Here is a 115,343-nt window from a genome sequence, read left to right on the forward strand (position 1 = left end):
CATCTACAACCTGTAATCTGAATGATAAACTGTAATCTTTTTGAGTACGTTTACTAACTCGAAATTGTCCTTTATTCATAATGGTGACACTGGGTTTGTGTCAACTTATTTTAGGACGAGGCAGTAGAATAAATAAAAAGAGGAGAATAACATCTCCTCTTTTTTAATAAGCAGTTTTTAATGGCTATACATCTTTTAAAATCTGACTTCCGTTGGCAAGCAGTGTTACGCTATTTGTTTTTGGTAATGGCTTTCTTTTCATCATCAGTTGTAATTAAAAAAGTAATGGGTTGTTTGCGATAGGCAGTAACTGTATGGCCATTTTGAACGGCAGGAGACCATTTGGCACTCTTTTTAATTAGATCAATACAATGCTGTGCAGTTTTACTATTCTGATAATTCATTGCGGTAACATCGCTTACACTACCATCAGTATGTACAATAAACTGAACAATGATGGTGTACGTGCCTGCTTTCCATCCTTCATCAACAGGTAAGTTTGCGTTGAGATTTTTTGAAAGGTATTGAGTCCATGCTTCTCTGCCTTCGCTGTAGCTTGGTTCAATTTCTGCTTTGGTAAATACCTGGTTGCCAGTATTATTTTCCGGGGAAAACAAGGCAATACTTAATCCATCAACGGTGGCATAATATCCGTTATCACCTTTTACCCTTACATTATCAAAAGTTACAACGCTTCCTGCAACGCAGTTGTTTATAAATCCGCTTAGTTTATTTAAATCCGCTCCGGATATATTAGCTACTGCTATTTTTGGAAAACCAGCGCCGGAAAAATAAACCGTTCCGCTTTCTACAGCATATCCTGTACCGGCAGTAAGTTTTTTAGCGGCTTTAAATTGTGCTACATCCATCCTCACTTTTTGTACGCCATCAATACCTAATTTGGGTTCTATCTTATAGTCAAAATTGGAATAAGTAATATTATCATTGGGGTTGGGAACCCTCATCACTTTAAAATTAAAAGTGCCTGGTATTTTTGAGCCATCTCTTTTTGATAAAGCAATTGTAACTGTACCCGGTGTGGTAACATGTACAATGTATTTACCATTACTGCCATTTACAGATCCCGAAGAAATATTTACTACCAGGTCTTCTGGTTTTACCGGAGCGGCAATGGTAATGGGATTATCAACACCGATGTAAAATACATTCATGTTATCTGCTGCAATGGCTGCAAGTGAATTTTCTACAGAGATAGAAGTAGATGATATAGGCAATCCTTTTTGTTTGGTATTAACTTCCACAACACCATGCCTGGCCCTGTCACCATATTTATTTATGGCAGTTATATCTTTTACAACGTTTACACTTTCAATATCATCAGGCGCAATACTGTTGAGATTATAAGTATCGTTTTGTACTTTACCATCAATTACATACAATGGTTTTTCTTTTTTATAGCCTGTTACCACCACTTCCTGTAACGGATCGGCTTTTAAGGTCACATTAATAACAGCCTTTTTTCCTTTGGCATCCATTACATCATTCAGTTTCTCACCTTTAAAAATAGTTACGGCACTGATCTTAGCCGGATCCAGTGCATTTAATTCGGCTATAGTGGATTGTTTTTGTTCGATATAGATCAATGCGTCTGAAAGATCTCCCTTTAATGCAGTTTTATTGCCGGATAACTTTAGAGAATTGTTTTTCTCATCCACATAAATTGAATCCGCCGTAATGCATAATACTTCTTTAATGGTTAGTTTTATAACACCATATTTTCCTTTGTCACCATAAATTTTTTGTGCTTCCACAGGGTTGTAGGTTACCAGGCTGCTGTATTGTACATTACTTTTTTCAACATAGTCCATACCTACATTACCCATCTCTTTGGAATCTACAATTACTAAAGCTTTTGTTTTATAGGCCGCTGTTTTAAAATAATTGGTATCCGCATATTGGGTATTGATGTATATAGCATTACCCGGCAGACCTTTACTAAAAACATCGGTAACTAAAACGGGAGTTGTTGTACTTTGTAAATTGCCCGCTGCATATTTTTCTACAGCGTTTAAAATGTTTTTAGCAATCGTTTCTTTTCCTTTTGATGATTGCAAATACGCCGCATCTTTTTTGTTATTTACCAAACCGGTTTCTATATACACAGAAGGGCAGGTATTGTGTTCCAAAGTATATAAGGTTCTCTTAACAAGCTCCTGGGAAACGGGCAATTCATAGTTGTTTTTGAATTCATTCAATATAGCGGAGCCGAAAATTTTGCTTTGTGCTGCATTGGGTGCATCGTCGTCACCTATTAATAATTTCAATCCGCTTTTATCATCCATTGGGTCGCCAAGATGGTATTCTTTTTCTGCTGCTGTTGCTGTGGCGCCTGCATGAAGGGTAATGTACATTGCGGCGTTGTGGCTTTTAGCAAATTCGGCTTTTTGTTCTTTGGTAAGAAAAATATCTGTTTCTTTTGTTAACACAATTTCAATATCGGCATTGGTATTAAGTTCTTTAATTGTTTTTGCTAATGCAAGAGTGATGTCTTTTTCCAGGATACTGCCGTCTTCATTTTTTGCACCCACATATTTGCCGCCATGCCCTGCATCAATTACAACGGTTAATTTTTTACCATGATAGAAATGATTGATGGTTTTTGCTTTAAAGGTAAAAGCGGCAAAAATTAATACCAGCAGCGGCAATACCATTACTCTTCCAACATAATTTACTTTAGGATTTTTGTTTTTGGTGAGCATAAGCAATCGGCGTTTTACAGGGGAGTAAAAAAAATTATTAGTCAACTGAAACCGGTGTTGCGGATAAGTAGCCTGCAATATCATGGCAGCAAAAGCAGCGGTATCACTATCTTCCACCGCTTTCTTATCAGCAATAAATTCATGGATCATATTCAGCTCTTTGCGGTACAGCCAGTAAAAAGGATTGCACCAGAAAAATATCAATACCAGGTTGATGAATAATTTATCGTAAGTATGTTTTTCCTCTACATGCGCTACCTCGTGTTTAAATATCTGGTTGCCGGTAATGGTTTCCATATCAATATTATGGTTCCAGAAAATATAATTTAAAAAAGAAAAAGGTGTGCTTTTGGCATCGGTATTTATAAATGATATTTTATCAATAGTCTGTTTGGGATATTTTTTCAGCAAATTAAAAATTACAAATAAAGTATGCAGGAAAACAGTCAATAAAATAAGCGATACCACCAGGTATGCAAATGGGTACAATTGTGTTACATCAAAACTTTCCACATTGTTACCTGTACTTACAGTGATATTATCCATATACTCATCACCACTGCTTACTACCTGCAATACTTTAATTACACCGGAAGGTTGTTCGGCAGTGGGCTGCCAGAAACTGATTTTTATCAATGGCAATAACAATGATAATACCACTGAGGCCATCAGGTAAAAGCGATTGTACTTATGAAAAACTTTATTTCGCAGCAGCAACCAGTAATAACCATACAATATACCGGAGCAGATAATAACTTTTAAAAGATAATAAGCAATTGGTAGCATACAATTAGTTTTTGATTGAAAGCTAATGGTTGAAAGTTCTGAGCCGAATAGAAAGTGTTTACTGTGAGCACAACTTTCAACTTTTAACCTTCAACTTTTAACTGAGTTTATTTTTTCTTCAATTGTTTCAGTAGTAATTCCAATTCATCCAGGCTGATGTTGTTTTCCTTTACCATAAACGAAACAGCATTACTGAAGCTGCCTTCAAAATAACCTTTCACCAAACTCTTCATGGTGCTTTTGCTGTACGTTTCTTTTGTAATCAAAGGGTGGTACTGGTGTGTTCTTCCAAATACCGTGATGCCTACAAATTCTTTATCCACCAGTATTTTAATAATAGTGGCCACCGTATTACTGTGTGGCTTTGGCGCAGGTAATTCATCCAGTATTTCTCTTAAAAAGGCTTTCTCTAATTTCCATATCACCTGCATGATCTGCTCTTCTGCTTTAGTTAAATTTTTCATTGTTGTTATTTTATACTTGCTGTTGTAAACTTAAAACTAATATTTTAGTTGTACAACTATTTCTTTAGTTATTCACATTTTTTAACAAATGGTGAGGAAAATATATTTTAATGTAGCAGCAGTAAAAGCTAAATTTGCCACACTGGCTAAACTATTAGCCCTCATAGCATAAGTTGAATTATAAACTTACGCCTGAACAAAAGCACTAAACACAAACTTAACCATGTCTCAATCGATTGTTGAATTAAAGAATGTAAATATTTACCAGGGCAACAGCCTGATTTTAAGTGATGTTAATATCAGTATTGATAAAGGAGAGTTTGTATACCTGGTAGGTAAAACCGGAACCGGTAAAAGCAGTTTGCTTAAAACCATGTACGGCGATTTGCAATTGACAGAAGGCGAAGGTTGGGTAGTGGGCCATAACTTAAAAGAACTGACCTGGAAAACAGTACCTTTTTTAAGACGTAACCTTGGTGTGGTGTTCCAGGATTTTCAATTGCTTACAGACAGGAATGTGAATGAGAATTTGAAATTTGTGTTGAGGGCAACCGGCTGGCAGGATGTAAAATTAATGGACGAAAAAATTGCTGACGTTTTGGATAAAGTGGGTTTAAAAACCAAAGGTTTTAAAATGCCTTTTGAATTGAGTGGTGGCGAACAGCAAAGGGTGGATGTGGCAAGAGCTTTATTAAATTCTCCTAAATTAATATTGGCAGATGAGCCTACGGGTAACCTTGACCCCGAAACGAGCGATGAAATTATGCAGTTGCTGTTTCATATCTGCCGTGACTATAACACTACCATCATCATGGCTACACATGATTATATGGTGATCAATAAATTTCCTGCAAGAATGCTGAAGACCGAACGTAATAAGGTTTGGGATAATGCTACGATAGAAATGTAGTGGCGTGAGTAGTGAGGCGTCAGTCGTGAGAAGAGTATTCTATTTAAAATTTCTTTTGCATTTGCAGACAGCTTAATTCCTGATACGTGAATGGAGAATCATCAGTCGTGAAAATGAACATTTTGTTCAGATTTTTCTTTATTCTTTAATCACCACGCTGTTACCACTCACGTCTCACCATTCACGTCTCACGACTAAAAGCGGTCATCAATTTCTTTGCGTTCTCTTCATTATTAAAGATTCTTTGCAGCAAGCCTTGCCGTTTTTCTTTTTCCTGTTCTGTAAAGGGTTGCTGGTATAATGCTGCTATTATTTCTTTAAATGAATTTGCATCTGATGCAATCTGGCATGCACCTTCCAATCCGCTGCCTTCAACACCAGCAACATTAACTACACAATGACGCCCATTGAATAATGCGTTCAGTAATTTTAATTTGATACCGGTATTATTGAAAGAAGGCAATACATGTATTTGTGCTTTACAGATCATATCCTGCATTTCTTTTTCGCCTGGGTTGGCAACAATGCAGGTGTGCTTATGTTCGTGCGCCAGGTCCTGTAATTTTTTTGAAGGATTTTTACCGGCTATCACAAAAGGAATTTCTAAAGTGTTGAATACATTTTGCAAAAGCCAGGTAACTGCTGTTTCATTTTCATTAATGGATAAATTACCATGGTACAAACAAAAACATCCCTTACCTTCTTTACCTACAGCTAATGTATGCGGAATAAAGACCGGGAGGTAACTAATATTTTTTGCGTTGAATAATTGCTGGTATACTTTCACATCATGCTCACTTACAGCAATAAAACCTGCTTTGCTGGCAATGCTTTTTTCGTAGTTAAATAACAGCCTGCTTTCGTTAAGAAAGTATAATTTTTTTAAAAGATGGCTTTCGTTTTTTGCCAGTTGTTTATAATATTCAAACTCTACATTGTGCAGTCTCACTATTACTTTCCTGTTTTGTAAAGCACCGTTATGCAGGTAATAAGTACAGTGAATGCCTTCTAATAGTACAGGGTGATTGTCTTTATTGAGGTTTGCAATTAACTCCTCATTTTTTCTGCTCTTTACAATAAAAGGCAGCCGCAAAGAAAAACTGCTGAAATTTTTGCTGCGCCGGTAATAGTTTACACTTACGCAATATTTATTCAGTTCATCCTGCGGTGGCCGCCCCGGTTGTGTAAAACAATGCAAATGAATTTTTACACCCAACTGATATAATGCTTTCAGTTTGTAAAAAAGATCTACAACACCGCCATAATCTGCAGGCCAGGGTACATCAAGGGCAACGATATGTAAGTGCGTATCACTCATAAATTTTAAAGCAGTGAAAAAGAGGGGTAGAGATTTCGCAGAGATGATTCTCAGCGTTACTTATTTTCTCTTTTTCTCAGCGCTTAAAGATTGTTTTATAAAATTGTAATAATTTCTTTTCTTCTTCCTGCCAGTTTAATACTGCTCTTGCTTTTAAACAATTTTGCTGCATCAATTTATACTCAACTTCATTTACCAGTAAATTGTTCAGTATTGCCGCTAAATTTTTTGCACTGATATCATCCGTTAAAGCTGCAATATGGTATTTGTCGTTAATTTCTTTGTACACCGGGTAGTTTACGCACAGCTGCGGAATGCCAGCATGCAGGTAGTCGAAAAAACGGTTGGCTAAAGAATAATAGTTGCTCAAGCCTGCATCATCAAATAAAGTAACACCGATATAAGCCTGTTGTGTGATGGCTCTTAATTCGTCTGGCTTTATTTTACCTTTAAAAATTACTTTGTCTTCCAGGTGATGCTCTTTTACTAATTGCTGTGCCTGTTGCATAAAATTACCATTACCGCAAATGATAAGCCTGGCATTCACTGCTGCCATGGCAGGTATCAATGTTTCAAAACTTCTGCCTTCATTCACTGCTCCCTGGTATAAAATAAATTTTTCTTTCTTTTCCGGGCTGTTTATTTCTCTTAACAAAGCAATATTCCTTATCACTTCATACTGTACACCATACATTTTTTTAAATTCATCGGCAATGGGTTGGTTCACTGTATAACCATTAACAAATTTAGGTACTGTGTAACGTTCAATTTTTTTCCAGGCTTTATATATTGCCGGCCGGGTGGCAATTTCTTTCATTTCACAAAAGAGTTCATGGGCATCATACACTCTTTTTATTTTTTTTATTGCAGACACAAAATAGCCGGGTAAAATTGTATCCAGGTCAATAGCGCCTATGCAATCCATTCTTTTAAACAAGAGGTAAAAAAACAAACGGATATTATATTCTGCATAAAACAGTTTCCCTTTTTCAAAAAAACAAAATAAACGTTTTTGTAAAAATGGTTGTGCAGCAAGCGGGAGAGAGGCTTTCATTTTCCGGCCCACCAACGTTACTTCATAACCTGCATTGGCAAGAGATGTGCAGATGCGTATCATACGCTGGTCGTAGGTAAGGTCTGTAGTGACTGTAAAATATATTTTTGCCTGCCCCATCAGCTATTGTATATTTTTTCAATTATCTCCACCGTTTTCAATCCATCTCCGGCACTGGCAAACTCATGTGCATCATCTTTTAAGGCAATAATCAGATTTTCATATACTTTATCATGGTTACTCATGCTGCCCTGGTAAAAACCATAACCATTAGCAGGGTTGCCTTGCGGTAATTCAGGATGATCGATACCGGCAACTGAACAGTACTCAAGTTCATTTAAATATTGTCCCCCAACTTTTACCGTACCATGCTCTGCAAAAACAGTAATGGAGCCTTCCATGTTTTTATTAAAACTGTTTACGGTATAATTTAATGAACCAATAGCGCCACTGGCCATTTCAAATAATACAGCTCCCGTATCTTCAAACGCAATGGATGGATGGGCAAAATTCTGAGTGAGGGTTTTCACGGCAGCCACATCTCCCAATAACCAATACAGCAGATCAATAAAATGACTAAACTGCGTAAACAATGTTCCCCCATCAAGATCTTTAGTGCCTTTCCAACCGGTATAATATTCAGCTGGCCGGTTCCAGAAGCAATTAACCTGGAAGCTGTAAATTTTACCCAGCTTTCCCGAACTGATCAGGGCTTTTAAAAAGGCAACCGGAGGGTTGTACCGGTTTTGTTTTACCACAAATAGCTTTCTGCCGGCTTTTGCTGCAGCAGCAATCATCTTTTTGCCGTCTTCCACATTAATACACAGCGGTTTTTCGCAAAGTACATTACTGCCGGCTTCCAATGCTTTTATAGAATGAGCAGCATGCAAACCATTTGGTGTACAGATACTTATCACGTCAAATTGAGTTGAAGCAGCAAGCATATCTTCAACAGAATAATAAGCTTTGGCATTGTAAAGGGCTGCCATTTCGTTGGCTTTTTCGGGGATTATATCGCACACCGCAGCTAAAAATCCATGCTTTATTACCTGTTCGGCATGCCTTTTAGCAATCCTTCCGCAACCAATTATAGCGAATGAGGGTTTCATATATTGGCAATATTCAAAAAAAATCCTCAATCCACCTCGTAAAAACCATTTTTTTATGTACTTTTGCGCCTAATTATAAAAGAAACATAACAAAGACGTTATTAAAAAAACAAAGAGATGCCTTATTTAACAATCGAAAAAAGAGCAACAATTTTTTCAACTTACGGTGGCAAAGCCACAAACACAGGTTCTATTGAGGGCCAGATCGCTTTATTGACTGAGCGTATCAATTCTATTTCAGAACACCTGAAATCTAACAAAAAAGATTTCTCTTCTCAAAGAGGGTTAATGAAAATGGTTGGACAGCGCAAGCGTTTATTGACCTACCTGAGCAAACACGACCTTACCGGTTACAGAGCTTTAATTGAAAAATTAGGTCTTCGTAAATAAATTTTTCCCAACTATGTAATATTAATAATTCCCAACTGCTATTATTCGGTTGGGAATTATTATTTTTTACGTCATTAACTCACGTGGCTTGCATTTTTAGTAAATCTAAAACCGGCAATCCCAAATCATAAATTGTATTTATGTCTTTATTAAACCCAAAATCGGTAACTTTTGATATCGGCGGTGGCCGTATGGTTACCATAGAAACCGGCAAAATGGCCCGCCAGGCCGATGGCGCCGTTACTGTTCGCCTTGGCAACAGTATTTTATTAGCAACAGTTGTTGCCAACAAAGAACCTAAAGATGGCCAGAGCTTTTTTCCACTTTCGGTAGATTACCAGGAAAAGTTTGCATCTGCAGGCCGTATCCCGGGTTCATTCTTTAAAAGAGAAGCCCGCCTTAACGATTACGAAATTCTTACTTCACGTTTAATAGACAGGGCGCTGCGTCCTTTATTTCCTGAAGATTATTTATGCGATGTACAGGTATTAGTGACTTTGATTTCTTCTGATACTGAAGTTATACCTGATGCTATGGCTTGTTTGGCAGCATCTGCAGCATTAGCCGTTTCAGATATTCCCATCCAGGAAATTATTTCTGAAGTGCGTATTGCAAGAAAGAACGGTGAATTCATCATCAACCCTACACGTACCGAATTAGCGGAATGCGACTTAGAATTCATCATCGCTGCTACCGAAAAGAATATCATGATGGTGGAAGGTGAGGCAAAGGAATGCCAAGAAGAAGACCTGATCAAAGCGATTGAATTAGCTCATGATGCTATCCGCATACAAATTAAAGCACAGGCTGAATTGAGAGATTTGGTTGGTATCACTGCAAAAAGAGATTACAAAAAACCTTATCGCAACGAAGAACTGAATGAAAAAATTCAGGCTTTTGCAAAAGATAAAATGCATGCGATAGCCATTGCAGCAAGTGCCAAGCACGAACGCAGCGATGCCTTTGCAAAATTGCATGATGAAGTAGTTGCTTTCTTAGGCGAAGAATTACCCGATGCAGATAAAAAATTAATTGGCCATTATACCGGTGAATTACAATATTATGTTGTAAGAGATATGATATTGAATGACCGTGTAAGGTTGGATGGCAGGGGAACTGCAGATGTGCGTCCGCTGGCTATGGAAACAAATACTTTACCAACGCCGCATGGTTCGGCCTTGTTCACCAGGGGAGAAACACAATCATTAACAACAGTTACTTTTGGTACCCCTTTAGATGAGTTGTTGGTTGAAAGTGCTAACAAGTCTGATTACACGAAATTTATCCTGCATTACAATTTTCCTCCATTCTCTACCGGTGAAGTTAAAATGATAAGAGGTGTTGGTCGTAGAGAAGTGGGTCATGGTAACCTTGCTATGCGTTCACTAAAACAAATGATGCCGGGCAGTGATTATCCTTACACTGTTCGTGTGGTGAGTGATATTTTAGAAAGTAATGGTTCTTCTTCAATGGCTACTGTTTGTGCAGGTTCGTTGGCATTAATGGATGCTGGTGTGCCTATTCCAAAACACGTAAGTGGTGTGGCCATGGGATTGATCACCAAAGAAGGCAAATTTGCGGTGCTGACTGATATCTTAGGTGATGAAGATCATTTAGGAGATATGGATTTTAAAGTTACCGGTACACGTGATGGTATTTGCGGTGTGCAGATGGATATTAAAGTGGATGGCTTAAGCATGGATATTATGCGCCAGGCATTGGCACAGGCACGTGATGGCCGCTTGCATATTTTGAATGCCATGTACGAATGTATACCTGCTGCAAGAAGTGAAGTGAAACCACATGCACCACGTATGGTGAAGATCACTATCGATAAAGAATATATTGGTGCAGTGATAGGGCCCGGTGGTAAAGTGATACAGGAAATTCAGAGAGAAACAGGTGCTACTGTAAATATTGAAGAAGTGAACAATGTAGGTGAAGTATCCATCTTCTCTGCTCAAAAAGATAGTCTGGAAAGAGCCCTGGCATGGATCAAAGGCCTTGTGGCAACACCGGTTGTGGGTGATACTTACGAAGGAACAGTGAAGAGCATTAAAGAATTTGGTGCTTTTGTTGAGTTCTTGCCTAAGAAAGAAGGTTTGTTACACATCAGCGAAATAAGCTGGAAACGTTTGGAAACTATGGATGGCATTTTTAAAGAAGGTGATAAAGTGAAAGTGAAATTGCTTGACATTGACCAAAAGACCGGTAAGTTTAAATTAAGCCGCAAAGCTTTAATACCAAAACCAGAAATGCAGCCTAAGCCGCAACAAGGTGAATAAGCAGTATTAACTGATTATAATTTATAACCGCTTCCAGCTCATTGGAAGCGGTTTTTTTGTACCCTGTGTACCCTGAAACTTTATTTCGGGCCTCTATAATTAAAGAGGGTTTCAATATTATATGGAATCATACAATAGATTTATCTAACCCATAATAATATCTTTCTATTTTGAAACATGCTTTAACCTTAATAAAAATCCTGAAATCGCAAAATGCAACCTCAGGATTTCAGGATAAAGTAATTTTATAAATAGAAACTAAAGCAGAATTAATGGTTTTTCTAAAACAAGAACAACCTTTCCCGTCCACCTACTTTTTTCTTACCACTTCCATAAGGCCTTACATTATAAGTTGCAGTAAGCATCACATATTGAGGCAGGGTATTGGTTTGGTTGCTGGTGATCATATTACGATAGGTAGAAGAAGTGTAGTTGATATTGGTGTTTAAAATATCAAACACAGCCAGTTTAAAAACCAAAGCCTCGCTCTTCAGCATCGTATAGTTAACCGCTGCGTTCCAGCGGGTGATCCTTCGGGCAGAACCGGTAAGGCTGCTGTTAAAATCCTGGTTGAATTGTGTTTCCCAGATAATATGCTTCGACCATCTTATCACCAGTTCATTATCCAGCCAGGTAGTACGGATATTTATTTTTTTAAAACGGTCAGAAGTATACCGGCTGAAATTATAACCCAGGCTGATTGAACTGTTCCATTCTATTTTATCATTAAAGTTCAGGCCGATTCCTGCCCAGTTGTTGAGCATATAACCTTTCTGCCTGCTGCTGGTATTATTGTACAACAGCAAACTGCTGTTGATACTATAATAGCCGCCCACATTCCAGCTAAAGATGAATTTTGGATTATGCTTGTACTGTTTATTTAAATTGAAATTGGCGTAAAAATTTTTAGTGCCATTAGTATTCACCGGCATAGAAGTTTGTACACCTCTGTCATCAACCACAATGCTTTGTATCACGTCATTTTTGGCAAATGAACCATTGGCATAAATGAATGAATTAAAATTTGTTTTAGAATTGTTGTAATTATAATTCACTGAAAAATTCTGTCTTTCAACAGGCAATAAGTTGGTATTTCCTTTTGTAATAAAATAAGGATTGGTGTTATCAGACACTGGTAATAAATAATTATATCCGGGCATGGATACATCTTTATTATAACTGAAATTAAATTGTTTGTACACAATACCCAACGCAGGTAACAGGCTGTTCTTTTTTTGATTGATGGATGCTGGTAATGAAGCCAGGTTATTTTCAAAAGATTGCAGTAACACCCTTGCTGTTGGTGTAACGGTTAAATTTTTCCATTTAAACTCTAGTCCCGAAGTAAATAAGAAGCGATTACCTGTTCTGTGAAACCTGCTGCTGAGCGCCGGGTTCAGCAGATCAAATTTATCGGAAGATGCACTTTTATTAAATGTGTTTATCGTGTTATACAATTGACTGTATTCATACCTTCCGCCAAAACGTAACGTAATTTTTTTTGATAACGGCTCGCTGTACAACAAGGAAGTAACGGCATCAGTTCTGGGAATTCTTTCTACACGTAATTGTGATAATAAACTATCGTAGCTGGCAGGGTAGAGGTAATGTAAATTGTATTCGGTGCTGTAATCGTTAAAGCGGTTATTGATGTCCAGGCTCTGGTTAAAATTAAAACGCCTTCCTTTTTTTGTTTTAGATAAACGGGTAATATTAAGATTATGCCTGTAATAATAAGTGTTGGCGGGATTATTCTGAAAAATATTTCCCATACTTAGCGGACCCAGTTTATTATTATTGCTTTGCACATCGCTGATGCGTTGTTCATTTTGTAAGCCAATAGTGTAATTGGCATTGATGAGAATATTGGTAACAGAGTCGGGTTTAAACCTTGCTCCAATACCAATGTTGTGTGCATTAGTAACTACGTCACCACCCAGCGTGGTGTGATTGTTTATAATAGTATCGCCCAGGTATTGATCGCTATTGGTAATATTAGTTCGGTTAATACCTACATTGCCCCTAAAGTATTGTGCAAAAAAGGATCGTTTTTTGTTAGGCGTGTGGTTAAGATTAATGCCATAACCTTTGCTGGTGGCAATGCCGCCATAGTTTTGCTGCCCACCAAAATTTACGCCGTTAATAGAGAGTCCGCTGCCATTAGAGCTGCGCCAGATGCTCGTACTGTTGCCGCCGCTGTTATCCCGGTTTCTTTGCAAACCACCCGCCTGCATTAATTCGCCATAACCAAAACCGGGTTTGTTTAAATTGTTGGCATAACCCAGAATGCTAACCTGTAATGTATCCCTGTAAATATTGGCAATGCCACCGGCTTCAAAAGTATTTTGTGTGCCGCCACCTGCATACAACTTTCCGAACCAGCCTTTTTTAACTCCTTTCTTTAAAGTAATATTTACTACTTTGCCCACATTGTTCAGGTTATCATCGCCGTTACGCAGCATTTCTTCCTTATCATCTGTCACCTGCACTTTGTCAATAACATTGGCGGGTAAATTCCTTGTGGCCATTTTAGGGTCGTCGCCAAAAAAACTTTTACCATCTACTAAGATCCTGTTCACTGGTTTGCCATTTACCATCACGTTACCATCTTTATCAACCTGTACGCCGGGTAATTTTTTCAGCAGGTCTTCTACTAATGCATTAGGCAATGTTTTAAAAGCAGAAGCATTAAATTCCACCGTATCTTTTTTTATTACCACAGGCGGCCTTTCTGCATAGATCACCACTTCATCCATTGTTTTAGAGCTGGCAGTCATAGCAATAGTACCCAGGTCAATAGTTGGTTCGGCAGCTTTTAAAGTAAATTCTTTTCTGTACCCACTGTAACCATTAAATGAAACCACCATACGGCAATTAACATCAAATGGTATTCCCGGAATCTTAAATTCCCCCTCGGGGTTACTGAGCCGATAGGTGATGATAGCTGTATCGGCCGCTCTAAATACGGTGATAGTGGCTAATCCTAAAGGTGTTTTTGCTGTAGAGTCAACTAGCTTTCCTTTTATTGTTCCTTGTGCTAAACTACTTACATACAGGCATAGGATGCCTGCGACGGTCATAACAATGTTTTTCATGCTAAAAAATTAAAAATGGCTATACTTTAAATACTATACTTTAAATACTATACTTTACTTAAAACTCACATTACAAAAATGGCATACAATATCAACCTTGGTATGCATGCCGGTAATATCTCCGGCAAAGGCATTAAACTTGGTTTTGTTACTACTACCTGTATTAGTTTTAACAGCAAGTGTGTCTTGCTGGCCTGCTACTGCAGCATAAGTACCACCTGTGTAGTTTACTGATTGGCTGGCAGCAGATATTTTATTCACATCTTTATAACTGCCCTCGTATGAAATACTGTAATTCTTTAAATCGTATACCGGTACTTTTAAATCGGCGTATTTGCTGTCTATTTTTATTAATGGCGACTCAAAGTTTACACGGTTTATTCTTACGTCAGCATTGGTACCTGTAAGTATTAGCTGGTCTTTCAGGTTGTCAATAGTAAGTTTTCCAAAATCTTTGTTGCCGGAAATACTCCCGGCTTTTTCAACCTGGTATATATCACTTACACTTGCAATGTTCATGGTAGTGCAATGGTCCAGTTCCATACTGGATGCTTTGGAAATGATTGACATTGCCATGATATTGCCACCGCTAAACCTGGTATTGGTAAAATTAAAATCTGCTTTTTTTATATCATCTGTTTTAATGGTGCTGTATTTACTTTTAAGTACAGCATTATCAGCATTGCCCATTTTTAAAGAGCCGTTAGTTATTTGAGCATTGATATTCTGTACATAATTTTCAATATTAACATCTGCATAGCGGGTATTTAAAACGATAATAACATTGCCCGGTAATTCTATAACAAGGGAGCGCTTAACATTGCTTTCGGCATTTAATTGCCTGCAAATGTCATTATCAGCATTGGCTTTATTTAAACCATTATTATCATTGTTGTCTCTTATTCCCGGCGGCCTTGTTCCGTTTACCGTTGCGGTTACACTGTTCCTGGTCCTGGATAATTCAATGCCCATCTTCTTTAACAATGCATCGTCTCTTTCATTCAGTGCTTCCCTGTAATTAATAATTGTTGACAGTCGTAATTTTTGTGATGGTATTGTTTTAACGATCACCTTTTTATAATTATTATTGATGTAAACAGTGTCGCCGGCATTACAGGTAATTTCCATTGATAATTCCCTGGACCGATACCCGTTTTTAACGCTGGCTGTATCCTGCTGAATTTGCAGTAACTGTACCTTTTTAAGTTGCAGGTACTTTTTCATTCTCAGGGAATCAGTTTTTATATGCTGCAGGTACAAAACTTTTTTTAATGAATCCGCCACTACAGTTCTGAAAACTTTGAATTTGTGTAAAGTGTCCAGTCTTCCATTCAGCACATATAATTTTTGCAAAGAGTCTGTTTGTAATCCCCGCAGTTTATGTATTCTTTTTAATGTGTCGGAACTGCGGAATAAAAGATTCTTCTTATTGTACACAGAATCAGATTGCTGTCTTTTAAAAGCTGTTTTTCTTTTTACAGAGTCGTAGGAGCGGAACTGAAGATTGAATTTTTTAAAAGTGGAATCTTTGTAAAGGGTTGATTTTTTCCTGGCAATATTTAATTTCCTATGTACACTGTCAAATTGTTTTTGTTCTGCAAAATACAGGGTGTCTGTTTTGTAGTTTAACGAGTCATGGCGATTTTTTTTAAGTATCATATACATCTTACCATCAGGATAAGCAGTATCAGCAACATAATGCCCCGGGTGTGTTACTCTGAAAATGCTGTCCTTAAACTTTTTAGTAACGTATAGGGTATCTTTTTTTTGTGCAGCAGCGGTAAAATAAAATACCGTAAGCAGCAGTAAAAAAAATAAGCGTAACAAAATATTTTTCATGGCAATTTTTTATATGTTAATGTAATGGCTTTTAAGGGTATCAGCGGGCAACTGGTTTTCCCTTACTTTATTATTTATTTTATTCATCTCCTGCTGCAGGTTCTTCAGCACATTGATTTTTTCCTGGTATACATTGATCAGTTGTTCCAGCAAAATATCACTAAGGCCGTTGCTCCTGATATTCTTTTTTATAATGGCTTCATCGGTATCTATCTGTTGTAGTGTCTGTTTAAAGTCATTGAAGTAATCAGGTGTTTCTCCATACACAGGTGTTTGCCTGATATTCTTTAACTGCAGCTTTACAAGTTGTGTATAATTGTATTCAAAAGAACGCATCAGCTGGTACGGCTCTGGCATTTTTTTAGGGCCGGTATTTTTTTCGGGTGTTAAGGCGGCTATAGTATTTTTTTCTGCTGCAATATTTTTATTTGTTGTGGTATCAATTGTTACCCGTAAAGCTTCGGGTATTTTTTGTTGTGGGGTAGAGGGAGCATTTACAATCTTTTCTCCGGTTTTATTTTTAGTCAGCAGCCATTTTATTCCAAAACCAATTATTACAAGCATACATGCTGCTGCACTTATACGAAGCAGGAGCGGATAGAGCGTATTTTTTTTCTTTGCTGCAGTTTGTGTTTGTATACGCTGCAATAATCCTGCTGATGGTGTATCTACATCCATCTCATCTTTATGCTCCTGCAGGTATTTTTTAAACTCATCCATGGGTAACTATTTGTGTATTGATTCTTTCCCTTAATAATTTTTTTGCCCGGTGATACTGGCTTTTACTCGTGCCTTCAGTAATACCCAGTTGTGCGGCAATTTCCCTGTGGCTGTTATCTTCCATAGCGTACAGTACAAAAACCTGGCGGCAACCATCGGGCAAGCTTTTAATTTGCTTGTGCACTTCAGTAAGGCTGATTGTTGTCCACCATTCAATTGGCTCATCAGCAATCGTATCAAAATGTTCTTCATCCCAATCATTCCACCGAATTGTTTTTTTGCAATGATTAATGCAGGCATGTACTACAATCTGTTTCAGCCAGCCACCAAATGCCGCTGCTTGTTTCAAACTGCCCAGGTTTTTAAAAGCAATGATGAACGCATCATGCAACACATCCTCTGCATGAGGAATATTACCGGTCATTCTAACGCAAATGTTAAACATTGCTTTACTGTATTGCTGGTAAAGCCAGGCTTGCGCATCTGCATCACCCTGAGCGGCCTTTTGTATAACTGCAGTTTGTATATGTGTTGGCGCTGTCAATAGATGAATACGTTTATAAGAGAACCGGATGTTTAAAAGGTTGGAAAGTGGTGGTGTCTTTATTTAAAAAACAATGAAAAATCAAATATACGAACAGTGTCGTATATTGGCAAGCAGATGTTATAGATTTAAGAAGGTTGGCAACCTTTCCTGCAAAATAAATACCTTAGTTGCATGAAGTATACACAAGTACAATTTACCAATCAAACGGCCCAGCAGAATGAAATACTGATTGCCATGTTGGCTGATATTGGTTTTGAAGGTTTTGAAGAAAACGAAAATGAGTTGAAGGCTTTTATTAATCAATCGGAATTTAACAAAGAAACGCTGGATGCGGTCACCAACAGTAATAACTTTTCTTATTCACTAACTGAAATCGAACAGCAAAACTGGAATGCGGAATGGGAGAGTAGCTTTGAGCCTGTTATTATTGATGATTTTGCTGCTATACGGGCTGGCTTTCACAAGCCTGTAAAAAATGTGGTGCATGAAATTATCATTACTCCAAAAATGAGTTTTGGTACAGGGCACCATGCTACCACTTACCTGATGATGGAGCAGATGAGCCGCTTGAATTTTAAAGATAAAGCGGTATTGGATTTTGGCACGGGTACCGGTGTACTGGCTATCCTGGCAGTAAAAATGGGAGCCACTTCGGTATTGGCTATTGATAATGATGAATGGAGTATTGATAATGCCAAAGAAAATATTGAAAATAACAGCGTTGAAAATATTACCATCAAAATGGCTGAAAGCATTATTACAGATGCTAAATACGATATTATCCTGGCCAATATTAACCTGAATGTGATCCTGCAGCACATGGATGTAATAGCCGGTGTCTGCAACCCGGGGGCAGAAATACTGCTGAGTGGTTTTTTATCGGCAGATGAGCAGGCTATTAAAGCATCTTTGATTTCTAACGGGCTGATTTTTAATGAGGTAAAACAAAAAAAAGACTGGATTTGTATTAAAGCCAACCGCCCCTGAGAACCTTAAATATATTTATAATTTGTTATTCGTTTGCAGATTCCTGTTAATTTAAGGTTATGTAAACCAATAATTCATTATTTTTGTCCTGTTCAACTCAACTCAAAGCAAGCACAGCATGAAGGAATTAATTCTAATAATTCTGGCGTATTTAATTGGTTCTATACCTTCGGCATTGATCATCAGCAAAAAATTCTTCGGTGTAGATATCCGTGATTATGGTAGTGGTAATATGGGCGCTACCAATACTTTCAGGGTATTGGGAAGTAAGTACGGCACTATTGTAATGATCCTGGATATTCTGAAAGGCGCTATAGCGGTAGGCTTGTACAATTTTCTTCCTTATTACTTTAGCAGTGATGCAGAATTGCAACGTACCAATTTTATGATAGGGCTTGGATTGGCTGCAGTTGTGGGACATATCTTTCCTATTTATGCTAATTTTAAAGGCGGAAAAGGCGTGGCCACTTTATTTGGAATGATACTGGCTGTTCAGCCATTGGTGGCTATTAGTTGTGTGGGCGTATTTTTAATTGTACTCTATTTAACCAGGTATGTTTCCCTCAGCTCAATACTGGCTGCATTATTTTTACCTGTAAGTGTATTATGGATATGGAATGAACATGAAGTGTCTTACCGCCTGTTCGCACTACTGGTTGCAGCACTTGTTATACTTACCCATCAAAAAAATATCGGCCGCATTCTGCGTGGGGTAGAGAGCAGGGTGCCTATCCTTAAGCACCGTGACAGAAGAAAATCACGCCGCCGCAACGATTAATATTTCCACTGCAACCCTTATCATCAGAAATGACGTCTTAACTAAAAATTACATTTTGTAATTTGTAGTTATTAAAATTGGTACGCCAATTGTTTACTTTAAATAAAACTCAAACAAAAATGAAAAGACTATTATTCTTATTACTTGCTTCATCAGTATTTGCAGCATGTCATAAAAATGCAATAACCAATCGCAACCAGTTGGCTTTGTTTAAAGAAGAAACATTACAGCAGATGGCATTAACAGAGTATAAAACATTTTTATCTCAAAACCAGGTAATGAGTGAAACCACCAATAAGGATGCTGAAATGGTAAGGCGTGTAGGATCGAGAATTGCCAAAGCGATTACTGATTATTATACACAAAAAGGTGCTACGGAAGTTTTAAAGGAACTGGCAACTTATAAATGGGAATTTAACCTGGTTAATAATAAGGAAGTGAATGCCTGGTGTATGCCGGGTGGTAAAGTGGTAGTATATACCGGCTTGTTGCCAATAACCCAGAACGAAGCCGCACTGGCTGTAGTATTGGGGCATGAGATAACCCATGCAGTAGCACACCATGGTAACGAACGTATGAGCCAGGGCGCTTTGGCACAGGGGCTGGAAGTAGCGGGCAATATTGCCACTTCGGGTAATTCTAAATATAACTCCTTGTTTAATAATGTATTTGCTCCGGGTGCACAGGTAGGTTTTTTACTGCCTAACAGCAGAAAACAAGAATATGAAGCCGATCACCTGGGATTGAATTTTGCAGCTATGGCAGGTTATAATCCACGTGAGGCTGTACCTTTCTGGCAGCGTATGGCAGCAGCGGGTGGAGGCCAGAAGCCACCTGAATTTCTGTCTACGCACCCTGCAGATGAGAACAGGATCGCAAAAATACAAAGCTATATGAATGAGGCACTAACCTACTATAAACCGGTTGGCCCAACTAGATAATTTATACCAAATACCATATTTGATTGAAAAAACTCCGCATTTTGCGGAGTTTTTTTGCGTAATGCTTTTATGTACCAAACATATTGTTTAAATTTGCATCCTGAAACAACAGATTTTGTTGTTAAGCTTAAACCCTCCGGAAAAAAGACCTTTACAATTCAGACACAAACTATTGGTACAAAAAATATGTTTGTGTTATGTAATACTTTTTTAAAACCTAACTGTTGTTTTGCCTATGTCTTCACAGTCGCTGCTGGAAAAATTACAATTGAATGATGAAAAGAATCTGCTTTTGCAGGGGTTGCCCTTATCAATAGAAAAGCAATTCATCAAATTTTCTTTCTCAAAAAATGTAACGCCATTACTTAAAAGCAAAAAAATTGATTTTGCTTTGATATTTGCTTTCAGCCAGAAGCAATTGAAGGAAATATTAAATGAAGTGATACCGGCCTTACATGCCGATGCCAAATTCTGGATCGCTTATCCAAAAGCATCTTCAAAAATTGCCAGCGACCTTTGCAGGGATGCCAGTTGGGATTTTATTGCAGAGCATGGCTATGAAATTGTGAGGCTAATTGCAGTAGATAATTTATGGAGTGCTGCATGGTTTAAAAAAACCGGTGACACTGTGAAAAAAGCGCCTTCCTTTTCTTCGGCCAACCCGGCTCCCGGGATCGATTATACCAAAAGAACAATAAAGGTACCTGAAGAACTACAGCAATTACTGGACAAAGACCAGGTAGCAGCAGCTTTTTTTCAGTCGCTTGCGTTTAGCCATAAACGTGAATATGTAGAATGGATTGTGAGTGCAAAAAAGGAAGAAACAAAAGCCAGGCGCCTGGAAACTACAATGGAGAAACTATCAGCGCAAAAAAAGACTTTTAATGCGAAGTAATTTATTTGAAAATTACGGTGCCTAATTGTTTGGTCAGTTCAATTTCCATTTGCTTAAGGTGCTGGTGTGTTTGTACAAAAATCATTTGTTCTTCAGCAACAGTAGATTTTTCCAGGTCTCTTTGATTTTCATCGATCAGCCGCTTAATTTTTTTAAGCTTTAAATAGTTAAGGGTAGAGAACACTTCTTCTTTAAACAGGTCTTCCCGTGTAGGTAAATGGCCTTCAAAATGTTCTTTCCATTTGGGGCTTATCTCATGATTAAAATCCATGATGCTCACCACCAGCGAACTCATTTGTAAATTATCGTGGTATAAAAAATTCTTTGGTGTGGGATCCAATCCTTCCTGGTACCAATGCTTATAGGTTTGCACCACCTTTACCAGGTCTTTATTATCAATCAAATCTTCCAGCTGGTTCAGTTCAATTTCTTTAAAAATATGATCGGCAACTTTTTCTTCTGCACTCCAGTCTTTTAAACCAAATTCCAAAAGGCTTCTTACCATTGCCCTTTCGTGCATCTCATCTTTGTTGAATAAGCCAACAACGTCTGCATCCATTCCATCTGGCTCATTGGCGGCTTCGTTTGCCGCAAACTGTTCTTCCCTTTGTTGCTGGTTTTCTGCCTTGGTTACTTTTTCCCTGATAAATTTATTCACCAATGCATGTAAACCACTTTCTTCAATCTTTAAAATTTCGGAACATTGTTTAATGTAATCCTGTTGCTTGGTAAAATCTTCCGCCTTATTGATTTTAGCAATGGTTTCTGCTATCTGGTTTACAATGATGGATTTTTTATTGCTGTCGCTGCCGGCATCTTTCAAAGCAATATCCAGTTGAAATAAGATCACATCACGTTTATTGGAAGCAATAAATTCGGTAAAGGCGGCAGTGCCCACTTTGTTTACATAACTGTCAGGATCTTCTTTATCAGGAATTAAAACCAGTTTTACATTCAGGCTTTCTTCTAATGCCAGGTCTAACCCACGCAATGCCGCTTTAATACCGGCATTATCACCATCATAAATTATCGTAAGGTTATTGGTGTATTTTTTTATCAACCGTAACTGATCGGGTGTAAGCGAAGTACCACCACTGGCCACCACATTTTCAATGCCAGCCTGGTGCAGGCTTACTACATCAGTGTAACCTTCCACCAATAAACATTCATCTGCTTTATCAATGGCCTGTCTTGCAAAATAAGAGCCATAGAGTAATTTACTTTTTACATAAATTTCATTCTCCGGTGTATTAATGTATTTTGGAGCTTTGTCATTGTTTTTGATGATCCTTGCGCCAAAGCCCAATACTTTTCCGCTTTGATTATGTATAGGAAAAATGATCCTGCCCCTGTAATTATCATAGGCATTACCATCTCTTACATTTACCAGGCCGCTTTTTTGTAAATACTCCAGGTTGTATTGATTAGCCAATGCTTCTTTGGTAAAACTATCTCTTGCTTCAGGATTAAAACCCAGCTGAAATTTTTTGATCGTTTCTTCCCTGAAGCCACGCTGTTGTAAATAACTCAGCGCAATAGCCTGGCCTTCATCTGTATTAAGCAGGGCATTGCTGAAAAATTTTTGAGCAAAATTATTAATGATATACAAACTTTCAGCCACCTGCTGCTGCACTTTGTATTCGGGGCTGGTTTCTGTTTCTTCAATTTCTACATTGTACTTTGCTGCCAGCCAGCGTAAGGCCTCGGCATAAGTATATTTTTCAGCTTCCATTAAAAAACTGATGGAATTGCCGCTGCGGCCACAACCAAAACATTTATATATTTCTTTTGATGCAGATACAGTAAAAGAAGGAGACTTTTCATTGTGAAAAGGGCAGAGGCCAATATAGTTGGTACCCCTTTTCTTAAGCTTTACAAATGAGCCTACTATCTCCACAATATCGATACGGCTTAATATTTGTTGTATAGTGTTCTGTGTAATCACAAGTATAGTAAATAGCCGTGCAATTTAGCTTATTTCAACAAGAAAACCTATGTAAACCGGGTACTGTTATTCTGCCCGGAATTTGTATGCAGTTCGTTTTATTGCCTGCAAAAAACATGACGAAATTCATCCTGAACTTTATGAAAAACAGCGTTAAAATTCATCTTGATAACCAATTAACTAATATCTTTATCACCTAAAAATTAAATAGAATGAAGAAATATTGTTTTTTTATTATGTTGCTTTTTGCTTGCAACCTGAGTTTTGGTCAAAGTATGGAAGATATAATTAAAATGATCAACGGAGGACAGAACAAAAAAGCCAAAGATGCTATTGATAAATTTTTGAGTGATTCAAAGAATGCTGCAAAACCGGATGCCTGGTTTTATAAAGGGAGGATATATAATGCTGTATCCAAAGATTCATCCATAACAACAACAGATGCGATGAAACTTAAAGCTGAAGCTTTTGAAGCGTTTAAAAAATACCAGCAGATGGATGCTAAGGAAGTGATCTTTATTTTAGAAAATCATGGTTCTTATTTTGACCTGTACAATGGTTATTTTGATATTGGTGCCAGGGAGTTTAATGCAAAGAACTTTGCCGTTTCTTTTGAAGGGTTTAAAAGTGCACTGGCAGTAGAAGATTATGTAAAAAGCAAAGCTTACGATTATAATGGATTTAAGTTTCCGGGGCTGGATACTTCGCTGGTGTTAAATGCAGCTATTGCCGCCAACCAGGCAAAGGATGAAGCATCTGCTGTGCAGTATTACAGAAAACTTACCGATGCTAATTTATCAGCAGAACAATATTTAAGTGTGTACCAGTTTTTATGTGAATACTACTCCAAAAAAAATGATGAAGCTAACCTGTCTGCAATATTGGAAAAGGGAAGAACCTTATATCCTGCAGATGATTACTGGACTGAATTAGAACTGGAAAGAGTTGAAAAAAGCGGCGATAAACAAGCGCTGGTAGCAAAGTATGAAGAGCTGATGAAGCGTTACCCTCAGAAATTTTCTTATCCTTACAATCTTAGTGTAGTGTTGTTTAACCAATTGTACACCGGTGATAACAGGCCTGCCGATGCAGTTATGCTGCAGAATAAATTAACTGATCTTTTAAAGACTGCTATCAATCTTGATAAAGGGGTTGATTCAAAAATGTTGATGGTACGTCACTTATACAATTATGCTTACGACTTCCAGGATTCATCTAAAAAGATAAAAGGGGCAAAGCCTGATGATATCAAAAAACGTAATGATCTTAAAGCACTGTTCATCAAAAAAATTGACGAGTGTATTCCTTATGCAGAGTCTGCTGTAGCTTATTTTGGTGCATTACCTGCATTAAAGCCCATTCAAAAAGCTAACTATAAAGATGTGCTGGATATCCTGAGCCAGTTTTATGGTGCTAAAGCTGATCCGAAAAAGGCCGCTGAATACGACAAGAAGAAAGCCGATATAGAGAAAATGTAAATCTATAGTATTGTACATTGAAATTATATTTCGATCTGCTTAAATTATAAAAGCCGCCCCGTTATAAAGGGGCGGCTCTTTTTTATCCCGGATGAATCGAAATATAATTTCGATGTACACGAAGAAGCCGCATCACAATAATGGAGCGGCTTCTTGAATTTTATCTTGGATGAATCGAAATACAATTTCAATGTACATGAAGAAGCCGCTCCATTATCGTGGAGCGGCTTCTTGTTTTTTATTTTGTATGGACTGAAATATAATTTTGATGTACCTGTATTATTGACCAGGTCCGCCTATTCTTGTCTGGAAAACAGGGCCACCGTTACCGTTTTGCATATCTTTCATCGACTTCACTTCAAAATCTTTTGGAATTTCAAATTCTTTATCAGCCACTTCTTTTTCTGTATTGATCTTGGTTACTTCAACGATCATCTTTCTGCCACGGTTCATTTTCATTTCGTATTGCATGGGAAAACCAGCAAGGTTATCTAATCCACTAAGTGCTGTTGTACGGCCAAAATTACCAAAGCCTCCTGCCATACCACCGGTGGAGGTAATACCCTGCAACTTAAAATCGGTAGCATACCAAACAACGCTGCTGTCTTTAGTGCCATTTTTTCTCGTTGCTATAATAAACGCTTTTTTACAATTTATGCCGGCTACTTTTTTTGTTTCATCTGCATAAGCAATGTCTGTACTGCTAACCTGGTTGCCATTATTAAAACTAGCTGCCGTCTGGCTTCTGCTCTGCATCATGCTATCCATTCTCTTGGCCATTTGTTGCTGGTCTTCATCTGTTGTATAAAACCCGGTTTTCTTGCCCATCATTTCCATCAGGGTAGTGGTCATTTTTTTATTGTTGTCTCTTAAAACTGTGGTGCGGCTCATATCAGTTTCAGTATAGGTTTTTATCATACCGCCTTTAAACGTTGTCACCGATTTTGTTTCGCCATCACCGCCAAAGCGCATAACCCGTACTTCGCCACCTTCCGCAGCTGGCGGGGGCGGAGCTATATTATCATCAGCACCTTCAGGAGAAACAATCGTAGTTTTTGTAGTGATAATGGCATGGTCCAGAACTTTAACCTGTGCCTGTACTGCAACCGCAGCAGATAAAAAGAAAACAGTAATAATTTTTTTCATGTTAGAATTGTTAAGCCTCAAAAATACGAATTGGTTCGTAACAATAAAATAAGCTTTTTGCTTTAAGCAAATTTTAACAGGCAACCCTGGCACCTGTTTTTGCGATTTATTATTAACTACCTGTCTGCAAGACTCCTTCTCAAATTATTTAAACATTTCAAAATTTTCATTATGAAAAATGTAATCATTTTTATGGCTATTGCTATGTTTTCTATTGGAGTTTTATCTTGTAAAAAAGATGACCCGGCCCCCGCAGCAGATCCAACTACTACGTTTAAAGCCACGCTTAGCGGTGCAAGTGAAGTACCTGCTAACGCATCAACTGCCACAGGCACAGCAACACTAACTTTTAATACTGTAACCAAAGTGTTTACGGTTACCGTAACTTATTCGGGTGTAACTGCCAATAATGGTCACATTCACCAGGGAGCTGCTGGTGTAAGCGGGCCTGTTATTTTCCCGTTTGCCAGTTTAACTTCTCCCATTAGTTATACCAGCGCAGCATTGGATGCAACCCAGGAATCCAATCTTAATGGTAACCTGTACTATGTAAACATTCACAGTGCAGCTTTTCCGGCAGGTGAAATAAGAGGACAACTTATTAAGCAATAACAATACAGCCTTACGGTTTCAGGATAAAGCCTTCTTTTCTTTGCAAGGAGAAAGGGAGGCTTTTGTTCTTTTGTATACTACAAATTCGTTGCAAATACATGGGAAAACTACCCGATAATCACCGAAACTTCAATTCTGTTAACAGGTGGCCTTAACCTGTTAAAAACCTGTGAATAACTCTGCATAGTTGGTGTAAACAATGAAATTTTTCTTTTCATTCATTCCGTTATATTTGCCGTCTGACTAAAATAAGAAAACGTGCGTTTAAAGAGTTTAGAAATCAAAGGATTCAAAAGTTTTGCCGACAGAACCGTACTCAATTTTGATGAAGGTATTACCGGCGTAATTGGCCCCAATGGCTGTGGCAAGAGTAATATTGTGGACAGTATCCGCTGGGTAATTGGTGAGCATAAGATCAGCAACCTGCGTAGTGAAAACCTGGAAAGCCTGGTGTTCAACGGTTCCAAAACCCGCAGTGCCAGCGGCCTTGCCGAGGTGAGCCTTACTTTTGAAAATACCAAGAACCTTTTACCTACAGAATTCAATACCGTAACTGTAACCCGTAAATATTACAAGAACGGGGAGAGCGAATACCGCCTGAATGATGTGGCCTGCCGCCTTAAAGACATTCACAATTTGTTTATGGATACCGGTGTAAGTACCGATAGTTATGCCATTATTGAATTGGGCATGGTGGATGATATCATTAAGGATAAAGAGAACAGCCGCCGTAAAATGCTGGAGCAGGCTGCCGGTATCACCATTTACAAAACACGTAAAAAAGAAGCCAAGCTTAAGTTAGATGCTACCGAACAGGACCTGGCACGTATTGAAGACCTGTTGTTTGAGATCAACAACCAGCTAAAAAGTTTAGAAAGCCAGGCTAAAAAAGCAGAGAAATATTTTGAAATAAAAAAAGAATACAAAGAAGTTAGTATTGAACTGGCCAAAGCGGCTTTGGAAGGTTTTAATATTACCTACCGTGACCTTAACCAGCAACAACAGGCCGAAGTAGATAAAAGAATTGAACTGGAAACATCTATTGCTACAGAAGAAGCTGCATTACAACAGGAAAAATTAGGTTTTATTGAACAGGAAAAAGCATTGCAGCAAATGCAGCATGCTTTTAATGATATGCTGGATGGCTTACGTAATAAAGAAAGCGAAAAAAATTTAAGTGCACAGCGGTTACAATATTTAAAAGAAAGAGAAAGCAGCCTGAATGATTTTTTACAAAAAGCAGGCGGGCAATTAAAGGGACTTGATGAAAGCATTCAGTTTACCAGCCTGCAAATAAAAGATGACGAAGTAAAATTAGAAGAGTTTGAAGGTAAATTAGACGAACTGAAAAATGCAGTTGAAGATAAACGTAAAGTATTTGACGAAAAGCGCAGCAGCATTGATGCACTTAGAAGAGAAAACCAGGCCATACAACGCAACCAGTTTGAAGCAGAGAAAAAAGTTGCTGTAGCAGATACTTCCATACAAAACTTGCAACGCACTGTTGTACAAATACAGGAAGAAAAAGCGCAACGCCAAAGCCAGCTGCAACAACTGGAAGCCGATAAAAAAATCAAGGAAGAAGAACTGGAGCAAAAGAAAACCGACCTGCAGCAATTGCAGGACCATCATGAGTTTACCAAAGAACAGATACTGGCTACACAAAATTTACTGGAAGGTTTACGTAATGAATTAGCAGAAGAAAGCAGGAAATTAGACAGTAAGAAAAACGAATACGCTTTATTAAAAAGCCTGATCGACTCAATGGAAGGTTACCCCGAGAGTGTGAAATTCTTACATAAAAATACAGGATGGAATCATGAAGCGCCTTTATTGAGCGATATCATTTATGTAAAGGAAGAATACCGTGCCGCCGTTGAAAATGTATTGGAGCCTTATTTAAATTATTACGTGGTAAATAATTTAGAAGAAGGTTTACAGGCTATTCATTTGCTGGATAATAATAAAAAAGGTAAAGCCAATTTCTTTTTACAGGATAAGTTTACCGGTGTTGAAGAGCATCATCAACCCGAAGGAACAATACCGGCATTGAGTGTGGTGGAGATAGATGGTAAATATTCAAATCTTGCCAAGCATTTATTAGGCAATGTTTTTATTGCAGAAAATGAAGAAGCATTGCGTAACAGCAACGGTGCTGTGGTATTGGAAAAAACCGGTAAATATGTAAAAGGCAAATACTCTTTAACCGGCGGAAGTGTGGGCTTATTTGAAGGTAAAAAAATAGGCCGTGCTAAAAATTTAGAAAAACTTGCGGAGGAAATTACTGCACAGGAATCGATAGTGCATAATTTAAAAGAAGTTATTCAAAGCCGCCACAACGAAGTGATTGCATTTAATGAGCAGTTGAAAGAAAATGCCATTAAACAAACACAACAGGATATTAATAACTTAACCAACCATGTTTTTTCTTTACAAAACAAGTTGGAGAATTTACATCACTTAGAAGAAACCAGCAGCAAAAGGATAGAAGACTTGCAGGAGCAACTGGAAGCTAATCATGATGCTATTGCAAGCACCCGTGATGAACTGGAAAAATTTAATACGCAATTAGAAGAGTTGACGGATAAGATGCAATTGATTGAACAGGATTATGCATCGGCAGAACAGGAATATAGTTTTGCTACTGCTACATTCAACGACAGCAACCTGCAATTTACCAAGCAGCAAAGCAAAGTAGTTTCTTTAAAACAGGAATTTGAATTTAAAAGCAACCAGTTAAAAGATCTGCAGGTACAAATAGAAAGCAGCAATACACAATTAACTGAAGCGGCCACCAGCATTGCAGATACTGCAACGGCATTACACGAATTGGAAACATTGGTGATTACGATGCTGCAGAATAAAGAAGGTGAGGAGAAGAAACTGAATGAAGCAGACCAGGCCTACTACAATTTAAGGAACGCATTAACTGAAAAAGAAAGTGAACTGCGCCACAAACAAAAATCTAAAGAAGGCATTGATACTTTACTGAATGAGATAAAAGATAAACTGACTGAATTAAAATTACAGTTAGCCGGGATGAAGGAAAGATTGAATGTAGAATTTAAAGTAGATCTTGATGCCATCATTGACGAACCAAGAACTGGCGATACGCCATTAGAAGAATTGCAGGAAAAAAATGAAAGGCAGCGCAAGCGCCTGGAAAATATAGGAGAGATAAACCCTACTGCAATTGAAGCGTACACCGAAATGAAAAAGCGCTACGAATTTATCCTGGAACAAAAGAATGACCTGGTTACAGCTAAAGAAAGCCTGATGCTGACAATTCAGGAAGTGGAAGCAACCGCCAACCAGCAGTTCTTAGATACTTTTAATGCAGTAAGAGATAATTTCCAAAAAGTATTTAAGGCATTATTTACAGAAGACGATACAGCAGATATGGTATTGGTAGATCCTGAAAATTTAGCCGATACCGGAATTGAAATTGTGGCTAAACCAAAAGGTAAACGTCCGTCATCTATTGGGCAGTTAAGCGGGGGAGAAAAAACATTAACAGCAACTGCATTATTGTTTGCGATCTATTTAATTAAACCTGCACCGTTCTGTATCCTGGATGAGGTGGATGCGCCATTGGATGATGCCAACGTAGGCAAGTTTACCAACATGATTAAAAAATTCAGTGAGAACTCACAGTTCATTATTGTAACGCACAACAAACAAACCATGAGTGCAGTAGATGTTATTTATGGCGTTACCATGCAGGAAGCTGGTGTAAGTAAATTGGTGCCGGTGGATTTCAGGAGCCTTAATTAGGCAATGAATAATTTATTAATGGATAATGGATAATTTTTTCTAACTGTAGCAGATCACGATCAAAATAAACTTGTGGCGTACAAATAACATTACTTATTTCATTATACAATATTGATTACAGAGCTGGTTTTACGCCAGCTTTTTTTATTGCATAAAAGTTTTGTTTAGCAATCATTTTTTTATTCACCAGACTTTTAATAATTTCTTCAGGAAGCAACCCTGGGCTAAAAATATAAAAGCTGTTGCCCGTTAAAAAATTATCCATTATTTCATTATCCATTATTAATTAGAGTATATTTATTATTATTTAACCTTTTAAAACAAACATCATGGAAGGAGTAATTGTTTCTTTAATTCTTGGTGCTGTTGCCGGCTGGCTTGGCGGGCAACTATTTAAAGGTAGCGGCCTTGGCCTTATTGGTAATATCGTTGTGGGTATCCTCGGCGCTATCATCGGTTACTGGGGCCTGGGTAAGTTAGGTGTAAGCCTCGGCACTGGCTGGGTAAGCTACATCTTAACTGCTGCTATCGGCGCCGTTGCATTACTGGCCTTGCTAAACCTTGTTTTCAGGAAGAGTTAAACCTTATCAATTCTAATAAACCTTATTGTAAAAAGGATACTCATTATTGAAGTATCCTTTTTAATTTTGTACTAAATTTTTATGATCAATAATGTTTGATTGTAAATAAGACATCATTCTCTATTGATCATTCACTATTCACACTAAACCATGATTCGCACTATCTTACTCCTTACCGCCTCCAACATCTTCATGACCTTTGCCTGGTATGGCCATTTAAAACACACCGAAATCCCATTGTGGAAAGCAGTTGCCATCAGCTGGGGTATTGCTTTTTTTGAATATTGTTTAATGGTGCCTGCCAACCGTGCCGGTTTTGCCAATGGCTTTAATGGCTTTCAGTTAAAAATTACGCAGGAAGTAATTACCCTGGTGGTGTTTGCCGTGTTTGCAGTGCTGTATCTAAAGGAGCCTTTTCACTGGAAATACCTGGTGAGTTTTGCATTGATACTGGGTGCCGTGTATTTTGCCTTTAAAAAATAATCCAACACTTTTCCTACAACTGTTTTTTATTCCCGTTCAGCAGTAAGTTTTTACAGCCCGGCAACATTGGCGTTTTTACGGGCCATATTGGTATTAATTTGGTTGCATTATCCATGTAACAAAAATCAATCACCGTAAAAACTTTCGTATGAAAAACAAAAAATCGCTGCTTTTTTTATCGCTGTTCTTTGCAATCGTAATGGTTGCTTTCGTTTCCTGTAAAAAAGATGTATCTACCGAAAATGGTTCAACATCAGGGCCTGTGCCGGCGGGCAAAGCCGAAATGAAAATTATGCTTACAGATGATCCGTCTGTTATCTTCGATTCCATCTTTATTGATATACAAAGAGTGGAAGTAAAAGTAGAAGATTCAACAGGAGCAGAACATTGGGATACACTCAGCATACGGGCAGGAGTGTACAATATCCTCAATTTCAGAAATGGATTAGATACCCTGCTGGCTGTTGGTTTTGTACCCAATGGCGAAGTGGAAAAGATCCGCATTACATTAGGCACAAGAAACTCCGCAGTATTAAATGGCGTTACTATTCCGCTTACCAACATTGCTCCGCAGATTACTGTGGAAGTTAAAGGCGATGTGGATCACCTCGACTTTAATCATTTACGCATCTGGTTAGATTTTGACGGCCATGGTTCCATCAGGTTTCATAACGGAAGATGGGAATTGAAATTACAGATCGGCCATTTTGGTCATCATAGTTCTGGTGAACTGGAAGGCGAAATAAAACCATCAGCTGCATTGCCCGCCATGGTTTCGGTGGTAGACGGAACAGATACATTAAGGGCTGTTCCTGATCATGAAGGGGAATTTAAAATACGTGGCATAAAAGCTACTACTGTAAAAGTCATCATCAATCCATCAAATGGATATAAAGATTCAGTGATCAGTAATGTTATAATCAGGCATAACGATGATACCGACCTGGGAAAGATTGTTTTGCATAGGTAGTTCTTATAAGTATCAACTTAGGGCCGGTGATTCTTCACCGGCTTTTTTATTGCACCAGCTTACCTATCTTTCCGTTACCTGCAAAAAAAACAGCTTTGCCTTTTTTGGCTTTGCGGCAAACATTAAATCCATCCTTGCTTATCCATGTCCAGGTAGCGCCATTGTCCTTACTGTAATCAACACCATTAATGCCACAGGTAACCCAGTTATCGCCATTTAAAAATTCAACACAGCTTCTGTAACCATGCGGCGCAATTACAGGCACAGTAAAAGTATTGCCACCATCAGTGGTAATGCAACAGTTTTTTGTGGTAGAATCTTTGGTGGTAAAATCGCCGCCCACAATTATTACAGTGGTTTTCTTTTTTACATGTTTAACACCAACAGAATTAGCGCCGGTAGTTTCTTTGCCTTGTATAATGGGCAGTTCAATTTTTTTATCACGTATAAACATACGGGAATGTGTGCCGCCGGTGATAAAAACTGCTTCCTGTAAATTTAAAGCTGCCACATTACTACCGCTGGAAGCAAAGCAGGCTTCGCCTTTTTCAGCCACAGGAAAATATTTATCCGGTAATGCCCGCCAGGTTTTGCCGCCATCAAAAGTACGGGCAATAAAAATTTTATTATCAATCGGGTCGCCAATTACAATGCCGCTCATTTCATTCCAGAATTCCATTGCATCTAAAAACATACCGGTGGTTTTATTTTCATACACCACATCCCATGTTTCGCCGCCATCTTTTGTTTTTAAGATATAGGCCGGGGTATCAATACCCATGATGATCGCATTTTTTGCATCAAATGCTTCAATGTCCCTGAAATCTGTTTTCTCAAAACCTTTTACTGTCATCCAGGTAAAAGTATCACCACCATCAATGCTTTTGCCTACAGAGCCCTTACTGCCGCTAACCCATATCACTTTATCATTTACCACACTCAACCCACGCATAGAAGTTTTTTTATCCGATACAATTACCTGAACGGTTTGTGCTTTTGAAAAACTAATAATAAAACAAAACAATAAAATAGAAAATATGCTTTTCATAACAGCTAAGGTTTATAAAGGTGATTTATCGGTGTGAGTAATAGCATTTAAACTATCAATATAATCTTTTGAAATGGCTTGCTTTTTTCGGATGGCCCTGCGGCTTAAATATATGGCAATAATAAAAGAAGCCAGTGCGCCTGCAAAATTTAAAATGCTGCTGCCGATAAATAAAAAGAAATCGAAAGTGCCGTGAAATATTACAGGCCAAAACATAGCCTGAATAAAGTACCAGTTTCTTTTTACGGGATCAAATTTTGCAAAGCCGGTAAAGTAGCCCATCAGCACGCCAAAAGTGGCATGCGCAGGCACCGATAAAAACATCCTGGTAATACCTGTGCCAATGCCATGCTCCATTACGTAACCAATATTTTCCAAAGTGGCAAAGCCCATGCTCACCATTACCGCATATACAATACCATCAAAAGGGTCGTCGAAAGCCTTCCTGGGATAACAGAACAAACGCAATACTAAAAACTTGCTGCCTTCTTCGCTTAAAGCCACTACAGCATAAGCAAATATGGCTACCGAAACATAAGAGGCACTGCCTAAATGTTCTGCAGAAATACCAAATATTTTCTCTATAATAAATGCAGGGATAATGCTCAGCATACCAAAAATAAAACTCAGCAGCAGCAACCACAACGGCTCTTTGTTGTATTTATCTTTAAGGTAAATAAAAATGCAGATGGCTAGCCCGGGGGCAATGGCTAAAGCTAATAAGCCCATGATAGAGAAAGGTTTTTTAGTTACTTTTGAACAAGTTAAAATAAATTTACGATTAGCCAAAAAATTGCCGGTACATGAGTTATAATTATCTTCCGCTGGATAAGAGCCCTTTGAATTTTCAGCAGGTAAAAAACCTGTTAGCTTTCGATCAGTTGGTGTCCATTACATTTGATGCACACCACCGCATTACCGAATGCCGTGAGTATTTAGATAAAAAATTAGATAATGATGAGGCGTTGTTTTACGGCATCAATACCGGTTTTGGTTATTTGCAAAATGTAAAGATAGATAAAACACAATTGCAGCAACTGCAAAGCAATTTAATACAATCACATGCCTGTGGCCTGGGGGAAGAAGTACCCATTGATATTGTGAAACTGATGGTGATGCTGAAAATTAAATCGCTCAGTTATGGTCATAGCGGCGTGCAGATAGATACCGTAAAAAGATTGATGGAAATGTACAACGCCGGTGTATTTCCTGTAATTTATACACAAGGTTCATTAGGTGCATCGGGAGATCTGGCACCATTATCTCATTTAAGTTTACCATTAATTGGTTTGGGCGAAGTATGGCACGAAGGAAAAAAAATGCCTGCTGCTGAAGTGTATAAAAAATTTGACTGGCAGCCCATACAATTGCAAAGCAAGGAAGGCCTGGCATTGATCAACGGTACACAATTTATGAGTGCTTATGGCATGCATAATTTATTAATTGCCGAAAGGTTATTACAATGGGCAGATATTATTGCCGCCATTTCTTTTGATGCCTTTGATTGCACAATGGAACCATTGCATCCTAAAATTCATTCTATACGCAGCCACAAAGGGCAGGTAGATACCGCAGCTAACATCAGCAGTATTTTAAACGGTAGTGCTATTGCCACGCAAAAAAAACAACAGGTACAGGATCCATATAGCTTCCGTTGCATACCACAGGTGCATGGTGCAACTAAAGATACTTTCGATCATGTGCTGAGTGTGTTCATTAAAGAAATTAATTCTGTAACGGATAACCCCAATATTTTTCCTGATGAAGATTTGATTGTAAGCGGTGGTAATTTTCACGGCCAACCCTTAGCGTTATGCCTGGATTTTTTAGCCATTGCGATGAGTGAGATTGGTAATATCAGTGAAAGAAGAACCTACCAGTTAATCAGCGGACAAAGAAACCTGCCTTTATTTTTAGTAAAGGACGCCGGCCTCAACAGTGGCTTTATGATTCCGCAATACACTGCTGCCGGTATTGTAAGTGAAAATAAACAATTGTGTACGCCTGCTTCAGTAGATTCTATTTCTTCTTCCAACAACCAGGAAGACCATGTGAGTATGGGGGCCAATGCGGCTACCAAATGCAAAAGGGTAGTGGATAATGTAGAAAAAGTGTTGGCGATTGAATTACTGACTGCTGTGCAGGCATTGGAATTCCGCCGGCCGTTGAAAAGTTCAGATAAAATTGAAGCGATCGTGAGTGCATTCAGAAAAGAAATCAGTTTTAATGCAGCGGACAGGATTTTGCATGAGGATATGGTGAAAGCTATTGACTTTGTGAGGAGTTATAACACAGAGTTACACGAAGAATAACACAGAGTTACACAAAAGGATAACACAAAGTTACACAAAGGATAGCTCTGAGTATCTCTGCGAAAACTCCGTGCATCTCAGTGGCAATAAAAAAACTTAAATATGAAAAAATCTTACCTGGCTCTTTTACTCCTTGGTATTGCGGCTACAAGTTTTACCCAACCCAAAATATGGCCCGCCACTAAAGCCAACAACTGGTACAAACAACAACCCTGGTTAGTAGGCGCCGATTTTTTACCCAGCACCGCCATCAACCAGTTAGAAATGTGGCAGGCACAAACCTTTGATGCTTCCACCATCGATAAAGAATTAGGCTGGGCACAAAATATCGGCATGAATGTAATGCGGGTGTACCTGCACGACCTGGCATGGAAGGCAGATGCTACCGGTTTTAAAAAACGCATGGCTATTTTCTTAGACATAGCCGCCAAACACAATATCAAAATACTCTTTTGCATTTTTGATGATTGCTGGAACCCCGATGCAAAAATTGGCAAACAACCCGAACCTAAAGTTGGCGTACACAATTCAGGGTGGGTGAGGAGCCCTGCACAAGCGGTACATAATGATCCCTCACAATGGGACTACCTGGAAGCATATGTAAAAGATATTTTAACCACGTTCAAAAATGATAAAAGAATTTTAATGTGGGACCTTTACAATGAACCTGACAACAGCGGCTACGGGTTAACGTCATTGCCGTTATTAAAAAAAGTATATGAATGGGGCTGGGCAGTGCGGCCATCACAACCATTAACGTCAGGTGTTTGGTCTATGGAGTTTCCTGAAGTAAATACATTCCAGCTGGAACATGCTGATGTGATCACTTTTCATAATTACGATGATACGGTAACGATGAAAAAAGCGATCGATAGTTTACTGAAAATTGGACGCCCTCTGATTTGTACCGAATACATGGCCAGGAAAAACAACAGTAAATTTGAAACGCACCTGCCCATTTTAAAACGCTATCATGTAGGTGCTATTAACTGGGGTTTGGTAAGTGGTAAGAGCAATACTATTTTTCCATGGGGTAGCAAAGAGGGCAGTCCTGAACCAACACCCTGGTTTCATGATGTGTTTAGAAAAGACGGTACACCATATGATGTAAAGGAAACAGAATTGATAAAAGCGCTTACAAAGAATAACACAAAGATGCACAAAGAATAACACGGAGTTACTCAATGAAAGCTCCGTGTATCTCCGTGAAAAAACTCTGCGTATCTCTGTGGCAAAATTAAAATTATGTCTGATAAATCAAAGTATATTGTATTCCTGGTTTGTGGTGGCTTATGCTCTTTTGTTATGAAAGATCATGGAAAATATTACCTCAAAAATCGTTGGTATACCTCTTCCAGTCCTTATTTTGCTTTAAAAGCCCGGCCTAAAAAAGTGATAGAATATTTTTATTCCAGAACAGACAGTCTTTTAAAATCGGATATAAAAAAATTTGGTTCTTGGGAAGAGTGCATCTATGATACTGCGGGCAATCCTGAATATAGAAAGCTGTTCTTTGATGATAATTACTGGTCCTCGTATACTTACCAATATAGTCCGTCTGGTTATAAAACGCTGTCAGAAAAAATGTCAAAGGGTGTAATAACAAAAGGCGTTTTTACAACCTTTGAAGCTGCAGGTAATGGAACGTTTAAACAAAAAGTAATGTATGAGAGCAATACTACCGGTAACATTCTGTACCGTTCTAAAAATAACGGCAATGAAATTTTTACAGAAGAAACCAGGCAGAACGGGAATAATAAATTGGGCATCAATACCTATAGTCAGTATAATGGCGAACAGTTGATAAGCAGGGTGATCAGTAACATCATGGGAAGAGATACCGTTATTGAGAAAGAAAAATATTTTTATGGCAAAGAAAATGCCATCGACAGTATAATCACTGTCAGCAAATTACAATCTCAGCGTGACTATTTCTTTAAAAACGAATCCGGGGATCCGCATACAGAGATCACTATCAAAAACAATGATACTACCAGTTACAATACCTATACTTATATTTATGACGACAAGGGAAACTGGATAAGAAGATTGGGAAAAAATCATTTATTAAATCCTGATCATTACGTTAAAAACATACAATACAACCTCATCATAAGGGAAATAACTTACTAACTAACGATTTTAATATGGTAACAGCAACCAAAAACTACGATGCAATCAAATACGCCACCCCAACCGGCAACACCCTCACCTGCAAAGGTTGGGTACAGGAAGCTGCATTGCGTATGCTCTTAAATAATTTAGATCCTGAAGTAGCCGAACGCCCGGAAGATTTAATTGTTTATGGAGGCCGTGGTAAAGCAGCAAGAAATTTTGAAAGCCTGGACTTAATTATAAAAGCATTAAAAGCTTTGGAAGAAGATGAAACCTTATTAGTGCAAAGCGGTAAACCCGTTGCCATGTTGAAAACACATAAAGATGCACCAAGGGTATTAATAAGTAACTCTCAACTGGTACCCAACTGGGCCAACTGGAAACATTTTGATGAACTGGAAAAAAAAGGTCTGATGATGTACGGCCAGATGACTGCCGGCAGTTGGATCTACATCGGCAGCCAGGGCATTGTGCAGGGCACTTACGAAACCTATTCTGCCATTGCCAATAAACATTTTGGCGGCACATTAAAACATACATTGAATGTAACTGCAGGTCTTGGCGGCATGGGCGGCGCTCAGCCTTTAGCAATTACCATGAATGAAGGTGTGGCATTAGTAGCAGAAGTAGAAGAATGGCGCATCGATAAAAGATTAGAAACAAAATACCTCGACGAAAAACATACCAATATCGACGATGCTATTAATGCGGCTATGCATTACCGTAAAACAGGCGAAGCAAAAAGTATTGGCGTATTGTGCAATGCCGTGCATTTGTTAGACCGCCTGATACAAAGAGAAATTATACCCGATACGCTCACCGACCAGACCAGTGCCCACGACCCGTTGATAGGGTATTTGCCACATACCATGACCAACGAACAGGCCAATGTATTGCGTGAACAAAACAAAGAAGAATACATCCGCTTCAGTTACGAAAGCATGCACCTGCATGTACAACTGATGATAGAATTAATGGATAAAGGTGCCATTACATTTGATTACGGCAATAATATCCGTGCCAGAGCGAAGGAATACGAAGAAACACATGTGCACCATCCGCAGGTGCCGCATTACAAGCCCGGCCGTTGCTTCGACTTTCCTGGTTTTGTACCAGCTTACATTCGCCCCTTATTCTGCGAAGGTAAAGGACCATTCCGTTGGGCAGCACTCAGCGGCGACCCTGCTGATATTGCTGTAACCGATGATGTCATCCGTAATTTATTTCCGCAAAATAAATCTTTGCTGCGCTGGTTAGATTTAGCAAAAGAAAAAATTGCTTTTCAAGGTTTACCGGCAAGAATATGCTGGCTGGGCCAGGGCGAAAGAGAAAAAGCAGGCCTTGCTTTTAACGAACTGGTACGCACCGGAAAAGTAAAAGCGCCCATTGTTATTGGCCGTGATCATTTAGATACCGGAAGTGTGGCCAGCCCTAACCGTGAGACGGAAGCCATGCTGGATGGCAGCGATGCTGTAGCCGACTGGCCCATACTGAATGCATTGGTCAATACAGCAGGTGGCGCTTCGTGGGTATCCTTACACCATGGCGGTGGCGTGGGCATGGGCTACAGCATACATGCAGGCATGGTGATTGTTGCAGATGGTACGGATGATGCAGCTGCAAGGCTGGCACGTGTGCTACGTAACGATCCGGGTATGGGTGTGATACGACATGCTGACGCAGGCTATGACGTAGCAAAGGATACGTTGAGGAATAACCACCTCGATTTCAGAAGCAGGTTACAATAAATTTTATGATATGCTTATTGCTCAATAAGTTTTATGGAACACCAGACATTTATACTTAAAGGAAAAAATATTACAGCACCCCTGAGCGAATTTGTGCGCCATTATTACCAGGAAGCTTTTTTAAGCGAATACCTCGGCGGATTTTTAATGGTGTATGAAGACTACAGTTTATTAGATGGCAATGATATCATGATCTGCCTGCGCCTGGATAGTACAGCAAGTGAAGATGGTATTATAAGAATTGAAATGATATCAGGCGGTGGAAGTGGTGACCTGGTAACAGGTGCACTGTTCGGCAGCGAAAAAAGACGCATCAGGCATTTTGCTGAAGCACTGCATATATTTTGTGCGGAGAAAAATATTGTGCTTGAGACTTAGCCAGTAATTGGCAGTAATAACAATAAATAAAAATCAGGCTATGAAAAATATACTCTTTGTATGTTTATCGTTTACAGGCTTATTAGCAAATGCACAAAAGGTAAATCCTGCTGTAGCAAAGTCTGCGGCATTTTATAACAAAACAATGGTGCAGATAAAACCGGTGTACAAAAACTATGTTGCCCAGACTGCCAAAGCATTCAGCAACCGGAAGCTGAATATCGACAGCCTTAAGCAAACCATGAAAACGCCGGGTAATTCGATGTTCAGCGATCTTACCGCCCTTGATATAAGTACTGTTATACAATTGGTAATGCAGGCAATGGTGGCGGAGAATGAAGCGGATATAAAAAGTACAATGGCAAAAATGGAGGAGATCAATAAAAAGAAAGAAGCCTTACGCCAGGAAGCAGAACGTATTAAAGATGCTGCCAAAACAGCGGAGTATGCCGGCATAAAGAATATGTCAGCCGATATGGATAAGAGCCGCCAGCAAAAAGAAACACCACGTAAAGCCACAGACAGCAGTAAAATAAAAGTACCCATCTATACTGCCGAACAGGCAAAACGTTTAGATGCCATACAAAAAGAAAAAGATGCCATCAGTGAAATGGGTGAACAAGATCAATTGCACCTGCAGCAATTAATGGAAAAGAAAAACCAGTTGGAATCGATGATCAGCAACACGATGAAGGCGGTAGAGGATACACAAAATAGCATTAGTAATAATCTTAAAGCCAGTTGATGAGGAAAATGAAATTCATGTAATGGGGGGTGAAACTATTTGGCATTAAACGGTGGGGGATATTGGGGAGGCTTTGAGGAGGAGTATTGGTTGATTAGTTTTTATTTTAGATATTAAACATTACTTTTATTAAAGTAATAAAATACAGGTGATAACTCGAAAATATTTTGTTCATTTTTTAATTAGCATTCAATTGATTAGTGAACAAGAGTTGCGTTAATACCGGAGTTGTACGGTAATACAGTTGCAACACCCTAATAATTGAAACATGATTGACAGATATCAATTAACAAAGGATATACTTGCTTTAGCGGACAGCACACCATTATCCAAGGTAGACATTGCCCCCATTATCGAAAAATATTCTGTTGACTTAGAATTAGAGCAGCAACGTTCCTTACGTGTAACAATAATGGCTATTCTCAGAGAGCTTAGAGAAAATAAGGAAATAGATTTTTATGATGGAAACTTCATGATTACAGCTTCTCAGGGAGGTGTTTTTTTTGGTAATGGCGGGATGATCAGAAGTACACATAAAAGACAAACGGAAATAGAAAAAAATAATGTAATGGCAAGCCCTAAAGTAGTATCAGGCCCTAAAAAAATTCAACTTTCAACGAGAAGAAATATTTTGGATGGGTTTCTCATAACTAGAGTTTCATGGAATGGAAATCTAGACCAGCCTAGCTTTTTAAGTAGGTTATATGATTTGGCGTCTCTACCATCGTTTGATACTAGATACAAAACCGCTGGCGAAGACATCCATAAACATACTGTTATGAATGATGATTGGCCTGAAGAATGGATTTTCACTGATGAGAGATTTAATCTTCTTCACGCCGGCGATAAAGAATTCCTTGATTTTTTATGTATGACCCTTCATCCAACAGTAAGACAAAACAATGAAGAGTTGACAACGCTTTTGGAAATTTATACAAACAACTTAAAAAGAGATGGCTTTACTCTTGACAAAACCGGAGAGATAGCAGGTCGACCTATTTTCTCTCCGGTGGAACTAAGTGCAGTAAAACCTATTACTACCACAACAACTACCACGACGACTACTACAACGATAAGACCTGAAATTAGAAAGGCTCTAGTTATTGGCTGTAGTTTATATCAACATGCTAATCCACTTGTAAATCCACTCAATGATGCAAACGGAATGGAAGCCATTTTAAAAACTTTAGGATTTGAGGTTACAAAAAAAATTGACCCAACTCAGAAGGAACTTAAAATAATAATTGATGACTTTGGAAATGAACTTAAAGGCAGCGATGTTGGACTTTTTTATTTTGCAGGACATGGTGTTCAAGTTAAAGGCTTAAACTATTTAATTCCTGTAGATGCAAATCTTACGACAGAAAAATTAGTTGAATATGATTGCGTTGAAGCTGCAAGAATATTAGCTCACATGGAAGATGCAAGGACATCTGTCAATTTAATGATTTTGGATGCTTGCAGAAATAATCCATTTGAAAGAAGTTGGGGACGAGGTATTGGATTAAGGGGGTTAGCTACTATGAACGCCCCCAAAGGCTCTCTCATTGCTTACTCAACTGCACCAGGAAATACAGCATCTGATGGCAGCGGCAATAATGGATTATACACTGAAGCTCTACTTAATCATATTAATGGCAAAGGTTCTCAGGTCTATACCATGTTTCAAAAAGTACGACTAGAGGTAATGGAAAAATCCAAAGAGGAACAAATTCCGTGGGAATCGACATCACTCACTGCAGATTTTTATTTCAATCGTTGATGTACTACCTCACCACTGGCGCCAGTCTTCTGCCGTAGGCAGGCGACTGGTGTCTACTGATCTTAGTGGTTTGCAACCGCGGCATACACTTCAATAAAATAATGCCGCTTCTCACCAGCACCTTTCATTCCTACGGAACTTGCAAAACTCCTTATAATTTTTTCTACCCACCTGTCGTCCCGCTGGGACGGTCTGTCCGTATTGATCATTTTTTCAGTCTGCAGCAAAACCTCCCGGGCAAAATCAATCTACATGAGTTTTCTGTAGCCACCGCTAACTAATATCGGGCTAACCAATTTCTATTTGGCTTTTAGTTATTAACTTCAATGGCAGTTTTTTAATTGGGCTTCGGTACCAGGCAGGAGGAATCCTGATTCCCCGCCAGCGGCAATGACTGCCCGTTATCGGCATCCCTTTTTTTAATTACAATAGTATGGATAACAAAAATTTTAACCGGCGAAAATTTTTAAATCAATTAAGTGTAACTCTCGGCACAGGCCTTATTGCTTCGGGTTTTACAATTCCTGTGATAGATAAGAGTAACAAGGAATGCAAAGAGACGCCAATTGTAGAATTAGGCCCTTATGCTGTTATGAAATACCGGAAACAAGCTGACCATGATATTGATCTGACACAAATTGAAGGCAATTCAGGTATTGCATTTGGACAAATCATAACTGTATCTGGCAGGATAACCGACAAGGACTGCAACCCGGTACATTCAGCTATAGTAGAAATATGGCAAGCCAACCACTATGGCAAATATCATCATGAATATGATAAAAGCGACTACCAGGACGACCCTAACTTTCAAGGCTGGGGACAGGCAATTACAAATGAACAAGGAGAATATAAATTCAAAACGATTTACCCGGCACCTTATGGAGGAAGAACAAGGCATATTCATTTTAAAGTGTCAGGAAAAAATTATCACGAACTTACAACGCAACTGTTTTTTGAAGGAGAAGAAAGAAATAAAAAAGATCCTATCCTGAAAATATTTACACACGAAGAGCAACAGCTTATCATCCGGCCGCTGATAGATAAGGATAATGTAAAGCAGGTAGAATTTAATATTGTTTTAAATAAAGTTCAACACGATGGCTTACCCGAAAAGGTACTTAAAGAATATACCGGTAACTATTTTTTAAAGAATGCACCTTTTGATATGAAGGATTTTATGAAAAAAACAATGGGAATTGAAGTAAATAATTTTGACCTGAAAATAGCGCATAAGAAAGACCAGTTATTTATGACACTTTCATTTTATCCTGTTATTGAACTTGTCTGGACTTCTAAAGATGAGTTTGAATCATGGTCTTTTAGTAACACCTATATAAGATTCAGAAGGGGGGACAATGGAAAAGTGATAGGATTGAAATTGCATTTTGGAGAAGATGACTATGTGGAAGCAACGAAGAAAAACAAGCGCTGACTATAACAGCCGCTAACATTCGGGTTGGCAAAATAGGAGGTAATGAAATATACTCAATTTTCTATTCGCTATTCACCTTCAGATCCAGTCGAGGAATAAAGCCAGCTAATAAAATAAACAATGAACTTTTATTTATAAATTTAACCTCAGTTCTGGCAGGCGGTTATCAAAATCCCAACATCGCCAGGCCATGGACGTAAGCAGCAATTATGAGGTCTGTATTTTTATCAATATTCCTGTCATCTTTTTGTCTGGCCTCTTTTGCCCAGACACAAGATGATATTATCATTTTGCTCGACAAGCTAAAAGGACAATCTGAATACATCACGAAAGACTCTTCGGTTTTAAGATTACTTTCCAACGGAGAAAATCTCTTACCATATCTTTCAAAACAATTTACCGATAGTACAAAATCAAAGATATTTTCTAAGTGCACAGGTCGTTTACTAACACGAGGCGAACTTGCAATAATTATAGCCGACCGAATTGAAGGGATGCCTTACTTCACCTTGACGGGATTACAAAATTGTACCCTTGAAACTTGCAACAATAATCCCAATTTTGTTGAATACTATTTAGAGTTCATAAGATTAAGGGGCATGACAAAACTCTTTCAAAAACGATATGACGAATGGTTAGTTAGTTCAGACCGAAAGAAATACAGAAAAGATAAATCAAGTAAGTGATGTACACTCTCTGGCGCAGGTGTGTTGCTGTAGTCAGGCCTCCCGTATCTATTGATCTCAGCAATCCTGAGCGAAGTGGAAGGTACAACCGCAGCACACCCTTCAACAAAACAATACTTCTTTTGTTTTTCAATTTAACATTTGTATCAGCCCGGCTTTTTAAAAGTCTGATCAACAGGATACCGGCAGTGAAACATAATACCCATTGCAGGGTATAAAATCAGTTGACTAAGACAACTATCTTTAGATTCAATAATAACCGAAAGCCATGTTTAAATATCACCAATCGTTTTGTGTAAGTTTTATTATTGCGGCTTGTTTTTTTATAAGCAGTAATTTGCAGGCGCAACAAAGTGCACCAAGTGGCGCTGCTAAAAGCAAAACAGATACTGCTTCTCAAAAAGCATTCAATGATATGTTCGATAGCTTGTTGATACAAGAGAAGGAATTTTTTGACTTGGTTAATAAGTATCCTGCTGCTGAATTTTTAATATCGCCTCCCGAACCTGCTGTATTCAGAAAAAAATTCATGGAGTTTTTACCAACCGGTCTTTCAAGAATGGAAGAGATTGTAGCAGGGCATAAAGATGATGAAGATACAGTTTATAACTATTTTTTAAATAAACCTGTATTGCCCGGCACCTACAATAATCAATACGAATACATGACAGATGGTATGTTGCAGTTTGATGCCGGTTTAATGGCATGGATTGATTCCGCTGTGAATGAAGCAGCAGCAATAAAAAAAGTGACTGAGTGGAAAGCAATGTTGCAAAAAGCTTTTCCGGAAGATGCAGCCAAAATGAAAGTAGAAACAAATGCATCCGGTGATCAGTTTATTACTATTACACATCTGCGAAATTCGGTGATAAATAAAGATAGAACCGGGTACACTACAATGCCCGGATGGACGCTTACACTAAGGCATTTTATTTCCAATTCAAAACATGATATTAGCCTGATGATAATGCCGGGAAAATAAATTGGAACAACTACAGTATACCACTGGCACCAGTCTTCTGCCGTAGGCAGGCGACTGGTGTCTATTGATCTTAGCGGTTTGCAACCGCGGCATGCCCTTCAACAACACAACCGAAGCCCATTCTTCAACCCTCCATAAAACAGCTGATCTAATACGTTAGTAACGCCCCGCCTATACCCACTCTGGTAGAGCGCAAAAAATAAACCATGTAAAAATGGAGAGTCTCTATCTTTTACACGGAAAACAGAAGATGCAAACCCTGGGTAAAGCCGTGGTTACTCCGTACCAAAGTCGTAGTGAAGCCGGTAGAAGTCGGTAAATACTTCTTGCCAATACAATAGTTAGTACTTATCTGCACCCCTCGCTGGGAAAGTGTACACAAAGCATAAACAGCGTACGTAAAATAGATTCAATTCAAATTTCTTCCCCAACACAATCCTCAATATTTATCTTTATTATTACATCACCATTAATGTTATTTTATTTGGATAAAAATTAAAACAAATTAGTATGGCAGCAAAGGAAATACAATCCGGCAGCACGGTAACTTTTCTAATAAAAGTTGCAGGCAAACCTATACCGGATGCAACAAGGATATTGTCTGTTGATATAGAGAAAAGAGTAAACAGGATCACAAATGCAAAAATTGTTATCCTCGATGGAGAAGCCAATGCCGGGCAATTTGAAGCCAGTTCTTCAGATACTTTTGTTCCCGGTGCAGCAATAAGTATTGAAGCCGGTTACGATAATGAGAACAAAATTATTTTTGAAGGGATCATTACCGGGCAAACCATTCGCATTGATAATGCAACAGGTGCAGCACTTGAAGTAGTATGCAGGGATGCCGCCATAAAAATGACGGTAGGAAGAAAAAGCCTAACCTATACCAACAAAACCGACAGTGAAATTATTGCATCAATCATAGCAACTTACGCAGGCCTGTCTGCAAATGTTGCCGCTACCGCAACCGCATGGCCCGGGCAGGTGCAATATGATGTTACCGATTGGGATTATATACTTGCCCTTGCAACAGCCAATGGTTTAATAGTAACTACTATAAACGGTGTGGTAACCGTAGCTACACCCGCCAATAACACCAACCCCATATGCAGCGTAATTTACGGAAGCACTTTAATGGAGTTTAATGCCAGCCTCAATGCAGTTAACCAGGTAAGCCAGGTAAATGCCAGCGCATGGGATTATAAAAACCAGCAACTCAACAGCGGGCGGGCTATACCTGATGTTGAAGGCCCGGGAAATTTGTCTGCAAAAAAATTATCCGGTGTAATTGGCCTTACCAGTTACAACCTGCAAACAACTGCACCGCTTGATGCTGCCGTTCTCGAAAACTGGAGCAAAGCACAAATTATAAAAAGCGAATTTTCAAAAATAACCGGCGAGGCAAAATTCATGGGGACCAATCTTGTGGAGCCTGCAAACTACATCACCATGGCTGGCATCGGCGATCGCTTTAACGGTGATCATTTTATTTCAGGCGTATCGCATACTATAGCTGAGGGCAACTGGTACACAACAGTGGCGCTGGGCATTTCGCAGGATGGGTTCATGCAGCAAGCAGATGTAATGTCGCCGCCTGCATCGGGGCTTTTGCCTGCAGCCCGGGGTTTATTAAATGGTATTGTAATAAAAACATTTGATGATCCCGAGTCGCAATACAGGGTACTGGTTGATATACCCATGTTTGATAACAACGGCGCAGGTATATGGGCAAGGCTGTCTAATTTTTATGCCACAAACAATGCAGGCGTATTTTTTTTACCCGAAGTAGGAGATGAAGTGGTGGTGGGTTTTTTAAACGAAGACCCACGCTATCCCGTTATACTGGGCAGTATGTACAGCAGTGCAAAACTAAAACCGCAGCAGTCATTGGTGCCCGGTGCAGCAAATCAGTTGAAGGCCATTGTTTCCAGATCGGGTATCAGTATACAATTTGATGATGTTAATAAAACACTTACCATTTGCACACCTGCTATTAATACTATGGTATTTAGTGATAAGGATAAACAGGTAACTGTTAATGATGAAAATGGAAACAGCCTGGTAATGAGTGCGGATGGTATCAGCATTAAAAGTGCAAAAGATATCAATATACAATCTGGTCAGAAAATTAATTTACAGGGAACGCAGGGTGTAAATATTCAGTCAGCAGGCGGTGATATTGAGGTGAGCGGAATAAATATACAGGAATCGGCACAAGTGGCATACAATGCGCATGCAGGTGCAACAGCAAAAATTACCAGCGGTGCAGAATTAACATTACAGAGTGCCATGATCATGATCAACTAAAACTATATTCTATGCCAGCAGCAGCAAGACTTACAGATTTTCACGAATGCCCGATGCAAACACCGGGTGCCCCACCCATACCGCATGTAGGCGGTCCTGTTATAGGGCCTTGTGCAAACAATGTATTAATAGGCAAACTGCCTGCCGCAAGGGTGGGTGATAACCTGGTATGTGTTGGCCCGCCTGATACCATTGTAAAAGGATCGGCAACGGTACTGATCGGTGGCATGCCTGCCGCAAGGGTGGGAGACGTTACTGCACATGGAGGTAAAATAGTATTGGGCGCAGCGAATGTGATGATTGGAGGGTAAGAGTAATCCTGGTTGTTAACAACCACTGCTATCATACCACATCACTTAATAAACCCTCACAATGCGAACCTGTTTTTCACTTTTATTCATCTTTATCATTAATTGCAACACAGGCTTTGCACAAAATACGGTGTTGTGGAAACTAACTAAAGAGGGGAGTACATACACTTCTTATTTGCTGGGCTCTCAACATTTATTTGGTAGTTCTTTTATAGAAACCTACCCGGTGATAAAAGAAAATTTATTGTCCTGCGATATAGTAATTACAGAAACGCCGATCAACAGGGCTGCAATTGCCCAACGCTACAATGACCGTAATTATGCAGATACTTTGTCAACCATCATAAGCAAAGATGAATTCAATTTTATAGATAGCATTTTAAAAAAGAGTGCCATCAATATCCGCAAACTCACCCCCGGCGAACTTTATATGAAGCTATTAAGTGCTTATCCAAAATACAGGTGCCAGGACATACTTAAAAATGACAGTCTTACTATGGATGAATATGTGCAATTTTTAGGCTCCCGGCAACAGAAGCATTTATATTATTTAGAAACAGATTCTTTTCAAATGGGCATATTAACTGCTATATCCAAAGAGTATGACTGGAGTTTTTTTAAAGCATCACTACCGGCTATTCTTGCAAAATATAAAAATGATAGAGCGATTGACAATCCCTGTGCCCCCATCAGTTTGTACGCATCATTCAAATTGAGTTACAATTTTAAAGAGGAGTGTAATTTTTTAAAGGGCGGTAACACCAATGATATTATATTACGGGATAGAAATGCAGCCTGGATGAAAAAACTTCCGCAACTCTTAGATCAACAAAACTGTTTTATTACTGTGGGTTTATTTCATCTCTACAATCAATGCGGCATTATTCAGCAACTTAAAATGCTGGGCTATAAGGTAGAGCCGGTTAAATTAAAAAAGTAAAGTTATTGTGCCAAAGCCCGTCTTCTATCGCTTTAGCGGGGCGTCCATGCGGTAGCGCCCACTTCAATCAGGCAACACAGCGGTTCACCGGCATTTCCCATTCCTGCACAGGTGCTGTACCAGCATTATAATTTTTCCGCCACACAGAAGCATCTTGTAAATATACCCTCAGCAGGGTAGGCAATACAAACACAATAACATTAATTTCAATTCAAATTTTTGCAATGAAAAATATATGCGTTGTAGTGCAGCTGTTTTGTATTCACCAGGCCTTTGCCCAGCCGGAAACTAAAAAGAAACAAGTGATGCTGAGTACCGGCGAACACAATATTGTACTAAAAATGAAGGAATACTTTGATGCAGCGGCGCAAAAGTCAATTATTGACCAGGTAGGCCAGGCAAAATACGATGCCATTGTGCAATCCATTACCGAAGCCGACCTGCCGGCATGTTATACAACCACCACCGGTAAAAGGCTTTCTGATTTTACGATGTATAAAATTGCCGAATATACCACTTTGCAGTATGATGCATTTGGGCTTTACGAGGAGAAAGCTACATATGATATTATAGAAGTGCCGCTAAGCGAAAATAAAGACTTGCAACCGGATTGTAAAATGAGTAAGACTTTTTACATACGCATACCTGCTGCCTATGTGCAGTCGGTTATAGCGTCTGGCAAAACAACATCGTCTTTGTATAAAGACCAGTCGGCAAAAATCAACGCAGTGCCGTATAGCCTTGCATCGCTGGGCAAAATATATTTGCCATGCGATAAGTTTACAGCAGGTACATACAATGGCGAACAAACCAACAGCCAGCCCGATGGTTATGGCGCTTACTTATTTGAAGACAGTAGTTTTTATTGCGGCTCATTTGTAAAAGGGAAAGTAACTGGTAACGGCGTGTTGTACAATGCCACCAAACACACTGCGTATATTGGTAACTGGGAGAATGGGAAACTGACAGGCGATTTTTATGAAGTGGCGTGCAGGAATTATGCCGTAAATATCAATACCGTAAACGGCGCAGCAACGTTGACCAGGGCAAAGATGTGGATCAATGAAGAGACTAACCGTATTGCCACCGGCAATATACTGCATGCGTTTGCTACAGAAAAACTGGGCATGTACAATAATTACAATGCCTATGGTACGGTAGACATCAGTTACAGCGGCTTTACAGATAAGGAAGCTTTTTTAAGGGGTAAAACAGCTGATTTCTATTCGGATGGCCGGGAGTCGGAAATATTCAATATGTCTGCTCACAAAACATTTGCCCCCAATACTGATAAAGACATTTTTGAAAAAGAACTCACCTATCCTGTACCGGATATACTCTATCCCTGCAACACCATTAACCTCGATAATAATTATAAATATTTTGGTAAAACGGTCAATAACATAGCCGAAGGGTATGGCAACATTGTAAGTAAATGGGGCTGTTTCAGTATACTCACCGGCATGTTCAGCAATGGCAAACCTTATGGCTTTAAACAGAACGTGTATAACGATAAGAATAAGTTTTTTTATGCCGGAGAATTTGATTTAGCTGGCAACGCACATAAAGGCAATTATATAAAAGTTAATTACGCAAACCCTTCATCCCTGTCCATATTTATAGGCAGCTTTTCCGGCGACGAAGAAACGATGGACAAAGGCATACAGGTAGAAATTGCACCAGCAAATAAAGCCGTTACATTTAAATACACCCAGGCAAATGTGGGCAGGGGCTACATCATGTTCCCTATGCAGAATGTAGTGTACCGCGGAGCGCTGTTGAATGTTAGTGCCGAAGGCACGGGCGAAGTATTGCAGAATGGTACCGCCACAAAAGGAAATTATAAAGCTGGAAAGCTATCGGGTTATTATGATAATTTTCCGCAGTGGGTTACGCCGGTATTTACTGACATTTTTAATACGCCGTTTAACTTACCTGATAAATTGAAGTAGCATTAAATTCTGTTTTTATTCTGATTCCGGCATTTTAATATCATACTTTTTTTCAAAATCATAACCAGCTTCTTTAGCATTGCGCTGGGTGGTTCTGATAGTATCTTCCTTTGCAGAAAAGGCTGCAATGAGATGATCCAATATCGTCATTTTATCCGGAGCCTTACTTTCCAATGCATCAATTATTGAGTTGAATTCATGCTCGTACAATGACCGGAACATTTCATTTTCGGCCAGGGCTTTTTCTTTCAGGTTAATGGTGTTGTCAACTTCTGTAAGGCTGTTTAATTCCGTAAAACTTTTACGATTGGCCTCCTGTGCTTTGTTTAGTAATACCCTCAATGCCTTAGTATCAATGGTTGCAGTGCGGTCTTGTTGTATTGTTTTTAAAGCCAGGGTCATAGTATCCACAAACGCTTGTTGGGTAGCTTTAGTAACACCGGTAGTGGCCTTATGAATATGCATGGCAAATAGCGTAGCTTTTTCCTGGTCAGCTTTTTGCCGGCAAGAAAACAAGACAAGTGTACTAAACAAAAGAATGGAAAAATATTTCAGCATAGTAAGTGTATTAAAATGGTAATGGTGTTATTAAAAGTAAACTAAAAGTTGCAGAATATCATCAGCGCAAAAATTAGTATTGGCTGTGGCGGTATAGGGAATGCATTTTTGGGCCGGTGTTCTTCCGGGGACAGTCCTTGTGTTTACTGGTTTTAGTGATTTGTAAAAAGAATCCTCAATGGCTCATACGTTGCTAAAAATCCAAATGATGGTGAAGCTGCGTCGCCTGCACCGATGTAAAAAGGAACGCTGATTGCTATGATGATTAAGACTTACGCAGATAAGATCATAACAAATCATCGCCATTATAATAATCTGCGTGCTGAAATTAAGTACTGCAAGTGCTTTTCAATGTAAAAGCCAATATCTTTGAAATTCAATTTTATTCCATCATAACCATATGTTCACCCACGCATTAAAAAATGTACTGCTTGTTATTGCAGTAGTAGCCACAACAACAGCAACCGCACAAAAAGTAATAGAACCACCTTTAACCAGGCCGGAATGGGTACAGCCCTGCGAACCCTTTCGCATTGCGGGCAACCTCTATTATGTAGGCACCTACGATCTCGCCTGTTACCTCATCACTACAAAAAAAGGAAATATACTCATCAATACCGGGCTGGCATCTTCTGATACAATGATAAAAAAGAATGTAGAAGCACTGGGGTTTAAATTTTCCCGTATTAAAATTTTGCTCAACACACAGGCGCATTACGATCATATGGGTGCGATGGCCGCTATAAAAAAGCAAACCAAAGCGAGGCTGATGATCGATGAAAAAGATGCGGAGGTGGCAGAAGATGGAGGCAGTTCGGATTATGCATTGGGTGCCAGGCAAAGTACCTATCAGCCGGTAAAGCCCGATCGCTTATTGCATGATAGTGATATTATTAAACTGGGCAATATGCAGTTGATGCTGTTGCATCATCCCGGGCATACCAAGGGCTCCTGCAGTTTTTTATTTACCGTAAAAGATGAGCAGCAATCCTATAAAGTACTTATTGCCAACATGCCTACCATTGTTACGGATAGTGCGTTCAGTCATCTCAGCACTTACCCTGAAATAGCAAACGATTATGCTTATACGCTCAAGGGTATGAAAAATATTTCCTTTGATATCTGGGTAACTTCACATGCCAGCCAGTGCAACCTGCATGATAAACACAAACCCGGCGATGCCTATAATCCTGCGGCTTTTAAAGATCAGGCCGGTTATGATGCCGCTTTAAAAGATTTGCAAAAAGACTATGATGAAAAGATGAAGCAGGAGAAAAAAATGAATAATTGATAATGTTTTAGTGCGCAAGTAGTATTTGGAGAATAGGCGCAATGAAAAAAATCCTCAGCACTCCCTGCGCCTCTGCATGCCACCTTATTTCTGCAGCTCAAAATAAAGAGTTGGTATTGAAAATACCAACTCTTATGCAAAAAATATTTTCAGCAATATCAGAATAATCTTTCCTGTGGCGGCTTTATTCCGTTCAGGCGGATGTAGATGGTGGTTTGTCCGCGGTGATGCGATTGGTGTTCAAAAACTTTATTCATCACTGCAAAACGGGTTTCTTCAAACATGTTGAACAGCTTAACTTTTTCGCCCCATTTATTTACATCAAGGGTTTTAACGGCATTAAGGCAATAGTCGTAGCTGGCAGTTACATAATACATCACCGAGTCTTTGCCCTGTGCTGTTTTACTGTTTTCCAAACCTTGTGATGCCCAGCTGAGTGGCGGTATACCTGTTGCACTCGTCATTAAAAAAACATTGCCTGTTGCAAGGTGCAGCATTTGTTGTGCAAAACTTCTGATGCTGTCAACCGCTTTAAAAGAATATTTATCTGCCGGCATGGTATTCAGGTAATCAACCGTATAAGATTTGGCCCGTTCCCAGTCTTTTACCATTTGCGCTTTTATATCCAGGCTTGTAAGTTGCTGGGCTTTTACAGAGGAACAAATGCCGAAAGCAAATACGAGCAGGATATAGACGGGAGAGAAGATAATTTTTTTCATAATGATTGTTTTAGTGCAGAAAGATATTAAAAAGATAGAAGTTTTTATAATTAATAATTAACAATAAAAATATTTTGCCTGCAGAAAGTGTTTGCAGCTGGATGCACTTTACATTGCCGGGTATTTCTAAATGTATCTGCGGGGTTTTTTCTTTACATTTGAATTCACTAAAAGCGAACGTCATGGTATCTAAACAGCTGCTGTTAATGAGAGGAAGATGCAACAGGTGGAGACAATCTTTACTGGTGTTGTTAGTATGCATCACGTTCGGGGCATGCCATCATGGGCCGGATAAAAAAACGGACCAGGTACCAACAGCAGCATCGGGTAGTGGCCAAAAAATAGTGTTGAACAGGCCTGATTATACTTTAACGTATCCTGCCGGCTGGCGCATCGACTCTTCATCAAAATTATATAATATCGACAGCCACTTTACATTGCATTCCCCTGTGGAGAGCGGGCTGATCACCTTCTTTATGTTCAATGTGCAGAAGGATGAAAAAGAGACCCTGGAAAAACATATCAGGGCACAATTAGCCAATACTATGAAAGATGGTACGGTGTCGTATTTCACCACTTGGGGTAATTACGAAGGGCATGGGGCAACTTTAAAAGGCAGGCTGGAAGGTTTATATAAATCCGAATTGAAGATATTTGTTTACGGCACTAAAGATTATTCTTTTTTAATTGTTTCTATTTGTGCAGATGGCTACAGGGATGAAGTACTTCCCGGATTAACACAGATTGCATCTTCATTTAAAATTAAACATGCAACAGTGGTGGTGCCGGCCAATCACTCATAATTTTAATGAATGATCAACAATGAATAATCAATAATTAAATATTTTCTCTGCGCCGCTGCGTGCCAATAAAAAAACCGCAGCTGTTTTAAACAACTGCGGTAGTATAAGCAATTCAGAAAATATAGTTTTAGTTTGCCTGCGCCATCATGGCCTGGCTTTCTTCGTAATTAGGGCCATACAGGCCTGGTACTTTATTACCGCTGGCTCTTAAGTGTGCCACCATTTCTCCACGGTGATGGTATAAATGATTGAATAAAAAACTTCTTATCACTACTACTTTAGGCATCGGGGGCATAATATCCTGCCCGCCCATTTGCATGCGCCAGGTGTTCATAAAAGTGGTTTCATCGGCGTTGGTTAAAACTGCTCTTGCAGCCGCTACATTCTCTTCAAATTTGGCTACAATGTTCGATGCTTTGCTGATATCGCCTTTATCATATTTATAACCACCCATATCAAATACATCCTGGTTAATGGTGCCATCAAACCAGTTGTACACTTCTGCAATATGCGAAGCCAGCTGGCCAATTGACCATAACTGTGGTTGTGGTTTATAATCTAATGCAGAATCAGGAATAGCCTGCAATAATTTACGGGTGCTTTCAGCTTCATGCTCAAATTCACCCAATAGTGCTTGTTTAATCATTGTTATTTATTTTTAGTGATTATAAATGTACCGTTTTCCGGTTTACCTTTTTATTATCCTTTTATTAATTATAAGGCGGTAAAAAGTATTGTACAACGAAGCATTAGTAGGCATATTTATAAATTTGGTTGCATAGCAAAGTGAAACTTTCTCTTAACCTACATTAATTTTTACTCTCTCACCTCAGCCTATCTTTGCAAAAAATAAAAATATTATGGAATTAGGCGTAGGTATGTTTGGCGATATACAACATGATAAAAATGGCAATATACAACCTGCAGGGCCACGCTTGCAGGAACTGATTGAAGAAATAAAACTGATGGATGAAGTGGGCCTGGATTTTTATGGCATTGGCGAACACCACCGGCCCGATTATGCGGTATCCACACCGGAAATTATTTTAGCAGCAGCGGCAACAGTAACTAAAAAAATAAAATTAGGCAGTGCAGTCTCCGTATTAAGTTCGGCAGACCCGGTGAAATTATACCAGAGTTTTGCAACGATAGATTTGATCAGTAATGGCAGGGCAGAGCTGGTAGCAGGACGTGGCAGTTTTATAGAATCGTTTCCATTGTTTGGTTACGACCTGAAAGATTATGATGCTTTATTTGAAGAAAAGTTAGACCTGTTGCTGAAAATAAATAATGAAGATCCCATTACATGGAAAGGGAAATTCAGGCCGGCATTAAATAAACAACAGGTATTACCACGTGCAGTAAATGATCATTTGAATATATGGGTGGCAGTAGGTGGTACACCCGAAAGTGTGTTGCGTGCAGGTAAAGCAGGACTGCCGGTGATATTTGCCATCATTGGTGGCAACCCTGCACAGTTTAAACCTTTATTTGAATACTATAAAGAAGTGTACCAGCATTTTAAACACGATATGGAAAAATTCCAGGTAGGTGTACACATGCATTCTTTTTTTGGAGAAGATAGTCAACAGGTAGCGGAAGAATATTATCCCTTGTACTCTTCGCAAATGGACAGGATTGGCCGCAGCCGCGGCTGGCCGCCTTACCAGAAACAACAATTTGATTTGGGCAGAACAAAAAATGGTGCTTTAATTATAGGCGATGCCAATGAAGCAGTAGATAAAATTTTACAAATGCAGGAAATGTTTGGGTTAACACGTTTTTCTGCACATATGGATGTGGGCGGTCCTTCGCATGCAGCACTGATGAAATCGATAGAAATATTCGGCAATAAAATAGCACCTAAAATAAGAGAAGCTTTAAAAAAATAGCCTTTGATCTCCGTGAACCTCTGTGTTATTCTTTGTGCATCTCTGTGTAATAACCTGCCACAGAGATTCACGGAGTTGTAACACAGAGCTACACTGGGTGCTCTTCATTTAGTGTACAGGAAGAATGGGAAAATATTGTAAAGGCATTGTTGCAGATCATCCATCAGGAAAATCATAAAATATAAAACGGCATTCATAACAGTTGTTTTGCATTGCAGCATTATTTTTGATAGGGAATAGTTTGAACCATCGGCTCTTATCATCTTTCAATCAACATTATGCCAACAATTAACTGGGGTATCATTGGATGCGGCGATGTAACCGAAATAAAAAGCGGCCCTGCATTTAATAAAGTGCCGGATTCAAAACTGGTGGCAGTAATGCGCCGGGATGCCGCTAAAGCAGCCAATTATGCCCAACGCCATAAGGTGCCCAAATGGTACAGCGATGCTGATCTGTTAATTAATGATCCTGAAGTAAATGCCATCTACATTGCTACACCACCCGATTCACACGAAGCCTATGCACTCGCTGCCATCAATGCAGGCAAGCCCGTGTATGTAGAAAAACCAATGGCGCTTAAGGCAACAGCCGCAAAAAATATGGCTGCTGCTGCAACAGGTAAAAATATAAAATTAGCAGTAGCCCATTACCGCAGGGAGCAACCCATCTTTAAAAAAATAAAACAACTGATTAATGAAGAAGTAATAGGCGATGTACATCTTGCACGCATTGAATTATACAAACCGCCGTTATCTCAGCAGGAACTTGATACCACACACCACTCGTGGCGGGTAAACCCTGCAATAGCCGGTGGTGGCCTCTTTCACGACCTGGCACCGCATCAGCTGGACCTGATGTATTATTTTTTCGGGCCTGCAGAAAAAGTTACGGGTATTGCTACCAACCAGGCAGGCAACTATGCTGCGGATGATGTAGTGGCAGGAAATATTTTATTTAAAAATGGCGTGGCCTTTAGTGGCACCTGGTGTTTTAATGCTGCGGCCACGACAGATAATTGCGAAATTATCGGCAGCAGCGGTTCAATTTATTTTAGTGTATTTGGGGGTAATACCATTACCGTAATTGCCAAAGGCATCAGGCAGATTTTTTCTTTTGATACACTGGAACATGTGCAGCAACCGATGATTGAAAAAGTAGTGCAGTATTTCCTGGGTGCAGTACCCAATCCCTGCAGGGGAGAAGAAGGTGCAGAAGTGATGCGGATGATGGAGGGCTTTGTAGCCCGGTAAATGCCATTGTTATTTTTTTAGTTACTTACTTGCAATAAAGAGGGTATCTGTTATCTTTGAAAATATAACAGCCAAACCAGTTGCCGTCCCATTTTTACAATACCATCTTTCACTTACGTCATCACGAAGAAATTATCCTGTACGACAGGGTACTGAATTTTGTGCCCGAAGATGAAGCGTTGGTAAAAGAATTACTGGCCATTGAATACGAAACGGAAGTACTGAATTATCCTTTTACGCCGCCGCCATTTAATGCCACCGCGGCTTTATGGGCAGCAAAAACCACCTATACTACTTGCCAGTTAATATTATACCGGGAAAATAAGGCGGATGAACTGCCACAATTATTACCCGTTTACGAAGGTGCAATTGATGCATCGGCAATACTTTCTGCAGACCTGTGTTTGCGTTTTTTACCACAGGTATTAAAGGATACAAAAAATATCGACCCCGATGATGCACTCATTGTATTGGCAGAAGGCCATTTGCAGCAATGGCATTATTCAGGTATTGGTTATCCGGCAAAAACAGCATTGATCAATCTTAATTCAGTTGCAGAAAATGATTGTGTACTGCAACTATACACCGACAGGGTAATTCAAAAGAAAGATGTGCAAAGGGCGCAATTACCTTTGCTGCATCAAAAAATTAAAGCTGCCATGGGGATGTACAGCTCCCGTTTTTGGAAAGAATTAAATACCGTGAATACGATATGAACAATACAGAAAAATTAAATGAGGTCTTACAATTTGTTAAGCATGCTTTTATTGGTAAAGATGAAATTGTAGATCTTTTAGGTGTTAGCCTTGTTGCCCGTGAGAATGCATTTTTATTAGGCCCGCCCGGTACCGCTAAAAGCGCTATCATCCGTATGCTGTCGCAATGCGTGGAAGATGGTAAGAATTTTGAGTACCTGCTTACACGTTTTACGGAACCCAACGAGATCTTTGGCCCTTTTGATATCCGCAGATTGAAAGAAGGAGAACTGGTGACCAATACAGAAGGTATGATGCCGGAAGCTGCAATGGTTTTCCTGGATGAAATATTTAATGCCAACAGTGCCATATTGAATAGCTTGCTGATGGCATTGAATGAGAAAATTTTCCGCAGGGGAAAAGAAACCAGGAAATTACCGGCACTGATGTTTGTAGGTGCCAGCAATGGTTTGCCCGAAGAAGAATCACTGAATGCCTTACTGGATCGTTTTCTCATAAGAGTAAAATGCGATTACGTAGATCCTGATAAACTGCACGAAGTATTATTAGCCGGGTGGAATTTAGAAAATAACCAGCAGCTGGAAAAACCTGTAATTGCTTCTGACGATATAAGGCAATTGCAGGCAGAATGCCGCACCATCGACCTTACACCTGTCCGTAAAGATTATATCGATATAGTACATTCCTTACGCAATACAGGAATTAAAGTGTCGGACAGGCGGGCGGTGAAATTGCAAAATCTTATTGCAGCAAGTGCCTTGCTATGTGGCCGTAAAGAAGCTATACTCAGCGATCTTTGGGTGCTGAAATATATCTGGGATACGGAAGAACAGATTGAGATACTGGAAGGCATCATCAACAATATTATTGAAAAAGAAACTACCGATAAAGCACACCCGCAGGCTATTTTTAATAAAGCCCCCAACCCGGAAGAAGTGATAAAAGAAGTGCAATACCTGGCTGATAAATGGAATAACGAACAACTGAGTTTTGAAGAACAGAATGTGGTAAAAGATAAATTGCGCTACATGCAAACCCGTTGCGGCTGGATAAAGAATGCAGAAAAAAAGCAATTCATACAAACTCAAATTGAAAGCTTATGGCAGAAGATACTGCAAACCATATAGCCTGGTGGATGAAGCTGCGGTTGCAACACAAAGATTACCTGGGGCAGATAAGGCATTGGGATAATCTTAAAATGGCTTCTGATGAAGAGTATATCTGGATAAAGGATATTACAACAGCGCAGCTGGATGCCCATGAGTTAAGATCGATACCTTTTGCAGAACTGTTTTACAGCAAAGAGAATTTACTATTTCCCAGGGGAAGCTTGTTGCCCGAATGTAAACAACCTTCTTTTTTGTGGACGCCAATTGAAAGAGCGTTGGCAGTAACGGTGGAAGGGTTTAACCATAATTTTTTTGGTGTGCACCAGCAACAAATTATACAGTTGGTACCTGTAGATGAAGAGCAGCAAGCTACGGCGCTTTTAGCAGCCATTGATATAGCAGGTGACTACATTGTAAATGCCGCAGCGGTAAGATTACAGCCATTACAATGGGCATTGATTGACAATAACAAAGCGTTACTTATAGGAGAACCTTTACTGCCATTGAACGGAAAAGCCTATTGGCAAAAAGGGCCTTTTATTTTTCCTGTGGGCTTTGCATTTGAATTTCCTGTTCTTGAAAAAACAGTAGCACAAAAAATTGATGCCACTGGTAATGATCTTATATGGTGGATAGATGAACACAACTATTGCGTAATACAAAAGGATGCATTGCAGCCATTATCAATTGCATCCTGGCGGCAGACAGTACAACAGGCAGTAGCCAATGAGTAATATTTTAAACAGCAACTATTGTAATGAATTTTTCAGATTACTACCAGTCGTATAAAGACTATTTCTGGGCATGGGAAGAAGACGCGGAAGTGTTGGTCATTCCCGGTGGTAGTACTATTGCATACAGGGAACAGGCAGCAACAATGCTTACTGACCTGGCAGAGCAGGGGCTGCCCACATTTGGTGCTTTTCTGCTGGCGATGATTGCCACTAATAAAACTATAGATGATTCCCTGGCTCTTATAAGGAGTAAGGTAAATGACATTTTTAATAAAGAGGCGGATGTATCCTACTCATATCCTGAAGCTATTGATGTTGCTTTTACATTCTTAAGGATACTGGAAAAAGTACCCGGGGAATATAAAACCGGAAAACGGCGCCAGATCTTATTGCAAACGATTTTTAAAAACGCTCATAACAGGCTTAATCCAAGCACTTCAAAAGGTATTGCAACCGGGTTAAAAAACAATATTAAGGGGCGCTCCAGGTTATCTAGGCAAAAAGCTTTTGATACCAGGGTATTCTTAAAAGATTTTAATGTTATAGCACTATTGTTCAGAACTTTTCCCACGGTGCAATCTATTATTGATGCTATGGGAGAGTTGCCCGAACTGGAAGAATCGGACATCCCTTTACTGGAGGATATAACAGTATCGGATACCAGCTACGAGGATTTTGTGGAAGAATTAATGAGCAACCCCAAAACCTTTGAGGCCGGTGCTTTAATAAAGCCTATCTGGGCAGGGTTTAATATTCCTATTTTTAATGCACATCCCAGCGAACAACCATTGGGTGGTGTTTCCGATCTGTCTAATAAAGGTGATTTTGATAAATTGCTGGTTTCTGAATTTGCCAACGATGATCTCATTTTTATGAACCGCATTGCTAATAATGAAGCCTTGTACCTGCACCGGGAGATGCCGCCGGTAAAAGATAAATTGCACCGCACTATTTTAATTGATATCTCATTAAAAAACTGGGGCACACCCAAGATACTGGCCTATGCCAGTTATATTGCTATTGCAAGGCATCCTAAAGCATTAACCGAAAGCAGGGCATTTGTGGTGGGCAATGATTGTACACCTGTTTCCTGTAACGATACCGGGGCAATTATTGATGGCTTGCAAAAAGTAGATGCCGGCTTACATGCAGGAAAAGGGTTAGCTGCTTTTTTAGAAGCTAATAAACATGATAAGCAACTGGAGATATTTTATATCACCACGGCTGCTGCATTGCAGTACCCCGAAGTGCAGTTGCAACTGGCCACCTACTCATCTTTTTTTAAATACCTTATCACCACCGACGCCGAAGGGGAAATAAATTTTTACCGAAAGAAAAATAATGCACAAAAGCATTTGCAAACTATCCGTTTGCCGCTACATAAATTATGGGCAAAAAAATTGCCGCAACGGGAAACACCTGTAGTTACATTAGCACCAAATGATCTGCCGCCATTGTTGCTGCCTACTCCTTTCGGGATAAAAAAAGTGTTGCCCCTTGATGAAGAAGTGTATTGCGTGGCTAATCATTGCCTGATGAGGCGGAGTAAATTACATAATGTAAAAACCGGCAAAGGATGGCAGATGTTACTGAGAAACATTCCGGTGAATGCGCTGTATGAAATTGGTAAGCAGGAAAGTGGCGAAATATTTTTTCTCATTTTCAATCTTCAGAACAAAGAACTGAGTATTACTAACCTGGATACACTGCAGACTGCCAAAGCATTGTTTAAAGAATGGAAAGGGAAACACTTTAAAGAGTTTTTGTTTAACAAGTATGGAAAATTTATGCACCTTGTAGGTAACCCTGATGCATTTGTATTTATACCGGATTTTACCACGGGCATAATTACAAAAGAAAAAGCCCATCTTACCAGTAATATTTTTGGATTAGATTATCCTGCCAGGCAAAAGGAGGTTAACGATTTTCCGGGCACCTATTCCAATTCAAACATTTTAAGAAATATTGAGGATGTCTTTATCAACGGAGAAAATTACCTGGTGATCAACGGGCGCCAGTTGCAGATAATGCATGGGGAACAATTGTATTTTACTCCTCATAATGTTAATCAAAACAGGTCTAAACAATCTGTACGCAAGAACAAACGCCAGTTTGAGTTTGCTGATGGCAGCACAATAACTATTGACCCCAGTGGTTATTTTATGCTTACCAGCAGTAACAATAAGATACCCCAGATATTTTTTTCTTCCTTGTTAGATAATCCCTTAGGCATGGCTACACAGGATAGCTTTGCAGGAAATGAATTTTTTAATGATGAAACACGGGGGCAGGTAAGTGCAAGTTTAACCCGGAGAGGCGACAACCCGATAGGAGCTATTAAGATCATGAAAAATTATACTGGTATTGGCCTGGCGGCTGCAAAACATATTGTAGATAGTGAAAGGAGATTAATTACAAAAAATATAGCTCCGGCTGATGCGAAAAAAATGGCGGAAGAATTACAGCAGCTGGGTTGCAGCGTAATTATTGGAAAACCTCAGCATCCGCAACAGGCAATACTTTCTGCCACCGCTTTTTACCAGGAAAATATCGCTACATTTATAGGGCACATTATTAATTATGCAGCTGCAGATTAAACCATACCATACCAACACATTTCCGCTTGCGGGTATTTTGATAAAAAGCAAAAGCCTGCAATACTGGCTGCAACAATTACAAAGCCTTGATGCGGATATACAACAGTTACCAGTATACGCTATACCCGGTACTGTGGCAAATAGTTTATGGGGCTGCTTTGTGCCCTTGCCGCAAAATAAATGGCAACAGAAACTGCTTAATGCCAACGAACCTTGCCAGCTATTATATAATACTTTATATATACCACAATATGCCACGCTCTATCCAACATTAAATGCTGCTGAAGTTGTCAAACTTTTTTCGGCTACACCGCATATTATGCATCCTGAATTTGGATTGGTAGCGCTGGATACGCCAATAGACTGGGCTGAGCTGCTTGCATTACCGGCTGTGACTGAGGTAACTATTACCACACCGGCAGATATTGCCTTTATGCCTGGAAATATCCGGAGATTAGAAATACAGCCACTACCTCCTGAAGAATTGATCAGGTCAATGGAAGAAACCGCATTTCCCAAAAAAGAATCCTTTAATGATAAGCCGCTTAACTGGGCAGAGAAAATAAAACTCGGACTTTTAAAGACACTATTTACCAACAGTCCCCAGCAAGACAATACAGGAGGAAAGGATGGGAAAGATAAGACCGGTTTGATGAAAATGCTGGAAAAAATCGGGAATACACTATTACCGCCTGATAGTAAATGGGTGAATAACCTGATGCAGAACCTGGAAGAACTGGAAAAGCGTAATCAATCCGAAATGGAAAAGCTGATGGAATTGTTTAAGAAAAATCCTGAAGAAGCTTTAAAATACGCTATTCCTTTAGACAATGAAGGTACTAACCGTGGAGGCAATGCCGGCCTTTTTGAATTGAACAAGCGCTGGGGTAATTTTGATTTGTTCAGCCGTTCTGCTCAGGGCGGTGGTGGCAATATGGTTTTTGGTATGGACTCTTATCAGAAATTACAACAGCAGTATAATAAAACAGCGCAGGACCTGGTGACACAAAAAGATTATCAGAAAGCGGCATTCGTGTATATGAAATTGTTGAAGAATAATCATATGGCTGCTAAAACACTGGAGGATGGAAAGCTATATCCTGAAGCTGCGTCAGTATATTTAAAATACCTGCAAAATAAAAATAAAGCAGCCGAATGTTACGAAAAAGGGCAGATGTATACTGATGCTATTGGCTTATATAAAGAGCTGAAAGAAAATGAAAAAGCAGGAGACCTTTACATGTTACAACAAAAGAAGGTGGAAGCATTTGAGCAATACCAGCAGGTAGCTGACGAGCACATCGATTCTGGCCGTTATGTAAAAGCATCATTGTTATATCGTAATAAAATGAATAATGCAGCACCGGCTCAGGAGTTACTTTTAAAAGGCTGGCGTACCGATAAAGATGCATTCAACTGCATTAATAATTATTTTAAAAATATTGAAGACCCGAAATTGTTATTGCAGGCTATTGAAAATGTATATGCCAGGGACACAACTGATCATAATAAGCCTGTTTTTTTAACCGCTTTAAAATATGAGCAGCAAAAGGATGCAGCCGTAACCAACCGCACTAAAGAAATGGCTTACGAAATTGTAGCCGACCTGGCTGTTACCAATCCTGATATTGTTTCGGAATTAAAAAATTTTAATGATGATCAATCCTTATCAAAAGATGTATTGCGCTATAAAGCACAACGAAGGCATGGATAAATAAGAACAGACTGCCATTTGCATTTCTAAGCATATTACATTAATTTGTATAAATCTAAAATTTACACATGAAACAACTGCTTTCAGCAATCAGCCTGTTATTGTTTATTATACCATTTGCCGCTGCCCAGGAAACTGTGGATATGGCAATGATGCAAAAAATTAAAGACGAAGAAAAAAATAATTCGCAGGTAAAGATGATAGCGCATAACATTACTGATGTATGCGGTCCACGCCTTACCAACTCCCCGGGTTACAACCGTGCATTAGACTGGGTTACCGAAATCTGTAAAACATGGGGCTTACAAAACGCCGGCCGTGAGGCCTGGGGCGAATTTGGTAAAGGCTGGAGTAATGAGCAGGGTACACTGGCATTAAAAATACCTTATTACGAAAATATCATAGCGTATCCTGTACCCTGGTGTAAGAGCACAAAAAAAGCAGTGCGGACAGAGCTGATCATGCTGGATGCATTGGACTCGGCAAATATTGATAAAGCCGGCGCAGCTATTAAAGGTAAGATTGTAATGATAAAACCCGGCGGTACCACAATACCTGATGCATTTAAAGCCTATGCCACCAGGTATGGCGATAGTAGTTTAGATAATTTGCCCGATGAATACATGATAAGCCGTAAAGAAATTGAACAATTTCTGCCGCTAATAAAAAGTGCTTATTATTCTTCATTATACTTAGAGAAAAAAGGTGCTGTCGGCTTACTCCGCAGCAGCAGGGGCTCACACGACGGTACTGTATTTGTTGATGGTGGTACCGGCTATGCCACCGGCTACCAGGCAACCTTACCCGAAATGAAAATTAGTGTGGAAGATTATTATAAAATGATGCGTTTGCTGCAGGATAATAAAAAAGTAGAGCTGGAAATGAATGTGCAGAATACTTTTTATGATAAAGACCTGACGGGGTACAATGTGGTTGCCGAAATACCTGGTACAGATCCTGCATTAAAAAGCCAGGTGGTAATGCTGGGGGGCCATTTAGATAGCTGGGCTGGTGGTACCGGCGCTACTGATAATGGCGCAGGCTGTATTGTAATGCTGGAAGCCATGCGTATTTTAAAAGCACTTGGCGTACAACCCAAACGTACCATCCGCATTGCTTTGTGGGGAGGGGAAGAACAGGGTTTGTACGGCAGTTTTGGTTATGTGAAAAAACATTTTGGAAATCCGCAGGATATGCAATTGAAACCAGAGCAACAAACCATTTCGGCCTATTATAATTTAGATAATGGCAGTGGAAAAATACGAGGTATCTATACTCAAAGTAATCCGGCAGTACGTGATATTTTCAGGAGCTGGTTGCTACCTTTTGCAGATATGGGTGCCAATGGTGGCGTAACCAACAGCAATACCGGAAGTACAGATCATATCAGTTTTGATGCAGTGGGTATTCCCGGTTTTCAATTTATACAAGATCCTTTAGAATATGAGACCCGGACGCACCATAGCAATATGGATACCTATGATCACCTGATTATTGCTGACCTGCAACAGGCGGCAGTTATTGTTGCCGCATTTGTGTACAATACCGCTATGCGTACGGATATGCTTCCCCGTAAGCCGCTGCCAAAAGCAGAACGTTTTGTATTTGATTTTGATTTTCCGATATAAGCGTGAGACGTGAGTGGTGAATCGTGAGTGGAGGGCTTTCGCATTCCGGGGCATACTCCCACCCAGACCAGGTTAGCTTAAAATGGTATAATTGTTGATAAATAAGGGCATCGGGATATAATCAACACGTAAAATTGACGTTATTATACCGGATATTTGCATTCATCTGCCTGGCACTTATGCATGTACAAAAAAGTATCGTGCCATAGTGAACAGTTAAGTACAATCTTATGAAAAAATCAATTTGTTTAATTGCAGCGCCTGTATTAGCTATTCTTTTTTTTGCAACAGGGTGCAATGAAGATGCAAAGGCAAAAGTTGTGGCAAAGGATGAGCCGGCAGTTGCACCCATTGTTACCAAAGCAGACAGTACGCCGGTAGTAACAGAAAACAGCCAGAAAAGCAGCATTGATACTGCCGATTACAATGCCAGGATGAAGGCATTGAGCAATAACGACAGCACAGGCAAATGGCCGGTAAAAACGCCTTATCCCTTAGCCGGTGCTTTACTACCTTATAACAGGATCATTTCATTCTACGGTAATCTATATTCTAAAAAAATGGGCATATTGGGAGAAATACCCAAAGACAGCATGTTAAAAAAATTGCAGGGAGAAGTGGCGCAATGGCAGGCAGCAGACCCTGGTATACATACCATTCCTGCATTACACTATATCGCTATTACTGCGCAAGGTGCAGCAGGTAAAGATGGTAAACATCGTTTGCGTATGCCTTTAAGCCAGGTAGATACCATGCTTAACTGGGCTAAACCAATCGGGGCACTGGTTTTTGTAGACATACAGGTAGGCCATAGCACCGTAAAAGCAGAAGTACCTACACTAGAAAAATACCTTGCAATACCCAACGTGCATTTAGGCATTGATCCTGAATTTTCGATGAAGGGTGGGGAAGTACCTGGTTCTAAGATCGGTACCTTTTCGGCTGATGACATTAACGATGCCATCGATTTTTTAGCGGAACTGGTGCGTAAAAATAACCTGCCTCCAAAAGTGTTGATCGTTCATCGTTTTACACAAGGCATGGTAACAGGTTATACTAAAATCAAGACGGTGCCGGAAGTACAGGTGGTAATGGATATGGATGGTTTTGGCTCCAGAATTTTGAAAAAGGGCACTTACCTCAGGTATATTTATAAAGAACCCGTACAGTTTACAGGCTTTAAATTATTTTATAAAAATGATAATCAAACGGATAAGATGTATACACCCAAAGAGTTGTTGCAATTTACCCCCAGGCCCAGCTATATTCAATATCAATAAAAATTATCAGCCTTCTTCCAGGCCATTTTTAAAGAAGATCGCTTCTGCATTGTGAATGATAATATCTAAAGCAGCTTTGTTGTAAAACCGGCTTTGATAAAGCGTTTCCTGCATTATTTCTATGTCCTCAATATCCTGTCGTGTAGCTTTGTATTTTATTTTTTCAAGCCCGTCTCTTAATGCATTGCGTACATACATTCTCACTTCTGTAAAAGCAGTTTTATGGTTGAGGATTTTTTCGGCGTCTGTTTTTTTCCAGTTTACATCTGTAAGAAAACGTTCCGTGGTTTCCATGTTACGGTAAATATTGGCATTAGCTCCTTTGGTACCACCTTTAACGCAATGGTACACGGTGCGTATTAACGATTCGTATCCCATTGCTCCCATAATTAAAAGTTTAACACTAAAGGTACACCTGATAAACCATTAAGCTTTTTTTAGTTTTGGGGGTACAATGCCTCCTTTACAATATACTGTCAGCCTGAGTTTGCCGAAGGCGGGCTATATTATAGGAAACACCTCTTTTCAACTGAAACCCGCCTGCGACAAGCTCAGGCTTACAACTTTTTAAACTGAGACACTATTTGCAAAAAGCCAGGCTTTTACTTTACAGGAATTTGTAGTACTTTATATGTCTTAAATTTATTATCATGAACGCACAGTTAGAAGAAATAAGAGAGCAGCAAAAACAATCCTGGAATAAATTCTCTTCGGGTTGGAAAAAATGGGATCAGCTTACCATGGATTTTCTGCATCCGATGGGTCAAAGTATTATTGCTTCCATACAGCCATCGGGTAACAACAGGATACTGGATATTGCTGCCGGTACAGGAGAACCCGGCTTAACCATTGCGGGTATGCTTAATGGTGGTAAAGTTGTGATGACGGACGTAGCAGAAGATATGTTAGCCATTGCAAGGGCTAATGCTGCACAGCGTGGCATTACAAATATAGAAACTGCAGTCTGCGATGTTTGTGAACTGCCATTTGATAATGATTATTTTGATGCTGTCAGTTGCCGTTTTGGTTTTATGTTCTTTCCGGATATGCAGCTGGCGGCTAAAGAAATGGCAAGAGTATTAAAACCCGGCGGAAGAGTAGCAACATCGGTGTGGAATGTACCGGATAAAAATTTTTGGGTAACTGCAATGATGGGTACCATTGCAAAAAATATGGAATTACCACCACCGCCACCCGGAGCACCGGGTATGTTTCGTTGCTGCAAACCGGGTATGATGAAAGCGATATTTGAAAATGCAGGATTTAAAAATATACAGGAAGAAGAAGTGACTACTACATTAAATGCAGGTACAGCGGAGGTTTACTGGAATATGATGACAGAAGTGGGAGCGCCGATTGTTGCCGCATTAAGCAAGGCAGATGATGCCATGCGGCAAAAAATAAAGTCTGAAGTATTTGAACTCATCAACAGCAGGTATCCAGAAGGAAAAGTGGCTGTTGAAGGAAGTGCCCTTGTTATCAGTGCAATAAAATAAACAGTACAATTATTTAACCACAGTGTCTGTTTTTTCATTAGGCCCTTTAAAAGCTGTAGGGTCGATACTGAAATGGCGGGTATAGATATGCGTTTGCTGAAACTGGTTTTTTAAACGGGTTGCAGTTTGCTGGAATGATGTACCTACCGCAGTATGAAAATCATTTAATATCAAACCATTGGCTTCTTTCATCATCATTTCAGGATCATCCAGGTAATAATATAACACAGCCAAATTGAAATAGCTGGAGTAGCGTATTTTTCTATCGTGTTTTTTAGAAGTGCTGTAAGTGGTTTTGATATTTTCAAAATAATCAATCACTGGTTTTAATTTTTCACGGGCACTTTCAATGGATGTGCTGGCATTCATGCTAAACAATACTTCATTCATTAATTGAAAAGCCTTCCTGTCATCCTCATATTCAGGATGTTTCCTGCTACCGATAACCCACATAAAATCATCTGCTGTAACTTCTGCAAAACCAAAATTATCGGTAATGCGGTCGCTCAGGTAGTGCATGGCTTTGTTTACGCAAGTCCGGTACAACTCTTTGGTTACTGCTAAAGAGTTCAATACAAAATAACCTTCGGCTAAAGGTTTAAATGCAAATTCAGGACTGGTATACACCTGTTTGTACTGGCGGTCGGCCAATATTTCATCCATGATATGAGTGCCTTTATAATCTGCAATTTGTGCAGTGGCGGCAAATGTGTACACTACTTCCTGGTAGTACATGGTTTTGGTACCTGTAACAGCTCCATTGCGGTCTCTTGTAACCAATGAATGTTCTTTAACCGATACCGATTCAGGCAACAGGTCTTCCAGCTTTACCTGTATATTCAGGTGGCCTTGCTGTGGCAACTTTCGCCAGCCTTCTAATGTAACCGTGTTGGCAGGGTCAATATCCTGCATAAAAGGCTGCATCATTTTAGTGGCTGTTACGGCAACGTTATAGGTCCTGTAGGTACTGTCTAACCTTATATTGGGCAGGGAACGGAACTGCACTTTAAAATTAAAGCGATCGAGATCCACTTTTTTTTGCGCTATAACTGATACCGGCGCAAGCAATAAAAGCAGGAAGTAGTATTTTTTCACGGAATTGGAATTGGTATGGTAGGTTAACGTAAAAAGCGTGGGAATATTTTTCTGCAAGCCCCGGCTTTACAGCATAAAGAAGGCGATTTATAGAGAAAGCTTGTTATTATTGCACTGCAAAATGCCTTTTAAAAGCGAATGGAAAATAAAGAGGACGATCTTACACCCGATATTACAACAGCCGGAAAGCCCCACCGGTTTTACCCGGGTAGTACGGCAAGAAAAATACTGGTACTGTTTGGCGGTATCATGGTACTGGCAATTTTTTTTGTGTTGCCGGCTAACAGATCATGGCTTAAGGAAAAGATATTTGGTTACTGGAATGATTACCGGGTACAACACAAGCAATTGTCTCTTGAAAAAAGGAAAGCAGAACGCTTCACTACCATGTACACTTATTCAAAAGAAATTGCCGGTTTATTTGAACAAAAAGGCAATAGCCAAACAGTACTGGTGCTTATTCCCACAGAGGGATATTTTAAAAAATACGGCATTACATATCCTGTGCCCGAACCGGTTACGTTTTATTATTTTACCAATCTTAAAACGGTTTGGGCCAGAGATACAACAGCAATTAAAGCCAACTGGGTGGTAAGTGTGCAACACAATAAATTCAGCATAGATAGTATTACCAGCGTACAACAATTAAAAGACAGCATCAGCGCCTTTCAAAAATTTTAATTCTTTATGAGTAGTATACTGGTCATTATTTTATTGACGTTTTTGCAATTGGCTACAGGCTTTGGCCTGCTTACTTTATTCCGGATAATTTTAAAGCCTGCTTTTTTTCTGCCCCTGGCCATATTGATGGGAATAGCCGTTTTTTCAGTAGTTCCTTTTTTATTGCAGCTATTGTATATTCCCATTACGCCGCTGAATGTATTGGCTTTATTATTGGCAGTTGCACTTATAGTAAATGTAAAATTTATCTCTGGTGTAAAGATGGCAGGCACAATGTTCAGGTCTGCCCGTTTCAGCATAACATTTTACGAAATTCCTTTCCTGTTAGCCATTGGCTTTATCATTTTTGTAAGTGCATGGCGTTGCTTTTATTACCCGCCTACACCCAATGATGTAACCACCGGTGCCGAAGCCATTGCAGAATTTACAGTACGTGAAAAAACAATGCTCAACAGTGTGTTTTTGCTCACACAAAATGGCAATACACTAAAACCTCCGTTCATTACCTGCCTGCAGATCATTTATAAGTTTGCAGGTTTTCCTTTTGGCCAGGTCTGGCTCATCAATGTATTTATCTGTTTTATTGTTATCCTGTATCATATTATCAGCGCATCACTGCACCGGGTAATTGCAGGAGTGCTGGTTATTTTTTTTCTGGCCATACCCGAAATGTATGCGTATACTTTTATGTTATTGTACGATTACAGTAATGCGGTGTTTTTTTTCCTGTCTGTTTTTTTTATGCTCAGTTATTTTAAAAAACAGCAGTTAAATGAATTGGCATTTGCAGGGTTGCTGATGGGTATTGCAGTATATATCCGGCCCGAAACATTATTGCTTTGTGGTGCTATGCTGCCCGCTATCTTTTTAAATAATGCTACACATAAGGCAGGAATAAAAAAAATACTACTCAACACTTTTGTTTTTGTTGTACCTACTCTTGTGTTCTATCTAACGGCAGTGTATATTTATATCAATCATTATCTTCCAACAAAATACAGTATTGCAGCGCAGATAAACCCACAATTAACCAGCCTTGTATCGGTGTGGGACCGCTTTGTACAAACCAATGATAACCTGCTCTTCAGCGAACAGGGTATTATTCATTACAGTTATTTTATTTTTATTTTCCTGGCTTTATTTGCGGCTGAACTTATTGTAAAAAGAAAATTTAATGGTACGGCAAAAAACTATCTGTATGTAATTGCGGTGGTTTTTGTTTTCTTTCCTTTACTAAGCCATGTGTTGCCGGGAGTATCGATTGATAATACTGTAAAACGGGCTTTCTTTAAATTATTCCCGCTAATGTTATTGTATATAAGTAATAATGAACTCTTAGTTCAGTTTTCAAATTATATCAGCCGATGGGAGCGTGGGGAACAGAATGAAATGCAATAAAAGATTTATGCTTTACTGATGCGGTACATAATACCCGAATCGGTAATGGCATACAGCTTACCATTAAGTTCAGCAACATCCCTGATCCTTTCTTTTTTATCTTCCAGTAAACTTTCTTCGCCTGTAACCTTATGATCTTTGATCTGCAATCTTACAATACGTGTACTGGTAAGGCCACTGATAAAAAGATTGTTCTTCCATTCGGGAATAGAATCGCTGGTATAAAAAGCCATACCACTGGGAGAAATAACAGGATCCCAGTAATAGGCAGGCTGTTCCATCCCTTCTTTTTGCTGAATGGCATCGCCAAAAACTTTACCGTCGTAATTTATTCCGTAAGTAACTATGGGCCAGCCATAATTTTTACCCGGCTTAATAAGATTTAATTCGTCACCACCACGGGGGCCAAATTCTACTTCCCACAAGTCTCCGTTTACCGGATCAATGGCAAGGCTTTGCGGATTGCGATGCCCGTAAGAATAAATTTCAGGTTTGGCATTGGTGCTATCAATAAAAGGATTGCCGGGAGCCGGTTTACCTTCTTTAGTGATCTTTAAAACTTTACCCAGGCAGTTCTTAATGGATTGTGCTTCCATCCTTGATTCTGGTTTACCTCTTTCGCCTGTGGTTAAAAAAAGATAACCTTCTTTATCAAATGCCAGGCGGGAGCCATAATGTTGTATGCTGTTCCATTCGGGTAAAGCACGAAAAATAACCACGGGATTTGTAATCACAGAATCAGCGGGCAACAGTTGTCCTTTAGCAACAGTAGTAAGGTTGCCACTGCCGTATTTTTCAGAGTATACCCAGTAAATAGTGTTGTTCTTTTTAAAAGCAGGATCCAATACCACATCAAGCATCCCTCCCTGGTCGGCATCATTTACTGCAGGAAAGCCCGTAATTTTTTTAAGTATTTTACCATCGGCATCATGCAAGGTCATAAAGCCCGACTTTTCGGTTACCAGTAACTGCCCGTTGGGCATTGGTATAATTGCCCATGGCCTTCCTAAATGTTCGGCTACGGTTTCTACTTTATAAGGGGTAATGGTTTTAAGTGTATCTGCCCTGGTTTGACCGGCAAATGCCGGCTTGTAATGTTGTTCACCCGGCTTTAAGGGGTCGGCAATACCTCTGTTGCGGTTACAACCGGTTATCGTTAAAAGAATCACTAATAATGGTACGTAAGAAGAAATTTTGATCTGCATAAAATGTAAGTCGCCATAACCGGCTCTAAAGTCGCAAAAGTAAGGAACTTACCTAATTTTCTATCCTGTACTCTCTATGCTTAATGGTATTTTAATGTCATTTTTTTGTCTGTGAGGCGGTATAACAACCCTGTTATTAACATTTTTGTTTTAATCATTAAAACGTAATTATTTTTAATTTGAAATTAATTTGATTAAATCTTTACAGCAATATCATAGTATGCGGAGAAAAATAATTTACAGCCCTTTATGTTTTTTATGCCTGTGCATAATGTTGCTTAATTGCAATTGTAATAATTCCGGTTCAGAAAAAGTGGCCACCTCCGATACCATTGGCGAATTTGCTTCTTCAGCATATACAGTTACTAACGGAAACGTAAAGACTACTATATCTACTGATACGGCTGCATTAGGCCGGCTGATCAGTTTAAAATATTATCATCCCCGAAGTGTAAAATTTCTATATAGTTTTATTGATAACTCAGGTACGGCAGACAGGAGTGTACCCGGCCCTTCGGATTATACATTACAGGCAGTTTTGTATTTTGATTCTGCAACCTTTCAATCCATCGTTACAGATTACATGAAACCTGATTGGGTTTCTCCGCATTATACAAAGGAAGAATTTAATTTTTCCTGGCTGGATACTACTGTAAAAAAAGAATTACTGCAAACAGATTCCTCTTACCACGGGCATATTGATCTGTTCTGGAATGAACCCAACAACCCCAATTGCCATACCTGGATGCTGCATAATAAATTATTACTGCACCAGTTCAGTCAATAACCCAACCGGTGCAGCATGATCAACCTTTTTATTTTTTGCTTATCCTGAACAGAACACCGCCATCAGAAACAGCATATAATTTACCATTTACTTCGGCTACATCCCGAATCCTTTCTTTTTGATCTGCTAGTAAACTTTCTTCACCCACAACTTTATTGTTTTCAATTACCAGCCTGATGATATGCATGCTGCTGAGGCCGCCAATAAACAAATTATTCTTCCATTCAGGGATAGAGTCACTGCTGTAAAATATCATTCCACTTGGCGAAACCACAGGATCCCAATAATACACGGGTTGCTCAAGGCCAGCTTTTTGCTGAATGCTATCGCCGATTTTATTGCCATCATATTCTATACCATAGGTAATTAATGGCCAGCCATAATTTTTGCCTGGTTTAATAAGGTTTACTTCGTCACCGCCCCTTGGCCCAAACTCCACTTCCCATAAATCGCCTGTGGCTGGATGCAAGGCAAGCCCCTGCGGATTGCGGTGCCCGTAAGAATATATTTCAGGTTTTGCATCGGCCTGGTTGATAAAAGGATTGCCTGGTGCAGGTTTCCCTTCTTTAGTGATCTTAAAAATTTTACCCAGTCCGCTGTTAAGCCATTGCGCCTGCTTTCTGCCCGGCAGAATAGATCTTTCTCCTGCACTTACAAAAAGGTTACCATCTTTATCAAATACCAGGCGGGAGCCATAATGCAATTCGCTGTTGAGTTCCGGTGTGGCACGAAAAATAACTACCGGATTTTTTATCACCGTATCTTTTTCTGGCAATACCCCTTTAGCTACAGCAGTAAGGTTGCCCGTATCACGTTTTTCGGAAAATGACCAGTAAATGATCCGGTTTTTTGTAAATGCAGGATCAAGCGCCACATCCAGCAGTCCGCCCTGGGCTTTATCATTCACAGGAGGAAAGCCGGTGATCTTTTTAACCAGTTTACCCTCAGCACTAAGGATCAGCATAAAGCCCGACTTATCGGTTACCAGCAATTGCCCGTCGGGCATTGGTGTTACAGCCCATGGCCTGCCGATATGTTCTGCAAGTCTTTCTACTTTGTAAGGTGTGGTGGTAGTAACAGCAGTAATATTCTTCTGCCCTTCAAAAGCTGGTTTGTAATTGGTGTTAGGTTGATTAGGTTTCAACGTATCAGCGCCTTTGGCAGCAGTATTATTGGAATCATTATTGGAACAACTGCAAATGGTTACTGCAATTACCAGGGAAATATAAGACAAGCATTTTGTGTACATAAAAGAAGGTTTGAAACGGTTATATGTAAAAATAATGAACTTAGGTGATTAACTGTTATCCCCGGCAACTTGCCTGCATACTTTATTATAAGTGGAAAAAAATGGTGCAAATCTATTTGCCAGCTTACTATGAAAGCTCATTTTAATTATTAGCTTTGTATTCAGAAACTTCTTTTACAATTACGGCGACTTTTTCTTGTAATCATTTAGCACTAACCCTCTTTCTAAAAAATGATTACCCTTATTATCCGTACTGACTGAAATCAGTGTTTTTTTTACCCTCGTTTTTACCTTTAATCCGCATATGGAAACGGTTACCTATACCGCACATTACTCACACTTAAAACATAAGCTATATGATCACAGCAACACAACAACAACCATTGATCAGCGAATGCAAAACATGGTACGAGACCCTGGCGCAATACAGCAAAGCAATAAAACAAATGAAATCAGAATTGTATTTTTTTGCTCCGGGCAAAACCAGTCATGAAATATTACTGGGCGTAGAACATTTTCATAACCAGTTTCACATCCAGCTCATTAATATTCATGATATGAAGCATGAATTGAAGCACCATATCAACGAAACAGAAAGGTACCCCAATATCGGGCATCGTGTTCCGCATCACCAGATCAAAGACAAGCTGGACCTGCTGATTGCCGATCTTGATAAACTGGAACAGGAGTTTCATCAATTTGTTAACGCATAATTTCTCATTAATAAACCAGCCAGTCTTAATAGGATTGGCTGGTTGCTTTATGGGCATCCTATAATTCTAAAATATTTTTTATGGCAACTTACGATTCAAATCATGTTAAAAATATAGCCTTGCTCGGGCATGCCGGTTGTGGTAAAACCTCCATTGCCGAATGTATGCTGTTTGAGGCAGGCATCACCAAACGCCGTGGTACGGTTAGCACTAGAACCACGGTAAGCGATTACCACGAACTGGAAACAGAAAGACAAAGTTCTGTATTTGCTTCGCTGATGCATACCAACTGGAAAGAGTATAAGATCAATATTATAGATACACCCGGTTATGATGATTTTTCGGGAGAAGTGATCAGTGCATTACGTGTAGCCGATACTGGTATAATGGTGTTAAACGGTGCCATGGGTGTGGAAGTGGGCACAGATGTGATATGGGAATATACCGACACATTTAAAACCCCGACCGTTTTTATTGTAAACCAGCTGGATAAAAATGAAGCTGATTTTGACAGAACAGTAAGAGAAGCAAAAGCACATTTTGGTGCCAATGTAGTGGCAGTGCAATACCCGGTGCAAACAGGTGCAGGGTTTAATGGCATTATAGATGTGCTGAACATGGTATTGTACCAGTTTAAGCCCGAAGGTGGAAAACCCGAAAAACTACCCATTCCTGCTCACGAAAAAGAAAGGGCAGAGCAATTGCATAAAGAATTGGTGGAAACCATTGCCTCAAATGATGAAGGCCTGATGGAAAAATATTTTGACCAGGGCGAACTAAGTGAAGAAGATATGAAGGCCGGGTTGCATACCTCCATGATCAGGCATGATATTTTTCCGCTCTTTTGTGCATCAGCTGAAAAAAATATGGGCATCGGCCGCATCATGAGTTTTATCGACTACGTATGTCCGGCAGCTAATGAAATGCCGCCACAAAAAACAATCACAGGAAAATTGCTGCCTTGCGATACCAATGGACCAGCTTGTATATTTATTTTTAAAACCATTATAGAACCACATATTGGTGAGCTGAGTTTATTTAAAGTATACAGTGGCACCATAAAAGCCGGTAGCGAACTGGTGAATGAAAATACCGGTGTTACAGAAAAATTCAACCAACTGTTTTTACTGGAAGGGCATAACCGTGTGCCCGTACAGGAGCTGGTTGCCGGTGATATTGGCGCTACTATAAAATTGCGTTCTACTCATGTAAATAATACGCTGCATGATAAAGGCACTAATATTGAATTAGAGCCCATACAATTTCCTCATCCCAATGTTACCGTAGCCATTACTACTGTGAACAAAGGCGATGAAGAAAAACTATCGCAGGCATTACATACTTTACAGGAAGAAGATGCTACTGTACAGTTTGAAGTGTCGCAGGAATTGAAACAGACGCTATTGCATTGCCAGGGCGAATTGCACCTGCAGGTGATACAATGGAAAATAGAACATATTCATAACCTGGAAGTAAAAATGGGCAGGCCAAGAATTCCTTACAGGGAAACCATTGGCAGGATGGCAGAAGCAAACTATCGCCACAAAAAGCAAAGTGGTGGAGCAGGGCAATTTGCCGAAGTGTTTATGCGCATAGAGCCATGGTATGAAGGCATGCCTGAGCCATCGGGATTGAATGTAAGGCACCGTGATGAAATGAATTTAGATTGGGGAGGTAAGTTAGTATTCTGTAATTGCATTGTCGGCGGTGCGATTGATGCCCGTTTTTTACCTTCTGTTTTAAAGGGCGTATTGGAAAAAATGCAGAACGGTCCTTTAACAGGCTGCTATGTACGTGATATAAGGGTTTGTGTATACGATGGCAAAATGCACCCTGTTGACAGCAATGATATTTCCTTTAAGATAGCTGGTTTGCAGGCTTTCCGGCAGGCATTTATGGAAGCAGCTCCACAATTACTGGAACCGGTGTACCAGGTAGAAGTCCTTTGTCTTGATGAACAGGTAGGCGCTGTAATGGGCGACCTGCAAACCAGGCTTGGTGTAGTGGAAGGTATGGAAGCCGAGGGGCATTTTCAAAAGATCACCGCAAAAGTACCATTGGCACAAATGCACCAGTATTCTTCGTCATTGCGTAGCTTAACGCAGGGGCGTGCCCGATTCAATATGCGTTTTGATTCCTATTCTCCCGTAGCATACGATGTGCAACGCAAGCTTATGGAAGCGCATAGCAAACACGAGCTGGTGTTGCAGGATTAGCACGAGAGGCGCAAATGACCGGCTTCAATATATTATATGACAACCGTCATTAGCAGAATCATGTTTACCTTAGTAATTTTATAACCGCCACTGGGTGTTATAAAATTACTAACAAGGTATAAAGATCACTATGCACCAATTTGATCCAAAGGAACGATACCATAAACTTTCAACAATGCTGCAGGCATACCAGTCTGCTGTTGATGAAGCTGCCATAGTTTCTATTACAAACCCGGATGGGAGGATTATTTATGTAAACGACAAATTTGTTGAAATTTCTAAATATACTTACAAAGAACTTGTTGGACAAAATCACCGTATCATAAACAGCGGGTATCATGAAGATGATTTTTTTAAGCAGATGTGGCAAACGATAAAGGCAGGAAAAGTATGGAGGGGAGAAATTAAAAACAAGGCAAAAGATGGTACATTTTATTGGGTAGATACTGTTATTACTCCTGTACGGGATAAAAATGGCAGCATAGTGCAATTCCTTTCTATCCGTAACGTGATCACCATTCAAAAGGAGCATGAAGAAAAACTGCTCAGTTTTCAACAAGCCTTGCTAAAAAGAAAACAACAATTAAAAGATGCGCAGCAGGTATCCAAAACCGGTAGCTGGTACCTGGAAGTACCGGGCAATGTAATAGAATGGTCGCAGGAAACCTACCGTATTTTTGAAATACCACCCAATACCACTATAACGTATGAACTTTTTTTGGGTAGCATACACATACAGGACAGGCCAATGGTGGAAGCATGCTGGCAGGCTGCTTTCGATAGCAAGCACTATGATATAGAACATCGTATTGTTACTGCCGCAGGGGAGAAATGGGTAAGGGAACAGGCAAGGTTTGAACCGGGAGCCTTACCCGGAAATTTTAAGGCCCTGGGTACTGTGCAGGATATTACCGAAAAGAAAAGGATAGAAGAAGTGTTGAGAGAATCTGAAAAGCAATACAGGAGCCTCTTTAATGACAGCCCTTTTGCCATTGGTATTTTAGATGAGAAAACATTGCAGTTTATTGAAGTGAATGAAACTGCTACAAAATTGTATGGCTATGAAAGAAAAGAATTTTTGCAACTGACGGCATATGATATACGGGTTGACCTGCCTGCCCACTCTTTAAAAAAGCAGATTGAAGATGGAAATTATACTTCAGACAGATCGATACGGTTGCATAAAAAAAAGAACGGCGATATTATTCATATAGAACCATCAATCACATCTATCAACTATAATAACAAACCTGCATTTCTTATTACCATAAATGATATTACAGAAAAATTAAGAATCCAGCAAGAGCTTGAAGAGGTTAAAACAAATAAGGAAAAAGAAATACTGAGAGCTACATTAGAATCGCAGGAAAAAAGCCGGGCCGAACTGGGCAGGGAGCTGCATGATAATATCAACCAGTTACTTGTGGCATCCACTATTTTTCTCAAGCACGCCCTTCTTTTTACTGATAATGATAAAACACTCATTGCAAAAAGCCTGGACATCACCGTTTCCGCAATGGATGAGATCAGAAAACTGTCTTCGTCATTTGTTCCGCCTCTTTTTAAAGTGGAAACTTTAAGCGGGGCCATTGAGCAGCTTACCAAAAACTTTAAACTTACCAATACTGATATTAGTTTTGATATCAACATTAATGAGGCTTCCCTGGATGAAGGATTTAAGGTAAATATATACCGCATTATACAAGAGCAATGCAATAATATTCTTAAACATGCACATGCATCAAAGGCTTCAATAAGCCTGGCGCAATTCTCCGATTTAATACAACTGCAAATAACTGATAATGGAAAGGGGTTTGATACGGTGCAAAAAGGCAGCGGTATCGGGCTTTCCAATATTATTCACCGTACGGATGCCTATAATGGAAAAATAGATATTGCCAGTAGTATCGGAAACGGGTGTACTATAACTATTGCGTTTCTACAACCTTCATATTTATCAGGCAATTTTTAAAATAAAATAGCATAAAAACCCGGCAGTAAAAACTGCCGGGGATCTTCTTCTATAACTATAAACTAAAACACATTATTAATTACCGGCGCCCACTCTTTGTTGTTCATCTTCTGTTGCAGATCTGCGGCGGCTCTGGCCTTGTTGTTTGCCAAAGCGGTAGGTAAAGTTTACTCCGTATTGCCTGTTATCCCAGCGGTTGCGGATATCAATATCCACAGTGCCGTATTGGGTAAGGCCATGGTATTTTTGAAAATTAAAAGGATCACGAGCATTTAAACGAAGGCTGCCTTTGCCTTTGAGTAAATTGTTTTTTGCCAGGCCAATACTCAATTGTCCCATTGGATAAGAGAGTGATAACTGCTCAATGGTTTTATAACGATAGAAGCCACTTAACTCTGCACTCCATCCTTTACCGATGGTAAAGTTGTTATTAACATTAAGGGTAAACGAAGTAAAAGCAAGGTCAAGATCAACTACTTCGGGCTTGCCCGTTTCATTACTGATATAGGTGCCGGTATAATGATTGCGGTATACATTGCCATATAAACTGCTGTTCCACCATTTTGTAAATTTTACCGGAGCGCTGATAGCAATACCTGCATTGGTATATTTGGCAATATTATCTGAGGTAAGAAAACCAATGATCTCTCCGCTGTTTCCTTTTTTACGATTAATGATCTGCGAAATAACATCTGTGGTGGTAGTATAATTCAATGTGGTATTTAACTTGCCCTTGTAACTATGCGTCAATTCATAGTTATAAGAAAACTGTGGTGTTAAATAAGGATTACCCTGGCGGTAACTTAAGGAATCCAAAAAGAAAGTAAAAGGATTCAGGTCCTGGTAATTAGGGCGCTGTAACCTTCTTCCTACTGAAGCTGTAAGTGAATTTTTTTCATTAATAGTATAGCTTGCAAATGCGGTAGGAAAGAGGCTGACATAATTCCTTTTTACCGACGAATTATCAATTGCCTGAACACCTTTTGTATTGGTGTTTTCTGCCCTCACACCGGTTTGCACATTCCATTTTTTAAATTGTTTGTTTACATTGATATAAGCGGCATTAACATTTTCGGTATACACAAAATGATTATTCCTTGCATCAGGCACCCATGTAGTACCTGCCTTACGTACATACTCAACCAGGTTATCAGATGTTACATAACTGGATTTAATTCCGGTCTCTAATCTCACTCCATTTTTATAAGTATGCACAAAATCAGATTTTAAAGAATAGATATCAATCACCGATGGCACATGGCCGTTTAAAAACATGGAGTCTGCTGTTTTATTATAATTACCATCAAAGAAACCGGTGCTCAGGTTTTGATCGGAAGTATTGTTGTAACGGGAATAATCCAGGTCGAGTGTTAACTCGGTGCCGGCGCTGTCAAAAGTATGCCTGAAATTAAAATTAGCACCAAAATTATTCCAGCTTAATTTATTGGTATTTTCTGTATTCAACCTGGAAAATGGCACACCATCTAATGTGGTATAAGTGGTGTTGGTTACCGGGTGTGGCCTTCCCGCAAATAAAAAACCATTCAATACAATGCCAAAACTATTTTTTTTATCGGGAGTAAAATCCAACCCGGTTTTTAAAGTGTAGTTATTATTTCTAAAACGGAAAAAGGTATTTACATTATTGATACTATCAATGGCTTTGTTATCCCTGTAATAACGGCTTACAATATTCAGTTCACCTCTTCCTTCACGATAATTGTATACACCATTGGTGAAGAAATTGATCTTATTCTTTTTGTAATTGTAGTTTACAGATACACTGGGCTTCCAGGTCATTTCTTCTGTCCCGTTTTTTCTGAATAAAGAATTGGTAGTGCCAACAGCGATGCTGCCATTAGAACCTTTTGCTTTATTCTTTTTTGTTTTGATGTTGATAAGCCCTGAATTACCTGATGCATCATATTTGGAAGAAGGATTGGTCATGATCTCTATCTGGTCTAATGCAGATGCAGGCAGATTACGTAATACGTTCGCAAGATCTGCACCCGAAAGATAAGTTGGTTTTCCATCCATCATAATAATTACACCCTGTTTTCCTTTAAGGCTGATGTTACCGTCATTATCTACTGTAACGCCCGGTGATTTTTCCAGCACTTCCAAAGCTGTAGCGCCTGCATTAGAAGGAGAAGCTTCTACATTCACCACCATGCGGTCGGGCTTTTGCTCGATGAATTGTTTATTGGAAACCACAGTTACTTCACTCAGCCCTTTTGCCTGTGGCAATAGTTTTGCGTCAGTAATAACTATTGCAGTATTAGCTGCATTTATTTCAACAGGTGATGTAATTTTTTTTGTAAAGCCTACAGCCGTGATGCTGACCAGGTATTTACCTTCCGGCAGTTTATCAAATGCAAAATTGCCGGCCTTATCACTTACCGCAATTTTTACCAGGCTTTTATCTGTTGCTTTTAATAATTGCACGGTAGCAGCATCTACTGCTTTATTCTCGTTGTTGGTAATAGTGCCCGATATTGAACCGGGCTTGGTTTGAGCTTGAACTGCAGCACTTGCCACCACAGCAATAAGCATGGTAATTAGTTGTTTCATGACTACTTTGTTTTGGTATACTTTATAAATTATGGCTGCACGAAACTGTTACAATAAGCAGGTATAGAAAACTTAAAACAGGATAAAGGGTAATAATTATTTATGGCAGGAAAAGTGTAAAAAAAAGACAAGGGTGTTTTGGTTGATACGGGTGACAGGCGGTAGCAGCCTGCATTACAGCACATCTGTATAAAAGGAAAAGTTGTATATGAAGAGAGTATCACAATTAAAAAAGCCGTGTCTTACATAATAGTAAAAAAAGCGATACACATATTTACCATTAATGAAGACACGGCCATGCCTGAACAAAACCTGTTATGCTTACATCCTTATTTTTATCGCTGATCCGATGTGAGTTTAATTTCGCCTACATCTGTATACTTCGCTGCTTCCACAATAATATTGGTTACTGTTACATCTTTGTACGGCTTAATAGCTTCTACATATAATTTCCAGTTGGCAGGTTTAACATCTAAAGAAAAAGCCCCTGCCGAAGGCACAATAGAAACGGTGTCTTTGTCGCTGATAGCCCATACCTTTTTTACCATATCCGCCGGCTTTATAGTACCATGGATACCGGATGTTTCATTTTGCAGAATAGTAAATGAACTGATGATCATGCAGGCACTGATAAGTACAAAGGCACTAAATACTATGATGATAAATTTTTTCATAACTACATTTGAATTAACCTCATTAACTGTTGTACAAAGTTCGGGCCGGTAAAGCAGAGAAATGTTCCATAATTAAGGAAATCATTTACATCATTCACATATTTATGGAATTATGGGTGCAATAAATTGAATCAATGGTTGTAAAAAACATTAAATGCAGCACTGCAAATAATAACTCAGAAATTAATTAACTTACAAGAAAATAGCTTGTTATATGGCAAACCTTAATGCAGCATTTAAAGTAAAGGCCAACGAATTTGAATTCTCTTTTAGTAAAGAGGAAATCGCCGCAGCAGACCTCATTAAAAAATCTCCTGGAGTATTTAATTGTATTGCAGCACATCAGTCGGTTAATGCAACATTGATAACTGCAGATGATACCGGAAAAAAATTAAGCATTGAAATAGACGGCGAAATTTACCAGGTAGAAATAAAAGATGAACTGGACCAGGTATTAGATAAAATGGGATTTGGTTTTACCGCTGCAAAACAGATCAAAGATATTAAAGCACCAATGCCGGGTATGGTTTTAGAAATTGCAGTAACCGAAGGGCAACAGGTAAATGAAGGTGATAAGGTGCTGATACTGGGTGCAATGAAGATGGAGAACAGTATCCTGATACCGGTGAATGCCACTATAAAAAATATAAAAGTAACAGCAGGGCAGGCGGTGGAAAAAGGACAGGTGTTGGTGGAGTTGGAGTGAGTTGAGAGTTGAGAGTTGAGAGTTGAGAGTTGAGAAAAAAATGGAGGCTAAATTAGAAGTAAAAAAATATTATGCAAAAAATATTAGTGGCTAACAGGGGGGAAATTGCTTTAAGGATCATGCGTACTATTCGTAAAATGGGGCTTCGGTCTGTTGCGGTATATTCAGACGTAGATAGAAATGCGCCGCATGTTTTATTTGCAGATGAAGCCGTTTGCATCGGGCCGGCGCCATCAGATCAATCTTACTTAAATGGCGATAAAATTATTGCTGTTTGTAAAGAACTTGGTGCAGATGCCATTCATCCCGGTTATGGTTTTTTAAGTGAGAATGCTGCGTTTGCACAAAAAGTAGAAGATGCTGGAATAAATTTTATAGGGCCAAGTCCTGCAGCTATGCGAATAATGGGTTCAAAACTGGCTGCAAAAGAATGTGTAAGTCATTATAATATTCCAATGGTGCCGGGCATAGATAAAGCCATTGAAGATGTAAATGTAGCTATACAAATAGCCGATAAGATCGGTTATCCCGTTTTAATAAAAGCTTCTGCAGGTGGTGGTGGCAAAGGAATGCGTGTGGTGGAAAAAGCAACTGATATGCAGGAACAAATGGAAAGGGCTATCAGTGAAGCTAAGGCCGCATTTGGTGATGGCGCTGTGTTCATTGAAAAATATGTCAGTTCACCACGACATATTGAAGTGCAGGTAGTGGCAGATAAGTTCGGCAATATCATTCACGGTTTTGAGAGGGAATGCAGCATACAACGCCGTCATCAAAAAGTAGTGGAAGAAACTCCTTCAGCCATCATGACTCCCGAACTAAGAGAAAAAATTGGCGACGCTGCTATTATGGTGGCAAAGTCCTGCAACTATACCAGCACGGGCACTGTAGAATTTTTAATGGACGAGCATTTGAATTTTTATTTTTTGGAAATGAATACACGCCTGCAGGTAGAACATGCTGTATCTGAAATGATCACAGGGCTTGATCTTGTGGAAGAACAAATAAAAATTGCAAGAGGTGAAAAATTAAGCTTCACACAAGATGATCTTGTGCTTAACGGGCATGCTATTGAATTGCGTGTATGTGCAGAAGACCCGCTGAATAATTTTTTACCTTCTATCGGTACACTTATTAAATATTCAAAACCAACAGGCGAGGGGATAAGGGTAGATGATGGTTATGAAGAAGGGATGGAAGTTTCTATTTATTACGATCCCATGATTGCGAAACTGGTGGTGCATGGTAAAACAAGAACAGAAGCCATCCAAAAAATGTTAGCGGCTATTAAAGAATATAAAATTGAAGGTGTTGCCACTACATTACCATTCGGCACTTTTGTGTTTGAGCATGAGGCTTTTTTTACCGGGCATTTCGATACCAATTTTGTAAAAAAATATTATACCCCCGAAGCGATAAAAGAAAAACAAAAAGCCAATGCAGCCATTGCGGCGGTTGTTGGCTTGCGGTATTATTTGGATCAGCAAAAGCTGATCAACCCGGTGGAGAATAAATCTACCAGTTGGAAAAGAAGGCTGGCACATTAAAATTAAAGAGCGATCAATAAAAGCATAACAGTGATGAAATCTAAAATTGCTATTTTAAAAGAAAAAACGGAAGCTGGTAAGTTAGGTGGTGGCGAAGAGAGAATTGCAGCACAACATCAGAAAGGAAAATTAACAGCCAGGGAACGGGTTGCCTTACTAATGGATCCCGGTTCTTTTGAAGAAGTAGGTGCATTAGTAATTCACCGTACCAAAGATTTTGGAATGGAAGAACAGCAGTTTTACGGTGATGGTGTTATTACCGGCTATGGCACTGTAAATGGCAAACTGGTATATGTATTTGCGCAGGACTTCACGGTATTTGGCGGAGCCTTATCAGAAACGCATGCTGAAAAAATTTGTAAGATAATGGACCTGGCAATGAAAACCGGTGCGCCAATGATAGGCATGAATGATTCCGGCGGCGCTCGTATACAGGAAGGCGTTAGGTCGCTGGGTGGCTATGCCGATATTTTTTACAGGAATGTGCAGGCATCAGGTGTTATTCCGCAGTTGTCGGCCATTATGGGGCCCTGTGCAGGAGGTGCTGTGTATTCTCCAGCTATCACAGATTTTACTATCATGGTAGAAAATACCAGCTATATGTTTGTTACCGGTCCCAATGTAGTGAAGACGGTTACTAACGAAGAAGTAAGTGCTGAAGCTTTAGGCGGTGCATCCACTCATGCAGTAAAATCTGGTGTAACCCATCTTACAGCAGCCAATGATATGGTATGCATAGAGCAACTGAAAAAACTACTGAGTTATATACCACAAAATTGTGAGGATGTACCGGTGAAATTACCGTACACATTAGCAGATGAAATGAGAGAGGAATTAGAAACGATCATTCCGGAAAGTACGAACCAGCCTTATGACATACGTGCAGTAATAGCAGGTATTTGTGATGCGGATTCTTTTTTTGAAATGCATAAAGAGTATGCAGAAAATATTGTGGTGGGTTTTGCAAGACTTGCAGGCAGAAGTATTGGCATTGTTGCCAATCAACCCATGAGCCTCGCAGGAGTACTGGATATTGACAGTTCAAAAAAAGGCGCCAGGTTTACAAGATTCTGCGATTGTTTTAATATTCCCTTGCTGGTATTGGTAGATGTGCCCGGCTTTTTACCCGGCACCGACCAGGAATGGAATGGCATTATCACCAACGGTGCAAAATTATTGTATGCGTTAAGCGAAGCAACGGTGCCACGTGTTACAGTGATCACCCGTAAAGCGTACGGTGGCGCCTATGATGTAATGAACTCCAAACATATTGGTGCAGATATGAATTTTGCATGGCCCACTGCAGAGATTGCAGTAATGGGAGCAAAAGGCGCCAGTGAAATTATTTTTAAAAAAGAAATTGCGGCTGCTGCAGACCCTGCACAGAAATTAGCGGAGAAAGAAGCAGAGTATGCTGAAAAATTTGCTACCCCTTATCTTGCTGCCGAAAGAGGTTTTATTGACGAAGTGATAGAACCAAAAGATACCCGTAAAAAACTCATCAAAGCTTTTGCTATGTTAGAAAATAAAGTAGCAAAACGGCCAAGGAAGAAACATGGCAATATACCATTGTAAGTTTTATTACAATTCAAACTCCCATACCGTTCTGTAAGTGCCGGATTGCTCAATATAAGTAAGGAAGGCATTGTAAAAAGCATCAGCACCAATTGTAGCACTGTCGCCAATTACAAATAATTGTTCTTTAGCTCTTGTGATAGCCACATTCATCCTGCGGTAATCTTTTAAAAACCCAATATCGCCATCGTCATTGCTTCTTACTAATGATAAAATAATAATTTCTTTTTCCTGCCCCTGGAAACTGTCAATGGTACTGATACGCATTGGCTTCGGTAAAATTTCTTTTGCTGCAGCTACCTGCCCGGCATAGGGAGAAATGAATGCCGTATGTAAGGGATCAAGATTTTCTGTTTCGATAATTTTTTGTACCACCTGTAACTCCCCCTCGTTTTGCAGACTGGTACCATCGTTGCCATGTTTTTCATTAAAGCCGGAGCCGGCAGTATCAATAAAAGTGATATGCGTTGCATTATTGGTGAGATGAGTGGCAGTTTGTAAAAGCCCTTCATAAAAATAATTGCTGCTGAAGCCGGCAATAGCTTCCCTCATACGATATTGAGTGTTCAATAAAAAAACATTATCTGCCGTTGCAATACTTACTTCTAAAATGGAACGGTTTAAACCAAGCCTCGCCGCTTCATTGCTCAAGACTGTTGGTGGCAATTGCAAATGATCGCCTGCCAGTACATATTTTTTTGCTAATGGAAAAATGGTCCATGCCAAAGGCTCAATACATTGCCCGGCTTCATCAATTACTAAAGTATGAAAGGAGAGGTGGTTGATCTTTGCATCATACAAACCAACCGGTGTACCTAGAATTACATCTGCTTCGGTATATAATTTTTCCTCATTGTATGCCTGTAATTTTTTTATTTCGGTTCTTATATTTTTTACTTCTTTAAATAAAAGATTGCGTTGTTCTCTTTCTGCTTTGCCAAAACTGCGTTTGTATTTCAGCGCCATCTTCCTGAATTCTTCAGCCCTTATTTTTAATTGCTTTATTTCCTTCAGTTGTTTGCTGTTGTTTAATTTCCCTTCGGGTGTATGCTGAAAAATGGTTTCATCTACTTTGCTGGTATTGCCTACACGTAACACTTTTAAGTTTTGTGCAATCAATCCTTTGGCAATATTATCTACGGCAGTATTGCTTGGTGCAGACACTAAAACTTTTTCTCCCAATCTTACCAATTGTACTATCGCTTCAACAAGAGTAGTGGTTTTTCCGGTGCCCGGCGGTCCGTGCACAATTATAATTTGTTCGTTGGCAGTAATGGCGGCAACAGCCTGTTGCTGGCTTTCATTTAAATTTTTATTATTGAAAGAAAGAGAAACTGCTGGTACAATGGCTATAATTTTTTCTTTTGCCGGATCACCATGCAATTGCTCAAATAATTCAAACAATTCTTTATTGCCTTCTAAATTATTCAGCACCGTTTTCATGATGGTGGTAGTGCGTTGATCGGGTGCTAATTTTATGCCTACACCATCATCCTCGATCCAATCAGGAAAATCCGGTGCAAACAAACGGAACTCCCCACTCTTGCCATCTAAATTTATTAATACCCCTTTCACCGGTTCTTCTCCCGAACAAAAACATTCAATGGCAGCGCCATCCTTAAACAAATTCATTTCCGGTGGAAAATTCAAACGGAAACTGATCTCCGGATAATCAGCATAACCGAAATTTTTCCTGGTTACAACGATAGGATGTAATGCAAGGCCTTCAGCCTTTAATGATTTTAAAGTATGTTGCTGATCAAGACTGTATCTTTTTACCTGCTCCTTTTCTTCCAGGTCGATACATTGTAATAAATTTTTTATCTGCGGATGCGTAACTGGCATAGCGTGAAAATAACAAGGATAGGGAGAATAAAAAAATAGATAAGACAAAGAGATTTTTACCATTCAGGCATTTGAGGCATTTAAGTCATATAGAAAAACATGAGTTTACTACATACCTTATATACTTTAAAGACCTTAAATGCTCTCTATGTCTTATATGGTTAATTTAAAATTGGTTTATCTTTTTGCTCTTACATATTGCACCGGCCATTCCACATCTTCATTCAATTCCTTAGCAGCGTGCAATGGAAAGTAAGGGTCACGTAATAATTCTCTTGCCATTAATATTACATCTGCCTTTTGCTGTTGTAAAATTTCTTCCGCCTGTGTTGCAGTGGTGATAATACCAACGGCACCAGTTGGCATTCCCGTTTGTTTTTTTATCGCTTCAGCAAAAGGCACCTGGTAACCCGGCCCCGCAGTAATTTTTGCAGTAGATGAAATACCCCCTGAAGAAGTATCGATCAGGTCAATACCTTTCTTTTGTAAGATCATCGCCAGTTGTACAGAATCCGCAATAGTCCAGCCACCCTCTGCCCAGTCGCTGGCAGAAATACGAACGAATATGGGGAGGTCTGCCGGCCATACTGTTTGTACTGCAGCAATAATTTCTATAAGAAATCTTACCCTGTTTTCAAAACTGCCGCCATATTCATCTGTACGCTGATTACTCAGGGGAGATAAAAACTCATTGATCAAATAACCATGTGCAGCATGTAATTCAATTACTTTATAACCTGCTTTTAAAGCACGGACTGCGGCTTGTTTAAAATCATTGATGGTTCCGGCAATTTCTTCCTTGGTTAATGCATCAGGTGCCAGGTCAGTATCATAAAAAGGAATAGCAGAGGGAGCCACGGTTTGCCAGTGATTATCACCCGACTTAATCTGTAAACCACCGTTCCATGGTAAGTCGCAACTGGCCTTTCGTCCTGCATGCGCCAGTTGTATACCTGCTACTGCACCATGCTGGTGTATGAAGGAAACGATAGCACTTAATTTTTCAATATGCTCATCTTTCCAGATACCCATATCGCCGTAGCTGATACGGCCTGCAGCATTTACTGCAGTGGCTTCCTGTATAATTAACGCAGCACCGCCAATGGCACGGCTGCCTAAATGTACCAAGTGCCAGTCGCTGGCAAAACCATCCACGCAGGAGTACTGGCACATAGGAGAGACCACGATCCTGTTTTTTAACGTAACACTCTTTAATGTTAAAGGCGAAAAAAGTAAACTCATTGTATTGACAGTTAAATAAGCTGATATAAACGATAGCAAAAATAAATTAAAAGTTGCAACACCAATTCACCGACGGTTTACGAAATCGGGTACTTTATCGGCAAAAAGCAGCTATAAAAATTAATCATTATCAGTTCAACAACTGACGTAACTCATATCCTTAATGCCGGTTAATTATCAATTTTAGCATCAGAAATATATAACCCAATTCACCACGATTAAACTTAAATACAATGAAAAAGGAATACTGGATCAATGTTAAACATGTAGATAACAGGTTGGTCATTTTTTTAAACGGAGAAACTATCTGGGACAGCGGAATTGTACGCAACGACCCTGACATGGATGAGTACATCAATATTACCGAACACCTGATACATCATATCAATCACTCTACAGAATTGATATTTGAAGGCTTTAATGATACTTATGATAGCGGCGATACTCCTGAAGGATTAAATCCCTGGCATTTTCAATACAGGGTATTTGAAAGAGTAGTGGATGCTTATGGAAAAGTAATTGGCGAAGAAAATATGCTGGCTCCTTATAATGAAAAGCACCTGTCTAATCCCAACATCAGGGCTATCAATAATTGCTACCAGATAGTAAGAAAAGATGGCGTATTTAAAGTGGTATCAAATTCTCTGTCACAAAATTTTTATAATTAGAAGTAGTAACGATTGCACATTATTTCTATACTCACAATTTCAATATTCAATTATGGCACAAATTAAAAAAGCCGCAAAGTATGTGTATTATTTTGGCGGAGGCAAGGCAGACGGAAACGAATCGATGAAAAACTTACTGGGTGGCAAAGGCGCTAACCTGGCAGAAATGGCGGGGCATCCCAAACTCCGCTTACCGGTTCCCCCGGGATTTACATTAACCACAGAAGTATGTACTTACTATTACAATAATAAAAAGAAATATCCGGCAGTACTGGATGCCCAGTTAAAAAAAGCATTAGCAGCTGTTGAAAAGGAAATGGGAAAAAAATTCGGCGATGTAAATAATCCATTGCTGGTATCTGTACGTTCCGGCGCAAGAAAATCGATGCCGGGTATGATGGAGACGGTATTGGATATTGGGCTGAATGAAAAAACTATTGAAGGAGTTATCAACCAATCAGGCGATGCCCGTTTTGCTTATGATGCTTATCGTCGTTTAATTATGATGTATGCCGATGTGGTAATGGAAAAAGCAGGCGGTATTGAACCCAAAGGTGGTAAAGGCATAAGAAAAGTATTGGACGAAAAATTAGAAAAGATAAAACATAAAAAGGGATATAAGTTTGATACCGATCTTACCATTAATGAATTAAAAGCATTGGTAAAAGATTTTAAAGCCACGGTATTAAAAGTATTAGGTAAACCATTTCCTGATGATCCCTATGAACAATTATGGGGCAGCATTGGTGCTGTGTTCAGCAGCTGGATGGGCAAACGTGCCTGCGAGTACCGCCGCATAGAAAAAATTCCTGACGAATGGGGTACTGCAGTAAATGTACAGGCCATGGTATTCGGTAATATGGGCGACAGCAGTGCAACAGGTGTTGCGTTTACAAGAAACCCCGGCAATGGAGAAAATAAATTTTATGGAGAATATTTAGTGAATGCACAAGGCGAAGATGTGGTGGCTGGCATCAGAACACCGGCGCCGGTAAATGAATATTCTAAAAATGATCAGAGCAGGCATCTGCCTACATTAGAATTTATAATGCCTGTTGCATACAAACAATTATTTGACATACAAAGAAGATTGGAAAAGCATTATAAAGACATGCAGGATATAGAGTTTACCATTGAAAAAGGAACGCTCTTTATGTTGCAGTGCCGTATTGGTAAACGTAATGGTGTTGCTGCTGTAAAAATGGCAAGCGATATGTATAATGAAAAACTGATTGATGCAAAAACTGCCATTAAAAGAGTGGCACCGAATCAATTGGTAGAATTATTATTGCCGATGTTAGATCCAAAAGAACAAGCCGCAACAAAAGCTATAGCTAAAGGTTTGCCTGCAGGCCCCGGTGGTGCAAAAGGCCGTGTGGTGTTCACTTCAAATGATGCTGTGGAATGGGCGGCCAAAGGAGAAAAAGTTATTTTGGTAAGAGAAGAAACTTCGCCTGAAGATGTTGATGGCATGCATAAATCACAAGCCATTCTTACTACAAAAGGCGGTATGACATCGCATGCGGCATTAGTAGCAAGAGGTTGGGGTAAATGCTGTATCGTAGGTTGTGCTGATATTGAAATTCATATTGAAACAAAATCTTTTAAAGCCAACGACGGTACATTTATTAAAGAAGGTGACTGGTTAAGTTTAGATGGCACAAAGGGGCTGGTGTATTTAGGAAGTATGGGTTTAGTGGATATTGACCTGGATAAAAACCTGGCGTATAAAAACCTGATGAAACTGGTAAACAAAACCAGGACGTTAAAAGTGCGTACTAATGCTGAAACCCCTGAAGATGCTGCACACGCAATGAAATTTGGTGCAGAAGGTATTGGCCTGTTCCGTACAGAGCATATGTTTTACGGCGAAGGCAGTGAACAGCCATTGTTCTTACTGCGTAAAATGATCATGAGCAAAACAGAACCTGAAAGGCGTAAAGCATTGAATGATCTTTTTGTTTTTGTGAAGAAAGATATTAAGGATACCATGGAAGTGATGAAAGGCTACCCGGTAACTATCCGCTTGCTTGATCCGCCATTGCATGAATTTGTACCGCATGATGTTTCCAAATTACAGGAACTAAGTAAAGAGCTGGGCATCAGTTTAAGTATGTTGCGCCGCAGGGTTTTGGCATTGCATGAAAATAATCCCATGCTCGGACATCGTGGTGTAAGGCTTGGCGTTAGTTATCCTGAAATTACTGAAATGCAGGTGAGGGCCATTTTTGAGGCTACAGCAGAAATACTGAAATCGGGTAAAAAAGCATTTCCTGAAATTATGGTACCCGTTACCTGCATCGAAAATGAACTGATCCATCAGAAAATAATTGTGGATAGGGTATATAAAGAAGTATGCGATAGTAAGAAGATGAAAAAGATACCTTACTTATATGGCACCATGATTGAAATACCGAGGGCCGCAATAAAGGCAGATAAGATGGCCGAAATAGCAGACTTCTTCAGCTTTGGTACCAACGACCTTACACAAATGAGTTTTGGTTTTAGCCGGGATGATGTGGGCGGATTTTTACCGAAGTATATGGACCTGAAAGTTTTGCCTGATGATCCTTTTCAAACCATTGACCAGGATGGCGTAGGGGAATTGGTTAAATTGGGTACCGACCGTGGCCGTAAAACAAAACCAAATTTAAAAGTAGGTATTTGCGGCGAGCATGGTGGCGATGCAGAAAGTGTGAAATTCTTTCACCGTGTAGGTATGAATTATGTAAGCTGTTCTCCTTTCAGAGTGCCGATTGCATTACTGGCTGCTGCACATGCGGCTATAGAATCCGGTAAAGGGAAATAAAATGATTTGCTATATAAAAAAGCACTGACTTGAAATTTAAGTTGGTGCTTTTTTTATATGCGCCACGTACCTGGACAGTAAAAAAATAAATTAATTTTTTAAAATACCCAAAGCATGGTATTGCATCCGCCATCAGAGTTTTTTACATTTACTCTAAAATTAAACGTATGAAAATAAAATCCTTCAGCAGGTTTATACAAGTGATATGCTTCATCTTTATGGTTACTTCATTTTGTAATGCACAAAGCTGCGATCCACTTAACAGTGCCCAGTTAAAAGAAAAATTAATTCAATTGGGTAACACGGTTAAAGACCTTACCACTACACCGGGTTCGGAAAAATATGAAGTAAAGTTCACCACACCTACCTTTGATGTACCGGTGGGTTTTGAGATCAGTCCCAGTACAAATTTCGTATGGCTTACTGTGTTTCTTGGTGCACCACGTGCAGATACCTCTGTAATGAATGCGGCATTGCTAAAACAAAACGGGGCCATTCAACCTTGCCAGTTCTATATCACGGCAAAGGGCAACCTTATGATGGGGCTGGCTGTTGAAAACAGGGGGCTTACCAATGCTATATTAAAAAGACATAGTGATAAGATAGTGGCTGATGTTGCTTCAACTGCCTCTTTCTGGCAGCAGAAATAATTACTCTATCACAAAGCGGTAGCCAATACCTTTAATGGTAATGATCTCCAGGGATGGGTCGTTGCGTAAATAACCACGTAGTTTAGTGATGTACACATCCAGGTTGCGGGAATTAAAAAAGTTATCATTGCCCCAGAGTAAATTCAAGATATCCCTGCGGTCGATGATACGGTCTTTATTTTCGTATAATAATTTTAATAGTTCACTTTCACGAAACGATAATTTTTTTTCATCGCCATTATCTTTCAGCACCTGCCGGCCTAAATGGAAAGTGTATTTACCGATCCTGATATCTTCTTTTTTGTCAGTCGCAATTCTTTCGCCATTGCGGTAGCGTAAGGCATTTTCAATACGGATGATCAGTTCTTCCATGCTGAATGGTTTGCGGATATAATCATTACCGCCCAATTGAAACCCTTTCACCAGGTCCTGCGTTTGTGTTTTAGCGGTAAGAAATAAAATCGACACGGCTTTATCAATAGCTCTTATCGCTTCTGCAATTTCAAAACCATCTTTATTAGGCAGCATTACATCAAGTACACAAACATCCGGGGTATTGCTTGTAAATAACGGCAATACTTTTTCACCATCTGTTTCCATCAGCACCTGGTAGCCTCTTGTTTCAAGACTTTCTTTTACGATCTTGCCTAAAAACAATTCGTCTTCGGCATATAGTATTTTAATGCTCATTTTCTTTAGGTAGTTGAATGGTGAATGCAGTGCCTTTTCCTTCCTCGCTCTTTACATCAATGGTGCCATTGTGTTGAGTAATGATATGTGCCACATAACTAAGGCCAAGACCATACCCTTTAACATTGTGTTTATCACCTGATGGCACCCGGAAAAATTTTTCGAATATTTTGTTGGTATAAGCAGCCGGTATGCCAATACCATTATCAGTTATTTTTAAAATAATGTTAGCTGCGGATGCATTGATATCAATGGTAACATGAGGGTCGGCCTTACTGTATTTTAGTGCATTGTCTAACAGGTTGTACACTACACTGGTGATATGCATTTTGTCGGCAGTTAAAGTAAAATCATCGCCGCTTGTATGTATATCAATAACTGCATGATGTTTTTCAAACTGTAAACGCATTGAATTTACCACTTCATTTACTAATTGCTTAATGTCAAATATTTCTTCTGTCAGTTCCACTTCATGCTTTTCAAACATGGACAATTTTAAAACCTTATCTACCAGTAAACCCAGCCTCTGTAATTCATTATTGGCAATGCTTAAATATTCCTGCGTACGTTCGGGGTTTTGCAGCGCATTAAAATTCTGCATCGCTTCAATAGCTACACCTACTGTACTGATAGGCGTTTTTAATTCGTGGGTGATATTGCCAATGAATTCATTTTTTATTGCTGTTAAACGGCGTTGCCTGTTTAAGTTCCTGTACAATAATAAAAATGTAAAGATGGTTACGCCTACCAAAAATAAAGAGAAGAGCAGGGGAGATAATATTTTTTTAAACAGGTAACCAAAAGTATTATCCAGTTGCAACTTATAAGTAACAGGATGTAAAAAACCTATGGATACCTCATCCATTTTTTCAACATCCTCCATCATGTCGTTCTGCGGAATATTATTTTTATTGGCTACAGCAAGAGGAATAACGGAAAAAGATTCCGGTAGTTTTTCTTCTTTGAATGATTTTTGAACTGCTGCAATAATATCACTGAGTTTTACAGAATCCTGGAGCGAATCAATACCGTATAAGATCTGTACAATCTTTCCCTTGCTGTCTGTTGCTGATGCTGTGGTTTGAATTTTCCCGCCATCATTGCGGTATAACACAGTAGAGTTATTTACTGACAATACCATTTTAGTTTTTTTAGTACTGTCTTTTTGCAGGCTGTCTGCAAGTTGCTGGCGCAATGCATTGGCAACACCAAGTACCTGCTCTTTAGATTTTTTTATCAGTATCGGATTATCCTCTCCGTTTTCGGTAAGCACTACTTTAATATCCGCATGTGAGCTGCTATCTTTTGTCATGGGAGGCAGGTGCAGTTTTTTGGCCTGCATTTCAAATATGGCAGTGCGAAATACAATGCCTGCCTTACTGGTAAGCAGCCTTTTCTCCCGGTCGTAATTATTTTTTATCCAGTATACCTGGAAGCCAACGATGATGAGTATCGTGGCAATCATTAATAAAGGATCGGCGATAATTTTCTTTTTCATATGTAACTACACAAATGTAAACCATAATGGCATTGGGTTTTACGGCATTAACCTTAATTAACGTTAATGCAAGGATGCTTAACCTCAAATGCCGGTGCCGGAAAATAGATTTGTATAAAATTAAAACATCATGAAAAAAATTATCGCCCTTTTAGTGGCCGCTGTAATGGTACAGTATAGTTCTGCACAGGTAAATGAAGGCAAAGTTGCCTACGACGAAACCATTGATATGCACCGCCGTATACCCAAAGAAAATGAACAGATGAAAGCGATGGTACCACAGTTTAGAACCAATAAATTTGAACTGAGTTTTGCCGATAATAAATCGCTGTACAAAGCTGCCGAAGAAGAACCCGACCTGAGCGAACAACAGGGTGGTGGTATAGTGATGCGCTTTGCAGGTAATGATAATATTTTTTATAAAGATTTTACCACGCAAACTACTATTGAAAAGAAAAACCTGATGGAAAAAGAATTTATAGTGGAAGATTCTATCCGCAATATTGCCTGGAAATTAGTGGATGGTGAAACGAAAACCATTGCCGGCCATATGTGTAAAAAAGCTACAGGTAAATCGCAGATGGGGTTGGATATGATTGCCTGGTATGCAGAAGATATTGCCTTATCATCGGGCCCTGCACAATTTGGCGGCTTGCCGGGTATGATCCTGGGCATGGATGTGAACCAGGGTGAATTTGTGTACACCGCAACTGCTATCGATAAGTCGGTTAAAAAAACTGACCTTAAAGCACCCACAAAAGGAAAAAAAGTTACGCCTGCAGAATTTGCAAAAGCAAGAAAAGAATTGATGGGGGATGGGAACGGGCCTGTAAGGATAGTAACGAATTAGGAGCTCCTGCTATTTTGTATTTATGTTGCGCCGGTATTTTTATTGGCGCAATTTTTTAATTTAATGCCTGGTAATCTTTAAGTACCATCTTAACATCTTTGTATTTCTTTCCATTGCTCCATAAATCCATTCCATAGTAAAAAAGTACTTTTTTATTTTTATGGTGTTCTATTTGTACATACTTCCTGGTATTAAATTGCCGCTTCAAAAAATAATCGCTGTCGATCTGCACAAAACTCTTATCAAGCAGTTTTGTTTTTATTACCTGGTAAATAACTTTGTCGTCTTTCGAAGTATCATTAATGTAATATACTGCTACCATAGCCCCAAGGCTATCTACGGTGCTATGCATTTTATCTTGTATTGGTTGGGGGAAGTTCGATGTGATAAAATTGTCTGCTGTATCAATATCTAAACTATCAAAAGCGTTAATCGTTTTCAGGTTTAAAATAGTATCAGTGTTATTGAGGTTAGTGGTACTACTATTATTGTTAGAGTTGCAACTTGAAAAAATGAATAAAAATACTACGTAAAAGATCTGTCTCATAACTTTTTAGTTTTATTTTTTGCTCAGCAATATTGTCAGTTCATAAACTTCTTTGCCTTCATCATTTAATGGAGGATCTGATAGTATATAACCTGGCTTTGAAAAAGTAAGTTGTTCTTTTAAAGTTTTCTTTTCAATAATAGCGATATAAAAACCATCGGCATTGGTGGTAGCTACAATTGCTGCACCAAATTTAATGCTTACTTCATCAATGGGGGATTGGTTTTTTTCAATTACAAAGCCGGTAATGACAACTTGATTTTTTGCAATTTTTTTTGCCGGCATATTATAAAGTAAACCCGGTTGAAGTGTAACTTCTGTAAGAGGTGTCAAGCCAATTTTTTTTCTCAGTGTGTTTACATTGAGCACATCTTTTATCGGGTAAAAATAAGATTTACCATTTGTGCTTACAGACCGCTGTGAACCATAAATCTGCAATTTCCCTTGCCGCATATTTACTCTATCCAGCAAGTAAGCGTATTGCGTGGGTTTTGCATTACTTTTTTCAACAGCTTTTTTTAACAAGTCAATGTATCTTACCTGGTACTCGATATCGGCATGCTGAACAACAAGGAAGAGTGTAAGATTTGCAGTTTTAGAAATTTGCTTTTCGCCTAACCAACCGTACTTGTCTAATATTGACGCTACGATCCTTATATTTTCAGCATCATTGCTGTTGATCAATTCCCATTGCTCATTTACCGGATTGGAATTATAACCATATTGCTGCTGAATGGAATCTAATTGATATCTTGGTTCCTGGTCTTTTTTATAAACAGCTTCTAATAGCTTGGTCAAACTATCTGATACAGGTTTGGTTTGGGCAAATAGCAAAGTAGATATACATGTTAATAGCAAGACGATGAATATTCTCATAAGTTTATTGGTAGTAAGCAGAGATCATGTTATTTTTTCTTGTACTTGTTGTCTTTCCATTTATTTGTTCCGGCTTCGCTGTCTGTAATAATTTCATACAATCTTTTCAATTGTGTGGCTTCCTGCTTTGCACTCATTACCCAATGCGTGGAAATTTTTTTATACGAAGCTGCCAGTGACTGAAAATAATGCCAGGCTTTTTTATTGGCTTTAAATTGTTTTTCAAAAGCCGGTGTAAATTTTACAGCCTCGCTTTCGTGGGCGTATATTTTAGAGTTTGCTTCTTTTCTTTTGTCAAAACTTGCAAGCCCTGCCGGTTGCATTAATCCTTGTTTTGTTAATGTTTCTATTTTTTTAATGTTAATGGCACTCCATATACTTGATGGTTTACGTTGTGTAAAACGAATCTGGTAACTGTCTTTATCAATTGAAGTACGAACGCCATCTATCCACCCAAAACAAAGTGCCTCGTCAACCGATTGCGACCAACTCATACTGGGATGGCCACTACCTACTTTATAAAAACCAACAATTAATTCGCTTTCTTTTTTATGATTCTTTTTCAGCCAGTTTCTGAAGTCGGATTGTTTTGCAAAAAATGTTGGAGCCATAGTTTATTATTTCAGATTTTGCAAAGTTAATACGGTAAATTTTTTAACGGTCACTGGTAATATTCAGGGTCATCAGATTTTACTTCTGAATATACCGGTTAGAACAGGTCATTTTTTACCCGTTTTAATATGTTCAAAATCTTCTGTTTTAGTAAAGTATTCCAAAAGTAAAACTAAAATGATAGTACTGGCAAATGTGATTTTCTGCATAACGGGTAACCAGACATAATGGCCCGAACCATATAGGTATAAGGTATAATAAAAAATAAGCAGGCAAATAATGCAGAGGAATTTAAACAGGTGCAGTTTTGTTTTTAAAATAAAAACAGTAATATAAAATATACTTACCAGGAATAATGTACTGGATAGCGTAACCATAATATCATGCAATGGAGTAACTATTAAAAAAGTACACAGCATGCCGGCAGCTCCCAGATATTTTATCATATTTGCGGCGCCCTTAGCCGGTATTCGCTTTGAAAATCCAATGAAAAATAGTGCAAAGCTTACTGCAAGAAAGATCATTCCTGCGTCGGCCCATATCCTGGCCGGATTAGCTGCACCATTCACCGCTTTTGCACCGAAAAGGTTGCTGATAAAATTTTTCGACCAGTTGAAGCCAACAGCATTTTTATCAAACAGCGAACCTCCGGGATAAACCATTGTAGCAACAAGAAGTAGTGATACCGAAATAATTATTCCCAATAGCACTGAATATTTTTTTAACATACAATACTTTTTATGAAGGTTTTATTTTGAAACTTATCTGAAATATTATTCTACACAGCTTATTTAAAACCAGCCACACTTAATTTTGCCTGCAAAAAATAAAGCAGGCAAAAGCTCATGCGTTGCTGATCTCAATCCGGAATACTTCTTGACAGCTGATTAAACCGGTCGTATATCATTTGTAATTCGCTGTCATTTAAATGAGAAGTCTCTTTAAGTACTTTTATAAATCTTGTTAGGTCTTTTGGATAGTTGGAGAAACCTGATTCCCCATATAATTTCTTCCCGACCGGGTTTACAATAAGCCAATACGGAACGGAAGTAGTATCTCCTTTATATGCAGCACGTATACTATCTCCTCCATGATTTTCAAAAGATTTCTTAGTTCCTAATTCATGATTATACAATTCAAGTATTACATAGTTCTTTTCAAAAAACTGCACATTGTAAACATCATACAGCCCTCGTTTAAGGTAGTTGCATGGGCCACACCAGGTTGCTGTAAAGATTATAAAAACATTTTTATGCTCTTTTTTAGCTTTTGTTAGTGCAGCCTGAAAAAGTTCGTTCGCAGGCTGACCATTTTGGCCGAATCCATAAAAGCAAAACATAAAAGCAATAAGAATCAACAGGATACTTTTCATTTGTGAATATGCTATAAGTTAAAAATATTTCATCCGGCTTCATGGCTCCATGCAAGATAATAAAATGCATGCCGGTGTAAAATTCCGGGGGTTATTATTTTATTGCTTTCAACACACGAAATACACCATCAACAACCAGCCCGATATTCGGAATATTTAAACGCTGCAGTACGTCACCCTTTTGGTGATAGCTGGCATTTCTATAAAATGAAGTATTGGTAACCATCAGCGCACTATATCCAAACTCCCAATAGTTACGATGATCAGACAAGTCGATACCGCCAAAGAAAGAAGGTGCCCTGAATGATTTGGTGAGAATAGAATTATTTTCAAAAGCCAGTTCTTTAAACTGCTTTGCAAAAGTTCCTGCTATTGATTTTTGCACGATCGTAATGTAATTACCTTTACTGCCATAAAACCATTTTAAAAAACCTACAGGATAATCCTGCGAACCTTCTTCGTCAGAATAATAACCTATCATCTCAAGGCTTACCATACCTTTTACCCGGACCTTAGCATCATGAAGCGACTTTGCATGCACATAACTACCCATTTGTTGCGTGCCAAAAAACGGAGGTTCTTCCAGGGCGTATGCCACCAGGTCAACCCTGTATTTTAAGTTGTTGCCATTAAGAAGACGTGCAAGCTCAAGCAAACCGGCAACTCCGCTGGCATTGTCATCTGCACCATCCTGATCGCCGCAAACATCATAGTGGGCACCCACAATAATTCTTTCACCATCCTCAGGGCCAAACGAGGCAATGATATTGCTATAGGATTGATTGCTTACTCCAAATTGCTGAATGGCGACCCTGTCAGAAGATTTTAAAAATTCAAGCCTGATGTAGTTTGCAATACTGTCAAGTATGGCGATGTTTTTATAATTCCTGCTTTTCGGCGTATTAATAATGGCAGCTAAATTTCTTCTGATGTTGCTGGTGTCTGCAAGGCGGGGCATATTCTTTGGCGCTGATGATATCGGGTAGTTTTGTACAATAAAAACTCCGCTTATCAACAGGATAACACCAAGGGTATATTTTATAATTTTTTTCAAAAAGAACAGGAGAGTTGTTTAACCTTTTAATTGTTTATTTTCTTAAGATCTTATCCATGGTTTTACCTTTTGCTAATTCATCAACCAGCTTATCTAAATACCGGATCTTTTGCATTAGTTTGTCTTCAATTTCTTCCACACGATAGCCGCAAATTACACCAGTTATTTTTGAAACATTTGGATTTAATTTTGGCGCATCAGCAAAAAAAGTTTCAAAATCGGTTTTATTGTCAATATGCTTTTGTAAAGTTTGTTTATTATATCCCGTTAGCCAGGATATGATATCATCTACTTCAGCTTTTGTACGGCCTTTCTTCTCAGCTTTTTGTATATAGTGCGGATACACACTTGCGACTGAGGTTTTAAAGATCCTGGTATTATTCATTTTAAAAACGATTTTAAAGTCAACAATAATGTAGCATTATAGCAATGGTAAAGTTAGCCGCTGTTTCCGGATATTTCGGAATGCCGTTTCAGGTTATCTCCTTTACTTTCTTTTAAACTGTCTAAACTATTATAGTAGTGTAGCCCGGCAAGCCCTGTTCCCTGCGGAGCCATATACTGGTCAGAAATAAAATACCCGTTGTCAAGTTCAAAAAAACCTTTTTCTATTCTGTCATTTTCCCATAAATAGTCTGTAATGGTCCTGTTAATGATATATTTTAATTTGTTTTCGTGGTATTCTACTTTATATGCTGTATATTTTTCTATTGGAGGCTCGTAGCCAAATAACAGTTTTCTTATTCGGTTAAAAATGTTTTGTTTCCGCTTTTTATGTGCTTCTGCAACTTCGGCAATTGATTTACCTTCTTTGTTTACATGATAGTATGGAATGTCTGAAAGATTACCAAAAACAGTTTCAGCCTCCGGCCCTGGTTCTACTACTAAAACATCTTTAACCTGTCCATAGGGAATATCAATGTAAAATTTGTTGTCAAGTTGTATAAAACATTCTGCAGTGTCCAGCCATCCATCCTCCTCGCCATATTTACAGCGTATATCAGTGATGGTCTTACCAATAATTTCATCAATCAATATTATATCTTCTGTCATATAGAAAAAGGTACCGGATAATTCCAGGCTGAGGTAAACTTTCTTTTATGAAAACCGGCAGTCAATTTGTTTATGCTTTTTTATAATGAAGTGCAATTACGCCACATGTAAAAGTTTTAGACGCTGCAAGTTTCAATTTAGTCGTGCCGCTGATATCTTTAAATAGCGGCATCCCTTGCCCGAGTATTATTGGATTAACAAAGAGCCAAAATTCGTCAATCAGTCCTTCATTTAACAACGAGCGTGAAGCACCGGGGCTTCCAAATATTAAAATATTTTTTCCGTCCTGTTGCTTTAATTTATTAATGTTGTCAGAGAGTTGGCCGCTAATAACTTTTGTATTAATCAGCCCGGTTTCGTTTATAGTCCTGGATAATACAACTTTTGAAACTTTCTTATACCATCTTGAATGTTCTATATCATGTTTGGTTGCGTTTGGTTGTTCGCCTGCATTGGGCCAATAACTTTCCATCATTTGATAAGTTACCCTTCCATAAAGTGCGGTGTCAGCATTGTCTGTCACGGTAGCCACAAAGTCAAATATCTCATCGTCTACTTTTACCCAGTTCAGCTCGCCATTAAGCCCGGCAACAAAACCATCAAGGGAAGTGTGCATAAAAAAAAATAAATTTCTCATCTTGTACATTTATTAATTAGTAATCTTTTGCCTGTTAAAGTTTTTTAAATTCTAAACGCTGTAATTAAAGTTACAGCAAGTTTTAGAAATAACTCAGCACAGGTATTAACTTTTGCGTAACCTGAATAATAAAAATGTGTCTTTCGGGACATCCAGGATTATCCCTTTTGAGAGGGGTGAATAAAAAGTTCCGTCTTTATTCTTTTTCCAGGAATATATTTTATTGCGCATTATTTTTTGATAAGCATAATACATACAAGTGTCACATAGGTAAGACTGCGTCTGAAGATCGCACCAACCTTCTTTATTGAAATCGAGCGTTAAAGTGGTGTACGGACTTGAAGATCTCGAAATCTCAAAAATTAATGAAGATGCACTTTCTTTATAAAAAGAAGTAAAGCCGTTCTCTTTAACTGTTGTATTGACTTGTGTTTTACACGATGCTTTATCCAGGCCAATAAAACTTTGACTCATTAATGATGTAGATATGAAAATAAGTGCATTGAAAAGAAATAATCTCATGGTAGAATGTCGTTGGGTATTTCAGGCATCGTTCAGGTTTTACGGCAGCTGTATTGTATTTGCCCGAACATTTGTTAATTAAATCAGATCAGTTTAAGAGCTCAGCATCGTTGAAGTTTGTGAAAAAGTATAGCATTTGAGTAGCGGTATAAATTTTATTTTGCTTTTAGCGTAGCTACATATTTAAAACTGATATCAAAGTAAGGCTTAAACTCCCCGGTATTTAGTAAAAGCTTTTCGGGGACTAAAACAAATTCTTTTTTTACTATGCCATATGAAACAAATAATGTGGTGTTATACTTTTTGAGAAATTCATCTCTCTCTTTACCCGGTAGCCGGAGCCCAAAGGAACCATCCTTTTCAAAGTAGGAAAACATGTGCCCGTTAAATGAAGTGTATGGAATAGTGGCTCCCTTTAACTCGATTTTTGGATTAGTAGCAATTAATTTTTTGTAAGCATCGAGTGCTGCTTGCGGCACATTGTTGTTTTCTGCTTTAGTTGCCATCTTTTATATTTATTGTAGTAAAACTGTTTTCGTCAATTGTAGAAAGTGTTCTGCCATTACTTCGTACTTCTGTTTCAATCTTGTCCCAATCTGCATAAAACCACATGTTACAGGCAGTTTTATTTTGGTCGTGATTTCTGTTCTTCCCATAATTCTTGTTCGTTAGGATCAAATACATATTTGTTTAACACTTTTAAAATGTCAGCAAATGTGGTTGCCTGGTCTAATGAAGATTTAATAACATCAGCTTCTGCAAATTGAGTGATTATATCATCATCTTTGTCAACACAACACTTTAATTTATTTTGTATGTCCTTAATCTGGTAAGTTCCAACGTTTGTCCAAATAACCTTTGCATCAAGTATGGGATTATAGAAAGTCTTTGCAAGAAATTTTGTAATAAAGTTGTTTTTGAACTTGTCAGAGACTTGTTGGTAAGTCCAAACGTTCCCATTCTTATCAAACAGAAATGTATCTTGATAAACACTTGTGTCCGCAAGTGCAGAAGTCGCAACTTTTGAAAAATAAATTTCTGTCGGAACTAAGTCCAGTCCTTTGTCTTTAGTTATGCATATTAATGGGAAAGCAGGTTGTGTCATAGCCGGAGAGACTGCCTGTTAGCAGCAGCTCAATTTTGAAATATTTTATTGCCAGGATTATAATATGATTTGTAATTTTTGTTTATCACTCTTATAAAGTCGCAAGTGATTTTCCATTTGTATTTCACTTCAATTAGCCCGGATTTTTTTTCGTAGTAATAGTCAAAGTCCCCATACTCTGAACCCATACTACAATTCTTACTCTTTTTTTCAACTTTGTCTTTGTCCATCTTAGGAACTATTTCGTCAATGAATTTTTTTCTGATGAAGTTTCCGTCAATGTCTGAAATATTAATATTACTAATTTCAGTAAGCCTGACTTTAAGGAAGTTTATAGCATAGGTTTGTGTTCTGTGAATGTAATAGGTATACACAGAATCAGTGTATAGAGAGTCAATGTACTCTTTGCCATATTTTTTTGAAAATTTCTCTTTTCCATTTTCAATATAATAGCGCATAAAATTTTCTATCGTTAGCTCCCTGGCTAATTCAGAGTGTTGCTGGCTTTTTATTTGGTCCAAAGTCAGGCTGGTTAATTGTTTATACCTGCTTATAGTTTCTTTTTTGGAGTTTTGTCCAAATGAGTTTGCCGTTGTTATAACTAAAACAAGAAAAGCTGTCAGTTTGAATTGAAAACGATTGCACATAGAATGTGATGAGTTGATGCTAACGGTTACGGCTTGGCGATATGGCGGAAATCGAAGCACAAAAGTTCAGTTTTGTGCTAAAGTTCAATCGAAGAATTGAACCTGAATTTAGCACTTCAGCCGCCATATTGCCAAACCGATGTTAGTGATAGTTTTTATTTTTCGATGCAATATTCTTCTTTTAAATGTTCTGTTTTTTGAATGTCGCAACCTGATACAAATATTCTGAAAACAGGTCTCTCTATTCCGTAATAAGGTATTTTGTCTTCAAAAAATTCTATTCCCATTTTATATAATTCGCTTTTCAATGCAGTAATTTTATTTGCGTCTGCGGAAAAGCCTATGCAATGTGTTTTTGACCATTTGTCTGATTTAATTTGATTAAAGGCGTATTCAATAATTTCGTTTTCCGTTTTGAAGTATTTTAAATTGTCTTTTTGTCCACGTTCAGTATAATACCAAATGTAAAGTCCGCCAGTTTTGTCAATTCCGAAACCTTCATAAATACTGTTCCCGTTTATTGAATAGCTATTGAAATTGAAACAGTTTTTTTTCATCCAATTTTCAAGTTCAATTTCTGTCCTTGGTATATAGTTGCTATCCATTTGTCAGTTTTTTATATTTGAATGGTCGCAACTCAATTTCTTTTTTTAGTTTTTCAAACTCGCTATCAAAATACATTTTAAAGAAGTGTTTTACATCTTCCCAATTGTCAAGTTTAATTTGTATTTGTTCATCTTGATTTTCTCCATAAACAAAAAGTAAGTCAAGGTTTTTGTGAACTTCAAGAACAAATTCATTTTCCATATGTCCAACCCAAAAAGCTCCGTGTTCTTCGTCCATTTTTATAGTTTCTTCAATAGCGATTTTTATGTCGTCAAATGTTGCGTTCTCAACCGAGTCGCCCCAACCTTTTTCTATCCAAATGTTTGTTGTCATACGTGTCGTTCTAAAATTGCCGCCAACGTGTGTATTTATGTTATTACACGCTATGAAATTAAATAAAATGGTATTGATGATTACCGCTTTAATGTTATACATTTTGTATTTATCGTAGCATCAATGATATTTACGATTTTTTTTGATGCATATATAAAATGGTATAAAAAAAGCTTCGCCATCCCTCAGTCACAAATTGAAGTACACTATTTCTATTTGTAAATTAAGAATATATTCAATGGGGCAATAAAATATTTTGTAAGCCGGAAGAACAAAAAAGGCGATGCGTTTTCACACATCACCTTTTGTTTATCATGCTATACTTTTTTTAGTTGATCCGCACATTGATCTGGGGGCCGCTATTGCCTGCCTTACGCAGGTTGTACGTAAAGCTGGCCATATAAAAACGATTGAGTACTTTGTAACTGGCATCTTCAATATAATTTAAGTTGGCATTGCGGCTGATGCCGATGTTCTGGTTCAGCAGGTCGAACACACTCAGCTTTAAAGTGCCCCGGTTAAATTTAAATAAGCCCTTGGTAATAGCGGCATTCCATAAAGCCACATTTTTATTGTAACCCTGGCTGCGGCCGGTGTTTACGCTATAAGAGAATTCATTGTTGATGGAAATATTCCAGGGCAGGTTGATATTGGCGTCTGCTTCGTAGGTATTGCGCCAGTAGTGATCATTAAATGCTGGCTGCAGGCTATATTTTATCTTGTTGTAACCAAATCTTGCGGTGGTGCTGATGTCGAATTTTTCTTTGTAATTGTAAGTGATGCCCAGCCTGGGTGTAAATGCAAGATTGGTAATGCGGTTCTTTACAGCATTTAAAAAATTATAATTGTTGTATAAAATACTGTTGGTGCCAATATTAAATCGGGTATTTAATTTTTTTATTTTAAAACCAGCTTCAATACCGGTAAACAAATTGTACACGCCATTTAAATTATTGTATGTAGTGGTACGGCTGCCAAACTGATCCAGTACATCTGCATTTACAATAGCATTTTGCGACATATTAAAATTAGCATACGCAAAAAAGCTATGCTGCGCCAAAGGGCTGGCTGTAAAATAATTCAGGTTAATATCATGCTGGTATTGTTGTTTTAAATTGGGATTTCCTTCTTTAATATTCAACGGATCGCTTACATCTTTAACCGGCTGTAATTGTGCAGGGGTAGGTTGTTGCGTAGAAGTAGTATACCGCAAACCCAGGCTTTTTGTTTTAGTAAAATTATAATTGAAGTTGGCGGCAGGCAAAAGATTGGTAAAATGCTGGCGGATAGTACTGTTGTCTTTTAAGCGGTTTAATAATGAAGCGTATTGTACTGCAGTACCAATACCCAAAGTAATTTTATTTTTTTGTGAACGGAGATTTATACCACCGCCGGTATAAGTATATTCACTTTTAAAAGTATTGCTCAATGCATCGTTCATCACATCATGCTTGCCATTCTGGCTATTGAGATCGTAGGTTTTTTTATCTAATGCTCCGTTGCTTTGGTTGTAAAAACTATTCATTTCCAGCAAGGCTCTTTTACTGAGCGGTTCTGTATAGCTCAGGTTAATACCATAGCTGGCGGTACTGGAATGCAGTTTGTTCACCTGGTCTAAAGTGTCTTTATAATCCAGTGCGCTATTGTTATAAAAACTATTTATTGATTGTAAAGTGCCGTTGCTTTTAGTATCGTTATACCCTGTATTGATATTGGAGGAAAACGTTCTGCCTTTCTTTTTAAATTTATGACGGAATAAAAAATTACTGCTGTAATTAAAACCGGTGGCATCTGTAGTGGAATTGGTAAAACCATTGTTCAGTAATTTATCACCGGTAAGCAGCGATTGATAAGTACTATTGCTGTGGTATTGATTATGCTGTGTAGTAAACTGAGGTGTAAATTTTATGGAGTTAAAAGAATCCAATTTTGAATCGATGGTAAAATTCATCCGGTTACTCTCACTTTTTTTATTGCTGCTGCTGTTTTCGTTATACACAAAGGGATTAACAGGTGAGAGGTTTTCACGGGAAGTAGTTTTATCATTCCCCAGGTTGATATTGTTATAAAAATAACTGCCATTCACTTCGGTTTTCTTTTTCCAGGTAGTATTAAAATTAACGCCGCCGGCAATCGTTTTTGCAATGCCTTCGCTGTTGTTCATGCCTTGTACCGGCAAACCAAAATCTGCAGGGCCATTATTGTTGATCACAATTCTGCCACCGCCGCCACGCATCATTCTTTGTGCTTCGCCGGTAAAATTTAAAATATCACTGAAGGTAAAACCCTGGCGGTTGGTATTGTTAGCCATTCCAATGGCAGAGAGTTGCTGCTCGCCATTAAAGCGATTGATGTTAAACTGTCCATCATAGCTGCCTTTTGTTCCCAGGCCTGCAGTAACTTTTCCAAAATTCATTTTCTTGCGGTCTTTTTTTAATTTCAGGTTGAGGGCTTTTTCACTATTGCCATCATCCACACCGGTAAACTCAGCCTGGTCACTTTTTTTATCGAACACCTGTACTTTATCAACAGCATCTGCATCTAAATTTCTTGTAGCAATTTTAGGGTCGTTGCCAAAAAATTCTTTTCCATTTACATATACACGGCTTATCTTTTGGCCATTCACCCTTATGGTGCCGTCTTTATCTACTTCCACACCGGGCATTTTTTTTAGCATGTCTTCTACAACGGCATTAGGCTTTGTTTTAAATGCTTCGGCATTAAATTCCAGTGTGTCGCCATTTACCTGCACCGGTGGCCGTTGGTTTTGTATGGTCACTTCATCCATCAGGCTTTTATCTTTCATTTTAATATTGCCTAAATCAATTTCTTTTTCATCAGTAATTTCAAACATCTTCCATAGCGGATGAAAGCCCACCATGGATACCGATAAACGATATTGGCCGGGTTGCAGGTTGGTTAATGTAAACCGGCCTTGTGCATCAGTCCTTGTAAATCCTGCAAGAGAAGAGTCCTTCACTTTTACTATAGAAACTGTGGCATTTTGTATGGGTTGTTTTTGCAGGGTGTCGGTCAATTGTCCTTTTACAATATTTTTTTGCGCAAAGCCCGTTGCTGCAAAGCAAATTATCATTGTCAATAATAGAAGTCTTTTCATACCTGTTTTTTTTCAGAAGCCAAAACTATCGGGTACTGTAAACAAATGCAGTTAATCAACTTTGGATTAATGTTAATTAAGGTTAATGGGGAGGGAAGGGGATAAAGTAGAAAAAGTAAATACGGTAGGAAAGGTAGATAAAGTAGAAAGGGTAAATAAAGTAGAAAGAGTAAATAGAATGGATGAAGTAAATAGCATAAATACAACTAGCTTTACAAGCTTAAATACTTTACATGACAGCTGCAACGGAGGTAATTGAACAAACAAAAAGATGGATCAATGATGTGGTGGTGGGCTGTAACTTTTGCCCTTTTGCGGCCAATGTGGTAAAACAGCAATCTGTTTTTTATAAGGTAGAAAATAGCGGCGATCCTGCTTTATGCCTCACTGCTTTATTAAACGAAGCAATAAGATTAGATGATGAAGCTGACATTGAAACAATATTCCTGATCTTTCCTCATTCCTTTGCATTATTTGATGATTACCTTGACCTGGTAGCAGATGCCGAAGATATGCTGATTGAAAAAGGTTATGAAGGGATTTACCAACTGGCCAGTTTTCATCCTTTATATATGTTTGCCAATGCAGTGGAAAAAGATGCCGCTAATTATACCAACCGTTCCATTTACCCGATGCTGCATTTGTTGCGTGAGTCGAGCATTGATAAAGCATTGGAAAATTATAAAGACCCGGAAAATATTCCCGGCGATAATATTGATTTTGCAAGAAAAAAAGGGCTGGTGTATATGAAAATGCTGAGGGATGCCTGTATGTGATTAAGGAAATACCAGTTTTATTTCTGAAAGATCTTCTTTAAGATATTTAGTATGCAGCTCGTTGTACCTGGTGGAGTTAGCCAGTAATGCAGCCAGGTGAAATTGTACTTTATATACATCGGGTTTTGATGAAGATTGCGCTGCCATTTTATCCAGGTAAGCCAGCGCCCTTGCGGTTTTATCTTTATCGGTAGAATATTTCATGCTTTTAGTAAGAATTTCCTTTTGTGTGGTATAGTAATCTTTCAACGAGATCATTTTGTGTGTGATACTATCCAGTGCTATTGATTTTATTGTACTGGTTTGTATCAGTTCTTTTGTTTCAATAGCAGTAACTGCACTGCGTAATTTTAAAGTTAATGAGTCTTCCATCACGGGAATGATCGTTGGCGCTGCAGCCACTGCCGGAGCTGCATTATTTTCTTTTGCATTTTGATTACAGGAAAGGCAGCAAAACAATATTGCAACAAGGATAAGTCTCATAACATAAGTAGTTGGGGTAAAAATAATTTCCTGAAATTAGTTTGTAAAAGCAAACCTTATTCCTAAACTAATGTTAAAGCAAGTTGGCGTTGCCAATGCATTTTGTATTTTATTTTAACCGCCGGAGTTTTACAGATAGATTATTTTGCGGTTTGCAATAGATCAATAAATACGTGTATGAAAATATTATGGAGATACCTGAGGCCGTACAAATGGCTGGCCATTTTTTCGATGTTGCTGGCTGCGGTTGCACAGGCACTCAATTTCTTTGACCCCGTGATCTTTGGAAAGATCATTGATGGCTATGCTTTAAACCCTGCTAATAAGAGTGAAAAAGAATTGGTGACAGGAATATTATGGCTTTTATTACTGGCTATTGGTATTGCAGTTGCATCTAAACTGGCTAAAGCTTTCCAGGATTATTTTCTGCGGTTGGTGGTACAAAAATTTGGTAAAAGTGTTTTTGATGATGGCCTTAAGCAAACGCTGCGTTTATCTTACCAGGAATTTGAAGAACAAAGAAGCGGCGAAACACTTTCTATCCTGCAAAAAACCAGGAGAGATACCGAAAATTTTCTCAGCTCATTTATCAATATTCTTTTTTCCACTTTAGTAGGCCTGGGTTTTCTTATTTACTATGCCATTACAAAACATTGGGCATTGATTCCCGTGTTTTTGATTGGTGTAGTGTTGCTTGGTGGTCTTACAGGTTTACTGAGTAAAAAAATAAAGACCATTCAGCGAAAAATTTTCAGGGAGAATGCCATCATGTCCGGCAACATCACAGAATCATTGCGCAATATAGAATTGGTAAAAAGCCTAGGCCTTACCTATCCCGAAATACGAAGGCTGAAAACATTTACTAAAAGCATTTTTGACCTGGAAATGATGAAGGTGAAAAAAGTACGCAGTCTTGGTTTTATGCAGGATGTTACTTTGAATTTACTGAAGCAATCGATCCTTTTTATTTTACTCTGGCTTATTTTCAGAAAAGTACTTACCGCAGGAGAACTGATCTCTATGCAGTTCATTATGAATTATATTTTCGGGCCGTTGCAGGACCTGGGCACTATTATCCTGGCTTATCGTGAAGCAGAAGCATCGCTGCAAAACTTTGACCTGCTGATGCAAAAGCCGGTTGAAATGCGGCCCGAAGAACCGATTGAAGTAGGTAATGTGGAAACACTGGAATTTAAAAATGTAGTATTCAAACATAAGACTGCTACAGAAAACTCTATCGATAATATTTCCTTTAAAGCAACTGTGGGTGATTCCATTGCCTTTGTAGGACCGAGTGGCTCTGGTAAATCCACCCTGGTAAAATTGCTTGTGGGCCTGTATTCTCCTGTAACAGGTGATATTTATTTTGATAATGTATCAGTTAAGGATATACGCTATAATAAAGTAAGAAGGCAGATAGGTTTTGTAACCCAGGATACACAATTGTTTGCAGGCACAGTAAGGCAAAACCTGCAATTCATTAAACCTGCTGCTACAGAAGAAGAGATGATCACTGCCTTAAAAAAATCTGCATCTTATAATTTATTGAAAAGCCCGAAAGGCCTGGATACTGTGCTGGGAGAGGGGGGGACCAAACTTTCCGGCGGCGAAAAACAAAGGCTGTCGATTGCCCGTGCATTGTTGAGAAAACCACAGATACTGATATTTGATGAAGCTACTGCATCGCTGGATTCAATTACCGAAGAAGCTATTGCCGAAACCATCAATGCTATTGCGGCAGAAAAACAGCAGATCATTATTTCTATTGCTCATCGTTTATCAACCATTATGAATGCCAGTATGATCTACGTGCTGGAAAAAGGTAAGGTTACAGAAACCGGAACACATGAACAATTGTTGCAGCTGAAAGGATTGTATTATGCCATGTGGCGTCAGCAAATTGGTGAAAGAAATACCAAGATCACCAATGTAAAAGAAACTGACCAGCTTGCTTCAGGCGTAACTGAATACTTGTAATGACGGGGATGTCAGCTTCTTTTCAACCAACCGGTTACACTCATCCTGCTGCGGTTAGATGTAGCTACTTCATGTTCCATCTCATCACTTTTAAAAAAGACGGAAGTTTGTGATTGCGGTTGTATTTTTTGTGCAGTATCATTTTGGTAGACGACTAATTGCCCGCCATCTTCTTCCATCCAATCATCATTTAAATAACTGATAAGGGAATATTTTCTGTCACTGTCATTTTTAAACTGGTCTTTATGGCGTTTATAAAAACTGCCTTCTTCGTAAACTGCATAATGAAATTCGTACCCATTAATACCGGTATAACAAGTGCGGTTGAGGTATTCAATAAAATCCTCCACCCGTTGTAAAAATTCCTGCTCAAAAATATTATCGTGGCTTTTGTCCATCCAGTAAATTTTATCGCCCCGCATTTTCTGATGAGTATCTTTCACTTCTTTATTACCGATACCTGCGGCAGTCATCAGGTCGTCTTTTTGCAATTGCAGGATATTTTGCTGCAGCCCGTTGCAGAGTGCCGCATTTAAAAAACCGGTATCCACGCCAATATTATTATCCAGGTAACTATCTATCAGCAGGTCAAAGGTGTTGGTCATTCTAATATTTAAGCTGAACAAGGTAGTCTTTCTATTACCGGCAGCAGTATTTATTATTGCAACTGGTGAAACGCTTTTATCTTTACTTACTAATTATAAAAATGAAAGACTTTAAAAAATACTATATCATACCGGCGCAGCCCGAAGAAGTTTACCTGGCATTAACCCTGCCGCATACCATTAAATTATGGACCGGTGAAGATGCGGAAATGAGTACAGAACCCGGCAGCGAATTCTCTATGTGGGAGGGCAGTATAGTGGGTAAGAATATTGCTTTTGAAGAAGGTAAAAAAATTATACAGCAATGGTATTTTGATGGACAGGAAGAAGCGTCAATTGTAACCATAAAATTGCATCCGCATAAACAAGGTACTTCTGTCGAACTGCTGCATACTAATATTCCTGATGAAGTATATAAAGATTTTACTGAGGGATGGGATGAAAGTTATTTTGGACAGTTGATTGATTTTTATAGTTAAATTTTTTTTTCGCAGATGCTGTAAAGGATAAATTTGCCTGCGGCAAAGAAGTTTTGCCACAGATGACACCAATTACACAGATAAAATGCACTGTGTTTTCATTTACAGCAAGATAATCTGCAGGCTAATTTAAGATGTTATACTATGGGTTTTAAATTCTCTGATAAAAATATTGCCATTGCAATAATTGCAGATGCTACTGTAATAACGGCATTACTCAACAGCGCCTATCGTGGCGAAACTTCCAAACAGGGCTGGACAACTGAAGCACACCTTATTGCAGGCAATGTACGCACCAGTGAAAGCAATGTGTTGGAGGTAATGCAGCAGCAGGGAAGTGTGCTATTGAAATACACTAATGATGATCAGCTTACTGGTTGTGTAAACCTGCAGCAACATGGTGATAAAATTTACCTGGGTATGTTAAGTGTGTCACCGCATTTGCAAGGCGCAGGCATTGGCAAAAAATTATTACAGGCAGCTGAAGAATATGCTTCACAGGTACAATGCAAAGCAGTTTACATGACGGTGATAAGTGTAAGAACAGAACTGATCAACTGGTACGAACGCTATGGCTATAAAGATACCGGCGAAAGAAAACCATTTGTTGAAGATGGTGAATCTGGTAAACACTTACAGCCATTGGAATTTATGGTGATGGAGAAAATAATTGCAGGGTAGTACAAGTTTTTATCTTTTCAACCATAACTATACATTCCTGTAGAAACCGGCAATGACGACAATCATTCTTTTACAACTTTTCATCCACTACTTGTCAGCTATCTTAAAGTAATTACTTTGTAAATTGCCGGGTATGCACATCCCTGAAAAAAATACCGGGCTAACAAACGAAGAAGTTACTATCAGCCGTCAGCAACACGGCAGCAATACGCTCGAAATGCAGGAAGACCGTGTGCTGCTGCAGGTATTGAAAGAGATAGTGCTGGAGCCCATGTTCATTATTTTACTGGCGGCCTGTATTGTATATTTTGTGGTGGGGCAATACCAGGAAGGCATTATTATGCTGGTATCCATTTTTATTGTGGCCGGCATTTCTTTGTTCCAGGAATACAGAAGTAAAAATGCGGTACAGGCATTAAAAAAAATATCTGCCGCAAAAGCCAAAGTGTTGCGTAACGGCACCACTGTACAAGTAGATACAGAAGATATTGTAGTAGATGACCTGTTATTGTTAGAAGAAGGTGAAGTAGTTGCTGCTGATGGTTTAATTATTGCCGCTAACGATTTTTCAATCAATGAATCTATTCTTACCGGAGAATCATTTGCCGTAAGTAAAACTGCCGGCGACAAAAGTAGTGTGTACAAAGGAACACTGGTAACAAGCGGCAGCGCTACTATAAAAGTTACTGAAGTAGGATTGAAAACTATGTTCGGTAAAATTGGCTTATCGCTTAAAGAAATAACCATTGCAAAAACACCGCTGCAATTGCAGATCCGTTCTTTTGTACGCAATATGGTTTGGATCGGTGCTATTGCTTTTTTAATTGTGGTAGGGTTTAATTATTACCAGTCAGGTGATATTGTGCATTCTTTTTTACAGG

Annotated in this window: 102 protein-coding genes (1 of these 102 running past the window's edge); 57 read left to right on the top strand and 45 right to left on the bottom strand. The window is 38.9% G+C overall.

Annotated features, from left to right (window positions below; translation table 11 throughout):
- Positions 1 to 230: 230 nt before the first annotated feature.
- The gene (locus ACQ334_RS11340; protein WP_430988330.1) at positions 231 to 3,506 is read right to left on the bottom strand and encodes an N-acetylmuramoyl-L-alanine amidase; all 3,276 of its coding nucleotides are present in this window, start codon (positions 3,504 to 3,506) and stop codon (positions 231 to 233) included.
- A gap of 107 nt (positions 3,507 to 3,613) precedes the next feature.
- Entirely contained in the window at positions 3,614 to 3,970 is a 357-nt protein-coding gene (locus ACQ334_RS11345) for a BlaI/MecI/CopY family transcriptional regulator (RefSeq protein ID WP_430988331.1), read from the bottom strand.
- Positions 3,971 to 4,193: 223 nt separating this feature from the next.
- Between ACQ334_RS11345 and ACQ334_RS11350 the strand changes: the two genes are divergently transcribed.
- A complete protein-coding gene (locus tag ACQ334_RS11350; protein ID WP_430988332.1) occupies positions 4,194 to 4,880 on the top strand; it encodes a cell division ATP-binding protein FtsE in 687 nt (228 codons plus the stop codon).
- A 181-nt stretch (positions 4,881 to 5,061) separates the two neighbouring features.
- On the opposite strand, the gene ACQ334_RS11355 is transcribed toward ACQ334_RS11350, so the two are convergent.
- The 3 genes from ACQ334_RS11355 to ACQ334_RS11365 all read right to left on the bottom strand — a co-directional run bounded on the left by ACQ334_RS11355 (position 5,062) and on the right by ACQ334_RS11365 (position 8,361).
- Positions 5,062 to 6,198: a glycosyltransferase gene (locus tag ACQ334_RS11355; RefSeq protein ID WP_430988333.1), complete on the bottom strand. Its 1,137-nt coding sequence runs from the start codon at positions 6,196 to 6,198 to the stop codon at positions 5,062 to 5,064.
- A gap of 76 nt (positions 6,199 to 6,274) precedes the next feature.
- Positions 6,275 to 7,372, bottom strand: coding sequence for a glycosyltransferase (locus ACQ334_RS11360; RefSeq protein WP_430988334.1), 1,098 nt, complete (start codon positions 7,370 to 7,372; stop codon positions 6,275 to 6,277).
- On the bottom strand, positions 7,372 to 8,361 hold the full coding sequence (locus ACQ334_RS11365; RefSeq protein ID WP_430988335.1) for a Gfo/Idh/MocA family protein: 990 nt from the start codon (positions 8,359 to 8,361) through the stop codon (positions 7,372 to 7,374). Before ACQ334_RS11365 ends, ACQ334_RS11360 begins: the two co-directional genes overlap by 1 nt.
- A 117-nt stretch (positions 8,362 to 8,478) precedes the next feature.
- On the opposite strand from ACQ334_RS11365, the gene rpsO reads away from it, so the two are divergent.
- Together rpsO and pnp are read left to right on the top strand one after the other, a co-directional pair.
- On the top strand, positions 8,479 to 8,751 hold the full coding sequence (gene rpsO, locus ACQ334_RS11370; RefSeq protein ID WP_430988336.1) for a 30S ribosomal protein S15: 273 nt from the start codon (positions 8,479 to 8,481) through the stop codon (positions 8,749 to 8,751).
- Positions 8,752 to 8,891: 140 nt separating this feature from the next.
- Positions 8,892 to 11,036 carry a polyribonucleotide nucleotidyltransferase gene (pnp, locus tag ACQ334_RS11375; protein WP_430988337.1) on the top strand — a complete coding sequence of 715 codons (2,145 nt, stop codon included), beginning with the start codon at positions 8,892 to 8,894 and terminating at the stop codon, positions 11,034 to 11,036.
- A 281-nt stretch (positions 11,037 to 11,317) separates the two neighbouring features.
- Here pnp and ACQ334_RS11380 read toward each other — a convergent pair whose 3' ends face one another.
- The 4 genes from ACQ334_RS11380 to ACQ334_RS11395 are packed head-to-tail and all read right to left on the bottom strand — an operon-like array spanning position 11,318 to position 17,234.
- Entirely contained in the window at positions 11,318 to 14,131 is a 2,814-nt protein-coding gene (locus ACQ334_RS11380) for an outer membrane beta-barrel protein (protein WP_430988338.1), read from the bottom strand.
- A 54-nt stretch (positions 14,132 to 14,185) separates the two neighbouring features.
- Positions 14,186 to 15,970: a hypothetical protein gene (locus tag ACQ334_RS11385; protein WP_430988339.1), complete on the bottom strand. Its 1,785-nt coding sequence runs from the start codon at positions 15,968 to 15,970 to the stop codon at positions 14,186 to 14,188.
- 9 nt (positions 15,971 to 15,979) lie between these two features.
- Positions 15,980 to 16,690 (bottom strand): hypothetical protein, encoded by a 711-nt coding sequence (locus tag ACQ334_RS11390; protein WP_430988340.1) that lies wholly within the window; start codon positions 16,688 to 16,690, stop codon positions 15,980 to 15,982.
- Positions 16,683 to 17,234 carry an RNA polymerase sigma factor gene (locus ACQ334_RS11395; protein ID WP_430988341.1) on the bottom strand — a complete coding sequence of 184 codons (552 nt, stop codon included), beginning with the start codon at positions 17,232 to 17,234 and terminating at the stop codon, positions 16,683 to 16,685. Before ACQ334_RS11395 ends, ACQ334_RS11390 begins: the two co-directional genes overlap by 8 nt.
- A 174-nt stretch (positions 17,235 to 17,408) precedes the next feature.
- On the opposite strand from ACQ334_RS11395, the gene prmA reads away from it, so the two are divergent.
- The 4 genes from prmA to ACQ334_RS11415 all read left to right on the top strand — a co-directional run bounded on the left by prmA (position 17,409) and on the right by ACQ334_RS11415 (position 20,838).
- Positions 17,409 to 18,224 carry a 50S ribosomal protein L11 methyltransferase gene (gene prmA, locus ACQ334_RS11400; RefSeq protein ID WP_430988342.1) on the top strand — a complete coding sequence of 272 codons (816 nt, stop codon included), beginning with the start codon at positions 17,409 to 17,411 and terminating at the stop codon, positions 18,222 to 18,224.
- Positions 18,225 to 18,342: 118 nt separating this feature from the next.
- The gene (gene plsY, locus ACQ334_RS11405) at positions 18,343 to 19,002 is read left to right on the top strand and encodes a glycerol-3-phosphate 1-O-acyltransferase PlsY (RefSeq protein WP_430988343.1); all 660 of its coding nucleotides are present in this window, start codon (positions 18,343 to 18,345) and stop codon (positions 19,000 to 19,002) included.
- Between the two features lie 119 nt (positions 19,003 to 19,121).
- Positions 19,122 to 19,943: a M48 family metallopeptidase gene (locus tag ACQ334_RS11410; protein WP_430988344.1), complete on the top strand. Its 822-nt coding sequence runs from the start codon at positions 19,122 to 19,124 to the stop codon at positions 19,941 to 19,943.
- Positions 19,944 to 20,178: 235 nt separating this feature from the next.
- Positions 20,179 to 20,838, top strand: coding sequence for a YdeI/OmpD-associated family protein (locus ACQ334_RS11415; RefSeq protein ID WP_430988345.1), 660 nt, complete (start codon positions 20,179 to 20,181; stop codon positions 20,836 to 20,838).
- A gap of 1 nt (position 20,839) precedes the next feature.
- On the opposite strand, the gene dnaG is transcribed toward ACQ334_RS11415, so the two are convergent.
- Positions 20,840 to 22,783 (bottom strand): DNA primase, encoded by a 1,944-nt coding sequence (gene dnaG / locus ACQ334_RS11420; protein ID WP_430988346.1) that lies wholly within the window; start codon positions 22,781 to 22,783, stop codon positions 20,840 to 20,842.
- A gap of 275 nt (positions 22,784 to 23,058) precedes the next feature.
- Between dnaG and ACQ334_RS11425 the strand changes: the two genes are divergently transcribed.
- Entirely contained in the window at positions 23,059 to 24,261 is a 1,203-nt protein-coding gene (locus ACQ334_RS11425) for a hypothetical protein (RefSeq protein ID WP_430988347.1), read from the top strand.
- Between the two features lie 279 nt (positions 24,262 to 24,540).
- Here ACQ334_RS11425 and ACQ334_RS11430 read toward each other — a convergent pair whose 3' ends face one another.
- On the bottom strand, positions 24,541 to 25,407 hold the full coding sequence (locus ACQ334_RS11430; RefSeq protein ID WP_430988348.1) for a hypothetical protein: 867 nt from the start codon (positions 25,405 to 25,407) through the stop codon (positions 24,541 to 24,543).
- Positions 25,408 to 25,578: 171 nt separating this feature from the next.
- On the opposite strand from ACQ334_RS11430, the gene ACQ334_RS11435 reads away from it, so the two are divergent.
- Positions 25,579 to 26,019 carry a CHRD domain-containing protein gene (locus ACQ334_RS11435; protein ID WP_430988349.1) on the top strand — a complete coding sequence of 147 codons (441 nt, stop codon included), beginning with the start codon at positions 25,579 to 25,581 and terminating at the stop codon, positions 26,017 to 26,019.
- Between the two features lie 258 nt (positions 26,020 to 26,277).
- Positions 26,278 to 29,793 (top strand): chromosome segregation protein SMC, encoded by a 3,516-nt coding sequence (smc, locus tag ACQ334_RS11440; protein WP_430988350.1) that lies wholly within the window; start codon positions 26,278 to 26,280, stop codon positions 29,791 to 29,793.
- A gap of 115 nt (positions 29,794 to 29,908) precedes the next feature.
- Here the strand turns inward: smc and ACQ334_RS11445 are convergent, their stop codons facing one another.
- A complete protein-coding gene (locus tag ACQ334_RS11445; protein WP_430988351.1) occupies positions 29,909 to 30,073 on the bottom strand; it encodes a hypothetical protein in 165 nt (54 codons plus the stop codon).
- Positions 30,074 to 30,122: 49 nt separating this feature from the next.
- Between ACQ334_RS11445 and ACQ334_RS11450 the strand changes: the two genes are divergently transcribed.
- The 3 genes from ACQ334_RS11450 (at position 30,123) to ACQ334_RS11460 (ending at position 31,827) form a co-directional block, all read left to right on the top strand.
- Complete coding sequence (locus tag ACQ334_RS11450; protein ID WP_430988352.1) at positions 30,123 to 30,374, top strand: GlsB/YeaQ/YmgE family stress response membrane protein; 252 nt, start codon at positions 30,123 to 30,125, stop codon at positions 30,372 to 30,374.
- 150 nt (positions 30,375 to 30,524) lie between these two features.
- Positions 30,525 to 30,857 carry a DMT family protein gene (locus ACQ334_RS11455; protein ID WP_430988353.1) on the top strand — a complete coding sequence of 111 codons (333 nt, stop codon included), beginning with the start codon at positions 30,525 to 30,527 and terminating at the stop codon, positions 30,855 to 30,857.
- A gap of 148 nt (positions 30,858 to 31,005) precedes the next feature.
- Entirely contained in the window at positions 31,006 to 31,827 is an 822-nt protein-coding gene (locus ACQ334_RS11460; protein WP_430988354.1) for a DUF4382 domain-containing protein, read from the top strand.
- A 46-nt stretch (positions 31,828 to 31,873) separates the two neighbouring features.
- Here the strand turns inward: ACQ334_RS11460 and ACQ334_RS11465 are convergent, their stop codons facing one another.
- Positions 31,874 to 32,875, bottom strand: coding sequence for a WD40/YVTN/BNR-like repeat-containing protein (locus tag ACQ334_RS11465; protein WP_430988355.1), 1,002 nt, complete (start codon positions 32,873 to 32,875; stop codon positions 31,874 to 31,876).
- Positions 32,876 to 32,887: 12 nt separating this feature from the next.
- Positions 32,888 to 33,604, bottom strand: coding sequence for a PrsW family glutamic-type intramembrane protease (locus tag ACQ334_RS11470; protein ID WP_430988356.1), 717 nt, complete (start codon positions 33,602 to 33,604; stop codon positions 32,888 to 32,890).
- A 74-nt stretch (positions 33,605 to 33,678) separates the two neighbouring features.
- Here ACQ334_RS11470 and hutH point away from each other — a divergent pair, with 74 nt between their 5' ends.
- The 13 genes from hutH (at position 33,679) to ACQ334_RS11535 (ending at position 50,548) form a co-directional block, all read left to right on the top strand.
- The gene (gene hutH, locus ACQ334_RS11475) at positions 33,679 to 35,187 is read left to right on the top strand and encodes a histidine ammonia-lyase (RefSeq protein ID WP_430988357.1); all 1,509 of its coding nucleotides are present in this window, start codon (positions 33,679 to 33,681) and stop codon (positions 35,185 to 35,187) included.
- Between the two features lie 102 nt (positions 35,188 to 35,289).
- A complete protein-coding gene (locus ACQ334_RS11480) occupies positions 35,290 to 36,357 on the top strand; it encodes a 1,4-beta-xylanase (RefSeq protein WP_430988358.1) in 1,068 nt (355 codons plus the stop codon).
- Positions 36,358 to 36,432: 75 nt separating this feature from the next.
- Positions 36,433 to 37,320: a hypothetical protein gene (locus ACQ334_RS11485; protein ID WP_430988359.1), complete on the top strand. Its 888-nt coding sequence runs from the start codon at positions 36,433 to 36,435 to the stop codon at positions 37,318 to 37,320.
- 14 nt (positions 37,321 to 37,334) lie between these two features.
- Positions 37,335 to 39,050: a urocanate hydratase gene (gene hutU / locus ACQ334_RS11490; protein ID WP_430988360.1), complete on the top strand. Its 1,716-nt coding sequence runs from the start codon at positions 37,335 to 37,337 to the stop codon at positions 39,048 to 39,050.
- Positions 39,051 to 39,083: 33 nt separating this feature from the next.
- Positions 39,084 to 39,428 (top strand): hypothetical protein, encoded by a 345-nt coding sequence (locus tag ACQ334_RS11495; protein ID WP_430988361.1) that lies wholly within the window; start codon positions 39,084 to 39,086, stop codon positions 39,426 to 39,428.
- Between the two features lie 40 nt (positions 39,429 to 39,468).
- Positions 39,469 to 40,173, top strand: coding sequence for a hypothetical protein (locus tag ACQ334_RS11500; RefSeq protein ID WP_430988362.1), 705 nt, complete (start codon positions 39,469 to 39,471; stop codon positions 40,171 to 40,173).
- A gap of 268 nt (positions 40,174 to 40,441) precedes the next feature.
- Positions 40,442 to 41,935 (top strand): caspase family protein, encoded by a 1,494-nt coding sequence (locus ACQ334_RS11505; protein WP_430988363.1) that lies wholly within the window; start codon positions 40,442 to 40,444, stop codon positions 41,933 to 41,935.
- A gap of 433 nt (positions 41,936 to 42,368) precedes the next feature.
- Positions 42,369 to 43,370 (top strand): hypothetical protein, encoded by a 1,002-nt coding sequence (locus ACQ334_RS11510; RefSeq protein ID WP_430988364.1) that lies wholly within the window; start codon positions 42,369 to 42,371, stop codon positions 43,368 to 43,370.
- Positions 43,371 to 44,324: 954 nt separating this feature from the next.
- Entirely contained in the window at positions 44,325 to 45,038 is a 714-nt protein-coding gene (locus ACQ334_RS11515; protein ID WP_430988365.1) for a hypothetical protein, read from the top strand.
- Between the two features lie 510 nt (positions 45,039 to 45,548).
- On the top strand, positions 45,549 to 47,345 hold the full coding sequence (gene vgrG / locus ACQ334_RS11520) for a type VI secretion system tip protein VgrG (RefSeq protein ID WP_430988366.1): 1,797 nt from the start codon (positions 45,549 to 45,551) through the stop codon (positions 47,343 to 47,345).
- A gap of 11 nt (positions 47,346 to 47,356) precedes the next feature.
- A complete protein-coding gene (locus ACQ334_RS11525; protein WP_430988367.1) occupies positions 47,357 to 47,656 on the top strand; it encodes a PAAR domain-containing protein in 300 nt (99 codons plus the stop codon).
- A gap of 61 nt (positions 47,657 to 47,717) precedes the next feature.
- Positions 47,718 to 48,596, top strand: a complete 879-nt coding sequence (locus ACQ334_RS11530) for a TraB/GumN family protein (protein ID WP_430988368.1) — start codon at positions 47,718 to 47,720, stop codon at positions 48,594 to 48,596.
- A 224-nt stretch (positions 48,597 to 48,820) separates the two neighbouring features.
- Complete coding sequence (locus tag ACQ334_RS11535) at positions 48,821 to 50,548, top strand: hypothetical protein (RefSeq protein ID WP_430988369.1); 1,728 nt, start codon at positions 48,821 to 48,823, stop codon at positions 50,546 to 50,548.
- Between the two features lie 15 nt (positions 50,549 to 50,563).
- Here the strand turns inward: ACQ334_RS11535 and ACQ334_RS11540 are convergent, their stop codons facing one another.
- Positions 50,564 to 51,106: a hypothetical protein gene (locus tag ACQ334_RS11540; RefSeq protein WP_430988370.1), complete on the bottom strand. Its 543-nt coding sequence runs from the start codon at positions 51,104 to 51,106 to the stop codon at positions 50,564 to 50,566.
- A gap of 400 nt (positions 51,107 to 51,506) precedes the next feature.
- Here ACQ334_RS11540 and bla point away from each other — a divergent pair, with 400 nt between their 5' ends.
- Entirely contained in the window at positions 51,507 to 52,397 is an 891-nt protein-coding gene (bla, locus tag ACQ334_RS11545; RefSeq protein ID WP_430988371.1) for a subclass B3 metallo-beta-lactamase, read from the top strand.
- A 158-nt stretch (positions 52,398 to 52,555) separates the two neighbouring features.
- Here the strand turns inward: bla and ACQ334_RS11550 are convergent, their stop codons facing one another.
- On the bottom strand, positions 52,556 to 53,116 hold the full coding sequence (locus ACQ334_RS11550; RefSeq protein ID WP_430988372.1) for a DinB family protein: 561 nt from the start codon (positions 53,114 to 53,116) through the stop codon (positions 52,556 to 52,558).
- Between the two features lie 206 nt (positions 53,117 to 53,322).
- Here ACQ334_RS11550 and ACQ334_RS11555 point away from each other — a divergent pair, with 206 nt between their 5' ends.
- Positions 53,323 to 53,919, top strand: coding sequence for a hypothetical protein (locus ACQ334_RS11555; RefSeq protein ID WP_430988373.1), 597 nt, complete (start codon positions 53,323 to 53,325; stop codon positions 53,917 to 53,919).
- Between the two features lie 127 nt (positions 53,920 to 54,046).
- Here the strand turns inward: ACQ334_RS11555 and ACQ334_RS11560 are convergent, their stop codons facing one another.
- Positions 54,047 to 54,565: a DinB family protein gene (locus ACQ334_RS11560; RefSeq protein WP_430988374.1), complete on the bottom strand. Its 519-nt coding sequence runs from the start codon at positions 54,563 to 54,565 to the stop codon at positions 54,047 to 54,049.
- A gap of 214 nt (positions 54,566 to 54,779) precedes the next feature.
- Here ACQ334_RS11560 and ACQ334_RS11565 point away from each other — a divergent pair, with 214 nt between their 5' ends.
- The 9 genes from ACQ334_RS11565 to ACQ334_RS11605 all read left to right on the top strand — a co-directional run bounded on the left by ACQ334_RS11565 (position 54,780) and on the right by ACQ334_RS11605 (position 66,842).
- The gene (locus ACQ334_RS11565; protein ID WP_430988375.1) at positions 54,780 to 55,811 is read left to right on the top strand and encodes an LLM class flavin-dependent oxidoreductase; all 1,032 of its coding nucleotides are present in this window, start codon (positions 54,780 to 54,782) and stop codon (positions 55,809 to 55,811) included.
- Positions 55,812 to 56,089: 278 nt separating this feature from the next.
- Positions 56,090 to 57,064: a Gfo/Idh/MocA family protein gene (locus ACQ334_RS11570; protein WP_430988376.1), complete on the top strand. Its 975-nt coding sequence runs from the start codon at positions 56,090 to 56,092 to the stop codon at positions 57,062 to 57,064.
- An 80-nt stretch (positions 57,065 to 57,144) separates the two neighbouring features.
- On the top strand, positions 57,145 to 57,780 hold the full coding sequence (locus ACQ334_RS11575; RefSeq protein ID WP_430988377.1) for a hypothetical protein: 636 nt from the start codon (positions 57,145 to 57,147) through the stop codon (positions 57,778 to 57,780).
- Positions 57,777 to 58,907 (top strand): AAA family ATPase, encoded by a 1,131-nt coding sequence (locus ACQ334_RS11580; protein WP_430988378.1) that lies wholly within the window; start codon positions 57,777 to 57,779, stop codon positions 58,905 to 58,907. The genes ACQ334_RS11575 and ACQ334_RS11580 overlap by 4 nt, the downstream gene beginning before the upstream one ends.
- On the top strand, positions 58,880 to 59,623 hold the full coding sequence (locus tag ACQ334_RS11585; RefSeq protein WP_430988379.1) for a hypothetical protein: 744 nt from the start codon (positions 58,880 to 58,882) through the stop codon (positions 59,621 to 59,623). The genes ACQ334_RS11580 and ACQ334_RS11585 overlap by 28 nt, the downstream gene beginning before the upstream one ends.
- 23 nt (positions 59,624 to 59,646) lie before the next feature.
- The gene (locus ACQ334_RS11590) at positions 59,647 to 62,220 is read left to right on the top strand and encodes a ribosomal protein L7/L12 (protein WP_430988380.1); all 2,574 of its coding nucleotides are present in this window, start codon (positions 59,647 to 59,649) and stop codon (positions 62,218 to 62,220) included.
- Positions 62,204 to 63,934 (top strand): hypothetical protein, encoded by a 1,731-nt coding sequence (locus ACQ334_RS11595; protein WP_430988381.1) that lies wholly within the window; start codon positions 62,204 to 62,206, stop codon positions 63,932 to 63,934. Before ACQ334_RS11590 ends, ACQ334_RS11595 begins: the two co-directional genes overlap by 17 nt.
- 68 nt (positions 63,935 to 64,002) lie before the next feature.
- Positions 64,003 to 65,562 (top strand): M20/M25/M40 family metallo-hydrolase, encoded by a 1,560-nt coding sequence (locus tag ACQ334_RS11600; protein ID WP_430988382.1) that lies wholly within the window; start codon positions 64,003 to 64,005, stop codon positions 65,560 to 65,562.
- 230 nt (positions 65,563 to 65,792) lie between these two features.
- Positions 65,793 to 66,842: a hypothetical protein gene (locus tag ACQ334_RS11605; RefSeq protein ID WP_430988383.1), complete on the top strand. Its 1,050-nt coding sequence runs from the start codon at positions 65,793 to 65,795 to the stop codon at positions 66,840 to 66,842.
- Positions 66,843 to 66,848: 6 nt separating this feature from the next.
- Here ACQ334_RS11605 and ACQ334_RS11610 read toward each other — a convergent pair whose 3' ends face one another.
- Complete coding sequence (locus tag ACQ334_RS11610) at positions 66,849 to 67,229, bottom strand: hypothetical protein (protein ID WP_430988384.1); 381 nt, start codon at positions 67,227 to 67,229, stop codon at positions 66,849 to 66,851.
- Positions 67,230 to 67,492: 263 nt separating this feature from the next.
- Here ACQ334_RS11610 and ACQ334_RS11615 point away from each other — a divergent pair, with 263 nt between their 5' ends.
- On the top strand, positions 67,493 to 68,338 hold the full coding sequence (locus tag ACQ334_RS11615) for a class I SAM-dependent methyltransferase (RefSeq protein ID WP_430988385.1): 846 nt from the start codon (positions 67,493 to 67,495) through the stop codon (positions 68,336 to 68,338).
- 9 nt (positions 68,339 to 68,347) lie between these two features.
- On the opposite strand, the gene ACQ334_RS11620 is transcribed toward ACQ334_RS11615, so the two are convergent.
- Positions 68,348 to 69,433: a hypothetical protein gene (locus ACQ334_RS11620; RefSeq protein ID WP_430988386.1), complete on the bottom strand. Its 1,086-nt coding sequence runs from the start codon at positions 69,431 to 69,433 to the stop codon at positions 68,348 to 68,350.
- Positions 69,434 to 69,571: 138 nt separating this feature from the next.
- Here ACQ334_RS11620 and ACQ334_RS11625 point away from each other — a divergent pair, with 138 nt between their 5' ends.
- Together ACQ334_RS11625 and ACQ334_RS11630 are read left to right on the top strand one after the other, a co-directional pair.
- Positions 69,572 to 70,114 carry a hypothetical protein gene (locus ACQ334_RS11625; RefSeq protein ID WP_430988387.1) on the top strand — a complete coding sequence of 181 codons (543 nt, stop codon included), beginning with the start codon at positions 69,572 to 69,574 and terminating at the stop codon, positions 70,112 to 70,114.
- 6 nt (positions 70,115 to 70,120) lie between these two features.
- Complete coding sequence (locus ACQ334_RS11630; protein ID WP_430988388.1) at positions 70,121 to 71,512, top strand: glycosyltransferase family 39 protein; 1,392 nt, start codon at positions 70,121 to 70,123, stop codon at positions 71,510 to 71,512.
- Between the two features lie 5 nt (positions 71,513 to 71,517).
- Here the strand turns inward: ACQ334_RS11630 and ACQ334_RS11635 are convergent, their stop codons facing one another.
- Positions 71,518 to 72,717, bottom strand: coding sequence for a PQQ-dependent sugar dehydrogenase (locus ACQ334_RS11635; RefSeq protein WP_430988389.1), 1,200 nt, complete (start codon positions 72,715 to 72,717; stop codon positions 71,518 to 71,520).
- 220 nt (positions 72,718 to 72,937) lie between these two features.
- On the opposite strand from ACQ334_RS11635, the gene ACQ334_RS11640 reads away from it, so the two are divergent.
- The gene (locus tag ACQ334_RS11640) at positions 72,938 to 73,504 is read left to right on the top strand and encodes a hypothetical protein (protein WP_430988390.1); all 567 of its coding nucleotides are present in this window, start codon (positions 72,938 to 72,940) and stop codon (positions 73,502 to 73,504) included.
- A gap of 28 nt (positions 73,505 to 73,532) precedes the next feature.
- Here the strand turns inward: ACQ334_RS11640 and ACQ334_RS11645 are convergent, their stop codons facing one another.
- Positions 73,533 to 74,753 carry a PQQ-dependent sugar dehydrogenase gene (locus ACQ334_RS11645; protein ID WP_430988391.1) on the bottom strand — a complete coding sequence of 407 codons (1,221 nt, stop codon included), beginning with the start codon at positions 74,751 to 74,753 and terminating at the stop codon, positions 73,533 to 73,535.
- 356 nt (positions 74,754 to 75,109) lie between these two features.
- On the opposite strand from ACQ334_RS11645, the gene ACQ334_RS11650 reads away from it, so the two are divergent.
- The 3 genes from ACQ334_RS11650 (at position 75,110) to ACQ334_RS11660 (ending at position 79,654) form a co-directional block, all read left to right on the top strand.
- Positions 75,110 to 75,466 (top strand): hypothetical protein, encoded by a 357-nt coding sequence (locus ACQ334_RS11650; RefSeq protein ID WP_430988392.1) that lies wholly within the window; start codon positions 75,110 to 75,112, stop codon positions 75,464 to 75,466.
- Between the two features lie 80 nt (positions 75,467 to 75,546).
- Complete coding sequence (locus ACQ334_RS11655; protein WP_430988393.1) at positions 75,547 to 77,682, top strand: elongation factor G; 2,136 nt, start codon at positions 75,547 to 75,549, stop codon at positions 77,680 to 77,682.
- A gap of 175 nt (positions 77,683 to 77,857) precedes the next feature.
- The gene (locus ACQ334_RS11660) at positions 77,858 to 79,654 is read left to right on the top strand and encodes a PAS domain S-box protein (RefSeq protein WP_430988394.1); all 1,797 of its coding nucleotides are present in this window, start codon (positions 77,858 to 77,860) and stop codon (positions 79,652 to 79,654) included.
- Between the two features lie 75 nt (positions 79,655 to 79,729).
- Here ACQ334_RS11660 and ACQ334_RS11665 read toward each other — a convergent pair whose 3' ends face one another.
- Positions 79,730 to 82,225 carry a TonB-dependent receptor domain-containing protein gene (locus tag ACQ334_RS11665; RefSeq protein ID WP_430988395.1) on the bottom strand — a complete coding sequence of 832 codons (2,496 nt, stop codon included), beginning with the start codon at positions 82,223 to 82,225 and terminating at the stop codon, positions 79,730 to 79,732.
- Between the two features lie 335 nt (positions 82,226 to 82,560).
- A complete protein-coding gene (locus tag ACQ334_RS11670) occupies positions 82,561 to 82,899 on the bottom strand; it encodes a hypothetical protein (protein WP_430988396.1) in 339 nt (112 codons plus the stop codon).
- Between the two features lie 214 nt (positions 82,900 to 83,113).
- Between ACQ334_RS11670 and ACQ334_RS11675 the strand changes: the two genes are divergently transcribed.
- The 3 genes from ACQ334_RS11675 to ACQ334_RS11685 all read left to right on the top strand — a co-directional run bounded on the left by ACQ334_RS11675 (position 83,114) and on the right by ACQ334_RS11685 (position 86,727).
- A complete protein-coding gene (locus tag ACQ334_RS11675) occupies positions 83,114 to 83,605 on the top strand; it encodes a biotin/lipoyl-containing protein (RefSeq protein WP_430988397.1) in 492 nt (163 codons plus the stop codon).
- Positions 83,606 to 83,676: 71 nt separating this feature from the next.
- Entirely contained in the window at positions 83,677 to 85,152 is a 1,476-nt protein-coding gene (locus ACQ334_RS11680) for an acetyl-CoA carboxylase biotin carboxylase subunit (RefSeq protein WP_430988398.1), read from the top strand.
- A gap of 33 nt (positions 85,153 to 85,185) precedes the next feature.
- Positions 85,186 to 86,727 carry an acyl-CoA carboxylase subunit beta gene (locus ACQ334_RS11685; RefSeq protein WP_430988399.1) on the top strand — a complete coding sequence of 514 codons (1,542 nt, stop codon included), beginning with the start codon at positions 85,186 to 85,188 and terminating at the stop codon, positions 86,725 to 86,727.
- Between the two features lie 6 nt (positions 86,728 to 86,733).
- Here ACQ334_RS11685 and ACQ334_RS11690 read toward each other — a convergent pair whose 3' ends face one another.
- Together ACQ334_RS11690 and namA are read right to left on the bottom strand one after the other, a co-directional pair.
- Positions 86,734 to 88,620, bottom strand: coding sequence for an AAA domain-containing protein (locus ACQ334_RS11690; RefSeq protein ID WP_430988400.1), 1,887 nt, complete (start codon positions 88,618 to 88,620; stop codon positions 86,734 to 86,736).
- Positions 88,621 to 88,749: 129 nt separating this feature from the next.
- Positions 88,750 to 89,814 (bottom strand): NADPH dehydrogenase NamA, encoded by a 1,065-nt coding sequence (gene namA, locus ACQ334_RS11695; protein WP_430988401.1) that lies wholly within the window; start codon positions 89,812 to 89,814, stop codon positions 88,750 to 88,752.
- Positions 89,815 to 90,047: 233 nt separating this feature from the next.
- Between namA and ACQ334_RS11700 the strand changes: the two genes are divergently transcribed.
- From ACQ334_RS11700 to ACQ334_RS11710, 3 genes are all read left to right on the top strand, one after another.
- A complete protein-coding gene (locus tag ACQ334_RS11700) occupies positions 90,048 to 90,482 on the top strand; it encodes a hypothetical protein (RefSeq protein ID WP_430988402.1) in 435 nt (144 codons plus the stop codon).
- Positions 90,483 to 90,534: 52 nt separating this feature from the next.
- A complete protein-coding gene (gene ppdK / locus ACQ334_RS11705) occupies positions 90,535 to 93,291 on the top strand; it encodes a pyruvate, phosphate dikinase (RefSeq protein ID WP_430988403.1) in 2,757 nt (918 codons plus the stop codon).
- A 167-nt stretch (positions 93,292 to 93,458) separates the two neighbouring features.
- The gene (locus ACQ334_RS11710) at positions 93,459 to 93,941 is read left to right on the top strand and encodes a hypothetical protein (protein WP_430988404.1); all 483 of its coding nucleotides are present in this window, start codon (positions 93,459 to 93,461) and stop codon (positions 93,939 to 93,941) included.
- Here the strand turns inward: ACQ334_RS11710 and ACQ334_RS11715 are convergent, their stop codons facing one another.
- Both ACQ334_RS11715 and ACQ334_RS11720 read right to left on the bottom strand, forming a co-directional pair.
- A complete protein-coding gene (locus tag ACQ334_RS11715) occupies positions 93,942 to 94,631 on the bottom strand; it encodes a response regulator transcription factor (protein ID WP_430988405.1) in 690 nt (229 codons plus the stop codon).
- Positions 94,621 to 96,129, bottom strand: a complete 1,509-nt coding sequence (locus ACQ334_RS11720; protein WP_430988406.1) for a sensor histidine kinase — start codon at positions 96,127 to 96,129, stop codon at positions 94,621 to 94,623. Before ACQ334_RS11720 ends, ACQ334_RS11715 begins: the two co-directional genes overlap by 11 nt.
- 130 nt (positions 96,130 to 96,259) lie before the next feature.
- Here ACQ334_RS11720 and ACQ334_RS11725 point away from each other — a divergent pair, with 130 nt between their 5' ends.
- The gene (locus tag ACQ334_RS11725; RefSeq protein WP_430988407.1) at positions 96,260 to 96,979 is read left to right on the top strand and encodes a GLPGLI family protein; all 720 of its coding nucleotides are present in this window, start codon (positions 96,260 to 96,262) and stop codon (positions 96,977 to 96,979) included.
- 55 nt (positions 96,980 to 97,034) lie between these two features.
- On the opposite strand, the gene ACQ334_RS11730 is transcribed toward ACQ334_RS11725, so the two are convergent.
- The 16 genes from ACQ334_RS11730 to ACQ334_RS11805 all read right to left on the bottom strand — a co-directional run bounded on the left by ACQ334_RS11730 (position 97,035) and on the right by ACQ334_RS11805 (position 109,461).
- Positions 97,035 to 97,526: a hypothetical protein gene (locus ACQ334_RS11730; RefSeq protein ID WP_430988408.1), complete on the bottom strand. Its 492-nt coding sequence runs from the start codon at positions 97,524 to 97,526 to the stop codon at positions 97,035 to 97,037.
- A 12-nt stretch (positions 97,527 to 97,538) separates the two neighbouring features.
- Positions 97,539 to 98,324, bottom strand: coding sequence for a DUF6624 domain-containing protein (locus tag ACQ334_RS11735; RefSeq protein WP_430988409.1), 786 nt, complete (start codon positions 98,322 to 98,324; stop codon positions 97,539 to 97,541).
- 107 nt (positions 98,325 to 98,431) lie between these two features.
- Positions 98,432 to 99,013 (bottom strand): YdeI/OmpD-associated family protein, encoded by a 582-nt coding sequence (locus ACQ334_RS11740; RefSeq protein ID WP_430988410.1) that lies wholly within the window; start codon positions 99,011 to 99,013, stop codon positions 98,432 to 98,434.
- Positions 99,014 to 99,121: 108 nt separating this feature from the next.
- Positions 99,122 to 99,742, bottom strand: a complete 621-nt coding sequence (locus ACQ334_RS11745) for a hypothetical protein (protein WP_430988411.1) — start codon at positions 99,740 to 99,742, stop codon at positions 99,122 to 99,124.
- Positions 99,743 to 99,873: 131 nt separating this feature from the next.
- Positions 99,874 to 100,386, bottom strand: a complete 513-nt coding sequence (locus ACQ334_RS11750) for a thioredoxin family protein (protein ID WP_430988412.1) — start codon at positions 100,384 to 100,386, stop codon at positions 99,874 to 99,876.
- Positions 100,387 to 100,480: 94 nt separating this feature from the next.
- Entirely contained in the window at positions 100,481 to 101,440 is a 960-nt protein-coding gene (locus ACQ334_RS11755; protein WP_430988413.1) for a M28 family peptidase, read from the bottom strand.
- A gap of 34 nt (positions 101,441 to 101,474) precedes the next feature.
- On the bottom strand, positions 101,475 to 101,825 hold the full coding sequence (locus tag ACQ334_RS11760) for a DUF2200 domain-containing protein (protein ID WP_430988414.1): 351 nt from the start codon (positions 101,823 to 101,825) through the stop codon (positions 101,475 to 101,477).
- 53 nt (positions 101,826 to 101,878) lie between these two features.
- Positions 101,879 to 102,493 carry a hypothetical protein gene (locus tag ACQ334_RS11765; protein WP_430988415.1) on the bottom strand — a complete coding sequence of 205 codons (615 nt, stop codon included), beginning with the start codon at positions 102,491 to 102,493 and terminating at the stop codon, positions 101,879 to 101,881.
- A gap of 70 nt (positions 102,494 to 102,563) precedes the next feature.
- The gene (locus tag ACQ334_RS11770) at positions 102,564 to 103,130 is read right to left on the bottom strand and encodes a dihydrofolate reductase family protein (protein ID WP_430988416.1); all 567 of its coding nucleotides are present in this window, start codon (positions 103,128 to 103,130) and stop codon (positions 102,564 to 102,566) included.
- Between the two features lie 105 nt (positions 103,131 to 103,235).
- A complete protein-coding gene (locus ACQ334_RS11775) occupies positions 103,236 to 103,604 on the bottom strand; it encodes a hypothetical protein (protein WP_430988417.1) in 369 nt (122 codons plus the stop codon).
- 203 nt (positions 103,605 to 103,807) lie between these two features.
- Entirely contained in the window at positions 103,808 to 104,158 is a 351-nt protein-coding gene (locus ACQ334_RS11780; RefSeq protein ID WP_430988418.1) for a hypothetical protein, read from the bottom strand.
- Between the two features lie 119 nt (positions 104,159 to 104,277).
- A complete protein-coding gene (locus ACQ334_RS11785) occupies positions 104,278 to 104,757 on the bottom strand; it encodes a hypothetical protein (protein WP_430988419.1) in 480 nt (159 codons plus the stop codon).
- Between the two features lie 29 nt (positions 104,758 to 104,786).
- Positions 104,787 to 105,278, bottom strand: a complete 492-nt coding sequence (locus ACQ334_RS11790) for a hypothetical protein (RefSeq protein ID WP_430988420.1) — start codon at positions 105,276 to 105,278, stop codon at positions 104,787 to 104,789.
- A 281-nt stretch (positions 105,279 to 105,559) separates the two neighbouring features.
- Positions 105,560 to 106,009 (bottom strand): hypothetical protein, encoded by a 450-nt coding sequence (locus ACQ334_RS11795; RefSeq protein WP_430988421.1) that lies wholly within the window; start codon positions 106,007 to 106,009, stop codon positions 105,560 to 105,562.
- Positions 106,002 to 106,343 carry a hypothetical protein gene (locus ACQ334_RS11800; protein WP_430988422.1) on the bottom strand — a complete coding sequence of 114 codons (342 nt, stop codon included), beginning with the start codon at positions 106,341 to 106,343 and terminating at the stop codon, positions 106,002 to 106,004. Before ACQ334_RS11800 ends, ACQ334_RS11795 begins: the two co-directional genes overlap by 8 nt.
- Positions 106,344 to 106,671: 328 nt before the next feature.
- Positions 106,672 to 109,461: a TonB-dependent receptor gene (locus ACQ334_RS11805; protein WP_430988423.1), complete on the bottom strand. Its 2,790-nt coding sequence runs from the start codon at positions 109,459 to 109,461 to the stop codon at positions 106,672 to 106,674.
- Positions 109,462 to 109,546: 85 nt separating this feature from the next.
- Here ACQ334_RS11805 and ACQ334_RS11810 point away from each other — a divergent pair, with 85 nt between their 5' ends.
- Positions 109,547 to 109,720: a hypothetical protein gene (locus tag ACQ334_RS11810; protein ID WP_430988424.1), complete on the top strand. Its 174-nt coding sequence runs from the start codon at positions 109,547 to 109,549 to the stop codon at positions 109,718 to 109,720.
- A complete protein-coding gene (locus tag ACQ334_RS11815; protein WP_430988425.1) occupies positions 109,695 to 110,237 on the top strand; it encodes a DUF1415 domain-containing protein in 543 nt (180 codons plus the stop codon). The genes ACQ334_RS11810 and ACQ334_RS11815 overlap by 26 nt, the downstream gene beginning before the upstream one ends.
- Here ACQ334_RS11815 and ACQ334_RS11820 read toward each other — a convergent pair whose 3' ends face one another.
- Positions 110,238 to 110,720, bottom strand: coding sequence for a hypothetical protein (locus tag ACQ334_RS11820; RefSeq protein WP_430988426.1), 483 nt, complete (start codon positions 110,718 to 110,720; stop codon positions 110,238 to 110,240).
- A 177-nt stretch (positions 110,721 to 110,897) separates the two neighbouring features.
- On the opposite strand from ACQ334_RS11820, the gene ACQ334_RS11825 reads away from it, so the two are divergent.
- A complete protein-coding gene (locus ACQ334_RS11825) occupies positions 110,898 to 112,697 on the top strand; it encodes an ABC transporter ATP-binding protein (RefSeq protein WP_430988427.1) in 1,800 nt (599 codons plus the stop codon).
- An 11-nt stretch (positions 112,698 to 112,708) separates the two neighbouring features.
- Here the strand turns inward: ACQ334_RS11825 and ACQ334_RS11830 are convergent, their stop codons facing one another.
- The gene (locus ACQ334_RS11830; RefSeq protein WP_430988428.1) at positions 112,709 to 113,302 is read right to left on the bottom strand and encodes a 2OG-Fe(II) oxygenase; all 594 of its coding nucleotides are present in this window, start codon (positions 113,300 to 113,302) and stop codon (positions 112,709 to 112,711) included.
- Positions 113,303 to 113,403: 101 nt separating this feature from the next.
- On the opposite strand from ACQ334_RS11830, the gene ACQ334_RS11835 reads away from it, so the two are divergent.
- The 3 genes from ACQ334_RS11835 to ACQ334_RS11845 all read left to right on the top strand — a co-directional run.
- Positions 113,404 to 113,781, top strand: coding sequence for an SRPBCC domain-containing protein (locus ACQ334_RS11835; RefSeq protein WP_430988429.1), 378 nt, complete (start codon positions 113,404 to 113,406; stop codon positions 113,779 to 113,781).
- A 144-nt stretch (positions 113,782 to 113,925) separates the two neighbouring features.
- On the top strand, positions 113,926 to 114,462 hold the full coding sequence (locus tag ACQ334_RS11840) for a GNAT family N-acetyltransferase (RefSeq protein ID WP_430988430.1): 537 nt from the start codon (positions 113,926 to 113,928) through the stop codon (positions 114,460 to 114,462).
- A 133-nt stretch (positions 114,463 to 114,595) separates the two neighbouring features.
- Positions 114,596 to 115,343, top strand: the 5' end (the start) of a protein-coding gene (locus ACQ334_RS11845; protein ID WP_430988431.1) for a cation-translocating P-type ATPase. 1,754 nt of this gene lie beyond the right edge of the window; the window shows 748 of its 2,502 coding nt (coding positions 1–748); the start codon lies at positions 114,596 to 114,598; the stop codon falls past the right edge of the window.

The organism is Ferruginibacter sp. SUN106, assembly GCF_050611765.1.
In the GTDB taxonomy this organism is placed as follows: Bacteria; Bacteroidota; Bacteroidia; order Chitinophagales; family Chitinophagaceae; genus Ferruginibacter.

Excerpts from the sequence above, each read along its gene's own strand:
- rpsO (WP_430988336.1), top strand. The coding sequence starts at position 8,479 with ATGCCTTATTTAACAATCGAAAAAAGAGCAACAATTTTTTCAACTTAC.
- ACQ334_RS11555 (WP_430988373.1), top strand. The coding sequence starts at position 53,323 with ATGAGAGGAAGATGCAACAGGTGGAGACAATCTTTACTGGTGTTGTTA.
- prmA (WP_430988342.1), top strand. The coding sequence starts at position 17,409 with ATGAAGTATACACAAGTACAATTTACCAATCAAACGGCCCAGCAGAAT.
- ACQ334_RS11425 (WP_430988347.1), top strand. The coding sequence starts at position 23,059 with ATGGAAGATATAATTAAAATGATCAACGGAGGACAGAACAAAAAAGCC.
- ACQ334_RS11535 (WP_430988369.1), top strand. The coding sequence starts at position 48,821 with ATGAAAAATATATGCGTTGTAGTGCAGCTGTTTTGTATTCACCAGGCC.
- ACQ334_RS11750 (WP_430988412.1), bottom strand. The coding sequence starts at position 100,386 with ATGAAAAGTATCCTGTTGATTCTTATTGCTTTTATGTTTTGCTTTTAT.
- ACQ334_RS11455 (WP_430988353.1), top strand. The coding sequence starts at position 30,525 with ATGATTCGCACTATCTTACTCCTTACCGCCTCCAACATCTTCATGACC.
- ACQ334_RS11670 (WP_430988396.1), bottom strand. The coding sequence starts at position 82,899 with ATGAAAAAATTTATCATCATAGTATTTAGTGCCTTTGTACTTATCAGT.
- ACQ334_RS11570 (WP_430988376.1), top strand. The coding sequence starts at position 56,090 with ATGCCAACAATTAACTGGGGTATCATTGGATGCGGCGATGTAACCGAA.
- ACQ334_RS11465 (WP_430988355.1), bottom strand. The coding sequence starts at position 32,875 with ATGAAAAGCATATTTTCTATTTTATTGTTTTGTTTTATTATTAGTTTT.
- ACQ334_RS11675 (WP_430988397.1), top strand. The coding sequence starts at position 83,114 with ATGGCAAACCTTAATGCAGCATTTAAAGTAAAGGCCAACGAATTTGAA.
- hutU (WP_430988360.1), top strand. The coding sequence starts at position 37,335 with ATGGTAACAGCAACCAAAAACTACGATGCAATCAAATACGCCACCCCA.
- ACQ334_RS11415 (WP_430988345.1), top strand. The coding sequence starts at position 20,179 with ATGTCTTCACAGTCGCTGCTGGAAAAATTACAATTGAATGATGAAAAG.
- ACQ334_RS11530 (WP_430988368.1), top strand. The coding sequence starts at position 47,718 with ATGCGAACCTGTTTTTCACTTTTATTCATCTTTATCATTAATTGCAAC.
- ACQ334_RS11795 (WP_430988421.1), bottom strand. The coding sequence starts at position 106,009 with ATGGATAGCAACTATATACCAAGGACAGAAATTGAACTTGAAAATTGG.
- ACQ334_RS11505 (WP_430988363.1), top strand. The coding sequence starts at position 40,442 with ATGATTGACAGATATCAATTAACAAAGGATATACTTGCTTTAGCGGAC.
- ACQ334_RS11630 (WP_430988388.1), top strand. The coding sequence starts at position 70,121 with ATGAGTAGTATACTGGTCATTATTTTATTGACGTTTTTGCAATTGGCT.
- ACQ334_RS11340 (WP_430988330.1), bottom strand. The coding sequence starts at position 3,506 with ATGCTACCAATTGCTTATTATCTTTTAAAAGTTATTATCTGCTCCGGT.
- ACQ334_RS11605 (WP_430988383.1), top strand. The coding sequence starts at position 65,793 with ATGAAAAAATCAATTTGTTTAATTGCAGCGCCTGTATTAGCTATTCTT.
- ACQ334_RS11810 (WP_430988424.1), top strand. The coding sequence starts at position 109,547 with ATGGGGAGGGAAGGGGATAAAGTAGAAAAAGTAAATACGGTAGGAAAG.
- ACQ334_RS11615 (WP_430988385.1), top strand. The coding sequence starts at position 67,493 with ATGAACGCACAGTTAGAAGAAATAAGAGAGCAGCAAAAACAATCCTGG.
- ACQ334_RS11825 (WP_430988427.1), top strand. The coding sequence starts at position 110,898 with ATGAAAATATTATGGAGATACCTGAGGCCGTACAAATGGCTGGCCATT.
- ACQ334_RS11835 (WP_430988429.1), top strand. The coding sequence starts at position 113,404 with ATGAAAGACTTTAAAAAATACTATATCATACCGGCGCAGCCCGAAGAA.
- ACQ334_RS11805 (WP_430988423.1), bottom strand. The coding sequence starts at position 109,461 with ATGAAAAGACTTCTATTATTGACAATGATAATTTGCTTTGCAGCAACG.
- ACQ334_RS11700 (WP_430988402.1), top strand. The coding sequence starts at position 90,048 with ATGAAAAAGGAATACTGGATCAATGTTAAACATGTAGATAACAGGTTG.
- ACQ334_RS11365 (WP_430988335.1), bottom strand. The coding sequence starts at position 8,361 with ATGAAACCCTCATTCGCTATAATTGGTTGCGGAAGGATTGCTAAAAGG.
- ACQ334_RS11770 (WP_430988416.1), bottom strand. The coding sequence starts at position 103,130 with ATGAGAAATTTATTTTTTTTTATGCACACTTCCCTTGATGGTTTTGTT.
- ACQ334_RS11515 (WP_430988365.1), top strand. The coding sequence starts at position 44,325 with ATGTTTAAATATCACCAATCGTTTTGTGTAAGTTTTATTATTGCGGCT.
- ACQ334_RS11785 (WP_430988419.1), bottom strand. The coding sequence starts at position 104,757 with ATGACACAACCTGCTTTCCCATTAATATGCATAACTAAAGACAAAGGA.
- ACQ334_RS11360 (WP_430988334.1), bottom strand. The coding sequence starts at position 7,372 with ATGGGGCAGGCAAAAATATATTTTACAGTCACTACAGACCTTACCTAC.
- ACQ334_RS11745 (WP_430988411.1), bottom strand. The coding sequence starts at position 99,742 with ATGTTAAAAAAATATTCAGTGCTATTGGGAATAATTATTTCGGTATCA.
- ACQ334_RS11435 (WP_430988349.1), top strand. The coding sequence starts at position 25,579 with ATGAAAAATGTAATCATTTTTATGGCTATTGCTATGTTTTCTATTGGA.
- ACQ334_RS11600 (WP_430988382.1), top strand. The coding sequence starts at position 64,003 with ATGAAACAACTGCTTTCAGCAATCAGCCTGTTATTGTTTATTATACCA.
- ACQ334_RS11385 (WP_430988339.1), bottom strand. The coding sequence starts at position 15,970 with ATGAAAAATATTTTGTTACGCTTATTTTTTTTACTGCTGCTTACGGTA.
- ACQ334_RS11635 (WP_430988389.1), bottom strand. The coding sequence starts at position 72,717 with ATGCAGATCAAAATTTCTTCTTACGTACCATTATTAGTGATTCTTTTA.
- ACQ334_RS11355 (WP_430988333.1), bottom strand. The coding sequence starts at position 6,198 with ATGAGTGATACGCACTTACATATCGTTGCCCTTGATGTACCCTGGCCT.
- ACQ334_RS11720 (WP_430988406.1), bottom strand. The coding sequence starts at position 96,129 with ATGAAAAAGAAAATTATCGCCGATCCTTTATTAATGATTGCCACGATA.
- ACQ334_RS11765 (WP_430988415.1), bottom strand. The coding sequence starts at position 102,493 with ATGACAGAAGATATAATATTGATTGATGAAATTATTGGTAAGACCATC.
- ACQ334_RS11595 (WP_430988381.1), top strand. The coding sequence starts at position 62,204 with ATGCAGCTGCAGATTAAACCATACCATACCAACACATTTCCGCTTGCG.
- ACQ334_RS11585 (WP_430988379.1), top strand. The coding sequence starts at position 58,880 with ATGGCAGAAGATACTGCAAACCATATAGCCTGGTGGATGAAGCTGCGG.
- ACQ334_RS11450 (WP_430988352.1), top strand. The coding sequence starts at position 30,123 with ATGGAAGGAGTAATTGTTTCTTTAATTCTTGGTGCTGTTGCCGGCTGG.
- ACQ334_RS11390 (WP_430988340.1), bottom strand. The coding sequence starts at position 16,690 with ATGGATGAGTTTAAAAAATACCTGCAGGAGCATAAAGATGAGATGGAT.
- ACQ334_RS11525 (WP_430988367.1), top strand. The coding sequence starts at position 47,357 with ATGCCAGCAGCAGCAAGACTTACAGATTTTCACGAATGCCCGATGCAA.
- ACQ334_RS11660 (WP_430988394.1), top strand. The coding sequence starts at position 77,858 with ATGCTGCAGGCATACCAGTCTGCTGTTGATGAAGCTGCCATAGTTTCT.
- ACQ334_RS11495 (WP_430988361.1), top strand. The coding sequence starts at position 39,084 with ATGGAACACCAGACATTTATACTTAAAGGAAAAAATATTACAGCACCC.
- ACQ334_RS11725 (WP_430988407.1), top strand. The coding sequence starts at position 96,260 with ATGAAAAAAATTATCGCCCTTTTAGTGGCCGCTGTAATGGTACAGTAT.
- hutH (WP_430988357.1), top strand. The coding sequence starts at position 33,679 with ATGAGTTATAATTATCTTCCGCTGGATAAGAGCCCTTTGAATTTTCAG.
- ACQ334_RS11510 (WP_430988364.1), top strand. The coding sequence starts at position 42,369 with ATGGATAACAAAAATTTTAACCGGCGAAAATTTTTAAATCAATTAAGT.
- ACQ334_RS11685 (WP_430988399.1), top strand. The coding sequence starts at position 85,186 with ATGAAATCTAAAATTGCTATTTTAAAAGAAAAAACGGAAGCTGGTAAG.
- ppdK (WP_430988403.1), top strand. The coding sequence starts at position 90,535 with ATGGCACAAATTAAAAAAGCCGCAAAGTATGTGTATTATTTTGGCGGA.
- ACQ334_RS11410 (WP_430988344.1), top strand. The coding sequence starts at position 19,122 with ATGAAAAGACTATTATTCTTATTACTTGCTTCATCAGTATTTGCAGCA.
- ACQ334_RS11540 (WP_430988370.1), bottom strand. The coding sequence starts at position 51,106 with ATGCTGAAATATTTTTCCATTCTTTTGTTTAGTACACTTGTCTTGTTT.
- namA (WP_430988401.1), bottom strand. The coding sequence starts at position 89,814 with ATGAGTTTACTTTTTTCGCCTTTAACATTAAAGAGTGTTACGTTAAAA.
- ACQ334_RS11430 (WP_430988348.1), bottom strand. The coding sequence starts at position 25,407 with ATGAAAAAAATTATTACTGTTTTCTTTTTATCTGCTGCGGTTGCAGTA.
- ACQ334_RS11830 (WP_430988428.1), bottom strand. The coding sequence starts at position 113,302 with ATGACCAACACCTTTGACCTGCTGATAGATAGTTACCTGGATAATAAT.
- ACQ334_RS11445 (WP_430988351.1), bottom strand. The coding sequence starts at position 30,073 with ATGGATAATGAAATAATGGATAATTTTTTAACGGGCAACAGCTTTTAT.
- ACQ334_RS11610 (WP_430988384.1), bottom strand. The coding sequence starts at position 67,229 with ATGGGAGCAATGGGATACGAATCGTTAATACGCACCGTGTACCATTGC.
- ACQ334_RS11815 (WP_430988425.1), top strand. The coding sequence starts at position 109,695 with ATGACAGCTGCAACGGAGGTAATTGAACAAACAAAAAGATGGATCAAT.
- ACQ334_RS11740 (WP_430988410.1), bottom strand. The coding sequence starts at position 99,013 with ATGGCTCCAACATTTTTTGCAAAACAATCCGACTTCAGAAACTGGCTG.
- ACQ334_RS11640 (WP_430988390.1), top strand. The coding sequence starts at position 72,938 with ATGCGGAGAAAAATAATTTACAGCCCTTTATGTTTTTTATGCCTGTGC.
- ACQ334_RS11780 (WP_430988418.1), bottom strand. The coding sequence starts at position 104,158 with ATGGCAACTAAAGCAGAAAACAACAATGTGCCGCAAGCAGCACTCGAT.
- ACQ334_RS11655 (WP_430988393.1), top strand. The coding sequence starts at position 75,547 with ATGGCAACTTACGATTCAAATCATGTTAAAAATATAGCCTTGCTCGGG.
- ACQ334_RS11680 (WP_430988398.1), top strand. The coding sequence starts at position 83,677 with ATGCAAAAAATATTAGTGGCTAACAGGGGGGAAATTGCTTTAAGGATC.
- ACQ334_RS11840 (WP_430988430.1), top strand. The coding sequence starts at position 113,926 with ATGGGTTTTAAATTCTCTGATAAAAATATTGCCATTGCAATAATTGCA.
- ACQ334_RS11380 (WP_430988338.1), bottom strand. The coding sequence starts at position 14,131 with ATGAAAAACATTGTTATGACCGTCGCAGGCATCCTATGCCTGTATGTA.
- ACQ334_RS11480 (WP_430988358.1), top strand. The coding sequence starts at position 35,290 with ATGAAAAAATCTTACCTGGCTCTTTTACTCCTTGGTATTGCGGCTACA.
- ACQ334_RS11560 (WP_430988374.1), bottom strand. The coding sequence starts at position 54,565 with ATGATTAAACAAGCACTATTGGGTGAATTTGAGCATGAAGCTGAAAGC.
- ACQ334_RS11550 (WP_430988372.1), bottom strand. The coding sequence starts at position 53,116 with ATGAAAAAAATTATCTTCTCTCCCGTCTATATCCTGCTCGTATTTGCT.
- ACQ334_RS11715 (WP_430988405.1), bottom strand. The coding sequence starts at position 94,631 with ATGAGCATTAAAATACTATATGCCGAAGACGAATTGTTTTTAGGCAAG.
- ACQ334_RS11460 (WP_430988354.1), top strand. The coding sequence starts at position 31,006 with ATGAAAAACAAAAAATCGCTGCTTTTTTTATCGCTGTTCTTTGCAATC.
- pnp (WP_430988337.1), top strand. The coding sequence starts at position 8,892 with ATGTCTTTATTAAACCCAAAATCGGTAACTTTTGATATCGGCGGTGGC.
- ACQ334_RS11665 (WP_430988395.1), bottom strand. The coding sequence starts at position 82,225 with ATGAAACAACTAATTACCATGCTTATTGCTGTGGTGGCAAGTGCTGCA.
- ACQ334_RS11800 (WP_430988422.1), bottom strand. The coding sequence starts at position 106,343 with ATGACAACAAACATTTGGATAGAAAAAGGTTGGGGCGACTCGGTTGAG.
- ACQ334_RS11650 (WP_430988392.1), top strand. The coding sequence starts at position 75,110 with ATGATCACAGCAACACAACAACAACCATTGATCAGCGAATGCAAAACA.
- ACQ334_RS11580 (WP_430988378.1), top strand. The coding sequence starts at position 57,777 with ATGAACAATACAGAAAAATTAAATGAGGTCTTACAATTTGTTAAGCAT.
- ACQ334_RS11645 (WP_430988391.1), bottom strand. The coding sequence starts at position 74,753 with ATGTACACAAAATGCTTGTCTTATATTTCCCTGGTAATTGCAGTAACC.
- ACQ334_RS11350 (WP_430988332.1), top strand. The coding sequence starts at position 4,194 with ATGTCTCAATCGATTGTTGAATTAAAGAATGTAAATATTTACCAGGGC.
- ACQ334_RS11710 (WP_430988404.1), top strand. The coding sequence starts at position 93,459 with ATGAAAATAAAATCCTTCAGCAGGTTTATACAAGTGATATGCTTCATC.
- ACQ334_RS11625 (WP_430988387.1), top strand. The coding sequence starts at position 69,572 with ATGGAAAATAAAGAGGACGATCTTACACCCGATATTACAACAGCCGGA.
- ACQ334_RS11730 (WP_430988408.1), bottom strand. The coding sequence starts at position 97,526 with ATGAGACAGATCTTTTACGTAGTATTTTTATTCATTTTTTCAAGTTGC.
- ACQ334_RS11565 (WP_430988375.1), top strand. The coding sequence starts at position 54,780 with ATGGAATTAGGCGTAGGTATGTTTGGCGATATACAACATGATAAAAAT.
- ACQ334_RS11820 (WP_430988426.1), bottom strand. The coding sequence starts at position 110,720 with ATGAGACTTATCCTTGTTGCAATATTGTTTTGCTGCCTTTCCTGTAAT.
- ACQ334_RS11775 (WP_430988417.1), bottom strand. The coding sequence starts at position 103,604 with ATGAGTCAAAGTTTTATTGGCCTGGATAAAGCATCGTGTAAAACACAA.
- ACQ334_RS11500 (WP_430988362.1), top strand. The coding sequence starts at position 39,469 with ATGAAAAATATACTCTTTGTATGTTTATCGTTTACAGGCTTATTAGCA.
- bla (WP_430988371.1), top strand. The coding sequence starts at position 51,507 with ATGTTCACCCACGCATTAAAAAATGTACTGCTTGTTATTGCAGTAGTA.
- ACQ334_RS11470 (WP_430988356.1), bottom strand. The coding sequence starts at position 33,604 with ATGGGCTTATTAGCTTTAGCCATTGCCCCCGGGCTAGCCATCTGCATT.
- ACQ334_RS11485 (WP_430988359.1), top strand. The coding sequence starts at position 36,433 with ATGTCTGATAAATCAAAGTATATTGTATTCCTGGTTTGTGGTGGCTTA.
- vgrG (WP_430988366.1), top strand. The coding sequence starts at position 45,549 with ATGGCAGCAAAGGAAATACAATCCGGCAGCACGGTAACTTTTCTAATA.
- ACQ334_RS11590 (WP_430988380.1), top strand. The coding sequence starts at position 59,647 with ATGAATTTTTCAGATTACTACCAGTCGTATAAAGACTATTTCTGGGCA.
- plsY (WP_430988343.1), top strand. The coding sequence starts at position 18,343 with ATGAAGGAATTAATTCTAATAATTCTGGCGTATTTAATTGGTTCTATA.
- ACQ334_RS11345 (WP_430988331.1), bottom strand. The coding sequence starts at position 3,970 with ATGAAAAATTTAACTAAAGCAGAAGAGCAGATCATGCAGGTGATATGG.
- ACQ334_RS11760 (WP_430988414.1), bottom strand. The coding sequence starts at position 101,825 with ATGAATAATACCAGGATCTTTAAAACCTCAGTCGCAAGTGTGTATCCG.